Here is a 115,343-nt window from a genome sequence, read left to right on the forward strand (position 1 = left end):
TTACTATGTCTGAACAATCATTTAACTTTGACGCCCTTACCCCAGATTTTATGTGGTACGCACTGGAAAGTGCCGGCATTCGTGCCGAGTCAGGGCTACTGGCGCTCAATAGCTACGAGAACCGCGTCTATCAGTTTACTGATGAGGAGCGTCAGCGCTTCGTGGTGAAGTTTTACCGCCCCCAGCGCTGGAGCCGAGCACAAATTGAAGAAGAGCATCAATTCACTCACGAGCTCGTCGAGGCGGAGATCCCTGTCGCAGCACCATTGAAGCTTAACGGTCAAACCCTACACGAGTATCAGGGCTACCTCTTTGCCGTCTTCCCAAGTGTCGGCGGTCGTCAGTTTGAGGTGGATAACTTTGACCAACTTGAGGGTGTGGGGCGGTATTTAGGTCGTATTCACAAGGTCGGCAGCCGCACCCAGTTTCGCCACCGCCCAACACTAGGGCTTGATGAATACCTCAATCAACCACGTGAACTGCTGCAAAACAGCAGCTTCATCCCGCCCCATCTCGAGAACGCCTTTTTCAATGATCTTGATATCTTAATCAAATCGGTCAGCGAGCAGTGGCAGACTATCGAGCCGCAGATCCGTCTGCATGGCGACTGCCACCCAGGCAATATCCTCTGGCGTGATGGCCCAATGTTTGTTGATCTCGATGACTGTCGCAATGGTCCCGCAGTGCAGGACTTATGGATGTTGCTAAACGGTGAGCGAGCCGATAAGTTAGTGCAGTTGGATACCATTCTGGAGGCCTATCAGGAATTTAGCGATTTTAATCAAGCAGAGCTGAAACTAATTGAGCCTTTACGTGGTCTACGGATGGTGCATTATATGGCTTGGCTTGCAAAGCGATGGCACGACCCTGCGTTCCCGCTTGCCTTCCCATGGTTTAATGAGCCAAAGTACTGGGAAAATCAGGTACTCGCCTTTAAAGAGCAAATTGCGGCATTAGAGGAAGCCCCACTGTCTCTGATGCCTCAGTGGTAAAAAATGGAGAAAATAATGAAAAAACTAATGGCACTGTTTGCCACAATTCTAGTCAGCATCTCGGCAAACGCCGCTAATTTCAAGGAAGGAACCCACTACACGGTGTTGGACCTTGAGAAATCATCGAAGCCAGTCGTCAACGAGTTCTTCTCATTCTACTGCCCACACTGTTATCAGTTTGAGCCGGTGGTCACTCAGCTAAAGTCTGAGCTTCCTGAGGGCATCAAACTGAACAAGAACCACGTGTCGTTTATGGGCGGTGCAATGGGCCCATCAATGAGCAAGGCCTACGCGACCATGCTGGCGCTTAAGGTGGAAAAGCAGATGGCACCGGTCATGTTCAACCGCATCCATAACCTCAACCAGCCACCACGTGATGACGACGAGCTGCGTCAGATCTTCGTTGACGAGGGTATTGATGGCAAAAAGTTCGACGCCACCTTTAATGGTTTTGCGGTTGATTCAATGACGCGTCGCTTTGATAAGCAATTTAGAGACAGCGGCCTACGCGGCGTACCAGCAGTGATCGTCAGCAACATCTACATGGTCGAATCAGGCAGCGTGTCATCGATTGATGAGTACATTGAGCTAGTCAACTACCTAGTGACTAAGTAATCAAAGAAATAAAAAAAAGAGGGGGGAGCATTGGCTGCCCCCTCTTTTTTATTGTTTTTGCTCAGCTTGGTGGATCTCTGCAAGCAACTTATCTTTACGCGCCCAGCGCTGTGACAGCCAATGATGGAACTGACGCTTGTATGGCTTGTCATTGAAGTAATCCCCCGTCACCTGCTCATCAAGGGGCAACACATCAACCCGCACGACAATCTTGCGCATCTTGCCCATTAGCATCTCTTTAAAGGGTTGGTTAGGGTTTTTGGGGTAGGCGATCGTCACATCGATAATATTATCAAACTGCTCCCCCATCGCCGCCAGCGTGTAGGCGATACCGCCTGACTTCGGTGCCAGTAGGTACTGATAGTCTCCACGACTAGAGCGCTGCTTCTCTTGGGTAAAGCGCGTCCCTTCAACATAGTTAACCACTGTGGTCGGTGTGTGCTGGAACTTGGCACACGAGCGGCGCGTGGTGGCTAAATCTTCACCACGCTTTTCTGGATGACGCAGCAAGTAGTCGCGTGAATAACGACGCATAAAGGGCATATCCAACGCCCAGCACGCCATACCAATGAACGGCACATAGAGGAGTTGTTGCTTGAGGAAGAATTTTGGCATTGGGATCTGATCTTTAAAGACGCAACACAGCACCACAATATCAGTCCAGCTCAGATGATTACTGATCATCAGATACCAACCATCCTTATGCAATCCTTCAACGCTCTCGACATCCCACTCAACTCGATTCGATAGCGAGAGGATAGCCGCATTGACGCTCGCCCATAGCCACATCATACGATTCGCCAGCGCCGTCCCCTTTGCCTTTAATGACGCCGTTGGTAGCAACAGCTTAAAGATGGCGATAATACAAATCAGCACCGAACAAACTGCACTGTTGATCACCACCAGAGTGATATTGAGGACCAGAAGTAGGTGGGCAAGCATGAGAAAAACGACCTTCGACAAAGACGGATGAAATAAACGCTGCTCAATTATACAAATCCGTCACTTGGATGTAAGCCTCTGTTTTAATGGTCTGATATCTTGCGCTTGAATTAAGTAGTTTGCTCAATCAACTGTTTCAGTAGCCTGTCCATGGCGCGATAACCCAACGCTTCCGCCAAATGAGGGCGAGCAATCTCGGCCTCTCCTGCAAGGTCGGCGATAGTTCGAGCCACTTTTATAATTCGGTGATAGGCGCGAATAGACAAGCCAAGGCGATGCAACGCGGCCTCTAAAAACTCCGCATCTATTCGCGCAAGGGGGCAGTGACGCTCAATCTCACGCGAGCCAAGCAAAGCGTTAATTTTCCCCCCTCGTTGGTGCATCGATTGGCGAGCAATACTCACCCGCTCTCTAACCACCTCTGTCGCCTCACCTCGCTCACCACCTTCTGCCAGCATACCTTTCGGCAGCAAGGGGATCTCAAGCGACATATCGAATCGGTCGAGCAAGGGGCCCGAGAGCCGATTCAAATACCGCAGGATCACCTGTGGGTTGGCCCTTGCTTGATTGCCCTCATAGTAGCCCGTCGGGCTTGGATTAAGCGCACCAATCAGTTGAAAACGAGCAGGGAAACGTGTTTTCCCCTGTGCACGCGAGATAACGATCTCCCCTGACTCAAGTGGCTCTCGCAGGGAATCGAGCACCTTACGCTCGAACTCGGGCATCTCGTCGAGAAAGAGTAAACCATTGTGCGCTAATGAAATCTCACCAGGGCGAGGAATACTCCCTCCCCCCACAAGCGCCGCCATCGAGCTTGAATGGTGAGGCGCGCGAAATGGCCGCTTGCGCCAATTGTACTGATTGATTTCTTGCTGTGTCAGTGAAGCAATCGAGGCTGTGGCCATCGCCTCTTGAACGCTCATTTCAGGCAGCAGATCGCACAGCCGTGAGGCCAGCATGGTCTTGCCTGTCCCAGGAGGACCAAGGAAAAGCAGGTTGTGACCACCCGCTGCTGCGATCTCGAGCGCTCTTTTGCCCTGCTGCTGACCGATGATATCGCGCAAGTCTCGCGAGTGGTTTTCGCATGGCTTGGCATCGGTAGTTTGATGTAACCCCAGGCTCTGCTGACCGCAAAGCTCAGCACAGACCTCAACCAGGCTTTGTGCTGAGTAGTGTTGATGCTTATCGACCAAGGCCGCTTGGTCGCCATTACAGTGCGGCACAATCAAGCTGCGCTTTAGCTGCCTTGCGGCCAGTGCAGCAGGCAATACCCCTTTGACTGCGCGTAGCTCTCCTGATAGTGCTAGCTCGCCGAGAAACTCCCGCTCCGCTAACAGGCTCATCGGGATCTGCTCGGATGCAGCCAAAATCCCCAACGCGATCGGCAAATCAAACCGGCCTCCCTCTTTGGGCAAATCAGCGGGCGCCAAGTTAACCGTGATACGTTTGGCTGGAAAGGTAAAGTTAGAGTTAATGATCGCGCTGCGTACCCTATCTTTGGCTTCTTTGACGGTAGTTTCTGCTAACCCCACCAGAGAAAATCCTGGCATCCCATTGCTAATGTGTACCTCGACAGTCACCAATGGTGCCTCGACTCCCACACTAGCTCGGCTGAAAATAATGGCTAAACTCATTACAGATCCCCAAGTAATTAGATTTTTAATCTACAGATCGGATATGTTTGAAATGATTACTCTGTTATATAGCGTGTGGAGTTAGTTGATGAATGTGAAAAAAGAATGAGGTTTTGCTTGTCATTTAACAGTTTTGTATGTTACCACTAGGTACAGACGTAAAATCTTAAGCAAAATTAAGTAATGAAAACTATCTTCGCCGTTAACACTCTGCTAGCCCTGATTATCGTGGTCATTATGGATACCGCGCGGGGTCGAGTGGACGAGAGATAGCCACAGATTAAAAAAAACCCCCGCACTGAAAAGTCCGGGGGTTTTTTACACTATGAAGACGTAAAAACTCAATCATTTGAGTGACATGGAACAATGGGAGCGCACATGATGTGCATGCAAGAAGCTCATCGCAATGAAGCGATAAACGGAGGATCACAATGACTGGAGCAGAGTTAGTTGTATCCGCATTAAAGCAGCAAGGTATCAAGACCGTGTTTGGTTACCCAGGTGGGGCCATCATGCCAATCTACGATGCCTTGTATGATGGTGGTGTTGAACACATCTTGTGTCGCCACGAGCAAGGCGCTGCGATGGCGGCCATCGGCATGGCACGAGCCAGCCAAGATGTCGCTGTGTGTATGGCCACCTCAGGACCTGGTGCGACCAACCTGGTCACCGGTCTTGCTGATGCGTTTTTGGACTCAATCCCGATGGTCGCCATCACAGGGCAGGTCGCCAGCTCACACATCGGCACCGACGCCTTCCAAGAGATGGATGTGATTGGTATGTCGCTTGCTTGTACCAAGCACAGCTACCTGGTGACTGACATTGAAGATCTCGCCCCTACGCTTTCAGAGGCGTTCGAGGTAGCCAAAACTGGCAGACCTGGCCCTGTGATTGTTGATATCGCCAAAGATGTTCAACTTGCCGAAGCACCTATTGAAATCCTCCCAGAGTTCGAACACCTTCCGTTCCCTGTTCCAGCGCCAGAGACCTACCGTCTGGCCAACGCCCTGATTCGCGAAGCAAAGCGCCCAGTACTGTACGTTGGCGGTGGTGTGCAGCTTGCACACGCAACCGATACGGTGCGTCAATTCCTTGAGCAAAACCCTATGCCATCGGTGAGCACTCTAAAAGGACTTGGCACCGTCGAGCGACACGATCCTCACTACTTGGGCATGCTGGGCATGCACGGCACCAAGGCTGCTAACCTAGTGGTGCAAGAGTGTGACCTACTGATTGTCGTCGGCGCGCGCTTTGATGACCGTGTGACTGGCAAGCTCGACACGTTTGCGCCTAACGCGCACGTGATCCACATCGATATCGATGCGGCAGAGATCAATAAGCTGCGCCATGCCCATGCGGCGCTGCGTGGTGATATCCGCGAGATCTTGCCTCAGTTGCACCTGGAGCACGACATTGCCCCATGGCTGCACCACACCGAGAGCCTGCGCAGCGGCTTCAAATGGCGCTACGACCACCCGGGTGAGCCGATCTACGCACCGCTGTTGCTGAAGCAACTGTCCGATATGATGCCAGATACCTCGATGGTCTCGACCGATGTTGGTCAGCATCAAATGTGGGCTGCGCAGCACATTCAGCCGCGTGAGCCACAAAACTTCATTACCTCAGCAGGGCTTGGCACCATGGGCTTTGGCCTGCCTGCAGCGATGGGCGCGGCGGTTGCACGGCCAGATGATCAGTCAATCCTTATCTCAGGTGATGGCTCGTTCATGATGAACGTGCAAGAGCTTGGCACGCTAAAACGTCGCCAAATTCCGGTCAAGATGGTGCTGATCAACAACCAGCGCCTTGGCATGGTACGTCAGTGGCAATCGCTGTTCTTTGATGGCCGCCATAGCGAAACCATCCTTGATGACAACCCAGATTTCGTCATGCTGGCGAAGGCCTTCGATATTCCGGGTAAAACCATCACCTGTAAGCAAGAGGTAGAGCCTGCGCTCAAAGAGATGCTAGAGAGCAAAACGCCATACCTGCTGCATGTGTTGATTGATGAAGAAGAGAATGTGTGGCCCTTGGTTCCACCGGGCGCATCAAATAGCGATATGTTGGAGAACACCTAATGGAAAGATATTTATTAGATATTAAGGCAGACGACAAACCGGTACTGCTTGAACGTGTTCTTCGCATCGTGCGCCACCGTGGCTTTGTGGTTAAGCAGGTTGCGGGTACCCAGAACCACGATAGTAAGATTGCAAGTGTTGAGATTATCGTCGATAGCGATCGACCAATCTCATTTCTAACCAACCAAATTGAAAAACTGTGGGATGTCATCAGCGTCGACGTTATCAAAATCAATAATAACGAACTGCCGAACAACAACCTACAACAACGAGTTAATGCATAAGGAAGGCAACAATGGCGACAAAAACAGCTGATTACATCTGGTTTAATGGCGAAATGGTTCCGTGGGCAGAGGCCAATGTCCACGTTTTGACCCACGCAATGCACTACGGCACCTCTGTCTTTGAGGGCGTGCGCTGCTACAACACACCAAAGGGACCGATTGTCTTCCGCCATCGCGAACACGCGCAACGCCTTAAAGATTCGGCTAAAATCTACCGCTTCCCGATCCCGTACACCATCGAGGAGATCATGGAAGCAACGCGTGAAACCTTGCGCCAAAACAAGCTAGAGAGCGCTTATATCCGTCCACTGGGTTTTGTCGGCAATGTGGGTCTAGGGGTGTGTCCACCTGTGGATACTGAGATGGACCTGATCATCGCCGCCTTCCCTTGGGGTTCATACTTAGGCGAAGAAGCTCTGGAAAAAGGTGTGGACGCGATGATCTCAAGCTGGAACCGCGCCGCGCCAAACACCATCCCAACTGCAGCCAAGGCTGGCGGTAACTACCTGTCATCGCTCCTAGTTGGCGGTGAAGCGCGTCGTCATGGCTATGATGAAGGCATTGCACTGAGTGTTGATGGCTACCTTTCTGAAGGCGCAGGCGAGAATATCTTTGTGATTAAAGATGGTGTGATCACCACACCACCAGCCACCAGCGCAATCCTGCCGGGCATCACTCGCGACTCGATCATGACCATCGCGCGTGACCGTGGCTATGAGGTGCGCGAAGCTAATATTGCACGTGAAGCTCTGTACCTTGCTGATGAGGTGTTTATGACCGGTACTGCCGCCGAGGTGGTTCCGGTATCCACCATCGATAAGATTGAAGTCGGTTGCGGCAAACGCGGCCCAATCACCAAAGAGCTGCAAGAGGCCTATTTTGGTCTATTCAACGGCACCACTGAAGACAAGTGGAGCTGGCTCGATTACGTATACCCAGAAGCATAAGAGAGGGATAAGGACATGCCTAAATATAGATCAGCCACCACCACCCACGGCCGCAACATGGCAGGGGCACGAGCACTGTGGCGCGCGACTGGGGTTAAAGATGAAGACTTTGGCAAGCCGATCATTGCCGTGGTCAACTCATTCACACAATTCGTTCCAGGTCACGTTCACCTAAAAGATCTTGGTCAACTGGTGGCGCAAGAGATTGAAGCCGCTGGTGGTATCGCCAAAGAATTTAATACCATTGCCGTCGATGATGGCATTGCAATGGGTCACGGCGGCATGCTCTACTCGCTGCCTTCGCGTGAACTGATTGCCGACTCGGTCGAGTACATGGTCAATGCACACTGCGCCGATGCGATGGTGTGTATCTCAAACTGCGATAAGATCACCCCAGGAATGCTGATGGCATCAATGCGCCTGAATATTCCCGTGATCTTTGTCTCTGGTGGCCCGATGGAAGCGGGTAAAACCAAGCTATCGGATCAGATCATCAAGCTCGACCTGGTTGATGCCATGATGCAGGGCGCCGACCCGACGGTCTCAGATGAGCAAAGTGAGCAGATTGAGCGCTCAGCGTGCCCTACGTGCGGCTCATGCTCAGGGATGTTCACCGCTAACTCGATGAACTGCCTCACCGAGGCGCTAGGTTTGTCTCAGCCTGGTAACGGCTCAATGCTGGCGACCCACGCTGATCGTAAAGAGCTGTTTGTTAACGCCGGTAAGCGTATCGTCGAGCTGACCAAGCGCTACTACGAGCAAGATGATGTGACCGCACTACCGCGCAATATCGCGACCAAAGAGGCGTTTGAGAACGCGATGGCTCTCGATATCGCCATGGGCGGCTCAACCAACACCGTGCTGCACCTACTTGCTGCGGCGCAAGAGGGTGGCGTTAACTTCGATATGCAGGATATCGACCAGATGTCTCGCCGCGTGCCGAACTTATGTAAGGTCGCACCCTCAACCCAGAAATACCATATGGAAGATGTCCACCGCGCTGGCGGCGTCGTGGGTATCTTGGGTGAACTGGACCGCGCGGGCCTATTGAACAATCAATCAAAAACCGTGCTCGGCCTGACTTGGGAAGAGCAGCTGGCGCAATACGACATCATGCTAACTCAATCCGAAGAGGTGAAGTCGTTCTACCGCGCAGGTCCTGCTGGCATTCGCACCACCGAAGCCTTCTCGCAAGACTGTCGCTGGGATAGCCTGGATGATGATCGTGAGAACGGTTGTATCCGCACCAAAGAAAACGCCTACAGCCAAGACGGTGGTCTGGCGGTGCTTAAAGGCAATATTGCCCTTGATGGCTGTATCGTCAAAACCGCTGGTGTTGATGAGAGCATTCTCAAGTTTACTGGCCCGGCAGTGGTATTTGAGAGCCAAGAGGATGCGGTGGATGGCATTCTCGGTGGTAAGGTGAAAGCCGGTGATGTGGTGGTGATCCGCTACGAGGGTCCAAAAGGCGGTCCTGGCATGCAAGAGATGCTCTACCCAACCACCTATCTAAAATCGATGGGGCTGGGCAAAGAGTGTGCACTGCTGACTGATGGACGCTTCTCTGGCGGCACATCTGGGCTATCGATTGGCCACGCGTCACCTGAGGCGGCAAATGGCGGCACTATTGGTCTGGTGAAAGATGGCGACATTATCGCTATCGATATCCCTAATCGCACCATCTTGCTTGAGGTAGCTGAGCAAGAGCTGGCTGAACGCCGCGCGAAACAGGATCAACTTGGCTGGCAACCAGCCGATCGCGAGCGCACGGTATCACTGGCTCTAAAAGCTTACGCAAGCATGGCGACCAGTGCCGATAAAGGTGCCGTGCGAGATCGCTCTAAACTAGAGGGTTAGCCAATGACCCTCACTCAGTTTACTGGTGCAGATTATCTGCGCCAGATCCTCAGAGCCCCAGTTTATGAAGTGGCGACAGTAACGCCGCTACAGGACATGCCACGCCTAGCTGCACGGATCCATAACCAGGTGCAGCTCAAGCGTGAAGACCGCCAGCCAGTGCACTCATTTAAATTGCGCGGGGCCTACAATATGGTCGCAAGCCTTTCTGAGGAGCAAAAAGGCGCTGGCGTGATCGCCGCATCAGCCGGCAACCACGCTCAGGGCATGGCACTGTCAGGCACTAAGCTTGGCATCAAGACCATTATTGTGATGCCCAAAACCACACCGGACATCAAGGTCGATGCGGTGCGAAGTTTTGGTGGCGAGGTAGTACTGCATGGCAGCAACTTCGATGAAGCCAAGGCCGAAGCAGAGCGACTCTCAGAGCTGCATGGTTACACCTTTGTGCCACCGTTTGATCACCCACTGGTGATCGCAGGACAGGGCACGATTGGTATGGAGATGCTGCAGCAAAATGGTCATCTGGACTATATCTTTGTTCCTGTCGGCGGCGGCGGTCTTGCTGCCGGTGTTGCCGTTTTGGTGAAACAACTGATGCCGGAGATCAAGGTGATTGCAGTTGAGCCTGAGGACTCCTCATGCCTAAAAGCCGCATTGGATGCCGGTGAGCCGGTAGTGCTCGATCAAGTCAGCATGTTTGCTGACGGTGTCGCGGTTAAACGTATTGGTGAAGAGACCTTCCGCCTGTGTCAGGAATACATCGACGGCCACGTGGCGGTCTCAAGCGATGAGATCTGCGCGGCGGTGAAGGATATTTTCGAGGACACGCGCGCGATCGCCGAGCCCTCTGGAGCACTGGCACTGGCGGGACTGAAAAAGTTCGCTGAGCAAAACCAGCTGCGTGGCAAAAACCTCGGCACGGTGCTGTCTGGGGCAAACACCAATTTCCATGGCCTGCGCTACGTATCAGAGCGCTGCGAGCTGGGTGAGAAACGCGAAGGCTTACTCGCGGTGACCATCCCTGAGCGTCAGGGTGCCTTCTTCGAGTTTTGTAACTTGATTGGTGGGCGAGCGGTGACCGAGTTTAACTACCGCTACAACCAAGACGACCTGGCCAACATCTTTGTTGGTGTGCGCCTGCAAGGCGGTCAAGAGGAGCTCGAGAGCATTATTCATGACCTGCGAGAAGGCGGCTACCCCGTGGTTGACTTATCCGATGACGAGATGGCTAAACTGCACATTCGTTACATGATAGGCGGCAAGCCCTCCAAGCCTCTGAAAGAGCGCTTATACAGCTTTGAGTTCCCAGAATATCCTGGGGCGCTACTTAAGTTCCTCAGCACCCTTGGCACGCATTGGAACATCAGCCTATTTAACTATCGCAATCATGGTGCCGACTATGGGCGGGTGCTGTGTGGCTTTGAGCTGGAAGAGGCGGATCTGTCGCGTTTCTCAGCCCACCTCCGGGAGTTAGGTTATCAGTGTAAAGATGAGACCGATAATCCATCCTATCAGTTCTTTTTGTCCTAAACTCAAAAGCCAGTCCATCGACTGGCTTTTTTATTGACCCTGATATTAGCCACAATCATGACTAATATGCATAGACTTAATGTAAAGGTTTCATTTTATTCATAGATGAGATGTGACTATACTCACCTCGTTTCCTGAGCGAATTTAATTGGAGAACCTCAATGTTTAATGCCCTACTCCTGAATCAAGAAGAAAAACGTACTGTCGCCTCAATCCAGCAAATCGACGAGAGTCAGCTGCCAGAGGGTGAGGTACTGATCGATGTCGATTACTCATCGCTGAACTACAAAGATGGTTTGGCTATCACGGGCAAAGGAAAAATCATTCGTAATTTCCCTATGGTGCCAGGCATTGACCTTGCCGGTACAGTCGTGAGCTCTGACGACAACCGCTACGCACCTGGTGATAAAGTCGTGCTCACAGGTTGGGGTGTCGGTGAGAACCATTGGGGTGGTATGGCGCAGCGCGCACGTCTAAAAGCCGATTGGTTGGTTCCACTACCAACCGGTCTCGACAGCAAAAAAGCCATGATGGTCGGTACTGCAGGCTTTACCGCCATGCTGTGTGTCCAAGCGCTACTTGATGGTGGCGTGAAGCCAGAAGACGGTGAAGTGCTTGTGACCGGTGCGAGTGGTGGTGTTGGCTCTGTGGCAGTCACCCTGCTAGCACAGCTAGGCTACAAGGTCGCAGCCGTCACTGGTCGTCTTGAGCAAAACGGTCCACTACTAGAAAAACTCGGCGCAGCACGCGTCATCGATCGTAGCGAGTTTGAAGAGCCAGCACGTCCACTCGAAAAGCAGATTTGGGCGGGTGCCGTTGATACTGTGGGTAGCAAGGTACTGGCCAAAGTACTGGCACAAATGGACTACAACAGCACAGTTGCCGCCTGTGGTCTTGCTGGCGGTTTTGATCTGCCGACCACTGTGATGCCATTTATCCTGCGTAACGTGCGCCTACAAGGTGTCGATTCAGTCATGTGCCCAACCGACAAACGCATTGCGGCATGGGAAAAACTGGTTGAGCTACTACCTGAGAGCTTCTTCGAGCAAGCCTGTACTGAAGTCGAACTAGAGCAAGCATCAAAATACGCCGAAGACATCACCAACGGCCAAGTAACAGGTCGTGTTGTGATCAAGCTATAAGTCTGACATTCTTACTGAAAACGAAGCCGAGCAACAATGCTCGGCTTTTTTTTAAGGGGCGAGGGGCGGGTTACACTGCGTTCCGAGTAGCGAGGAGTTTATAGTTCGCTATGATTTCTCGTTCCCCATCAATTAAATATACCTTGTATCCCTGTTCCCATTATCTTGCCTTCCGGTAGACGACAGCCTCACAACACGCTCTGAACTCCTCGCTCCCCGCAGGGCAACGCCCGTCCCCGCACCTCGAACCTTAGAAAAAGGTGCGGGTACACATCACGCGCGGTAATTTCCTCGATTCTCGCTTCTCGACTCTCGCCTCTGCCTTTATTTAAGGCCGATATCCTCAATGCGTTTAGCAATCAAGCGGCCACACTCCTCCTTGACGGTATCACGCAGCCATTTTTGTGCTGGCGAGTGTTCACAGCGTGGGTGCCAGATCATTGAGTAATCGAATGGTGTAAAGGCAAATGGCAGCGGCTTCACCACTAGGTCGTAGCGCTCGGCCACTAAGTAAGCCAAATCAGCGGGTACGGTAATGATCAATGGCATGGTATCGACGATCGCTAGCGCCGCTTCTAAATGATAGGCGCGCAGCACCATTTTAGGTGGTGACATCCCCACGTGCGCTTGATCGATCAGGGCCTTGACCCCATCACTAATCGCTATCATGGCGTGTGGGCACTCAAGGTACTCTGCCAGCGTCATCTCTTTGTTCGCCAGAGGGTGCTGCTTACTCAGCAAGCACAAAACCCCGACTTTACCTAATATCTCACTTTGTAGTGGTTCCACCGGCCCAGTTGGGCGACAGATCGCTAGGTCTGCCCCTTCATAAGTAAGCTGATCCACCAAGCGGTCATGTTGTAGAGGCAAGAAATTAAACGATACCAAAGGGGCTTCTTGATAGATACGCGGTAAGGCAAACGGCAAGATAGTCTGCATCGCGTAATCGGTGGTGGCGATAGTGAACGTCTGATCGCAATCACGCGGGTAAAACTCACTCGGTGAAAGCAACTGACGCAGCGATTCGAGTGGCTCGCCAAGGCGAGCATCAAGCTCAAGCGCTTTTTGGGTCGGAATTAATCGCTGTCCTTGACGCGTGAAAAGAGGATCATCAAGTAGTTCGCGTAGTCTGCCCAATACTCGACTCATCGCCGACTGACTCATATTTAGTCTAGTTGCGGCTTTGCTCACACTGCTCTCTTCAATCAATACCCGCAGCGCCACCAGCAGGTTCAGATCGCGTCGATATACCTCTTCGAGCTCCATTACTCTTCCTCATCCACCCAATAAATCGATACAGTTTACCTGTATTCAGACAAAAAAAATCCCGCCTTTCAGCGGGGAAGCCCAAGAAAACTGGAGATTAACGGAGATTATTTGACTTCAAAACAAATCAGCATTTTTACGGTACTGTGCCTTGATATCGGGCCTTGATATTAGGCCTTAATTGTCTTTCGCCTGATCTTGGCTTGCATCCAGCCCTTGTGCCTCTATCCAAATCCCGGCAACTGAGCCAAAAAACGCGCTCACTGGGAGCAGAGACACATCCTGATCCATTTGCAACAAAAGACTGCAGATTGAAATCACACACAATACCGAATAAACGGATAATCGCTCCATCGTCGACAGCATAACAAGGCTCCATTTGTTATCAACTTGTTAACTTAAGTTAAGCTATAATCTTGGGTTTGCCAAGGTGATATTGAATCTTTTTTGATCGCGAGTATGATGGGCGCTTAAGCCAGAAGAGGTGTAATACACAGATGACTTTCGATCCCAACAAGGCCAATCAAACCCTAGAGGCGCAAGGTTTGCGCTGCCCAGAGCCCGTGATGATGGTCAGGAAGACAATTCGAAATATGCAAGATGGAGAGGTACTGCTGGTGAGCGCGGATGACCCTTCAACCACGCGCGACATACCAAGCTTTTGTCGCTTTATGGACCACCAGTTGATCGCCGCGCAAACGGAACAACTGCCATATCAGTACCTGATTAAAAAGGGCCTTGAATAAATGAGGCTGCCCTAGGCAGCCCTAACCTTTGTCGACTCAGTCGTCGAACTCTATCCCTCTCACTTGTGACTGCAGCGCGTTAAGCTGCTTTTGCATCGACCGCATCTCCTTATGCATCGGGATAATGTGCGCCACGCGAATCCATGATTCCACTGTCAAAGCAGTCAGGATGAATGCGCCTGCGACCATAGGTAGCCACATATCCGTCAAGACCATCCCCAACAGGGTAATCGCTAGCCCAAATGTGAAGAGATAACTCTGACTTTTTGGGGTCATCCCCATATAACGAGTAAGCATGCTCCTGCCCTCCGGCTGTCTGTCACTGATTAAAAGTTAGCATGAGATGGATGAAACTAATATGTCGACCATCACGCCTTTTACACCGATAAACAGGAGCTATGCCTAATAGTGTTTAGAAAAAGGCGGCAGCGACGGCCAAGCCCAAAAACAGCAGTGCGGTGATCTTACGGATCAGGTCAAGCGGCAGTTTGTCAGCCGACAATTTGCCAATCAGTACCACCGGCACGTTGGCGAGCAGCATACCGATCGTGGTACCGAGCACGACCCAAGTCAGGGCATCTGAGTACTGCGCACCGAGAATGGAGGTCGCAATCTGAGTCTTGTCACCAATCTCAGCGATAAAAAACGCCACAAACGAGGCAACAAAGGGACCGCGGTTAGAGATGGTCTCATCATCAAGCTTATCTGGGATCAAGATCCAACCTGCCATGGCAAGAAAACTCGCTGCCACTACCCATTTGAGAAGCTCAGGTGACAAATAGTCCGCCACGACTACACCCAGCCAAGCGGCTAGGGCATGATTAGCAATGGTGGCTAAGAAAATCGCCGCAATGATCGGCACAGGTTTACGGTAACGGCTCGCCAGAAGCAGCGATAACAGTTGGGTTTTATCGCCAATTTCAGCAAGGGCAACCGAGGTAATTGAAATTGCTAGAACGCTCACGAAATGCTCACAGGGGCAGGGTAAATAACAACCATAGACAAACCTCACGCCCCACCCCGGTTCGTGATGATTTATCTAAGGTCTTGCTAAACTCATCGGTGGATGATGAGTCTCGAACGCCATGGTGATTTTGCACCAATTATGTTGACGAACGAACCGATTTAGACAGGCGTCTTAGCGCGGTAAGCTACTCCCCAAAGATGGCACGGATTTTAATCACCTCTTGGCAAAATCACAAGTGCAAAATTCCCTTTTAGGAAAAACCTTATCGCTATCGCCGTCTTTTTTTCTTATCCGCTGCCACTGGCGATGAAATAGTCAAGATTAGCCCTACTCGCACAAGGATTATCTGGGTATAATCAGAGGTTATTTTTATACTTTTACAACAATCGCGCGAACCTGACTATGCAAAAATTCGATATCAAAACCTTCCAGGGAATGATCCTCGCGCTGCAGGATTACTGGGCACAAAATGGTTGTACCATTGTTCAACCGCTAGATATGGAAGTAGGTGCTGGCACCTCTCACCCAATGACATGTCTACGTGCACTTGGCCCAGAGCCAATGTCTACGGCATACGTTCAACCTTCTCGTCGTCCGACCGATGGTCGCTACGGTGAAAACCCGAACCGTCTGCAGCACTACTATCAGTTCCAGGTAGCTCTAAAACCGTCTCCAGACAACATTCAAGAGTTGTACCTTGGCTCTCTAGAGGTACTTGGTATCGACCCGCTAGTGCACGATATTCGCTTCGTTGAAGACAACTGGGAAAACCCAACGCTAGGCGCATGGGGTCTTGGTTGGGAAGTATGGCTTAACGGCATGGAAGTGACTCAGTTTACTTACTTCCAGCAAGTTGGTGGTCTTGAGTGCAAACCAGTAACGGGCGAGATCACTTACGGCATCGAGCGTCTGGCAATGTACATTCAAGAAGTCGACTCTGTTTACGATCTTGTGTGGAACATCGCCCCAGATGGCAACAAGGTAACCTATGGCGACATCTTCCACCAAAACGAAGTTGAGCAATCAACCTACAACTTTGAGCACGCAGACGTCGATTTCCTATTCACTTACTTCGATCAGTGTGAAAAGGAAACCAAACAGCTTCTAGAGCTAGAAAAACCTCTTCCTCTTCCAGCTTACGAGCGCATTCTGAAAGCAGCGCACGCATTCAACATTCTTGATGCGCGTAAAGCGATCTCGGTAACCGAGCGCCAGCGTTATATCCTTCGTATCCGCAACCTAACCAAAGCGGTTGCAGAAGCCTACTACGCATCACGTGAAGCTCTAGGCTTCCCAATGCTGAAAAAAGAAGAGCTGAAAAAGGACGAGGAAAAGTAATCATGGCAAAAGAATTTCTAATTGAACTAGGTACTGAAGAGCTACCACCAACGCAGCTTCGTACTCTAGCAGAAGCGTTCGCAGCAAACTTCGAAGCTGAGCTAAAAGGTGCAGACCTAGCACACGAGGGTGTGAAATGGTACGCGGCTCCTCGTCGTCTAGCGCTTAAGGTGGCCGGTCTTGCCGAAGGCCAAGCCGACAAAGTGGTTGAAAAACGTGGTCCTGCAGTTTCTGTGGCGTTCGATGCCGATGGCAATCCAACCAAAGCAGCGCAAGGTTGGGCTCGTGGTAATGGCATCACAGTAGAGCAAGCTGAGCGTCTCGTGACAGACAAGGGCGAGTGGCTGCTGTTTAAACAAGAAGTGAAAGGCCAAGCGACATCTGAAATCGTGGTAGACCTTGCAGCTAAAGCACTTGCTAACCTGCCGATCGCAAAACCAATGCGCTGGGGTAACAAGACGACGCAATTTATTCGTCCAGTGAAAACCCTAACCATGCTAATGGGCGCTGACCTTATCGAGGGTGAGATCCTAGGCGTTGCATCAAGCCGCACTATCCGTGGTCACCGCTTTATGGGTGAGCAGGAGTTCACGATTGATTCAGCCGAGCAATACCCAGCGATCCTAGAAGAACGCGGTAAAGTGATGGCGGATTACGAAGCGCGTAAAGCCATTATCCTCGCTGACTCTCAAAAAGCCGCTGCAGCGGTTGGCGGCGTGGCTGACCTAGAAGACGACCTAGTTGAAGAAGTGACTTCTTTGGTTGAATGGCCGGTTGTTCTAACGGCGAAGTTTGAAGAAGAGTTCCTAAAAGTTCCTTCTGAGGCGCTGGTTTACACCATGAAGGGTGACCAAAAGTACTTCCCAGTCTACGATGACAACAAGAAGCTACTACCGAACTTCATCTTTGTTTCTAACATCGAGTCAAAAGAGCCTCGCCATGTTATTGAAGGCAACGAGAAGGTTGTACGCCCACGTCTAGCGGATGCTGAATTCTTCTTTAACACTGACCGTAAGCGCCCGCTTATCGACCGTCTACCTGAGCTTGAGCAAGCGATCTTCCAAAAGCAGCTTGGCACCATCAAAGACAAGACAGATCGTATCACGGAACTTGCTGGCTACATCGCCGCGCAAATCGACGCTGACGTTGAAAAATCAAAGCGCGCAGGCCTGCTTGCCAAGTGTGACCTAATGACCTCGATGGTATTCGAATTTACCGATACCCAAGGTGTGATGGGCATGCACTACGCCACGCACGATGGCGAAGACGAGCAAGTTGCATTAGCGCTTTACGAGCAGTACATGCCTCGCTTTGCAGGTGATGACCTACCAAGCACAGGCATCTCATCAGCGGTAGCAATGGCCGACAAGCTCGATACCATCGTGGGTATCTTCGGTATTGGCCAAGCACCTAAGGGCTCTGACCCATTTGCACTGCGTCGTGCTTCTCTGGGTGTGCTGCGTATCATCGTTGAAAACGGCTACAACCTCGACCTGACGGCGCTAATCGCCAAGGCGAAGTCTCTGTTTGGTGACAAGCTAACCAATGCCAATGTTGAAGAGGATGTGATTGAGTTTATGCTGGGTCGTTTCCGCGCTTGGTATCAAGATGCTGGCTTTAGCGTCGACATCATCCAAGCGGTACTGGCTCGTCGCCCAACCAAACCAGCTGACTTTGACCAGCGCGTAAAAGCCGTCTCCCACTTCCGTGAGCTAGAGGCTGCTGAAGCTCTAGCGGCTGCGAACAAGCGTGTAGGTAACATCCTAGCGAAATTCGACGGCGAGCTCGCGGCTGACATCGACCTTGCACTATTGCAAGAGGATGCCGAGAAGACGCTTGCAGAAAACGTTGAGGTCATGACTGAAGCGCTAGAGCCTGCATTTGCAACCGGCAACTACCAAGAAGCCCTAAGCAAACTGGCTGACCTGCGTGAGCCAGTTGACGCGTTCTTTGATAACGTGATGGTAATGGCAGATGACGAGGCGCTGAAGAAAAACCGTCTCACGCTGCTTAACAACCTACGTAACCTGTTCCTACAGATTGCTGATATCTCGGTACTACAGAAGTAGATCCGAAACTCAGAATAGTAAAAAGGGAAGCTACGGCTTCCCTTTTTTTGTCTTAAAGCTCAGTTTGTAGCCGCTCATTGTTGATATAACCCAACTGTTTATACAGGGAGAGACACAATGAGAAAAACCATAATTGCTTGCTCGTTCGCCCTACTGAGTGCATGCAGCCAGACTTCTGAAGATACGCTTTATCTTACGGTTGCCGATCAGCAGGTCGCCTTTGAGCAAGACTCAGATGGCACGTGGTTCGCTGAGCAATACTTTGACAAAGGACAGTACAACCTCGCCATCAGCGCCATCGAGGCGAAATGTGGCAGCAGCTATGCTCTCACGGAGCTGAGCCGAGCTAAGTTTAATACCCCAATGGCGGTGGATAACTGCGCCTCAAACTCTGATCTGCCACTGCGCATCTTTAAGGCCAACACCTACCAATTTGCTCTCAATCCACAAACCAATCAGCTGACCATCAAGGTTAAGCCCAAACCGCAAACCAACCTAATGGCAACCTGCCCAGTTGCTAGTGACCAACCGACTACCATAGAGGTCAGCCAAACCTTCGCCGATGGCACTCTAGTCAGAGATGCACTGTCTGGACAAGAGGCTACCGTGAGCCAAGGCCAAGTGACCATGCAGGCCGCATCAACGAACCAAGGTGTATTGTTACTGGAAGAAGCGAAAACCTATCAAGATACGCCTTTTAGCTGGGACAATGCTACAGTCTACTTCGTGATGACCGACCGCTTCTACAATGGTAATCCTGATAATGACCACAGTTATGGCCGTACCCAGGATGGGGAGCAGGAAATTGGCACCTTCCATGGTGGCGACCTAGCTGGACTGACCGCTAAGCTCGACTATATCGAATCACTCGGGGTGAATGCACTCTGGATAACCTCACCACTTGAGCAAATCCATGGCTGGGTCGGTGGTGGGAACAATGGTGACTTTAAGCACTATGGCTACCACGGCTATTACCACCAAGACTGGACCAAGCTCGATGCCAATATGGGCACTGAAGAAGAGTTGAGAGAGTTTATTGATACTGCGCACTCAAAGGGGATTCGTGTGATCTGGGATGTGGTGATGAATCACACCGGCTACGCCACTTTAGCTGACATGCAGGAATTTGGTTTTGGTCAGCTCTACCTTGATGACCAAGAGGCGAAAAAAATACTCGGGGACAAATGGACCGACTGGCAACCTGGGCCAGGACAGAGTTGGCACAGCTTTAACGACTACATCAAGTACAATGATGCTGCGGCATGGAACAAATGGTGGGGGACTGACTGGCTGCGTACTGATATTGGCAACTACGACGCACCGGGATACAACGACCGAACCATGTCGCTTAACTTTTTGCCCGACCTGAAAACAGAATCGCAAGTGAAAACGGGGCTGCCTAACTTTTATCTCAACAAAGACACTAAGGCCACCGATGATCTTAAAACACCAAGAGAACATCTTATCACCTGGCTGTCCGATTGGGTGCGCGAATACGGCATCGACGGATTTAGAATCGATACCGCAAAACATGTTGAAATGGATGCATGGCAGGCACTCAAAGACGCCAGTAGTGAGGCGCTAGTCGAATGGAAACGTAGCAACCCAGACAAAGCCCTAGATGACTTGCCATTTTGGATGACGGGCGAGGTATGGGGCCATACGGTGATCAAAAGCGATTACTTTGATAACGGCTTCGACTCGATCATCAACTTCGAGTTCCAAACCGACGTCGCGCCAAAAGCACTCGACTGTTTTGCCAAGCTCGATCCTGCCTACCAGCGCTACGCCAAGGCAATCAATAGTGACGAAACATTCAATGTCCTAAGCTACCTATCGTCACACGATACAGCGCTATTCTGGGCCTCACGTAGCAAGAGTTTCGCTGATCAGCACAAAGCGGCTAATGCGCTGATGCTTGCCCCTGGCGCAGTACAAATCTATTACGGTGATGAGATCGCGCGTGATTTTGGCCCGACCGGCTCAGATTCGCACCAAGGCACCCGTTTGCCAATGCCATGGGATCAAATCGAAGACGACAGAGCCACCCTACTAAAACACTGGCAAACCCTTGGCGAGTTCCGCAAACGCCATCCCGCTGTCGCTAAAGGCGCGCATATCACTCGTCACCAGGGTGAATACTATGCCTTTGAGCGTCAGTATGAAGAGGACAGAGTGCTCGTTGTGTACACTGGCCACTAACTGTCGATAAATCGATTTAAAAGCCAGCTGGTCTTAGCTGGCTTTTATTTTGGATAAACACTTTTACTCGACCGCTCATTGAGTTATTTTCAATCTCTTGTTGTTTAATCAACCGGCAGGTGGCGGTCAATGCAGTTCTCGAAGTTTGGTGAAAAGTTTAATCAGTATTCAGGTATTACACAGCTAATGGATGACCTTAATGATGGTCTACGCACGCCGGGGGCGATTATGCTCGGTGGCGGTAACCCAGCCCAAATCCCTGCCATGCTCGATTACTTTCATGCCAGCTGCCAAGAGCTACTCGACAGTGGTGATCTCGTCGCCTCAATGGCCAATTACGATGGCCCCCAAGGCAAAGATAGTTTTATTCAAGCTTTGGCAAAGCTATTGCGTGATACCTATGGCTGGGATATCTCAGACAAGAATATCAGTCTCACCAACGGCAGTCAGAGTGGCTTTTTCTACCTGTTTAATCTTCTGGCTGGCACGCAGCCGGATGGCTCACACAAAAAGATCTTGCTGCCTTTAGCGCCAGAATATATCGGCTATGGTGATGCGGGGGTCGATCAAGATATCTTTGTGTCTTACAAGCCTGAGATTGAGCTATTAGATAATGGCCTATTCAAATATCACGTCGATTTTAACCAATTAAAGGTCGACGACAGTGTGGCCGCTATCTGTGCGTCGCGCCCAACCAATCCAACCGGTAACGTGCTAACGGAAGAGGAGATAATCCACCTTGACCAACTGGCACGCGACAACAATATCCCACTGATTATCGATAATGCCTATGGCGTACCCTTCCCCAATATCATCTTTGAGGATGTGCAGCCATTTTGGAATGACAACACTATCTTATGCATGAGCCTGTCTAAGCTCGGCCTACCGGGTGTACGCTGCGGCATCATTATCGCCAATGAAGCCATCACACAAGCACTGACTAATATGAATGGCATCATCAGTCTATCACCTGGTAGTGTTGGACCAGCTATCGTCAAGCATATGATTGAGAAGGGCGATTTACTCGAACTTAGCACTAAGATCATCAAGCCGTTTTATCAGCAAAAGTCCAAACGCGCGATAGATCTTCTCCAACAAGCCATCAAAGATCCTCGCTTTAAGATCCACAAACCCGAAGGCGCGATCTTCCTCTGGCTGTGGTTTGATCAACTGCCGATCACCACCATGGAGCTATATAAACGCCTGAAAGAGCGCGGCGTATTAATCGTCCCAGGCGAATACTTCTTTATCGGCCAAGAATCACAATGGCAACACAGCCACCAATGCCTACGCATGAACTACGTCCAAGACGACGACAAACTGCAAAAAGGCATTGAAATTCTTGCTGAAGAAGTGCTCAAAGCATACGGGGAGTAGAGGCGAGAGGCGAGATCACTGCGTTGCGAGAAGCGAGGATGCGCGCTTCTCTATAGGGAGCGAGGTTCGAGTACGGGCTGTCGCCCTACGGGGAGCGAGTGGTACGGTGGATAATTGCCAGTTCAACACTCCCTCTGTACTTACAGTTACATACAACGTAAAAAGCCCAGCATTGGTTTAATGCTAGGCTTTCTTCTATCTAATGCCTAGGACAGTTATAAGAGTACGTGTGAACGGTAAACTCTTTTCACCCACAAACTCCTCGCTCCTCGAAGCGCAGCGTCCCCGAACCCCGCCCCCTCGAATCTCGTCTCTCGCAACGAAGTGATCTCGCTTCTGGAAACGCAAAAAGCCCCGATCTTTCGATCGAGGCTTTGAGAGATGGCAGGGGTGGAGAGATTCGAACTCCCAACACGCGGATTTGGAATCCGCTGCTCTGCCAATTGGAGCTACACCCCTAAAATTGTACTGAATCTAGTATACGTTAGATTCAAAAAAACCTCGCATGAAGCGAGGTCTTTGAATAAGTGGCGGAGTGGACGGGACTCGAACCCGCGACCCCCGGCGTGACAGGCCGGTATTCTAACCAACTGAACTACCACTCCGCAGTGGTCTATTTAAAGTCTTATCTCTAGAGCGCTTTAAACAGATAATGTTCAAAGCCTGGCGATGTCCTACTCTCACATGGGGAAGCCCCACACTACCATCGGCGCTAATTCGTTTCACTTCTGAGTTCGGCATGGAAATCAGGTGGGTCCAAATCGCTATGGTCGCCAAGCAAATTTGTTTAATTTAGAAAGCTGTAAAAGTTCTTAATACACATTCAAAGTTCTTAGCTTTGAGTCCATCAAAACCCTTTGGGTGTTGTATGGTTAAGCCTCACGGGCAATTAGTACAGGTTAGCTCAACGCCTCACAACGCTTACACACCCTGCCTATCAACGTTCTAGTCTCGAACAACCCTTAAGGATACTTAAAGTATCAGGGAAGACTCATCTCAGGGCTCGCTTCCCGCTTAGATGCTTTCAGCGGTTATCGATTCCGAACTTAGCTACCGGGCAATGCGATTGGCATCACAACCCGAACACCAGAGGTTCGTCCACTCCGGTCCTCTCGTACTAGGAGCAGCCCCCTTCAATCTTCCAACGCCCACGGCAGATAGGGACCGAACTGTCTCACGACGTTCTAAACCCAGCTCGCGTACCACTTTAAATGGCGAACAGCCATACCCTTGGGACCGACTTCAGCCCCAGGATGTGATGAGCCGACATCGAGGTGCCAAACACCGCCGTCGATATGAACTCTTGGGCGGTATCAGCCTGTTATCCCCGGAGTACCTTTTATCCGTTGAGCGATGGCCCTTCCATACAGAACCACCGGATCACTATGACCTGCTTTCGCACCTGCTCGAATTGTCATTCTCGCAGTCAAGCGGGCTTATGCCATTGCACTAACCTCACGATGTCCAACCGTGATTAGCCCACCTTCGTGCTCCTCCGTTACTCTTTGGGAGGAGACCGCCCCAGTCAAACTACCCACCAGGCACTGTCCTCAACCCCGATAAGGGGTCTAAGTTAGAACATCAAACATACAAGGGTGGTATTTCAAGGATGGCTCCACAAATACTGGCGTACTTGCTTCAAAGCCTCCCACCTATCCTACACATGTAGGCTCAATGTTCAGTGCCAAGCTGTAGTAAAGGTTCACGGGGTCTTTCCGTCTAGCCGCGGGTACACTGCATCTTCACAGCGATTTCAATTTCACTGAGTCTCGGGTGGAGACAGCGTGGCCATCATTACGCCATTCGTGCAGGTCGGAACTTACCCGACAAGGAATTTCGCTACCTTAGGACCGTTATAGTTACGGCCGCCGTTTACCGGGGCTTCGATCAAGAGCTTCGACCTAAGTCTAACCCCATCAATTAACCTTCCGGCACCGGGCAGGCGTCACACCGTATACGTCATCTTACGATTTTGCACAGTGCTGTGTTTTTAATAAACAGTTGCAGCCACCTGGTATCTGCGACTCCCCATAGCTCCATCCGCAAGGGACTTCACCGCGAGGAGCGTACCTTCTCCCGAAGTTACGGTACCATTTTGCCTAGTTCCTTCACCCGAGTTCTCTCAAGCGCCTTGGTATTCTCTACCCGACCACCTGTGTCGGTTTGGGGTACGATTCCTTACAATCTGAAGCTTAGAGGCTTTTCCTGGAAGCATGGCATCAATGACTTCACATCCGTAGATGCTCGACATCGTGTCTCAGCCTTAAAGAGAGCCGGATTTACCTAACTCTCAAGCCTACGCACTTGAACCTGGACAACCGTCGCCAGGCCCACCTAGCCTTCTCCGTCCCCCCATCGCAATTGTAAGAAGTACGGGAATATTAACCCGTTTCCCATCGACTACGCCTTTCGGCCTCGCCTTAGGGGTCGACTTACCCTGCCCCGATTAACGTTGGACAGGAACCCTTGGTCTTCCGGCGAGGAGGTTTTTCACCCCCTTTATCGTTACTCATGTCAGCATTCGCACTTCTGATACCTCCAGCAAGCCTTACAGCTCACCTTCAACGGCTTACAGAACGCTCCCCTACCCAATAACTAAAAGTTATTGCCGCAGCTTCGGTGTATAGCTTAGCCCCGTTACATCTTCCGCGCAGGCCGACTCGACTAGTGAGCTATTACGCTTTCTTTAAATGATGGCTGCTTCTAAGCCAACATCCTAGCTGTCTAAGCCTTCCCACATCGTTTCCCACTTAGCTATACTTTGGGACCTTAGCTGGCGGTCTGGGTTGTTTCCCTCTCCACGACGGACGTTAGCACCCGCCGTGTGTCTCCCGGATAGTACTTACTGGTATTCGGAGTTTGCAAAGGGTTGGTAAGTCGGGATGACCCCCTAGCCTTAACAGTGCTCTACCCCCAGTAGTATTCGTCCGAGGCGCTACCTAAATAGCTTTCGGGGAGAACCAGCTATCTCCAGGTTTGATTGGCCTTTCACCCCTAGCCACAAGTCATCCGCTAATTTTTCAACATTAGTCGGTTCGGTCCTCCAGTTGATGTTACTCAACCTTCAACCTGCCCATGGCTAGATCACCTGGTTTCGGGTCTATATCCAGCAACTCGACGCCCAGTTAAGACTCGATTTCTCTACGGCTCCCCTAGATGGTTAACCTCGCTACTGAATATAAGTCGCTGACCCATTATACAAAAGGTACGCAGTCACACTTTGAGGTGCTCCTACTGCTTGTACGTACACGGTTTCAGGTTCTATTTCACTCCCCTCACAGGGGTTCTTTTCGCCTTTCCCTCACGGTACTGGTTCACTATCGGTCAGTCAGTAGTATTTAGCCTTGGAGGATGGTCCCCCCATATTCAGACAGGATATCACGTGTCCCGCCCTACTCGATTTCACTGATTATGATATGTCGGTTACGGGGCTATCACCCTGTATCGCGCCACTTTCCAGAGGCTTCACCTGTATCATTAAAAGCTTAAGGGCTAGTCCAATTTCGCTCGCCGCTACTTTCGGAATCTCGGTTGATTTCTTTTCCTCGGGGTACTTAGATGTTTCAGTTCCCCCGGTTCGCCTCACTAACCTATGTATTCAGTTAGTGATACTCTCTTATGAGAGTGGGTTTCCCCATTCAGAAATCCCAGACTCAAAGGTTGTTACTACCTAATCTGGGCTTATCGCAAGTTACTACGTCTTTCATCGCCTCTGACTGCCAAGGCATCCACCGTGTACGCTTAGTCACTTAACCATACAACCCCAAAGAGTTTCGGAGTTGTCGTTTAAACAACCAAAGTTGTCTGCAATTTTTATACATGATGCAGACTCGATTTTGCCGGACTCAAATATTAAGTAGCTTTCGCTACTTCCAAGAACACTTGAATGTGTGTTGGTACCTACATCTTTCGATATAGGATTTGAGAACTTTTATTTGAATAACAACGCTTATCTAAAAGATAAGGGGATTGTTGTTATTCGTCAGCTTTCCAAATTTTTAAAGAGCAAATCACTTCGTATGAAGTAACCATTTTTAAAAGCACTAGTGCCCTTTTGTTTCAAAGGAAGTGCGTTTAAAGATGGTGGGCGATACCGGGCTCGAACCAGTGACCCCCTGCTTGTAAGGCAGGTGCTCTCCCAACTGAGCTAATCGCCCACATACGTTTTACGTCCTGTGGTAGACGTCAAGAATGGTGGAGCTAAGCAGGATCGAACTGCTGACCTCCTGCGTGCAAGGCAGGCGCTCTCCCAGCTGAGCTATAGCCCCATCTTGAGAGTTATTTCTTCAGAAGAAGAAATGGTGGGTCGTGCAGGATTCGAACCTGCGACCAATTGATTAAAAGTCAACTGCTCTACCAACTGAGCTAACGACCCAATGGTATCCCGTAGGGGAGTCGAACCCCTGTTACCGCCGTGAAAGGGCGGTGTCCTAGGCCTCTAGACGAACGGGACACTGGTGCGAATATCTTGGGGGATATTCAATACTCTAAAACTTTATAAACCATCAATCTGTGTGAACACTCATCGCAATAATCATCGTATAAGGAGGTGATCCAGCCCCAGGTTCCCCTAGGGCTACCTTGTTACGACTTCACCCCAGTCATGAACCACAAAGTGGTGAGCGTCCTCCCGAAGGTTAAACTACCCACTTCTTTTGCAGCCCACTCCCATGGTGTGACGGGCGGTGTGTACAAGGCCCGGGAACGTATTCACCGTAGCATTCTGATCTACGATTACTAGCGATTCCGACTTCATGGAGTCGAGTTGCAGACTCCAATCCGGACTACGACGCACTTTTTGGGATTCGCTCACTCTCGCAAGTTGGCTGCCCTCTGTATGCGCCATTGTAGCACGTGTGTAGCCCTACTCGTAAGGGCCATGATGACTTGACGTCGTCCCCACCTTCCTCCGGTTTATCACCGGCAGTCTCCCTGGAGTTCCCACCCGAAGTGCTGGCAAACAAGGATAAGGGTTGCGCTCGTTGCGGGACTTAACCCAACATTTCACAACACGAGCTGACGACAGCCATGCAGCACCTGTCTCATAGTTCCCGAAGGCACCAAAGCATCTCTGCTAAGTTCTATGGATGTCAAGAGTAGGTAAGGTTCTTCGCGTTGCATCGAATTAAACCACATGCTCCACCGCTTGTGCGGGCCCCCGTCAATTCATTTGAGTTTTAATCTTGCGACCGTACTCCCCAGGCGGTCTACTTAACGCGTTAGCTCCGAAAGCCACGGCTCAAGGCCACAACCTCCAAGTAGACATCGTTTACGGCGTGGACTACCAGGGTATCTAATCCTGTTTGCTCCCCACGCTTTCGCATCTGAGTGTCAGTATCTGTCCAGGGGGCCGCCTTCGCCACCGGTATTCCTTCAGATCTCTACGCATTTCACCGCTACACCTGAAATTCTACCCCCCTCTACAGTACTCTAGATGACCAGTTTCAAATGCTGTTCCGAGGTTGAGCCCCGGGCTTTCACATCTGACTTAATCATCCACCTGCATGCGCTTTACGCCCAGTAATTCCGATTAACGCTCGCACCCTCCGTATTACCGCGGCTGCTGGCACGGAGTTAGCCGGTGCTTCTTCTGTCGCTAACGTCAAATACCGCAGCTATTAACTACGATACCTTCCTCACGACTGAAAGTGCTTTACAACCCGAAGGCCTTCTTCACACACGCGGCATGGCTGCATCAGGCTTGCGCCCATTGTGCAATATTCCCCACTGCTGCCTCCCGTAGGAGTCTGGACCGTGTCTCAGTTCCAGTGTGGCTGATCATCCTCTCAGACCAGCTAGGGATCGTCGCCTTGGTGAGCCATTACCTCACCAACTAGCTAATCCCACCTGGGCTAATCTTGACGCGAGAGGCCTAAAAGGTCCCCCTCTTTGGCTCCTGTTCGTTATAAACAAGGGCATTATGCGGTATTAGCTATCGTTTCCAATAGTTATCCCCCACATCAAGGCATATTCCCAGGCATTACTCACCCGTCCGCCGCTCGCCGCCCAGAAACGCACCCGAAGGATTGTAACTGTCGCTGCCGCTCGACTTGCATGTGTTAGGCCTGCCGCCAGCGTTCAATCTGAGCCATGATCAAACTCTTCAATTTAAGATTTTGTCGGCTCAATGAATACTGAATTCATATCTAACGATATGTGAATTGACTGTGCTCGAATGATTGCTCATTCAAATTGGTCACTCAGTTCATTGAAACCTAATTTGAAGCCTAAGCTTCTAATTGGATTATCATCAACGAGTGCCCACACAGATTGATAGGTTTATATTTTTAAAGAGCGTTGCTTTGAGGCTTTCCCTCAGAGCGGATGTGCATTTTAGCGATTTAAGTTTTCGTGTCAACCACTTTTTTAAATCTTTTTTCAAGCGATTTGCTTGAAGCGTTTTGCACCGCTAACCGTTTGGGTTTCTTTCGAAGCCATCCCGTGTCAGCGAGGTGGCATTATAGAGATTCGCGTTTGCTTGGCAAGGCTTTTTTCAAAGTTTTTTCGATTTTTATCGCAACCGAACACTAAGCGAGCAAAACACAGTAAAAACACCTGTTTTGATTACATCTTATTAAAGGTTTCTGCGAATTTATCGACTTTTAGCCAATTGGTGTACTCTACCTCTTTGCTTGTGTCCGTCTCACCACCGGTTAATGTCATTATTAACTTAATCATGTTTCTGTCGATCCAGTTATAACGTGGGTAGTAGAGGGCACCAGCAAAAACGCCAATTAGGCTGGGTTGCCAGGGTGATTTCTTTAGGAACGTCTTTATATACACACTTCCTTCAGGGGTATCCTTACCTTGGTCTTCTTTACGAGCCGTCAGGTTGACACAAAAGAAAGCTGCGTTTTTACGAGTTAGATACTCTTTATTGGCTGAAATGAACCTATATAGCTTTTTATTCAGATGACCATAGCGAATAGAAGCACCTATAAGGATTCGATCATAGTTTTCGATGTCTAATCCAAGTGACTGGTGCAAATCGACAACCTCACACTCAACACCTTCTAGCCGAGAAGCGATATGGTTGATGATTTTCTTGGTTTGTCCTTCTCTTGAAGAGTAGAGTAACAATGCTTTTTCCAAATCGAGCTCCTTTAGCTTTTCCAAAATGCTGGGGTCAATAGAATAAGAAGGGTAAAGATCTCTAGGCGACCAAATAGCATCGAAACAATCAATACCCATTTGGCTTTGTCATTAATCTCACCAAAATGCAGTGCCACCTCGCCCAAACCAGGACCCAAGTTATTCAAAGTCGCCGCGACCGCAGAGAACGCACTGAGCTCATCCATCCCGGTGGCAATCAAACCCAGCATGCAAACCACAAACACCAATGCATAAGCCGAGAAGAATCCCCATACCGCATCCACCACACGCTGGGACAGGGCAGACCCACCCACTTTGATCGTATAGACCGCTCTTGGGTGAACCAAGCGTTTTAGTTCACGGGCACCTTGCAGAGTGAGCAACAGGATTCGGATCACCTTCATACCGCCACCGGTTGAGCCTGCACAGCCACCGATAAAGGAAGAGAACAATAGCAATACCGGCAAGAACAGTGGCCATTCAGAAAAGCCTGTCGTCGTGAAACCAGCCGTGGTTGAGATCGATACCGTCTGGAACAGAGCTTGATCGAATGCATCGTAGGTCGAGTCATAAGAGTGGTGATTAAGCAGGATGGCAAAACAAACCACAAACAGGAGCGCTTGAATAAACAGAAAAGCTCGAAACTCGGGATCACGCCAATAATACTTAGGGTGCACACCACCAGAGGCAAATGCAGCAAAGTGTAGTGAGTAGTTACATGCTGAGATCAGCAAGAACACCACCGTAATAAGGTTTATCGCGTAGCTGTCAAAATACCCCATACTCGCATCGTGGGTAGAAAACCCGCCAATCGCAATGGTCGAGAAACTGTGACTAATCGCATCAAACGGCGTCATTCCCGCCATCCAGAAGGAGAGGGCACAGCCAATTGTCAGACTAAGATAGATGTACCACAGCGCTTTGGCCGTCTCTGCAATCCTTGGCGTCATCTTAGTGTCTTTAACTGGACCTGGAATTTCGGCGCGGTACAGCTGCATACCACCGATCCCCAAGACGGGTAGAATAGCGACTGCCAGCACGATGATACCCATGCCACCAAACCATTGCAGGAGCTGGCGATAGAACAAGATAGCCTTAGGCAAGTCATCAAGACCGACAATAACCGTCGCACCTGTGGTGGTTAAAGCAGAGAAAGACTCAAAAAAAGCATCGGTGACCGAGATTGCCGGGTCGTCGGAGATCAGGAAAGGCAGCGAACCCGCACTACCCAATACCGTCCAAAATAACACCACTATCAAAAAGCCATCGCGCGCCTTGAGCTCGTGACGATGACGTCGATTGGGAAACCAAAATAAGAAGCCGGCAAACAGCAGCACAAAAAAGGTGGTGACAAAAGGCACACCCGCACCGTCACGGTAGATCAACGCCACCAACGCGGGCGCGAGCATAGTGACACTAAATAGGGCAAGCAATAGCCCAACGATGCGAATTATGGATCGAAATTGCATGAGTAGTTATCGAAGCGAGCTTCACTTTTCCTTGTGGTTATTTGTCTTGCGACGTCACTATCGCTTTCGCGCCGCTTTTATTAACGACAGCTTCGGTAAACGAGGAGACTTGATTAACCTCAATCTCAACCGTTAGCTCGACGTTTTCAGCATAGTTGGCGGCGATCTCTTGCGCACCAAATTGGCCAAGCATTGACTGTAAGATCGGCACAAAACTGTAGTCTAACGCTATCACTAGGTTTGTGGTGATTTTTTTCTCTATTGTTTGCAGTACCTTGAGGGCTTGCTGTACCCCACCACCATAGGCTTTTACTAAGCCTCCCGTACCCAGCTTGATGCCGCCAGAGTAACGCGTCACTACCGCCGTGATCTCACCCACGCCAGAGCCTGACAGTTGCGCCAGAATCGGTTTACCTGCCGTCCCCGATGGCTCACCATCGTCGCTAAAACCCCACAACATTGAATTCTCTGGTCGGCCAGCGACAAACCCCCAGCAATTATGTCTTGCGGCCGAGTGCTGCTGCTTGATCTGCTCAACAAAGGCTTTCGCCGCCTCAACGCTGGGAGTATGGGCGAGATGAGTGATAAACACACTCTTTTTGATTTCTTCTTCAAAAATAGCGGCTTGCTGAGGAATTAGATAGGGCTGATTGTTCATATTGCTACGCTGCAGGCTTAGGTCGAGGGAGTTTATCATGAACTCTGGCGTAGACAGAATAGTCAACAGGCACCACAATGTTAAACACTTGTTTAAATTTTGTATTGAAATTCACCAAAACCCGTCGCAAACTAAAACTACTGGTCTAACCAGATAACTATAACAAGACTCCCTACAACCTCATCGTAAGTCATGGAGACAGACAATGATTTACCAATCAGACGCTATTGTAGTAAAGGAAGTACAACCGGGCGTGGCCGAGCTCTGTTTCGACTCTCCCGGCTCGGTTAATAAGCTCGACCTCGCAACACTGGAATCACTGGATAAGGCCATTGATGCCGTAAGTGCCCATTCAGCCCTCAAGGGGTTGATACTGACATCTAATAAAGATGCCTTCATCGTTGGTGCTGACATCACTGAGTTCCTTGGTTTATTTGCCAAGCCTCATGAGCAGCTAGATCAATGGCTTCAGTACGCTAATAGTATCTTCACCAAACTCGAAGATTTGCCGATGCCGACTCTCTCTGCTGTGAAAGGTCATACATTAGGTGGCGGATGTGAGTGTGTACTTGCCACTGACATTCGCATTGGCGACTCGACCACCAGCATCGGCCTACCTGAAACCAAGCTGGGTATTATGCCGGGATTTGGTGGTTGTGTACGCCTACCTCGCGTGATTGGTGCGGACAATGCTATGGAGATCATCACCCAGGGTAAGGCATGCCGCGCTAGTGAGGCCTTAAAGCTCGGACTGATCGATGCCATTGTCGATCAAGACAACCTTACCCAGTCGGCACTGAGCACGCTTGAGCTAGCCATCAACGAAAAAATTGACTGGCAAGCTAGACGACAACAAAAATTGGCCGCACTGAGGCTGAGTAAACTCGAGGCCATGATGAGTTTCACCACCGCCAAAGGACTCGTGGCACAAAAGGTAGGTAAGCACTACCCAGCGCCAATGAGTGCGGTGAAAGCGATAGAGGAAGCCGCTACCTTAGGCCGTGATGCTGCGCTGGATATCGAGCGTGATTACTTTATCCACCTCACCAAGACCCCAGAGGCAAAAGCCTTAGTCGGGCTATTTCTCAATGATCAGTACATCAAGGCGATTGCCAAGCGAGCGAGCAAATCGGCACATCGTACTACCGATTGCGCTGCGGTGCTTGGTGCAGGTATCATGGGTGGGGGGATCGCCTATCAGTCTGCGCTCAAGGGTGTACCTGTGGTTATGAAGGACATCGCTCAATCGTCACTTGACCTTGGAATGAGTGAGGCAAGCAAATTACTCAATCAGCGCCTTGAGCGAGGACGTATTGATGGCTATGCCATGGCTGACATTCTTTCTGCCATTACACCGAGTCTTCACTATGCTGGCTTTAATGATGTTGATGTCGTGGTTGAGGCGGTGGTCGAAAACCCCAAAGTCAAAAGCGCCGTGCTGAGCGAGGTTGAAAATCAAGTCACTGCCGATACGGTGCTGACCTCTAACACCTCAACAATTCCTATTAACTTACTCGCACAATCCCTGCAGCGTCCGGAAAACTTCTGTGGGATGCACTTTTTTAACCCCGTCCATCGCATGCCATTAGTCGAGGTGATCCGAGGGGAGCACACGTCAGATGAAACCATCAATCGTGTTGTCGCCTATGCGGCTAAAATGGGCAAATCACCGATTGTGGTTAACGACTGCCCCGGATTTTTTGTCAATCGAGTGCTGTTTCCCTACTTTGGCGGCTTCAACCTGTTACTTCGAGATGGCGCGGACTTTACCCAGATAGACCAGGTGATGGAGAAGCAGTTTGGCTGGCCAATGGGACCGGCCTATTTACTGGATGTGGTCGGTATTGATACAGCGCACCACGCCCAGCAAGTCATGGCCAAAGGTTATCCTGAGCGCATGGGCAAACAAGGACGCGATGCAATTGATGCCTTGTTTGATGCCAACAAATTTGGTCAAAAGAATGGTGATGGTTTTTATCACTACACCACGGATAAAAAAGGCAAGCCGAAGAAAACCCTCTCTGACACCATATTGCCCGTACTGGCCGATGTATGCAGTGAACCACAAACGTTTGATCAACACACCATCATAGAGCGAATGATGATTCCAATGATTAACGAGGTCGTGCTGTGTCTCGAAGAAGGCATCATTGCCAGTGCAGAAGAGGCTGATATGGCGCTGATTTATGGCCTCGGCTTCCCACCATCCAAAGGCGGTGCGCTGCGCTTCCTTGATAGTCTTGGCTTGGATCAGTTTATCGCGATGGCGAAACAGTACTCTCATCTCGGCGCTACGTATCAAGTACCGAAGATGCTCACGGATATGGCTGCCAAGGGCGAGTCCTTTTATCGCAACCAGCAACAAGGCTCAATCTAAGGAGGAGACACCAAATGGACTCGCAAATCAAAAATGTTGTCGTGGTGGACTGTCTACGGACCCCGATGGGACGCTCCAAGGGTGGTGCCTTTCGTCATACCCGCGCGGAAGATCTGTCTGCTCACCTGATGAAAGGGCTCTTGGCGCGCAACCCTGAGGTTAATCCTAACGAAATAGAAGATATCTACTGGGGCTGTGTGCAGCAGACTCTAGAGCAGGGTTTTAATGTCGCGCGCAATGCTGCGCTGTTAGCTGGCCTACCGATTGAGATTGGTGCGGTCACCGTTAACCGCCTGTGCGGCTCATCAATGCAGGCTTTGCATGATGCGGCGCGCTCAATCATGACAGGTGATGCGGATATCTGTCTGATCGGAGGGGTCGAGCATATGGGGCATGTGCCGATGACCCATGGGGTCGACTTTCACCCAGGCCTTGCCAAGCATGTGGCCAAAGCCGCTGGAATGATGGGACTGACCGCAGAGATGCTCGGGAAACTGCACGGCATCAGTCGCGAGCAGCAAGACCAATTTGCCGCTCGCTCTCACGCCAGAGCACATGCGGCAAGCATAGAAGGGCGCTTTAACCGAGAGATCTTGGCCACTGAAGGACATGCTGCCGACGGCTCACTCTTTACCCTCGAGTATGATGAAGTGATCCGCCCAGAAACCACAGCAGAAGGATTGGCACAACTGCGCCCGGTGTTTGATCCAGTCAATGGCACCGTCACCGCAGGCTCGTCTTCTGCCTTGTCTGATGGCGCCTCAGCAATGCTGATCATGAGTGAAGACAAGGCGCAAGCACTCGGGGTCACCATTCGTGCCCGGATCAAATCCATGGCCATTGCAGGCTGCGATCCATCAATTATGGGTTATGGCCCAGTACCCGCCAGCCAAAAAGCCCTCAAACGTGCAGGCCTATCCATCGAGGATATCGATATCGTCGAGCTCAATGAGGCCTTTGCGGCTCAGTCCCTCCCATGTGCCAAAGACCTTGGTCTATTGGATGTCATGGAAGAAAAGGTCAACCTCAACGGCGGCGCCATCGCACTCGGCCACCCACTAGGCTGCTCAGGCGCACGCATCGCGACGACACTGATCAACCTAATGGAAGACAGGGACGCGAAGTATGGATTGGCGACGATGTGTATTGGGTTGGGGCAGGGGATTGCTACTGTGTTTGAGCGACCTTAATTAAAGGGGCGGGGACGTTTCACTTCGAGGGGCGGGGAGCGAGTGCTCCTCATGGGTAGATAGTTCCCTTCTCTCCGTAGTGTAAGGGTGGTGCTCGAAGCTCACATACTTTACTGGGTTTGGATGAAAGGTAGCTACAGATCTAAACGGTTTTAAAAATGCGGGACTTGGAGCAAGGACTCTCAGCGCACTGAAAGCCCCTCGCTCCCCGAAGGGCAAAGCCCGTCCCCGAGCCTCGCCCCTTATTTTTTAATCGGTCGCTGCCACTCCGCCACGCGGCGCTCTTTGGCGCGGGTGATGACTAGTTGACCTTGCTCGACCGACTTGGTCAGCGTGGTGCCTGCGCCAATGGTTGCGCCATCAGCGATAGTTACTGGCGCCACCAGCTGAGAATCTGAGCCGACGAAAACGTCGTCACCAATGATGGTTTTGTGTTTGTTGGCACCATCGTAGTTACAAGTGATCGTGCCTGCGCCGATATTGGTGCGTTGACCGATTTGAGCATCACCTAGGTAAGTCAGGTGGTTGGCTTTTGAGCCTTCACCGAGTGTGGCGTTTTTCACCTCAACGAAGTTACCAACGTGCGCATCGTTGCGCAGCTCAGCGCCTGGGCGCAAGCGAGTGAATGGACCCACGGTACACTCTTCACCGACGGTTGCTCCCTCAATCACGCTGTATGGACGGATCACGGTATTGTCATCAATCTCACAGTCGATCAACACAGAGCCCGCACCCACCTTGACGTTATCGCCCAGTGAAACCGTGCCCTCGATGATCACGTTTGCATCGATTTCACAGTCCATGCCGCACTGCAGCTGACCACGCAGGTCAAAGCGCGCTGGGTCGCGTAGCATCACGCCCTGCTTAAGCAGTTTCTGCGCTTGGTCTTGCTGGAACGCACGCTCTAGACGCGCTAGCTGGGCGCGATCGTTAACGCCTTCAACCTCAATCGTGCTTTGTGGGTGAACCGCTTCAACTGCGCGGCCTTCGTTGTGAGCGGCTGCAATCACGTCAGTAAGATAGTACTCACCCTGCGCGTTATCATTGTTAAGGCCCGCGAGCCAGCGCTTAAGATCACCACCCGTTGCTACCAACACGCCAGTGTTGATTTCATTGATCAGCTTTTGCTCATCGGTCGCATCTTTTTGCTCAACAATCGCCACAACAGGGCCGTTCTTACGCACGATACGACCATAGCCCGTTGGGTTATCCAATACCACGGTTAGTAGTGCGATACCGCCGGTAGGTTGTGCCTCAAGCAAAGCGTCGATGGTCTGCTCCGAGATCAGTGGTACATCGCCGTAAAGAACAAGAACTTTTTCATCATCAGCAAAACTCGGTGAAGCCTGGTCAACCGCATGGCCTGTTCCTAGCTGCTCGCCTTGTAGTACCCAGTTAACTGACTCATCCGCCAGAACGGTTTTCATTTGATCGCCACCATGGCCGTAAACCAAGTGGACATTCTGTGCCCCAAGGCCTTTACACGTGTCAATCACATGCTTAACCATCGGCTTACCCGCTAGGGTATGTAGCACTTTAGGTTTGGTTGAGTACATACGGGTTCCCTTACCCGCCGCCAGAATCACCGCGCTAAACTTCATTGAATTGCCTGCTTATAATTGTATGTAAGTATGTGCTTATTCTAGACAAAACCTACAAAAAAGGCAGCCAATAGGCTGCCTTTTTACACAATGAAAGCAAAGTTTCATCTTCTAGCGACGTTTTTTCACTAGCTCGATTACTTTCAGCTGGGCGATAGCTTTCGCCAGTTCAGCTGAGGCACGTGCAAAGTCGACATCACCATGGTTACTGGTCATCAGTTGCTCAGCACGACGCTTCGCTTCTTCTGCCTTCGCCTGGTCAAGGTCTTCCGCACGAATTGCCGTATCTGCCAGAATAGTCACATCGTAAGCCTGAACCTCCAGAATGCCACCTGAAAGGTAGACAATTTGCTCTTTCTTGTCCTTGGTTACGATGCGAACCATGCCAGGGCGAATGCGCGTTAGCAGTGGTGTGTGGTTTGCCAACACACCCAAATCACCCTGTTCACCCGAAACCTGGATGCTTGCAGCAGAGCCGGAGAAAATACGTTTCTCAGCACTCACTACGTCCAAATGGAAGGTGCTCATAAAGCCTCCTTATCAGTCTCGAGTTACAGCTTCTTCGCGTTCTCTAGTGCGTCATCAATCGTACCGCAATACATGAACGCCTGCTCAGGGATATCATCGTACTCACCAGCCAATAGGCCTTTAAAGCCACGGATCGTGTCTTTCAGAGATACGTAGATACCTGGAGAACCAGTAAATACCTCAGCAACGTGGTAAGGCTGAGTTAGGAAACGCTCAATCTTACGTGCACGAGATACCACTTGCTTATCTTCTTCAGAAAGCTCGTCCATACCTAGGATCGCGATGATGTCTTTTAGCTCTTTGTAACGTTGCAGCGTTTGCTGAACATTACGCGCTACGTCGTAGTGCTCTTGGCCAACCACTAGAGGATCAAGCATACGAGATGATGAATCCAGTGGGTCGATTGCAGGGTACAAGCCCATTGCCGCGATGTTACGGTTCAGCGTTACTGTCGCATCCAAGTGCGCAAAGGTTGTCGCCGGAGATGGGTCAGTCAAGTCATCCGCAGGTACATAGACCGCTTGGATAGACGTAATAGAACCCGTCTTAGTTGACGTGATACGCTCCTGAAGTACACCCATCTCTTCTGCAAGAGTTGGCTGGTAACCTACCGCAGATGGCATACGACCAAGCAGTGCTGATACCTCAGTACCCGCTAGCGTGTAACGGTAGATGTTATCAATGAACAGCAGTACGTCACGACCTTCATCACGGAAACGCTCCGCCATGGTTAGACCGGTTAGTGCTACACGCAGACGGTTGCCTGGTGGCTCGTTCATCTGACCGTAAACCATCGCTACTTTTGACTCTTCAGGCTTCTCGATGTTTACAACACCCGCTTCCTGCATCTCAAAGTAGAAATCGTTACCCTCACGAGTACGCTCACCAACACCAGCAAATACCGAAAGGCCTGAGTGCTGAATCGCGATGTTGTTGATAAGTTCCATCATGTTAACGGTCTTACCAACACCCGCACCTCCGAATAGACCGATCTTACCACCCTTAGCGAATGGACAGATTAGGTCGATTACCTTAACGCCGGTCTCTAGCAGCTCAGTGACGTTAGACTGCTCTTCATAGCTTGGTGCTTCACGGTGGATAGAGTAAGTCTCTTCCGCACCGACTTCACCACGCTCATCGATTGCATCGCCTAGAACGTTCATGATACGACCTAGGGTCTTGGTACCTACTGGTACCGAAATTGGAGCGCCAGTATTTTCAACTTCAATACCACGACGTAAACCATCTGAGCTACCCATAACGATACAACGCACGACGCCACCGCCAAGCTGTTGCTGTACTTCAAGAACAAGACGCTCTTTGGTACCCGTTACGTTCAGAGCGTCGTATACACTTGGTACATCGCTCTGTGCGAACTCTACGTCGACTACCGCACCGATGATCTGTACGATCTTACCTGTAGCCATCGTTAATCCTCTAAATTAGTTTCTTATACCTAAATTAAACCGCTGCCGCGCCCGAAACAATCTCAGAAAGCTCTTGCGTGATCGCTGCTTGACGAGCCTTGTTGTACACAAGTTCAAGCTCATCAATCAGGTTGCCTGCGTTGTCGGTTGCGGCTTTCATCGCAATCATTCGTGCAGCCATCTCACATGCAAGGTTTTCCACTACGCCTTGATAAACTTGCGATTCAATGAATCGATCCATCAAGGTATTCAGTAGTGTTTTCTCATTTGATTCAAACATATAACTCCAAGAATGTTTGAACTCTGCATCGTTATCGCTTAGCTGTTTAGGCAAAGGTATCAATTGGTCAATTTTTGGTTCTTGCGTCATTGAGTTAACAAACTCATTGAATACCAAGAACAAACGGTCAATTTCCCCTTCTTCATACTTTTTCAGCATGACCTTGATAGGACCGATAAGGTCATCAAGAGTAGGGGAGTCACCCAGACCAGCAGTCTGAGCAACCACGTTGGCGCCAAGGCTGTTGAAGAAAGAGGTCGCTTTTGCGCCGATCACAGCGATATCAACCTCAACATCTTTTTCAGCCCACTCGTTCATCTGCACGGTTGCCTGTTTGAACATGTTGATGTTCAAGCCGCCACACAGACCACGATCGGTGGAGACAACAATGTATCCCACACGTTTCGCCTCACGCTCCACTAGAAACGGATGTTTGTAATCCAGTGTACCGTTTGCCAAATGACCAATGACTTTACGTATATTCTCAGCGTATGGACGAGGACCTTCCATTGCGTCTTGCGTACGACGCATTTTAGAAGCCGCTACCATTTCCATCGCTTTGGTGATCTTCTGAGTGCTTTTGACACTCCCAATCTTGCTACGAATTTCTTTTGTATTGGCCATCGTTACACTCCGTCAGTATCAAACCTGGTGGCAATTACCAAGTCTGAGTCGCTTTGAAATCATCCACTAGCTCTTTCAGCTTGGCTTCGATTTCATCGTTATAAGCACCTGACTGGTCGATGTCAGCCGCAAAATCTGCGTACTGTGCACGAGCGTACGATAGTAGTGCCGCTTCGAAGTCGAGAAGCTTGCTTAGCGTCACGTCTTCCAAGTAACCACGTTCTGCAGCATAGATAACAAGCGCTTGGTCGAATACCGACATTGGCGCGTATTGTTTCTGCTTCATCAGCTCAGTTACTTTTTGACCGTGGTCTAGCTGCTTCTTCGTCGCATCATCAAGATCCGATGAGAACTGAGCGAAAGCCGCCAGTTCACGGTAAGCCGCTAGTGCTGTACGGATACCGCCAGATAGCTTCTTGATGATCTTGGTTTGCGCTGCACCACCTACACGAGATACTGAGATACCTGGGTCAACCGCTGGGCGAACACCCGCGTTGAATAGCTCAGTCTGTAGGAAGATCTGACCATCGGTAATCGAGATTACGTTGGTCGGTACGAAGGCTGATACGTCACCCGCTTGGGTTTCGATGATCGGCAGTGCCGTCAGCGAGCCAGTCTTACCTTTCACTTCACCGTTAGTGAAGCGCTCTACGTAATCTTCGTTTACGCGAGCGGCACGCTCTAGTAGGCGTGAGTGGAGGTAGAATACGTCACCCGGGAATGCTTCACGACCTGGTGGACGCTTAAGCAGTAGCGAGATTTGACGGTAAGCAACCGCTTGTTTTGACAAGTCATCGTAAACAATCAGTGCGTCTTCACCGCGATCGCGGAAGTACTCACCCATTGCACAACCTGCGTATGGCGCAAGGTATTGCAGTGCCGCTGACTCAGATGCTGATGCCACAACTACGATAGTGTTTTGCAGTGCACCGTGCTCTTCTAGCTTACGAACTACGTTGGCAATCGTTGACGCTTTTTGGCCAATCGCTACGTAGATTGAGAAGATACCTGAATCTTTCTGGTTAATGATCGCATCGATCGCCATTGCGGTTTTACCCGTCTGACGGTCACCGATGATAAGCTCACGCTGACCACGGCCGATTGGGATCATTGAGTCAACAGACTTGTAGCCTGTTTGTACTGGTTGGTCTACCGACTTACGGTCGATTACACCTGGTGCAATCACTTCCACTGGCGATGTCAGTGAAGAGTTGATTGGGCCTTTACCATCGATAGGCTGACCTAGGGTGTTTACCACACGGCCAAGTAGCTCAGGGCCAACAGGCACCTCAAGGATACGACCCGTACCAGTAACCTTCATGCCCTCTTTAAGGTCGGCATAAGGACCCATAACTACAGCACCTACAGAGTCACGCTCTAGGTTAAGTGCCAGTGCAAAACGATTGCCCGGAACCTCAATCATTTCACCTTGCATCACGTCCTCAAGGCCGTGAATGCGAATGATACCGTCGCTTACAGAAACGATAGTACCCTCGTTGCGAGCTTCAGAAACGACTTCGAATTTTTCAATTCGCTGTCTGATGAGTTCGCTAATTTCCGTGGAATTAAGTTGCATTGCTCCAATTCCCCTAATTAAGACTGAATCGTGTCTTTAAGACGTGTGAGGCGGCTAACCAGTGAGTTATCCAATACTGTGTCACCGATACGGATGACAGCACCACCAATGAGCTCTTCATCGACCTGGCAGTTTAGCTGAACCGTGCAGTCAAGACGCTTTTCTAGGCTTGCTGTCAGTTCCGCTAGCTGAGCTTCGGTCATGGCAAAAGGCGTCGTTACCGACACTTCTTTTGAGTTAGAGGCTTCAACAGTGAGGCGTGTGTATTGCTGATAAATGTCACCTAGCGCTGAGGTACGGTGATTTTCAATAACCACTTTCAAGAAGTTTTGAAAGGCGTGATCGAACTGGTCACCGGCAACATCAACATACAATTGCACCAATTGCTCTGGCTGCCAGCTTAGCGCTGCAGTCTTCAGTTCTTTGACTGATGACATCTCAGTGGCAAACTCCAGCATCTGAGACCATTTTTCAATCGCCCCATTGTCACTGGCGTAGCCGTAGGCTGCCTTCGCGTATGGTCGAGCAATAGTTGTCAAATCCGACATACTGATGCCCTCCCGTTACAGTTTCGCTGAAATCCCATCAAGAATATCTTGATGAGCAGCTGGGTCGATCGAACGCTCGATAATTTTCTCAGCGCCTAAAATAGCCAGCTCAGCTACGTCTTTCTTCAGCTCATTGCGCGTACGCAATGTCTCAGCTTCAAGCTCAGAGCGACCTTGTTCAAGGATCTGCTCACGCTCTTGCTGCGCCTCTTGACGAGCTTCATCTAGGATTTGAGATTTGCGTTTATTCGCTTGCTCAATGATCTCTAGCGCTTGCTTCTTAGCATCTTTTAACTGATCTGCTGCGTTGTGTTTCGCCAAATCCAGCGCCTTGTCAGCACGTTGTGCTGACTCTAGGCCTTCAGAGATTTTCTTTTGTCGCTCTTCAATGGCAGCCAAGATTGGCGGCCATACGTTCTTCATACAGAACCAAACGAAGAGGATAAACGCGATTGCTTGTCCCAGCAGAGTTGCATTGATATTCACAATGACCCTCCTTTATCCATGGTATGTCTCGAGCACAAGGTCGAGACGCTATAACTCAATAAGAGAAAGGGGATTACAGTGCGAACAGCATGTACATTGAGATACCAACACCGATCATTGGTACCGCATCAAGTAGACCTGCTAGGATGAACATGTTGGTTTGTAGAACTGGTGCCATTTCAGGTTGGCGAGCTACTGACTCAAGGAATTTACCGCCAAGAATAGCGAAACCAAAACCAGTTGCGATAGCACACGTACCTAGAAGTAGAGCAACAACCAAATAGATATCCATAATAATCTCCGAAATAGTTATAAATAAAATTAATAGTTAGTAATTAGTGAGAGTCATTACTCGCCATGCTTAGATAAACGATCGTCAGCATTGTAAAAATAAAGGCTTGCAGAGTAATAACCAGAATATGGAAAACTGCCCAAATGATGTGAGCTATAACACCTAGACCACCTAGAACCACACCTGCAGTGTAAGTAACCGCGATCAGGATGAAGATAAGTTCACCTGAGTACATGTTACCGTACAGACGTAGTGATAGGGAGACGGGTTTAGCCAGCAATGAAACGGTTTCCAAAACTAAGTTGAAAGGTATCAACGCCTTGTTGTTGATCGGATGAAGCGTAAATTCCTTTACAAATCCCTTAAATCCTTTGTACTTAATGTGGTAAACCACCGTCAGTACGAGGACACCCAATGCAAGTGCTAGTGTGACATTCAAGTCGACCGTTGGTACGAGCTTGAAGTAATCAGCCCCAGCGTATCCCATTAGATGCGGGATAAAGTCTACTGGCACTAAGTCCATCAGGTTCATTAGGAAGATCCAGACAAACAAAGTTAACGCCAGAGGTGCGACTAACTTATCACGTCCATGAAAAGCGTTCTTACAGATCTCATCGACCTGCTCGACCATGATTTCAACGAAACACTGTAGCTTTCCAGGGACGCCCGTGGTTGCATTTTTTCCGACCCGATAAAACAACCACAAAAATAGTGCACCGAGCGTTACGGAGACCAACAGAGAGTCCCAGTGCAACGTCCAGAATCCAGCATCATAACAACCCTTGTTGGTTGCAATGCCACCGTCAACCAAACACACTTTAGCGTTGGTCAGGTGGTGCTGGATATATTCCTGCGGAGTATCAGCCATGGTTAATCCCATTTTTTTGAAAAAATAATATTGGTGATAACCAGAAGATCAGGATGGTCAGTTTGTACCCAGTAAAGAAGGCTCCGGGTTGAAGAAGCTCCGATACTGAGAACACCAACACAAACATCACTATGGTGAACACCAGCTTTAGCGTCCAACCAATGAGTATGAACCCCAATAGCACAACGCCATCAGAGCCCGGTCTTGGTAAGAACGCAAACAGAGCGTAAATGTAGTTAGCAATAACCGCGATCATCCCGCCTTTGAGAACAAAGCGAGCCGAGTCTTGACCAAACTTCCAATACGCAATACTCGCGATGAGCATGACAAATATCAGCTGGAGATGAACCACACGAAATGCGGCTCGACTCTGTGCACTTCTATTTGAAATTAACATCGAGAGCACCTGTTTCCTTACAAGTCACCTAGATTAAGAGCCAATTTAGGAGAAATCCACTCTAAATAGGTGAAAAATCATGCAGAATTATATCTGCAATCAATTAAAAGACAATTGTTAGCCCGCTCGTGGGCGTTACATTCCATTAAGAATGTGACCTATGATTACTTAACAATTGAATCCAATTGTTTCAACACTGTTATCAACTGACTTTCATCTTTAAAATCGATGAGTACCTTGCCAACACCCTTGGCTGAAATTTGGATGTTCACAGAGGTATTCAGCTGCGACTGCAGCTGCTCTAGCATCAGGTTGGTTTCCTGAGCGAGCTGAATTTTTTCTGTTTTAGGCTTGTTATCACCTTGTAACGACTTTTTCACTAAAGCTTCCGTTTGACGCACCGTCAGCTTCTTTTTCGCTACTTGAAGCGCGATCTCTGGCTGGAGATCAATAGGCAGTGCCAATAGCGCGCGCGCGTGTCCCATCTCAAGGACTTTTTGCTCAACCAGCGATTTTACATCATCATTAAGCTGATTTAAGCGCAACAGGTTGCTCACCGTAACACGAGACTTGCCAATCACCTCAGCAATTTGTTGATGAGTTAATGAAAAATCATCTTGCAAACGCTCAAGGGCTTGCGCTTCTTCGATCGCGTTAAGATCTTCACGCTGAATGTTCTCGATCAGCGCCATCGCGACGGCAGCGCGATCTTGCACGTTCTTAACCAGACAAGGCACCAGCTTAAGACCCGCGAGCTTGGCTGCACGCCAACGGCGCTCACCAGCGATGATCTCAAAACGCTCGTTGCCTACCTGTCTAACCACAATCGGCTGGATGATCCCTTGCGATTGGATCGAAGCAGAGAGTTCAGCGAGCGCTTCGTCTGACATGTCTTTACGCGGTTGGTAGACACCCGGTTGCAGCTGGTGGATCGACAAGTCAGCCAGTTCACCATCGTTTGATAGCGCCTGACTCTGGGTTGCCACCTGCTGCTTCTCACGAGCAATAGAACTGGTTGCGAGCAGGGCATCGAGCCCTTTACCTAGACCACGTTTAGACATGAAATTATCCTATAGAAATCTGATTAAGCAGGGACTTCGTCGCGACGCAACATTTCTCCCGCCAGCGCGAGATATGCCTTAGCGCCTGCGGAGTATTTATCGTAATACATTGCGGGTTTACCGTGACTTGGCGCTTCGGCCAAACGTACATTACGCGGGATCACGGTGCGATAAACCTTATTGCCAAAATGCTTTTTGAGCTGATCGGAAACTTCACTGGAGAGACGATTACGTGGGTCGTACATCGTTCGCAGCAACCCTTCAATCTTAAGGTTTTCGTTCACTACGGCTGCCAACTTACTGATGGTATCCATCAGAGCAGTTAACCCTTCAAGGGCAAAATACTCACACTGCATTGGCACCAGAACCGAGTCTGCCGCTGCCATCGCATTGATAGTAAGTAGGTTTAGAGAGGGAGGGCAATCGATAAATATGAAATCATAGTTATCACGAATCGATGCTAGCGCGTTTTTTAATCGAACCTCACGCGCAAAGACTTCCATCAGCTTAATTTCTGCTGCCGTCACATCACCGTTCGCCGCCACCAAGTCATAATGACCCGCTGTTTTGCCGCATACCACTTGGTCAAATGGCACGTCTTCCACCAACAGGTCATAGGCGGTCGCATCGACTTGATATTTATCGACGCCGCTGGCCATCGTTGCGTTTCCTTGCGGATCCAAATCGATAACCAATACATTACGTTTTGTGGCCGCCATTGAGGCTGCCAAGTTGACACAGGTGGTCGTTTTACCAACGCCACCCTTCTGGTTCGCTATTGCTACAATCTTACCCACGGTCCATCTCGCTTTTATGCAGTGCGAGATAAGATTACAAGATGTCGCTCACCTTCCAATTCAGGAACTTGTAAAGATTTGATGTCGGTCACAGAACACCAGGCTGGAATTTCAGCCGACTCATCTTCTGAGTACTGCCCTTTAAGAGCTAAAAACAGGCCAGTTTCAGGTTTTGGTAGGTGGTGACACCATTCAACCATATCTCTCATTGAGGCAAAGGCGCGGCTTAATACACCGTCAAATCCCTCACCTGGATCAAACTCTTCTACACGACTTTGCACAGGAGTCACATTCGAAATCTTCAGCTCATGAATAACCTGCTTAATAAATCGAATCCGTTTCCCCAAACTATCGAGCAGCACAAACGACTTATTCGGGTGCATGATGGCCAACGGAATGCCAGGCAGACCAGGGCCAGTACCCACATCGATGAAGCGCTCGCCTTCAAGATACGTACTCACGATGACGCTATCAAGGATATGTTTCACTAACATGTCCATCGGATCGCGAACCGAAGTCAAATTGTACGCCTTGTTCCATTTATCCAACAGCATGACATAACCCACCAGTTGGTCACGCTGTTGTGGTGAAACCTCAAGATCGGTCTTAGCCAGAAGCTGGTCTAGTCGCTCGCGTAGTGCCGTCATTAGGAAGCCTCACCTTTTTTCAATAAACCTTGTTTTTTCAGATGTACCAGCAGGATAGAGATCGCTGCAGGTGTCACACCAGAGATACGAGATGCCACGCCAATCGATTCTGGGCGCGCATCATTCAACTTAACAACGACCTCATTCGACAACCCCTTAACTTCGCCGTAGTCGACATCAAATGGGATCTGGGTGTTTTCGTGGCGCAGTGATTTCTCAATCTCATCCTGCTGACGCTTGATGTAGCCCTCGTACTTAACCTGGATCTCGACCTGCTCAGCCGCCTGTTGATCCTCTAGCGTTGGCGCAAATTGATCAAGCTCAGTGAGCTGGGCATAAGTCATTTCAGGACGACGCAAAAGATCCTCACCACTTGCCTCACGCACCATTGGTGTCTTGAGCAGGTTGTTAAGGGTGTCGACACCTTCAGATTTTGGGTTCATCCAAGTATCGCTTAGACGCTGGCGTTCTTTGGCGATATTGTCGACTTTTTGGTTGAATCGAGCCCAACGTGCCTCATCAATCAGGCCAAGCTCGTGAGCTTTTTCAGTCAAACGGAGATCGGCGTTGTCTTCACGCAACAGCAAGCGGTACTCGGCGCGCGAAGTAAACATACGGTACGGTTCTTTGGTGCCCATGGTCGACAGGTCGTCGATCAACACGCCCATGTAAGCTTGATCGCGACGTGGGCTCCAGCCTTCTTTGTCTTGACTGAACAAGCTGGCGTTAAGGCCCGCCATCAGACCTTGTGCAGCGGCTTCTTCGTAGCCCGTGGTACCATTAATCTGGCCAGCAAAGAACAAGCCTTTGATAAATTTGGTTTCGTAGGTGTGTTTCAAATCACGTGGGTCGAAGAAATCGTACTCAATCGCATAACCTGGACGGACGATATGCGCATTCTCAAAGCCCTTCATTGAGCGCACAATCTCGATTTGTACATCAAATGGCAGGCTGGTTGAGATACCGTTAGGGTAGAGCTCGTGCGTATCCAGTCCCTCTGGCTCAACAAAGATTTGGTGACTGTTCTTGTCAGCAAAGCGCATAACTTTGTCTTCGATCGATGGACAGTAACGCGGACCAATGCCTTCGATCACGCCAGCATACATTGGGCTGCGATCAAGGTTGCCGCGGATCACATCGTGGGTACGCTCATTGGTGTGCGTAATAAAACACGGGATCTGACGCGGGTGTTGGCTGCGATTACCCATGAACGAGAACACCGGAGTCGGGTTATCGCCGTGTTGGGCTTCCATCTGACTAAAATCAACGCTACGCGCATCGATACGCGGCGGCGTACCAGTTTTCAAACGATCAACGCGGAATGGCATCTCACGTAAACGATCGGCCAGCGCAATCGATGGAGGATCGCCTGCGCGGCCACCAGAGAAGTTTTCTAGACCGATGTGAAGCTTACCTCCAAGGAAGGTGCCCACGGTCAATACAACCGCTTTGGCGCGGAATTTAAGCCCCATTTGAGTTACAGCACCAACCACTTGATCATTCTCGATGATCAGATCATCAACCGACTGCTGAAACAGGGTCAGGTTCGGTGTGTTCTCTAGCACGCTACGTACGTAGGCTTTGTACAAGGCTCGGTCTGCTTGTGCACGAGTTGCGCGGACCGCTGGGCCTTTTGAGGCGTTAAGCGTTCTGAATTGAATACCTGCATGATCAATCGCTTGCGCCATTAGACCACCCATTGCATCCACCTCTTTGACCAGGTGACCCTTACCGATACCACCGATCGCTGGGTTACATGACATTTGACCCAAAGTATCAATGTTATGAGTCAAAAGAAGTGTTTTCTGTCCTGTGCGTGCTGACGCTAACGCGGCTTCCGTCCCTGCATGACCACCACCAACGATGATGACGTCAAAGTTTTCTTGATAAAGCATGAACCGACCTCAGGTATTCAAAGCATGGAAAATAAAAGAGCGGCATTTTACCTCTTTTCCTGAACTGAGAAAATCGCTTTTCGAACTTTTGTCAAAAAGGGCTGAAATTAAATATATATAAGATCTTTATATAGATCTTTTATTGGATCTATTATTAGTGATCCACTTTTCTGTGGATAAGTGATAAATGATCAACAAGATCATGGATCTTTTTTAGATCATTTGTTGTGATCAGATGTTGATCAAGCAGAGGATTAGCTGGGATCAAAAACGGCACTTATTCACAGGGCTAGTTAATGATCAAAGTTGTTATTTGGATAACTATAGGTTGATCATAGGAAATCACTATACTTATCCACAGCTCGTTTGTTGGTTTTTTGTACGAATGGTTGTTGTGAACTGGTCAAAGTTATTCACAGATACAAAAAACGCGGCCACATCGGCCGCGTTTGATCAACATGCTGTTTGCGGTTTATGCGCTCTGAAAGCGCTCAATATGTTGCTTAAGCCAGGCCTCTGCAGCGTCTTCTGGTACTGATTGTTCAAGGATATCGATCTCAAGGCAGTCAGTGAGTGGGGTGCCACCGATATCCTCAAGTAGATCATAGGCGTGGTTGCCAGCCGCGCAGAAGGTATCGTAGCTGGAGTCACCAATCGCGACGACAGCAAACTTGACGTTGCTCATTCTAGGCGGAGTCTCTTGCAGAGCACCGATAAAGGGCTGGATGTTATCTGGGTACTCACCCGCGCCATGAGTCGAGGTGATCAGCAGCCAGATCCCCTCGTTGCCGATCTCGTCAAGCGAGGGCTGGTTGTGGATTTGGGTCTCTAAGCCGCTTTGCTCCAGCAGCTCGCTTAGGTGATCGCCAACGTACTCGGCACCACCTAAAGTGCTGCCTGTTATTATATGAATCATTTAGATTTCCCTATTCTTTGTTTTTGCCTAACAGGTTTAGACAGAAAAAAGGAAGCGCAACAGGCTTCCTTTTAAAGTGATTACTTACCGATACAGAACGACGAGAAAATGCGCCCAAGCAGGTCATCAGAGCTAAACTCGCCTGTGATCTCATTGAGGTGCTGCTGAGCAATGCGCAGCTCTTCTGCGAGGATTTCTCCCGCCATGTAGCCCTCAAGCTGTGTCTGGCCGATGTCGAGGTGCTGGGCTGCTTTCTCGAGCGCATCGAGGTGGCGACGACGCGCCATAAAGCCGCCTTCGCTATTGCCAGCAAAGCCCATGCACTCTTTTAGATGATTACGCAGTGCATCAACGCCTTGACCGGTTTTCGCCGAAAGACGGATCAACGTCGGTGAGTTGACATGACAGATCCCGAGATCTTCCCCGGTTTGATCGGCTTTATTACGGATCACTGTGATACCGATGTTATCCGACAGGCGATCGACAAAGTCCGGCCAGATCTCTTTCGGATCAGTGGCATCAGTGGTAGTGCCATCCACCATAAACAGCACGCGATCAGCTTGTTCAATCTCGTCCCAAGCGCGCTCAATACCAATCTTTTCGACCTCATCCGAGGCATCACGCAGGCCTGCAGTATCGATGATGTGCAGCGGCATACCGTCAATATGGATGTGTTCGCGCAAGACATCTCGTGTGGTGCCGGCAATATCGGTGACAATCGCAGATTCTTTACCCGATAGGGCGTTAAGCAGGCTCGATTTGCCCGCATTCGGACGACCGGCGATCACCACCTTCATTCCTTCACGCATGATGGCGCCTTGATTGGCCTCATTTCTTACCGCATCAAGGTTGTCGATGATCGCCTGCAGGTCGGTCGCGACCTTGCCGTCGGCAAGAAAATCGATCTCTTCTTCTGGGAAATCGATAGCCGCCTCTACATAAATGCGCAGGTGGATAAGTGATTCCACCAGCGTATTGATGCGTTTAGAAAACTGGCCTTGCAGCGATTGCAGCGCTGATTTGGCCGCTTCTTCTGAGCTGGCGTCAATCAAATCGGCGATCGCCTCGGCCTGAGTCAGGTCCATCTTATCGTTAAGAAAAGCACGCTCAGAGAACTCACCAGGGCGCGCCGGACGCACGTTATCAACCTCAAGGATACGCTTGATCAGCATATCCATGACTACAGGGCCGCCGTGGCCTTGCAGCTCAAGGACGTCCTCACCGGTAAACGAGTGTGGGTTAGGGAAGTAAAGGGCAATACCTTGGTCGAGCTCGGTGCCTTGTGCGGTTTTAAACGGCAGGTATTCTGCGTAGCGCGGCTTGAGGGTCTTGCCGGTTACAGCAAGGGCGACCTCATTGGCCTTAGGGCCTGAAACGCGGATGATACCGACGCCACCACGACCTGTCGCAGTAGCCTGAGCAACAATAGTATCTGTTGTCATAAGATGACCTTAAAAACGCTGTGGCGCCGTATGGAGCCATTTGGATGTATTGGAGAGAATTGTAATCAGCCTCAAACAAAAAGGCGACCTTTTGGCCGCCTTTCTTGGTGTTTCTTTAAGCTTAAAGGTTACTTAGAGTGTAGACCTTTCTTCTCAAGAGACTTGTAGATCAGTGTCTGCTGGATTAGCGTCACGATGTTTGACGTTAGCCAGTAAAGAACCAGACCTGATGGGAACCATAGGAAGAAGAAGGTAAACATCACCGGCATAAAGGTCATGATCTTCTGCTGCATAGGGTCGGTGACTGTGGTTGGGCTCATCTTCTGAATGATGAACATACTTGCACCCATCAGTAGCGGTAGGATGAAGTATGGGTCCATTGCCGCCAAATCTTGTAGCCACAAGAACTGCTCGTGACGTAGCTCAACCGATTCCATCAATGCCCAGTAAAGTGCAATGAAGATAGGCATCTGTAGGATAAGAGGTAGACAGCCGCCGAGCGGGTTTACTTTCTCTTTCTTGTACAGCTCCATCATCTCTTGGCTCATGCGCTGGCGGTCGTCGCCTAGACGCTCACGCATCGCCTGCAGCTTAGGCTGAAGCATACGCATTTTCGCCATAGAGGTGTATTGCGCTTTGGTCAGTGGGTACATCGCACCACGTACGATGAAGGTTAGACCGATGATTGCTAGGCCCCAGTTGCTCACAAAGCCCTGGATAAACGACAGCAACCAGTGCAGTGGTTTCGCGATGAACCATAGCCAGCCGTAATCCACTACTAGGTCAAGGTTTGGCGCCGTTGCTGCCATCTGGTCTTGTAGTTTAGGACCGGCCCAAAGCGTTGCGACTAGCTGCGCTTCGCCGCCATCAGCAATCGCTTTGTTTGGCATGCGTAGGCCGATATCGCCTAGGTTACCAATCACGCGAGTGTATAGGCTTGTGCCTGGCTCGTTGCGTGGGATCCAAGCCGTCGCAAAGTAGTGCTGGATCATTGCTGCCCAACCTTCACCGTTTGGTAGGTTTAGCGACAGGTTACGACTTTGCATGTCATCAAAGCTGTATTTTTTGTAGCGCGTGTCTTGCGTTGAGTAAGCACCGCCCGCGTAAGTTGGCATAGTTAGGCTGCCACCAGAGTCAGTCAGGTTTTGACGCAGGTGTGCGTACATGCCTAGCGTTGCCGTGCTGCCAGAGTTGTTCACTACATCGTAGATAACGTCGATAGCGTAGCTGTTACGCGTAAGTACGAACGTCTTGATGTAGTCGATGCCATTCTCGCTGAACGTCATTGGAATGCGCAATTCGTCTTGGCCATCCGCTAGAGTAAAGCTGTCTGCGCTTACTGAGTAAGTCGGACGATCGGCGCTGCTGCGGTCGATACCTTGAGGGCCAACCAGACCGCTTTGAGCGATAAACTGGTAGCCGGCTTCGTTTTTCAGCAGAGAGAAAGTCTCTTCTGATTCAAGCTCTGCGGCGTATTGGTTCAGGTTAGCTGCAACAATATCACCACCCATAGTGTCAATTGACAGAGTCAACACGTCAGTTGTCACGGTAATGGTGTGTGCTGAAGCTGCCTGAGCTGGCATTGGGTCTAGGTCATCTGCAAACCCCGAAGCAGGCAAACTGCCGTTAGATTGCGTCTGTAAAGCCGTCTGAGGCGCTGGATTCTTCTCTACATTCCATTGTTGGAAGAGTAGGAAAGAGACCAAAGCCAAAGCGATTAACAGAATATTACGTTGAGAATCCATCGTTATTTAATCTCTGTCTTTGTTTTGGACTGGTGGGACGGGGTCATAACCGCCATCATTTAATGGGTGGCATTTTAATAGACGTTGGCCAGATAACCAACATCCTTTTAAAAAACCGTGAGCTTTCAATGCTTCAATGGCATACATTGAGCAAGTAGGAGTGAAGCGACAACGCGGTCCTATCATAGGACTGATGACCCATCTATACAGATAGACCAAACCAATTGCTAGCCACGCGAGGGGCGAGAGAGACGGCGCCATAACTTTTCAAATAACTTGAACAATTCTTCATTGCTCAGATCTTGGGCGCTTTTTTTGGCAATGACAACAAAATCTTTGTTAGGAAGTTTGTGTTGACGAAGACGGAAGCTTTCTCGTGCGATACGTTTAAAGCGGTTGCGAGCGGGCGCAGTTTTGATTTGCTTTTTAGGAACAGCGAGACCAAGTCGGGGGTGAGAAAGAGTATTTTCTCGAGCGATGATAGTGAAATGGGGCGAGCCAGCTCGATGAGCTTGCTTGAAGACATTTTGGTAATGCTCGGGAGTTAACAAGCGTAACTCCCGATGGAATGCGTACTTATTCAAAATAATCGCGAATTATTTTGATAGGCGCGCACGGCCTTTTGCACGACGTGCATTAATTACTTTACGACCGTTCTTAGTCGCCATGCGTGCACGGAAGCCGTGAGTACGCTTGCGCTTTAGAACTGAAGGTTGAAAAGTGCGTTTCATGATAAATACCTTTACTGATCAGTTTTAGGTCAATGTTAACCCGGCGTGGGCAGCTATTGCTTTCTCTATATATAAGAGGAAGGTAGCCTTAAGTACCGACGCCTCTCAACAAAGAGGCGGAATTGTAATCACTGTCACATTTACTGTCAATCATAGATTGAGTGTCAGTAACATGAATCTTAGTAAAAAGCCAAGTTTCACTGTGGTGATAATTCCGGTCGGGCGATTATACGGAGCCAAACAAAAATCTCAAGGATCTTTCGATCCGAGTTGATCCTTGATCAAGCCCCAACTTGATTGAGGAATTTTTGCAAGCGAGGATCCTGTGGACGCTCAAAGATATCCTGTGGAGAACCTTGCTCGACAATATTTCCCTCTGCCATAAAGATCACTCGATCAGCGACCTCTCTGGCAAATTGCATCTCGTGGGTGACCACCAGCATGGTTTGGTGCTGAGCCGCGAGGGTTTTCATTAGTGCCAACACCTCGCCAACCCATTCCGGGTCCAGCGCGGACGTGGGCTCATCAAACAGCAGCAGTTCTGGTTTGAGCGCCATCGCTCGGCCAATACCCACACGCTGTTGTTGACCGCCAGAGAGGGCGGCTGGGTAGCTGTCGCCCTTGTCACCCAAACCGATCTCTTCGAGCAGTTGCTGCGCGTAAGCGTTGGCATCCTCTTTCTTCCAGCCGCGCACCGTGACTAGGCCTTCGGCGATATTTTGCCGTGCCGTCATATGGGTAAACAGGGCATAGTTTTGAAACACAAACCCGGTTTTACGCCTTAGGGCCAATACCTCAGCTTTGCTGTGTTGCTCGGCATCAACTGAGACATCATCGATGGTGATCCTGCCTTGGTCAGCTTGCTCGAGGAAGTTAACGCAGCGCAGTAGGGTGGATTTACCCGTGCCACTGGAGCCGATAATCACGATGATTTCACCTTGTTGGATCTCGATATCAACGCCCTTGAGCACCTCAGTGTTGCCAAACGATTTGTGAATGTTGTTAAGCTTGATCATCGTACATACGCCTTATTTAATCTCTCTTCTGCCCAAACTTGCACGCGGGTCAGGACTATCACTACCAGCCAGTAGATCAGTGCTACGGCAAGGAACGCCTCGAAAAAGCGGAAGCTTGAAGCGGCCTCCATCTGGGCGGTGGCCATGATCTCGACCACACCAAGGGTAAAGGCCAGAGAGGTCGACTTAATCATATCGATGAAGTAGTTCATTAGTGATGGCAGCGCAACGCGGGTGGCTTGCGGCAGGATGATCCGACGCATGGCTTGTGCTGTGGTCATGCCGACCGACAGGCTGGCCTCCATTTGACTGCGGTCGATGCCAATGATCGCAGCGCGAATACTCTCTGCTTTATAAGCGGCAAAGTGTAAGGTTAGGCCAATGACCGCTGCGCTAAAGGCGTCCAGTCCGACCAGGAATGGGAACACCTGTGGCAATCCATAGTAGAGCAGAAACAGCTGGACCAGAAGCGGGGTGCCACGAAAGAAGCTGATGTACAGCTGACTGAGTTGATTGAGGACCGGGATCTTAAACACGCGAATGTTGGCGATAACTACGGCTAAGATCAGTGAGAACACCAGTCCCCATATCGCCATCTCCATCGTGGTGCCAAGGTATTTAAGCAAAATTGGCAGCAAATCGAGCATATAAGCAAAATCAAAACCCATGACTTTTACTTTCCTTTTAATACAACAAAAGGTGGGATCCTAGAATCCCACCTAGATAATACAGTGATTGTTTGGTTTCGCTGAGTAAGCCGAAGGTGTGGCTAGTGAGTGATATCAGCGCCAAACCATTTTTCAGAGATCTTGGCCATGGTGCCATCAGCACGCATCGCAGCCACCGCCGCGTTGACCTCGTCACGCAATTGCTTGCCACGCGCGTTGTCGACAAACGGCCAGCCATTCTCGATGGTTTCAAATGGTTCACCGGCAAGCTGCAATGGCAGGCCTGTTTGCTTGATAAGCTCTAATGCCGATAGGCGATCCATCACAAACGCATCAGCGCGGCCGAGTGCCACGTCATGCTCGATGCCTGTGTCGTAGGTCTTGATGTTGATCTTGCCGTCTTTATCGTAATCGCGCAGTAGTTGCTCGAAGTTCGATCCTAGGTTGACCGCCACGGTTTTGCCCGCCAGATCGTCAATGCTCTTAATGGCATTATTGCCTTTACGCACCGTGATCTGCGCGCCATCAACCACATAAGGGTCAGCAAACAGGTATTTTTCAGTGCGGGCAGGGGTCATAGTGATCTGGTTAGAGATGGTGTCGATACGGCCTGACTCTAGCATGCCAAATAAACCGGAGAAGTTTGCGGTCACATAATTGACCTGATAATCGTTGCGACGACCGATTTCATCCCACAGGTCGACTTCAAAGCCCTGTAGTTGGTCTTGCTTAACAAAGGTAAAAGGGAAATAGCGTCCTGACATACCCACTTTGACTTCGGTCGCGGCGTGCCCAGTGGCCGCTGATAGCGCGATAGCAGCGATTGCTGCCTTCATCCAGTTATTCATAATACAGCTCCTAAATTATGTAACACGGGATACTACTGGTTGTTTTTATTCAGCAATAAATAACCTTCTGGCATAACTCAGACTAGTTAGTAATAACTCAATACTGGCGGGATCGCCTGACTTTGATCCGATTATTCACAGACTTATACCCAAATCTTGGATCTGGGTAAAATCGGCCAAATGTGGATCATCTTGTGAGTAATCTGGGGGATCGATGTGCTGATCCACGGCTTTTGCCGTGAATATCTGTGAATAACTCCGATCTTATTCACTGATCCGTCGATCATTTACTGGCGATCTTAGTTATCAACAGGTAAAATTGTGGGTCTTTCCAAGTTTTCTGTTTATTGAGTGGGGTCACCGTGTCATCTTCGCTTTGGTTGCAAGTTATGCAACAGCTTCAAGAGGAGCTGCCTGCTACTGAGTTCAGTATGTGGGTTCGTCCGTTACAGGCCGAATTAAACGATAACACCTTGACGCTATTCGCGCCCAACCGCTTTGTGCTCGATTGGGTGCGTGATAAGTACCTCAACAATATCAACCGTCTGCTGCAAGAGTTTTGCGGTAACGATGTACCGAGTCTGCACTTTGAAGTTGGTAGTCGCCCTGTTGCGGCGCCTAAGCCTGCGCCGACGCGCACGCCTGCAGATGTTGCAGCCGAGTCGTCAGCGCCAGCGCAGCTGCAAGCGCGTAAACCCGTGCATAAAACTTGGGATGATGATGCACAGGCGATCGCCGATATTAACCACCGCTCAAACGTAAATCCAAAGCACCGCTTTAAGAACTTCGTCGAGGGTAAGTCGAACCAGCTTGGTTTGGCTGCGGCACGTCAGGTGTCAGGTAACCCAGGCGCTGCCTATAACCCACTGTTCCTTTACGGTGGTACAGGTCTTGGTAAGACCCACCTACTGCACGCAGTGGGCAATGCGATTGTGGATAACAAACCCAACGCCAAAGTGGTTTACATGCACTCGGAGCGTTTTGTTCAAGATATGGTTAAGGCGCTGCAAAACAATGCCATCGAAGAGTTTAAACGCTACTACCGCAGCGTGGACGCACTGCTTATCGATGACATTCAGTTCTTTGCTAATAAAGAGCGATCGCAAGAAGAATTCTTCCATACCTTCAATGCCTTGCTTGAGGGTAACCAGCAAATCATCCTCACCTCAGATCGCTATCCAAAAGAGATCTCTGGGGTTGAAGATCGCCTCAAGTCTCGCTTTGGTTGGGGACTGACGGTCGCGATCGAGCCTCCTGAGCTTGAGACACGCGTGGCGATCTTGATGAAAAAGGCGGAGGATCACCAGATCCACCTGGCGGATGAGGTTGCGTTCTTTATCGCTAAGCGCCTGCGCTCCAACGTACGTGAGTTAGAAGGCGCACTCAACCGCGTGATCGCCAACGCCAACTTCACCGGGCGTCCTATTACGATCGATTTTGTCCGTGAAGCCCTGCGTGACCTGCTTGCTCTGCAAGAAAAACTGGTCACCATCGACAATATTCAAAAAACCGTGGCTGAGTACTATAAGATAAAGGTCGCGGACTTGCTGTCTAAGCGCCGCTCACGCTCGGTCGCAAGACCTCGCCAGTTGGCGATGGCACTGGCTAAAGAGCTGACCAACCACAGCCTGCCAGAGATCGGTGATGCCTTCGGTGGTCGTGACCACACCACCGTGCTGCACGCCTGTCGCAAGATAGAGCAGCTGCGTGAAGAGAGCCACGATATTAAAGAAGACTACTCAAACTTGATTCGCACGCTATCGTCTTAACGGCGATAGGGTTAGAGTAGACTTACGCTTGTTCAGATAATCCAATTAGAGCTGATAATGAAATTTACGATTGCACGCGAACACCTGCTAAAGCCTCTCCAGCAAGTTTCTGGAGCGCTTGGCGGTCGTCCAACCCTACCTATTCTTGGTAACCTACTGATTAAAGTAGATAACGGTATGTTGTCAATGACGGCCACCGACCTTGAGGTGGAGCTGGTGAGCAAGGTGGCTCTAGAGGCGGACAGTGAAGCTGGGGCGATCACCGTCCCATCGCGTAAGTTCCTTGATATTTGCCGAAGCCTGCCTGATTCAGCTCAGATCACCTTTGTTTTGGAAGGGGAGCGCGTCCAAGTGCGCTCTGGCCGCAGCCGTTTCTCATTGGCCACCTTGCCAGCGAACGACTTTCCGAATATCGAAGACTGGCAGAATGAAGCCTCGATCAGCCTGACTCAGGCTGAACTCAAGGGCTTGATTGATAAAACTCAGTTCTCGATGGCCAACCAAGACGTGCGTTACTACCTTAACGGCATGCTGTTTGAGATTGACGGCACCACGCTACGCAGCGTCGCAACCGATGGTCACCGAATGGCCGTGGCACAGACTGAACTTGCTAAAGCTGGTGACAATCAACAGATCATCTTGCCGCGTAAGGGCGTGCTTGAGCTAGTTAAACTGCTTGATGCGCCAGAGCAGCAGGTTGAGCTGCAAATAGGCAGCTCGAACCTGCGCGCTGAAGTGAACAACTTTGTCTTCACCTCTAAGCTGGTGGATGGCCGATTCCCTGATTACCGCCGCGTGCTGCCGCAAAGCACGACCAAGACGATGGAATCGAGCTGTGATGAGTTGCGCCAAGCGTTCTCACGCGCTGCGATCCTGTCGAACGAGAAGTTTCGTGGCGTACGAGTCAACCTTGATGGCACGGAGATGCGCATTACTGCCAACAACCCAGAGCAAGAGGAAGCCGAGGAGCTACTCGATGTGCAGTATGAGGGTGAGGCGATCGAGATTGGCTTCAACGTCAACTACGTGTTGGACGTATTAAACACCCTGCGCTGTGAGACGGTGCGCCTATCGATGTCGAGCGCCAATGCCAGTGCCCTGCTTGAGAATGCTGGTGACGACGGTGCGATGTACGTTGTGATGCCAATTCGACTCTAGAATGCCACTTTCCCGTCTGATTGTTCAGCAATTTCGCAATATTAAAGCCTGTGATATTCAACCATCACCAGGCTTTAATTTTCTTGTCGGTGCCAATGGTAGCGGCAAGACTAGTGTGCTAGAAGCCATCTATTTGCTTGGTCATGGTCGCTCGTTTAAGAGCAGCCTGACTGGGCGCGTGATCCAAAATGACCAGTCTGAGCTGTTTGTTCACGGCCGCGTGATGGAGCATTCTTTGAACCAAGATCAATTTGAGCTACCCGTTGGGATAAATAAGCAGCGTGATGGTTCAAGTGAGGTTAAAATAGGCGGTCAGTCTGGGCAGAAACTCGCGCAGTTAGCCAAGATCTTGCCGCTGCAATTGATCCACCCTGAGGGGTTTGAGCTGCTGACCGATGGCCCCAAGTTCCGCCGGGCTTTTATCGACTGGGGCGTGTTTCATACCGAGCCTGGTTTTCATGAAGCTTGGGGACGCTTTAAGCGCCTCAACAAGCAACGCAATGCCCTGCTGAAAAATGCTCAAAGCTATCGCGAGCTGAGCTACTGGGATAAGCAGATGGCGGAGATCGCTGAGCAGATAAGCCAGTGGCGCGAGGCCTATGTGACGCAGATGACTGAGGTGGCTCAGCGGATGTGTCAGACATTTTTGCCAGAATTTGATATCCAATTGAAGTATTATAGGGGCTGGGAAAAAGACACCCCCTACCATCAATTACTGGAACGAAATTTCGAGCGTGATCAGTCGCTCGGCTACACTTTTAGTGGACCGAACAAAGCGGATCTGCGCATCAAAGTGAATGGCACGCCTGTTGAGGACGTGCTGTCGCGTGGTCAACTCAAGTTAATGGTATGTGCGCTAAGAGTTGCCCAGGGTCAACACCTGACCCAGGTGACTGAAAAGCCATGCATCTATTTGATAGATGACTTTGCATCAGAATTAGATAGCCAACGTCGCAAGCGTCTCGCAGACTGCTTGAAGGCGACGGGGGCACAAGTTTTTGTAAGCTCAATTACCGCCGAGCAGATCGCCGATATGCGCGACGAGAGCGGTAAGCTGTTCCATGTGGAACAGGGACAGATTGAGCAAGGATAAATAGAGAGTAACTCATGTCTGAAAATTACGATTCATCGAGTATTAAAGTACTGAAGGGTCTGGATGCGGTTCGTAAGCGTCCAGGTATGTACATCGGCGATACAGACGACGGTACCGGTCTGCACCATATGGTTTTTGAGGTGGTGGATAACTCAATTGATGAAGCGTTGGCGGGTCACTGTAAAGACATCATTGTGACTATTCATGAGGATAACTCTGTCTCAGTACGCGATGATGGCCGTGGTATCCCAACCGAGATGCACCCGGAAGAGAACGTCTCTGCGGCTGAGGTTATCATGACGGTACTTCACGCGGGTGGTAAGTTCGATGACAACTCGTACAAGGTATCCGGTGGTTTGCACGGGGTTGGTGTTTCGGTAGTAAACGCCCTGTCTAAGCAAGTAACATTGACCATTCATCGTGGCGGTAAGACCCATACTCAAACTTATCATCATGGTGAACCCAAAGCGCCATTGAGCGTGGTGGGTGACACCGACAAAACGGGCACTGAGATCCGTTTTTGGCCAAGTGAACAGACCTTCACAAACACCGAGTTTCACTACGATATTCTAGCTAAGCGCTTGCGCGAGCTATCGTTCCTAAACTCTGGCGTTTCGATCAAGCTTAAAGATGAGCGTGAAGAGGATAAGGCTGATCACTTCATGTACGAAGGTGGTATCCAAGCGTTTGTTGAGCACCTCAATACCAATAAAACACCAATCATCGAGAAGGTGTTCCATTTTGACGCTGAGCGTGAAGATGGCATAGCGGTAGAAGTGGCGATGCAGTGGAACGATGGCTTCCAAGAGAACATCTACTGTTTTACTAACAACATTCCACAGCGCGATGGTGGTACTCACCTAGCGGGCTTCCGTGCGGCGCTGACTCGTACGCTGAATTCGTTTATGGACAAAGAGGGCTTCTCGAAGAAAGCCAAGACCTCTACCTCGGGTGATGATGCACGCGAAGGTCTAACAGCAGTTATCTCGGTTAAGGTACCGGATCCTAAGTTCTCAAGCCAAACCAAAGACAAGCTGGTTTCATCTGAGGTGAAGTCGGCGGTTGAGTCGGTGATGGGTGAAAAGCTTAACGAGTTCCTCGCTGAGAACCCAACCGAAGCGAAAACGGTTTGTAGCAAGATCATCGACGCAGCACGTGCGCGTGAAGCGGCGCGTAAAGCGCGTGAGATGACCCGTCGTAAAGGCGCACTCGATCTCGCTGGCCTGCCAGGTAAGCTGGCTGACTGTCAGGAAAAAGACCCTGCACTGTCTGAACTGTACATAGTGGAGGGTGACTCGGCAGGCGGCTCCGCAAAACAAGGCCGTAACCGTAAGAATCAGGCAATCCTACCGCTGAAAGGTAAGATCTTGAACGTTGAGAAGGCGCGCTTCGATAAGATGCTGTCTTCACAAGAAGTCGCGACTCTGATCACCGCGCTAGGCTGTGGTATCGGCCGCGATGAGTACAACCCAGATAAGCTGCGCTACCATAACATCATCATCATGACCGATGCGGATGTCGATGGTTCGCACATTCGTACGCTGCTGTTGACCTTCTTCTACCGTCAAATGCCTGAGCTTATTGAGCGCGGCTATGTGTACATCGCTCAGCCACCGCTTTACAAAGTGAAGAAGGGCAAGCAAGAGCAGTACATCAAAGATGAAGATGCGATGAACCAGTATCAGATTGCACTGGCTCTCGATAACGCAGCGCTGCATGTTAACCCAGAAGCACCAGCCTTAGCGGGTGAAGCGCTAGAGAAACTGGTTCAGCAGTACAACAAAGGTATCAAGCTGGTGGATCGCATAAGCCGCCGCTACCCACAAGCATTGATGCACGAGCTTATCTACACGCCACGTCTAACGGCAGAGCAGTGTCACGATGCTGGCGCGGTTGAGGCTTGGACCAAGCAGTTAGTCGATCAGCTAAACGCGAAAGAAGTCGGCGCAAGCCAGTACAGCGTTGAGGTTGAACAGCACGCTGAGCTAGGCCTAAACCTGCCGAAGGTGATTGTACGTACACACGGTGTGGTGCACGAGCACGTACTGTCTGTCGACTTCATCAACTCGAAAGAGTACAGCAAGCTTGCAGACCTTTCAGAGGCACTTGATGGCTTGATTGAAGAGGGTGCTTACATCAAGCGTGGCGAGCGTACTCTTGCTATCAGCAGCTTTGTTGATGCGCTTAACTGGCTAATCAAAGAGTCACGCCGTGGTCTAAGCCTGCAGCGCTACAAAGGTCTGGGTGAGATGAACCCAGATCAGCTGTGGGAAACCACCATGGACCCTGATACTCGTCGTATGATGCAGGTGACGATCGAGGATGCGGTTGGTGCAGACCAGCTATTCACCACGCTAATGGGCGATCAGGTTGAGCCTCGTCGTAACTTTATCGAAGAGAACGCGCTGAAAGTGGCTAACCTTGACGTCTAGTCGACACCAGCTTTAACCAAATTAGAAACAGCTACCGACAATCGGTGGCTGTTTTTTTTGGGGGCGACGAAATTAGGGGCGAGGTGCGGGGACGTTTCACTTCGGGGAGCGAGGAGGTCGTCACTTGAGGTTAATTGAGTGGTAGAGCCTTTGAGTCATCAGTGTGTTGGGTTTAAGGCTATGAAAAGTCGGGTAATAAAAAAAATTGAAGAAAATTACTTGAAAGGGGGCTTTGGTGTCCACATATCTTGTTATGAGGAGAGGGTATCTTGCTAGAGAATAGAAGATAGGCCGCCTCAAACCCGCCAACGGCGCATCGCTCTGATGAGGATAGCCCTGCTGGCTGACAATTTAACCTTGATCCCTACTCATGTCCCTGCGTCGGCGATAAGCGGCCTGTGGAATGAACCAGGATCTCTTAGCCAGTCATTTGATCACTTACAGTCACGATCAATGGCGTTTGAGGCTAAGACTATTGCTTACTAAGAGGATAGCATGATGAGAACTGTTGATTTTACACCCCTATACCGCAATGCAATTGGCTTTGACCGTCTGTTTAACATGATGGAAGCGAATTCAGCTAAAAACACTTCTGGCGGTTACCCTCCATACAATATCGAGCAAAAAGACGAAAACCACTACCGCATCACCATGGCAGTAGCCGGCTTTGCCGAGTCACAACTCGAGATCACCCAAAAAGAAAATATGCTACTGGTTAAGGGTGAGCGTCAAGCCGAAGAGGGTAAGAACTACGTCTACCAAGGCATCGCCGAGCGCGACTTCGAGCGTAAGTTCCAACTCGCAGATTACGTTAAGGTCGTCGGTGCAACCATGGAAAACGGCCTACTGCACGTAGACCTAGAACGTGAGATCCCAGAAGCAATGAAGCCTCGCAAGATTGCCATCAACGGCAACAACTTGCTTGAAGGCTAAGATTTTTCAATCTGAGATTGAGAGCGCCTAGATGGCGCTCTTTTTTTTTGCAAAAAAAAGAGATCGAGAGGCGAGATCGCTTTGCTGCGAGAACGCTTCGCTCGAGGTGGTGGAGCACTTGACAGTGGTGGCTAGGGTTGGAAAATTTTCTCGCCTCTCGCCTCTCGCCTCTCGCCTCTCGCCTCTCGCCTCTCGCCTCTCGCCTCTCGCCTCTCGCCTCTCGCCTCTCGCCTCTCGCCTCTCGCCTCTCGCCTCTCGCCTCTCGCCTCTCGCCTCTCGCCTCTAAAAAGTGACTACTGTAACTTTTTCATTTTGTTGTTGTTTGTGGGCAGTTACGTATACTTATCAGCATTAATTTTGGTCGAATTTTGGGGTTAAACCATGGGTCAGTTTTCCATTTTGGGCTTCATTGCACTTGGTGGTGCATTTGGTGCTTGTTCTAGATATTTAGTTTCTGAGTTGTGTGTACAGCTTTTTGGTCGTGGATTTCCTTATGGCACATTGACCGTCAATGTGGTCGGTTCGTTTGCGATGGGCTGCTTGATCGCCGCTTTTGAGAACGAGATGCTAGCCACTGACCCATGGCGACAAATTATTGGCTTGGGCTTTCTCGGTGCTCTGACGACCTTTTCGACCTTCTCAATGGATAATGTCCTGCTGATGCAGCAGGGGGCTTTTTTCAAGATGGGGCTCAATGTGTTGCTTAATGTTGTGCTCAGCATTTCTGCTGCCTGGCTAGGTTTTCAATTACTGGTTAAGAGTTAATTATCTGTTCTGATCCGATTGGTTTGTCACCACTAATTACCTATAATCGGAGTTCTCACAGATTTAGTGAGCTGAAACTTGTCGGAGTGCCACATTGGCTGAGACCGTTCATTCGGGATCCGTTGAACCTGATCAGGCTAACACCTGCGAAGGGAACAAGAGCAAGCGTGCTGCAATCTACATCGCTCACGCTAGCGTTCGATAGGACATCGACCGTCTTTTCGACCCTCTTGTCGCATCTATCCGCCAAGCATTTTCATTCCATTTCAAGCAAAGGAAGAATGCTATGTCGAATCGTAAACAAGCAAGACTGGAAGCAAAACAGTTTATTGATACGCTCTCTGTAGAGCCCTACCCAAATTCCTCGAAGGTTTATATTCAAGGCTCAAGACCGGATGTTCGTGTGCCTATGCGCGAGATCGCCTTGGCTGACACCCTAGTTGGCGGAACCAAAGAGGCCCCTATCTATGAGCCCAATGAGGCGATTCGAGTCTACGATACCTCCGGTGTTTATACCGATCCCGAGCACCAAATCGATCTTTACCGAGGCCTACCTAAGCTGCGCCAGGCATGGATAGAGGAGCGGGGCGATACCGAGTTGCTCGATGAGGTGAGCTCGGTGTACAGCAAGCAAAGACTAGAGGATGAGAGTTTAGACGAGTTGCGCTATGGTCATCTGCCACCTATTCGCCGCGCAAAGGCTGGGCAGTGCGTCACTCAGCTTCATTATGCGCGCCAGGGAATCATCACGCCAGAGATGGAGTTCATCGCCATTCGCGAGAACATGGGACGGGCTAAGTACCGCGATGAGGTCCTGACTCAGCAGCATCCTGGGCAGCATTTCGGTGCTAACTTACCGCAAGCTATTACCCCTGAATTTGTCCGCCAAGAAGTGGCTCAAGGGCGTGCTATCATTCCATCTAACATCAATCACCCAGAATCTGAGCCGATGATCATCGGTCGTAACTTCTTGGTAAAGGTCAACGCCAATATTGGTAACTCATCAGTCAGCTCTTCGATAGAGGAGGAGGTCGAAAAGCTGGTGTGGTCAACCCGTTGGGGCGGCGACACAGTGATGGACTTGTCGACTGGGCGCAATATTCATGAGACGCGTGAGTGGATACTGCGTAACAGTCCAGTGCCAATTGGTACTGTGCCTATGTATCAGGCGCTAGAGAAGGTCAATGGGATTGCTGAAAACCTTAACTGGGAAGTGATGCGCGATACTTTAATCGAGCAAGCCGAACAGGGTGTTGATTACTTCACTATTCACGCGGGCCTATTGCTACGCTATATCCCGATGACAGCGAAGCGCGTTACCGGCATTGTCTCTCGTGGTGGCTCGATCATCGCCAAGTGGTGTCTTGCTCACCACCAAGAAAGTTTCCTCTATACCCACTTTAAAGAGATCTGTGAGATCTGTGCCAAGTACGATGTTGCGCTGTCTCTGGGCGATGGCCTACGTCCAGGCTCGATTGCTGATGCCAACGACGAGGCACAGTTTTCAGAGTTGCGTACCCTTGGTGAACTGACCAAGATCGCTTGGCAGCATGATGTTCAGGTGATCATTGAGGGGCCAGGACACGTGCCGATGCACATGATCAAAGAGAATATGGATGAGCAGCTTAAGCACTGTCATGAAGCGCCTTTCTATACCTTAGGCCCTTTGACCACCGACATTGCCCCAGGTTATGACCACATTACCTCAGGCATTGGCGCGGCGATGATTGGTTGGTATGGGTGCGCGATGCTGTGTTATGTCACCCCCAAAGAGCATCTAGGTCTGCCAAACAAGCAAGATGTGAAGACTGGGCTGATCACCTATAAACTCGCGGCTCACGCAGCGGATCTGGCCAAGGGCCACCCTGGTGCACAAGTGCGTGATAACGCTTTGTCTAAGGCACGCTTCGAGTTCCGCTGGCAAGATCAATTCAACCTGTCTCTCGACCCAGAAACCGCACAGTGCTATCACGATGAAACTTTGCCTCAAGAGTCTGGCAAGGTGGCACACTTTTGCTCTATGTGTGGCCCTAAGTTCTGCTCGATGAAGATTTCTCAAGAGGTGCGTGAGTACGCCAAAGACAGCCAACAGGTCGCGGCAGACCAATCCATTGAAATTCAAATGTTGGACAATCCACTTGAAGGGATGCGTCAGAAATCCCAACAATTTCTAGACACTGGCTCTGAACTCTATCACCCAGTGACCAATACAGAGGACTAAACTATGCGCCTGCTCGTTCCGCAACAGCAGATTGAAATCACCCACAGCATTCAGCAGTGCTTGTTGGTCGCAAAGCAACATGGTTTTGCGACAGAAGCGATCAGCCTGGGCGTGAGCCCAAACGGTCAGTTTGAGCTTCACAATGATCAAAAGGAGGTCATTAGGATAAGCATTGATACAACCGGTGCTGTGACTAAGGCAGAGAGCGTTGATTGGCATTTTTGCTATCAGTTCAGCGCTGCCGAGCCATTAACGGTTGATGATGTTCGTCGCCAAGGTTGGGCAGCCAATACGATTTATATTGGCCTGCGGGATGAGCAAGGTTATGTCGATGCTTGGCAGCATCACGGGGAGGTGAGGGCGCTGAGTTATCTTTTAGGAGGTGTCTTTTCAACTGAACAACACCTAGCTTGGGTGATTAGTTTGTTGGCACTCGATTTCCCAATTGAGGATGCACTGACCTTTAGTCATGCTCAGCTCAATGTTTCACGTGAAACCTGGGCAAACGACTTTACCAAGTTCCCAACCCCTGTCCTTGAGGATCCGCGCCTTGGCGTTAGAGTTGGTTGGGCTGCGAATGCTGAAACCGTCACGTTTCCCGATATGGACAAACATCAGGTTGGCTTGTATCCCGTAGTGGATAATATCACCTGGATTGAGCGCCTGCTTAAACTCGGTATTAACACGGTGCAGCTGCGCATCAAGGACCCCAAAACACCGGATTTGGAAGCGCAAGTTAAGCGAGCCATTGAGCTAGGGCAAGAGCATCAAGCTCAGGTGTTCATAAATGACTACTGGCAGCTAGCCATCAAGCATGGCGCTTATGGGGTACACCTTGGGCAAGAGGACATAGAAGAGTCCAATCTAAGTCAGCTTGCGCAGGCGGGTATCTGTCTGGGTCTCTCGACTCACGGCTACTATGAATTATTGCGTATCGTGCAAATCAATCCGAGCTATATCGCCCTGGGGCATATTTTCCCAACCACGACCAAAGACATGCCGTCTAAACCACAAGGTCTAGTGCGCCTTGGCCACTACCAAAGCCTGATCAATTCTATTCCTTATGGACCTGACTTTGGCTATCCAACGGTGGCTATCGGTGGCATTGACCTGACTAATGCCGACCAAGTTTGGCAGTGTGGTGTGTCCAGTTTAGCCGTGGTTCGAGCCATCACCTTGGCAGACAGTCCACAGCAGGTGATTGAGCAGTTTGAGCAAATTATGCAGCCGATGACGGAGGAAGCGCATGCTATCTGAGCGAATGCTATCTGACCGTGATTTTATTCGTTACCAAAGACAAGTCTCGCTACCGAATATTGGTGAGCAGGGGCAAGCAAAATTAGGTCGCGGGCACGTGCTGATCATTGGTTGTGGCGGGCTTGGCTCGGCAGCAAGTTTGTACTTGGCTGCTGCGGGTGTCGGTCGTCTGGTGTTGGTTGATGACGATGAGGTTGATTCAAGCAACCTACAGCGTCAAGTGGTCTATCGCGAATCACAGGTTGGCCAAGACAAAGTCGCAGCCATGGCTGAGCAATTAACTGCGCTTAATGCTGAGCTCAACGTGCGTGTTATCGCCAAGCGCTTGGATGAGAAACAACTGGCCTTAGAGATCATGCTGGCGGATGTTGTGCTCGATTGCACGGATAATATCGCCTCTCGACAGATGATTAATCGCCTGTGTTATCAGCAGCAAACACGTTTGGTGTTTGCATCTGCCATCGGTTGGCAAGGGCAATATTGTTGGTTTGATTTCCAACAAGATACTAGCAGTGGTTGCTATCGCTGTATCTATCCGTTTGATGAACTTCCACAGGCGACTAAGTGCAGCGAATCGGGGATAGTTGGGCCGGTTGTTGGGACAATGGGGAACTACCAAGCGTTAGCTGCTATCCAGTGTCTTGCTCTTGAGCAACCCGCGATAAAAGCCAATCAACTCCACTTATTCGATGGCCTTGCCATGACATGGCAAACCCTCTCAACTCATCGCGATATGTCGTGCAGTGTTTGCTCGAGCGATGGCAACTAATCCAGGATACATCATGAATACCATTAGCATAATTATTAATGATCAAGAGCAACGGGTGGCTTCGAATACCAGCTTAGAGGACATTATCAGTCAGTTCGCACTCCCACAACTGGGCTGTGTATTTGCGATCAATAATGCGGTTGTTCCGCGTGATCAATGGTCATCAACGCATCTCAATGACGGTGATGCAATCTCACTATTTCAAGCAATTGCCGGAGGTTAAGCATGTTAACTATCGTAGATAAACAATTTGATTCACGCCTGTTTACGGGTACGGGCAAGTTCTCAAGCAGCCAGGTAATGGCACAAGCAATCCAAGCCTCTGGTAGTCAGCTAGCAACTATGGCGCTGAAGCGCGTTGACGTCAATGACAGTCAAGATGATATCTTGAAGCCTTTGGTTGACTGTGGGGTGAGTTTACTGCCGAACACCTCGGGTGCAAAGAACGCCAAAGATGCGATTTTTGCCGCGCACCTGGCGCGTGAGGCGCTGGGTACTAACTGGCTCAAATTGGAGATCCACCCAGACCCTAAGTACTTAATGCCTGACCCAATTGAAACTCTAGCGGCGGCTGAGCAATTGGTTCGAGATGGCTTTATTGTGCTGCCGTATTGTCACGCCGACCCAGTTTTGTGTAAGCGACTTGAAGAGGTCGGTTGTGCGGCCGTCATGCCACTCGGTGCTCCAATTGGTTCAAACAAGGGTATTGCTTCGCACGATTTTCTAGAGATTATTATCGACCAAGCCAATGTACCTGTTGTGGTTGATGCAGGGATTGGCGCGCCTTCTCATGCTGCTCGAGCAATGGAAATGGGCGCCGATGCGGTGCTGGTGAATACTGCGATTGCTGCTTCATCAAATCCGGTTGCAATGGCGATAGCCTTTAAACAAGCGGTCGAGGCTGGGCGCAGCGCTTTTGAAGCGGGCCTTGCTGGTCAGGTATCGAATGCAGTGGCATCAAGCCCACTGACGGCCTTCCTTGATGACCTGTAATTAGGGGGACTTGATGAGCTTTGTAAATCAATTTAGTCAGTTAGATTGGGATGATATCTCGCTGTCTATCATGAGTAAGACCGCTGCCGATGTCGAGAGGGCGCTGGGGAAAAACAAACGCGATCTTGAGGACTTCAAGGCACTGATCTCTCCTGCTGCTGAGGGCTATCTAGAGCAGATGGCTCAGCAGTCTTTTGCTTTAACGCGCAAGCGATTTGGCAACACGGTGTCTCTATACATTCCTTTATATCTCTCGAATCTTTGTGCGAATGCCTGCACCTATTGCGGCTTCTCGATGGAGAATCGCATTAAACGTCGTACTCTCAATCAAGAGGAGATCGAAGCTGAACTCGACGCTATCAAACAGATGAAGTTTGATAGTGTTTTGTTGGTCACAGGGGAGCACGAGACCAAAGTAGGGATGAATTACTTTCGGCAGATGGTGCCTGTGATTAAGCAACAGTTTAATTACTTGGCAATGGAAGTGCAGCCGCTGGAGCAAGATCAGTATGCAGAGCTTAAGCAACTTGGGCTCGACGCGGTGATGGTTTATCAAGAAACCTACCACCCATCTACCTACGCTCAACACCATTTGCGAGGCAAGAAAAAGGACTTTGAGTATCGCTTGGAGACACCAGATCGATTAGCCAAAGCCGGCATCGATAAGATAGGGATTGGTGCCTTGATTGGCCTCGAAGATTGGCGTACTGACTGCTTCTTCGTTGCCGCGCATCTTGATTATCTAGAGCGTACCTACTGGCAGACACGCTACTCAATCTCGTTCCCGCGTTTACGTCCTTGTGAAGGGGGGTTACAACCCAAGTCGATAATGAGTGACAAACAGCTTGTTCAACTGATCTGCGCCTATCGACTGCTTAACCCTGAGGTTGAGCTATCGTTATCCACGCGCGAATCACAGGCGTTTCGTGATGCTGTATTACCCCTTGGGATCACCACCATGTCAGCCGCCTCAAAGACCCAACCCGGTGGCTACGCAATGGAAGATGTAGAGCTAGAGCAGTTTGAGATCAGCGACGAACGCAGCGCCATTCAGGTTGCCGATGCGATTCGTAAAAAGGGCTTTGACCCCGTCTGGCGCGACTGGCACTCAGTCTATTCAGGCTAATTATTCTCGATAGGTTTCACGTGAAACACTCTAGTTTCGTATCGAGGGAACATTAAAAAGCGCCTAGTGTGAATAACACTAAGCGCTTTTCTTTAAGGGAAGAGGTAATAGGTTCGAGGTGCGGGTTACACTTCGTTCCGGGGTGCGAGTATTACGGCGCGTGCTTTAATCTTCCCGCATCTCGTCTCTCGATTCTCGCCTCTTAAGCGTGTGAAAGTGGGCGAGTGGCTGACTCTAGCCAAGCCTTCACTTCACCTTCAACTAACGGGCTAAGGTCTAGCCATACTTTGCGATGGTAGTCATTCAGCCATGCTAGCTCTGGTTTGGTTAGTAGATTGACATCGATGTTGCGGTAATCGATTGGGCAGCGTGTTAGTGATTCGAAAGTCAGTATCGAGAAATCACCTTGTGTTGCTTGCTCAACCACTAACTCCAAGTTCTCGATTCGGATACCAAATGCATCCGCTCGGTAATAACCTGGCTCGTTAGACAGCACCATACCTGCTTCAAGGGCGACATCAATCTGGCGTTTAGAGATGCTTTGTGGGCCCTCATGGACACTAAGGAAATGACCAACACCGTGACCGGTTCCATGGTCATAATCAAACCCTTCAGCCCATAGGTGTTGTCTTGCTAAGGTATCAAGTTGATAACCTCGGGTGCCCTTAGGGAAACGGGCACGAGCAATGCCAATATGGCCTTTAAGCGCGAGGGTAAACTGACGCTTCATCTCATCGCTAGGATTACCAATCGCGATGGTACGAGTGATATCGGTGGTGCCATCTAGGTACTGACCACCCGAGTCAACCAAGTATAACGAGTCCATTGTCAGGTGACCTGGCGTTGGTTGGTTAATGTGGTTGTAGTGACACATCGCGGCATTGCTACCAGCGGCAGAAATGGTATCAAAACTCAAATCGACTAAGGTCGGATCTTCGCGGCGATATTGCTCCAATTGGTCAGCTAACTGCGCCTCATCTAATAGGTTACCAAGCCCGACTTGTGCATCAAGCCAAGTGAGGAATTTGACCATCGCGACACCATCACGAATATGACAATCGCGCATGCCGCCGATCTCAACCGGGTTTTTGCACGCCTTGCTCAGTAGGGTTGGGTCTGGCTGGGCGATGACATTCGCACCGGCGTTTTGCAGAACTAGCTTTATCCATGCATTCGATGTCGCAGGATCAACAATCACACTTTTCTCTGTCAGTGCCTCTAATCGCACTGGCAACTGCTCACTTGGTAGAACTGTCACGCTCGGGCCGGTGTGCTGCTCAAAGCTTTGTGGCAATCGGCTTGGATCAATGAAGAAGTCCAGCGCTCCATCTTTATATAGGATGGCATGAGAGAGCAAGACGGGTAGGCGAGAGACGTCTAATCCACGAATGTTAAGTAGCCAAGCAATAGAATCGAGCGCGGTGATCACGGCAGCATCAGCACCTGCTTGATTTACCTTATCTGCGATGGCTGAACGCTTATCTTGGCTCGATTGGCCGACTTGCTCTGTTGCCATCAGCATGACTTGAGACAGGCTTGGTGTTGGACGGTCTTGCCACAGCTCGTCAATAGGGTTGGTGCTCAGCAGGCAGACTTGATGCTTTGATGCTAGCTTGGTTTGTGCTGCCTCTAACCAATTAGCATTATGCATACGTGGGTCTACCGCGACCTTGGCACCTGGCTGTAGTTGTGCCAGCAACCAATCCAGTGCAGGCTCGTCAATCAGATGGCGGTATTCAAACTCGCTGCTTGGGACTTGTTTAGTCACTTGTACGGTGTAGCGGCCATCAACAAAGATGGCGGCATTTTGCTTGGTCACTATGGCAACACCGGCTGAACCTGTGAAGCCAGTGAGCCAGTGTAGGCGTTCGTTGTGGGCGGGGATGTACTCACCGAGATACTCATCTTCATGGGGAAGGATGAAGGCATCATAATTTTGGCTTTCTAGCCAATGGCGGAGCTGAGCGACTTTTTGTGGGGTTTGTTGTTCCATGACGTGTGTTCCTTTATACATGAGTCACTTGCTGGTTTGAATCAGCAGGGCTGACGGTGTTCTTTTTCCTCTGTTCTCTTTTTATCTCAGATGAGCGGTCTTTTCTACGATAATCTGCTTAAGCCAGCGGATGGCGGGTTCAGAGCTTCGGTCTCTATGCCAAAAAAGTGTGTAGGCCATCGGTGGAAACTTCAGAGGCAAGGGCAATAGGGTTAGCCCTAGTTGCTTACTCACCATCTTGGTAAAGTGGGCCGGTGCGGTGAAAACCAAATCGGAGTAAGTGCACAGGCTTGCGGCACTATTAAAATCCGGCACTGTGATGGCAATGTCCCGAGCCAAACCGCGGTCGGCAAGTCGATAGTCGAGCAGCCAACGATCATTGCCATCACATCGTACTTGGACATGACGCAATCCCAGGTAGGTGTCTAAACCCCAAGCCTGGTTGAGAACTGGATGGTCGTTTCTTACCACGCACATTTGCAAATCGCGATAGATTTCTTGCTCGGCGATCCCCTCTGGAGCGAGCATGGTTAAACGTGCATCACGGATATCGATATCCTTACCGGTGATCCCCATATCCAATTCACCATCCAAGATACGCTTGAAGGTATCCTTTTCCCATACATGGGTGGAGAAGTTGATGCTAGGCGCGTGATGAAACACATCAGGTATAAAGTGGGGAAGCACCAGAGAATAGATACTCTCAACGGCGGCGATTTCAAAGCGGTGCTGACTGGTGGACGGGTCAAATTCTAATGGCTCATCGAGCGCCTTTAGCTGACGGATCAGTTGATGGATTTTGGGTTTGAGTTGCAGGGCGCGAGGAGTCGGGCTTAGACCTTGAGGGGTGCGAGTAAACAGTGGGTCATCAAAGTGATCGCGCAGTCGCGCCAGGCTTTTGCTCACGGTAGACTGTGAGAGGCAAAGACGCTGTGCGGCGCGTGTGACGCTGAGTTCTTCGAGTAGTACATTCAGTTGCCACAGTAAGTTGAGGTCGGGTCGGGTGCGCTGGTCAGCTGACATAGTCATCTCTCATAGTCATCACTTATAGGAATAAAAGATATGACCAAATACCACTTCTAGTCATAGTAGTGATTGTATAGCATGCAGCGAATTATTCATCTTTGCTGGTTTAGAGGCACCATGAGCACCCAATCATCTTCCCGTTATGCTTTCTTTGTTTTGTCATTGTTAGTGTTGTTCAGTCCTTTGGCGATCGATATTTATCTGCCGGCCTTACCAGAGATGAGCCAAACGTTTCACGTGGAACCTGCGCGAGTAAAAGACACTATCACTTGGTTTATGATCGCGATGGGGATTGGTCAGTTATTTGCTGGTCCCCTTGCTGACCGTTTTGGTCGAAAGCCGATTGCTCTGACTGGGGTGATGCTATACCTTTTGTCTTCTGTCATGGCGTATTACAGCTCGAATATCGAATGGCTGTTAGCAGCACGAGTGCTGCAGGGTATTGGTGCTTGTGCAACGTCAGTAGCGGCTTTTGCCAGTGTGCGCGATCTCTATGGCGCCAGAAACAGCGGCAAGATGATCAGCTATCTCAACGGTATTATCTGTTTCATTCCGGCCTTGGCTCCGATCCTCGGTGCATGGCTTACTCAATGGTTTGGTTGGCGAGCGAACTTTACGGTAATGGCAGTCTTTGCTTTCGTTGTAGGCATCATCGTAGTGGTGAGCATGCCATCACAGACCAGCCCCAAAACTAAACAAGCTATCGACTTGCGACACTATCGGCATGTTTTGAGTAACCCAAGCTTTATGTTTCATGCCCTGATGTGCATGCTAGCGATGGGGGTTATTCTTGGTTATGTTACTGCCGCACCAAACTACTTGATCGGAGAACTTGGGCTGAGTATGTCGCAGTTCACTGTGTGGTTTTCAATGAACGCAGCGATTAATATTCTGGCGTGTTTTATTGGTCCAAAATTACTGCAAGCAAAAGGGCCACACTTGACGCTGATTGTCGGGATTGCTCTACTTTCCGCTGCGGCTTTGGTGATGATGAGTGCCGTCTTTGGTCCATCAGCACTGTCGTTTATGTTGCCAATCTTTGTTGCATCAGTGGGTTTTGCGCTTATCTTGGGCGCTGCTGCGGGCCAAGCACTAGCGCCTTTTGGCGACAAAGCCGGGACTGCATCAGCAGTATTAGGCCTGTTTCAGATGACGGGGGCAGGCATGCTTGTCACCCTAACGCAGGGCTGGTTTGAGTCGTCGGTAACGCACATGGTGTTATTGATGTCATTGAGCGCGCCTGGCCTGATCATTCTTATTACTCAGCGTGCTCGGGCTTGGTATCCCACTTTGGTAGTAGAGAAATAAACTTTAATGGTGAATGCTTTGTTTTTGCTCACTTTGTGGGTATATTTATACGCTTTAACACGTCTTTATTTATTTCCCCTGTTTCCACGGCCAATCAAGGCTTGAGGTCAAGTCTTTGACTGTGCGAAGGGAAACAGGCTTAAACAGTGGAATCCTCACTATGTCGCTAACGACTTATGAAATGGCAAAAGTTCTCGAGCAGCTAGACACCAGCCCAGAGAAAGTAATGTTTGGTAAGCTACTCAACGAGCTTGGTAACCAAAGCGCTGAGCGTATCCGCAGTGCGGCGAAACAGGTTCCGATCGAGATGCTGCGTGATATGGTGTTCCATTTTCAAGAAGTGATTGAATCACGTAAATCGGAGCAGGTTGATATCTTAGCTAAGCAACTGGCAGAGCAGGGTATTAGCCCAGATGAATTGCGTGAATTCTTAACCAAGAAGTGATCCTTAATGCTAAGGATTTACGTTGCGATTGATGGGGTTCTGCAGCGAGATCAAGGTCTCTGTTGACTGAACTTCATCAATTGCTTGTAGCTTATCAATCAAGACAAACTGCAACTCCTCAATCGAGCGACACATCAACTTAACGAAGATATTGTATGCCCCAGTGGTGTAATAAGCTTCGACTACCTCATCAAGTGCATTTAACTTCTCTAACGCCGAGTGATAATCGCGGGCAGCGTTTAGATTGATACCGATAAAACAACACACGTCATAGCCAAGCTTTTTGGTATTTACGATCACCTCGGTGCCTTGAATAATTTCGGCAGATTTCATCTTTTCAATCCGCACGTGGATCGTTGCCGGACTGACATCGAACTCCTTGGCCATTTCGGCATAGGGTGTGCGTGCATCCTCCATTAGGGTTTTGAGGATCGCGCGGTCGAGTTCATCGAGCTTGTTGGTATGCATCGTCTTGGGCTCCTTGCCATATGACCTGAAAGTTGAAGATATCTTAGAGGATATCAGGATAATTGGGTACACTGTGTGAGACGAGTTATTGTTATATGGAGCCCACCTTGCGTCTACAGCTGATCTGCGAAGATTCATCCCAAATTCAACATTTTCAACAGCTGGTTTCACGTTGGAACTTAGAGCACGATGAGCAAAGCCCATTTGCCCTAGTGCTTTGTGAGCAGCGTCTTGAGCTGCGCAAGCTTGATGAGCCAAAGCTAGGCGCGATCTTTGTCGATTTTATCTCTGGAGCGGTTGCCCATCGACGAAAATTCGGCGGCGGAAAAGGTCAATCTATCGCTAAGGCGGTGGGGCTAAATAAAGGGGTCACGCCAACAATATTGGATGCCACCGCAGGCCTTGGGCGTGATTCTTTTGTGTTTGCTTCACTGGGTTGTAAGGTGCAGATGGTTGAGCGTCACCCGGTTGTGGCCGCGCTGCTTGATGATGGTCTTAGCCGGGCGAAACAAGACAGCGAAATTGGCGCATGGGTGTCTGAACGCATGACCTTGCTGCATGACTCTAGTCATCAAGCGCTGACTACGCTTGCGCAGAGTGAAGACTTTGTTCAGCCTGATGTGGTTTATCTCGACCCTATGTATCCGCATCCAGAGAATAAGAAGAAGTCTGCTCTAGTCAAAAAAGAGATGCGTGTGTTCCAATCTCTGGTGGGGGCGGATACTGATGCTGATGCGCTTTGGCAACCGGCCATGGCACTGGCGAGTAAGCGTGTTGTGGTCAAGCGTCCAGATTACGCCCCTTATCTTGCGGGGCAAACCCCAAGTATGAAGATTGAAACCAAAAAAAATCGCTTCGATGTTTATGTAAAGGCCTCAATGAACGACTAAGGTGTCGATAGACGCAGACTCGGCGTGTGATCAATATCCTTGCACAATCAATGGAATCGGGTTATACCTGACTGATAATCATTCTTGTTATTAGTTAGGTGAGCGGTATGACTAAGCGACTGTGTAAACTCAATCGGCACGCCATTGTCGAGCAGATCGGTGATATCTATCAATTAGTGGCACAGCCTAAATACGTCTGCCGCTCTTGCGCCCGCTCAGCCGCGGATAAGGTGCATCTGTGTAAGCCGGTGGCGCTGCCTAGCCGTCATTGCGCTGCAGAGCTACTCACCAGTGGTGACTTGCCGACGGCTAAATTGGATGCTCAGGTAAATACGCAGTCTTGCTCTACTGATGCAAACAAGCCTGACTCGGCACAAGACAAGAAGGCGATTAAAACGGCAAAGAAAGCGCTCAAGAAACAGCGTAAATCACTAAAAGCAATGAAAAAGCTGCTGAAAAAGCAGCGTAAACTGGCGAGAAAACACCAAAAGCTCGAGCACAAACTGGCTCGAGCTGCGATCACTCAGACGATTCAGTCTGATGCCCCTTCGGGGGCACTGCACTAAAACGTCACTCTTTAATCGGGACCACTAAGACGTCGACAGGGGTACAGTTAATAAGCTGTCGGGTCGAGGAGAGTAATTTGCTCCAAAAGTCCTGGTGATGACCACACACCACCAAGTCGATATCCAATTTATCGACGGTATCACACAGCTCGCTGCCGAGATCGCCCGCACCCACCAGGGTGTTACTGATCGGGTATTCGGCCTGCTCGCACAGCTCACCCAACTGCCTCTGTGAGGCGGCCATCGACTGATCTTGCGATTGCGCCATACTGATATCGACTAATCCGGTGTAGAGTTCGGCGTAATTAACGTCAACGTGGGCAAGTGACACCTTGGCACCAAGTGGCTTAGCGAGTGACACGGCCTTATCGATTAGTAGTTGGCTGTCGGGGGTCAGGTCGACAGCAACCAGAATATGTTGATAACTCATAGCAACACCTCCGAAACGGCTAGATCCTGATTAAATATTAGCACCTGTGCCTATGAGTGACTGTCACCGTGATCGCATATCCACTTCTTGAAAGCAAAATGTTATCTTAATCTCAAGTGGCCACAATTTGTGGCAAATCGGTGTGTAAGCGAGGGAGGTTTTCCCAAGCATCATATTGATTAAAAGGAATAAATTCATTCGGCACTAGGAGTCCCCATGTTAGCCCAACAAATGGTCCAACAGCTCAACGAGCAAATTAATCTGGAATTTTTCTCATCCAATCTATACTTACAAATGAGTGCTTGGTGTGAAGACAAAGGGTTTGAAGGCGCAGCTGAATTTTTACGCGCCCACGCCGTAGAAGAGATGGAGCACATGCAGCGTCTATTTACTTATGTAAGTGAGACAGGCTCGATGCCTATCTTAGGCGCAATTGATGCCCCTAAACACCAGTTTGACAGTCTTGGCGACGTTTTTAGAGAAACGTACGAGCATGAGCAGATGATTACTCAGAAAATCAATAAATTGGCTCACGTTGCTTTCTCTACTCAAGACTACTCAACCTTTAACTTCTTGCAGTGGTACGTGGCAGAGCAACACGAGGAAGAGAAGCTATTTAAGGGGATTTTAGACAAGTTGGATCTGGTTGGTGAAGACGGCAAGGCGCTGTTCTTTATCGACAAGGATTTAGCGGCGATGGCAAAAGAAGGTTCATCTTCGGTTATGGACATGCCTGCGGAATAAGATCGACCCCTAAAGCTAGTTCACTAGTCTAGGTCGTGTGGTTCATTTCTCGGCAGCCCGAACCAAGGTGTAGGGAGGAGAGATGATCAGCAGCGATACAATTCTGTTTTGTTTAATGGTGGTGTGTGCCGTTAATCTGGCGCGCTACTTAACCGCGTTGCGTTCACTGATATATATCATGCGCGAGGCGCATCCGTTGTTGTATCAGCAAGTCGATGGCGGGGGGTTCTTTACCACCCATGGGAACATGACGAAACAGGTGCGGCTTTTTCACTACCTGAAGAGTAAAGAGTATCTTCATCATCATGACACCGCGTTTATTAACAAGTGTCAGCACGTTAGGGAGCTGTTCGTGCTCAGTATGGGGCTACTCGCCGTGACCGTTTTCGCTGCATTTATGCTGTGAGCCAAGCGTTAGGTAGGCATGGCGCCAGGGATCTCTTGCGTCAGTTTGCCCCGCGCTGACTTTGCGGCTAAAATACCCACCATTCATGGAGGATGTGCTTTGCGCATCCTTTTTTTATTTCCGCGAGTAAGAGAGTAGATGGGCATGAGTAAGCACGTTGACGTGGTTGTTATTGGCGCAGGTGCAGCCGGACTAATGTGTGCCGCCGAGGCGGGAAAGCGAGGACGAAGCGTGCTGGTGGTTGATCATGCCAAGAAACCGGGACGTAAAATCCTCATCTCTGGTGGAGGCCGATGCAATTTCACCAACTACGATGTGAGCGCGCAAAACTATTTGTGTAACAACCCTCACTTTGTTAAATCAGCCCTGTCACAGTACACCAACTGGGATTTTATCTCTTTAGTGAGTAAGTATGGCATCGAATTTGAAGAGCGCGATCATGGTCAGCTGTTTTGTCTCGATTCGGCCAAGCAGATTGTCTCAATGCTTCTCGCGGAGTGCGAGCTGCCCAATGTTGCTTTTCAGTACCAAGCTGATGTCCACTCGGTCGAGCAGCAAGAGCAGGGCTTTCGCTTATCCATCAATACCGAGACAGTAACGTGTGACTCATTGGTTGTGGCCACAGGTGGCTTATCAATGCCAAAGCTTGGTGCGACCCCATTCGGTTTTAAACTGGCGGAGCAATTTGGCCTATCGGTTGTGCAGACCTGCGCAGGCTTAGTGCCGTTTACTCTGCACAAAGAGGATAAGCAAACTCTTGACGACTTATCAGGGATTGCTATCCCTTGTGAGGTGACGGCTCAAGATGGCACCATGTTTAAAGAAGCACTGCTGTTTACTCATCGCGGGCTTTCAGGGCCCTCTGTGTTGCAGATTTCCTCATTCTGGAAAGCGGGGCAGTCGGTGAGCATTAACCTGGTACCAAACGAAGATGTGGCTCAACTTCTTGAAGTATCGAGAGAGAAACACCCTAATCAGACCTTGAAAACCACGCTCGCCAAAGTGCTACCGAAACGCTTGGTTGAGGTGCTGATCGCGCGCCGTGAGCTGGATGACCGTCCACTGAAGCAGTTCAATGCCAAGCAGTTTGAGCAGGTCGTAGAGCAACTGGAAAATTGGCAAATACTGCCCAATGGCACTGAGGGATACCGAACGGCGGAAGTAACCCTCGGTGGAGTTGATACCGATCAGTTCTCGTCAAAAACGATGGAGTGTAAATCGGTCAAGGGTTTGTACTTTATCGGTGAGGTTTTAGATGTGACCGGTTGGCTGGGGGGCTACAACTTTCAGTGGTGTTGGAGCTCAGGGTTTGTGGCTGGGCAATGGGCTTAAGGCAAAGGTTCGAGGTGCGGGGACGGGCTTTGCCCTTCGAGGAGCGAGGCGTGTAGCACGTGAGTGTAGTTACTCGTACCCTTGCAGAGATAGTGCGCTTTGCAACACATGTCTAAGAGTCGACAATACATTAGAAAACAGCAGGCTTTGCCTGCTGTTTGTGTTTGTGCACTGATAAATCGCGATTGTTATCCTTGTTCTGCTGATGGGGTGGTTTTTCTGCCTAGTTTGAGCTGTTGGATAACCAAGCCTGAGATGATCAGTACTAATCCCACCAGCGTGCTTGGGTGGATTTGCTCGCCGATGATAGTGGCGAGTAAGAACAGTGAGATAAAGGGTGAGGCGAAGATAAGGTTGCTGATCCGCGCAGTGTTATTGGTGAGTTTTAATGCCGACAACCACAAAACAAATGTGACCCCCATTTCAAACAATCCAACATAGCTTACCGCTAGCCAACCACTGCGACTGATCACAGTCAGATCACCGTCTTCATAGAACATCAGCCCGAGAGCAAAGGGGATCGCTACTAAAAACCCGAGCAGCACACCAACAATTGGATCAGCGTTGTTTTTGGTGTTGAGGATCCAATAGCCTGCCCACAACAACGTTGAGACCAGGGCGAGGCCCACACCGAGCGGGCTTTCAAAGCTAAGGTTCAGAACGTTGCCTTGCGTAGCAATCACTACAACCCCAAGGTAACTCAGGCTGCAGGCAAGCCAGTCCTGCTTGCGGATTTGTTGGCCAAGAAATAGGGCTGCCATTAGGGTCAAAGTAATTGCCCAACTGTAGTTGATCGCCTGCGCTTGCGAAGCGGGTAGCAAATCATACGCCTTAAACAAGATTAGGTAGTAGGCCAGCGGGTTGATCAAGCCAAGCAGTAAATAGTAGCCGGGGTTGGCGACAAAGGTTGGCACAATCAGCTTGAGGGTGCCTTTTACGGCGCAGATAAGCAGTAGCGCAATTGCTGAGACAATGCTGGCAAAGGTGAGCATTTGAATCGGGGAAAACTCCGCCAAGGTCAGCTTAAATGCGGTAGCCACCGTTGACCAAAGTAAAACGGCACTAAGGCCAAATAGCAGCGCGCGGCGCTCATTCATGATCGAGTCCATTGATTAGAAATATACATAGCCGCTAAGTGTATCGGGGACAATTAAGGGCAAAAACTGGACATTTATCCAGTATAAAAATACCATTATCAATTAATTACACGCGTTAGGAAGGATCGCAGATATGCAGTGGCTCACCGAGCATCACCCTACTTTACTGGCTCTGATCGGTGGCGGCGTAGCCAGCGCTGGCATTGTTGGATGGTGGGTAAAAAGCGCCATGCAGCGCCAATACCAACAGCTTGAGCAAGAGCTTGAGTTGTCGAGTCAGCGGTTTGAGCTTGAGCGCGCGCAGTTGCAACAGCGAGTGAGTGATAATCAGCGCGAGCTTGACCAGCTCGACCTTGAGCGCGATAAAGCCGCTCATGAGCTTAAGCAAACCCATGGCAAGATGATGGCGATGATGGAGAAATTGCGTCATTTTGAAACCTTACGCCAAGAGCGAGAGCGCTATGCGCACGCGGTGGATAAACTGCGTGAAGAGAAGTCTGAGTTGAGTGCCAGCCTGCGCGAGCAAGAGGCGCGTCATGAGCAAGAAAGTAAGGCCAATACAGACAAGCTCAGGTTGCTCGAGCAAGCCGAAGAGCGGCTGAAACAGCAATTTGAACAGCTCGCGAATCAGCTGTTTGATAGCAAAACTGCCAAGGTTGATCAGCAAAACCGCATCAGTCTCGAGGGTTTGCTCTCACCGCTGAAAGAGCAGTTGGAAGGGTTTAAGAAGCAGGTCAATGACAGCTTTAACCTGGAAGCTAAAGAGCGTCACACCCTAGTTCATGAGCTGCATAAATTGCAGCAACTCAATGAGCGTATGACCACAGAGGCGGTCAATCTCACCAATGCTCTTAAAGGGGATAACAAGCAGCAAGGCAACTGGGGCGAGGTGGTTCTGGCGCGCGTGTTGGCAGAGTCTGGCCTGCGCGAAGGGCATGAGTACACCACCCAAACTAGCCTGAAAAATGAACTCGGCAAACGCTACCAGCCAGATGTGATTGTTAATCTGCCACAAGGTAAGCAGGTGATCATCGATGCCAAGATGACGCTGGTGGCTTATGAGCGCTATTTTAATGCCAGTGATGACAGCGAGCGTGGGCAAGCGCTAAGTGAGCACTTATTATCGGTGCGAGGGCACATCAAAGGGTTAGGGCAGAAGGATTATCATCAGCTACAAGGCGTTGAGAGCCTGGATTACGTATTGATGTTTATTCCGGTTGAGCCGGCTTTTCAGGTTGCGATTGAGGCAGACCCTAGCTTGGTTAGTGATGCGTTTGATAACAACATCCTCTTGGTCAGTCCAACCACCTTGCTGGTGGCGCTGCGTACCATCGATAACCTATGGCGCAACGATCGTCAGAATCAAAACGCTAAACAGATTGCTGAACGAGCGGCCCGTCTTTACGACAAACTGCGCTTGTTTGTTGATGATATGGAAGGTCTCGGTGGTGCGCTGGATAAGGCTAATCAGCAGTACCAAGGCGCAATGAACAAGCTGGCTACCGGACGCGGCAATGCAATTCGCCAGGCTGAAAGCTTTAAGCAGCTAGGGGTCGAGATCAAGCGGCCAATATCACAGACTATTCGTGATAATGCTGTTGATGAACAAGACGCACAATTAACACAAGCGGAAAGACAAGCGATAGAGGATAAAGTAAACTAGGTTTTCGCAGCAGCAAGGGGGAGCGATGTACTACTTCCCCTGAAGTGGGCTGCATAAAGAGGAAGAGAGAAAATGGACACCAGTGTGGATACGCAACAAATAAGAGAAAATCAAGATACTACGCACTTTGGCTTCACCACGGTAGCAAAAGAAGAGAAGGTGCAGAAGGTTGCACAAGTCTTTCACTCTGTTGCGGCAAAATACGACTTAATGAATGATTTAATGTCGGGTGGCGTTCATCGCCTATGGAAACGTTTCACTATCGACTGCAGTGGCACAAGACCTGGGCAACGTATTCTCGATCTCGGTGGCGGCACCGGCGATCTGACTGCCAAATTCTCACGTATTGTCGGTGATAAGGGCCATGTCGTATTGGCTGACATCAATAACTCGATGCTTAATGTTGGTCGTGACAAGCTGCGCGACAGCGGAGTGGTAGGTAATGTCCATTATGTACAGGCCAATGCTGAGGAATTGCCATTCCCCGATGACTATTTTGATGTCATTACCATTAGCTTCTGTCTGCGCAATGTGACGGATAAAGACAAAGCCCTGCGCTCAATGTTTCGTGTGCTCAAACCTGGTGGTCGACTACTGGTACTCGAGTTCTCAAAGCCGATTGTTGAACCTCTTTCTAAAGTTTACGATGCCTATTCGTTCCATCTGCTGCCTAAAATGGGCGAGCTAGTGGCTAATGACGCTGAAAGTTATCGCTATCTTGCGGAATCGATTCGTATGCACCCCGATCAAGACACACTCAAAGCCATGATGGATGAGGCGGGGTTTGAGCAGACCAGCTATTACAATCTGACCGGTGGTATCGTGGCTCTGCACCGAGGATACAAGTTTTAGGGAGGCACTATGCCATTCATGCCGTTGGTAACTGCAGGCATAGAGACTGCGCTCAACCTGTGTATTAGGGAAAGCGACGAGGCCAAGGCTCGTCTTGGTCGCCTGCGAGGGCGGGTTATTCGAGTTAAGCTTCAAGAACTCAACCATGCCCTGACATTCATTTTTACCCAACAGATCGATGTGCTTTCTGAGTATGAAGGCATCCCAGATTGTGACTTAAAGCTCTCTCTCATGGTGCTACCTGAGCTGAAAGATCGCTCGAACATCACTCGCCTGGTAAAGCAGGGCAAGCTAGAGCTTGAAGGAGATATTCAATTGGCTCAGTCGCTGTCTAAGCTGTTTGATGAGGCCAAGCCTGACCTAGAAGAGTGGCTAGCGAAACTCACCGGTGACGCCGTGGCCCACAGCGCAGTCTATGGTATTAAGCAAGCCGGGCAACTGGTTAACTCGCAGCTTAAACGACACCAAAGCCATTTAGCACAGGTGTTGACGGAAGAGTGGCGAATTGCCCCCGCGCCGCTAGAAGTGGCGCATTTTTGCGATCAAGTGGACGACGTGCAAAGCCAAGCACGACGCCTTGAGGCGCGCCTTAAAGCGCTTCAGGAGACACTATGACGCCATCTGAGCTAAAGCGTCTCTATCGTATTATCCAGGTCCAGCTAGAGTTTGGACTTGATGAGTTGCTGGCGAGCCCACCTAGTACCATCACCGATACACTGACCCCAAGCCTTGAAGGCTCACTGTATGCCCGTAAAGCGCTGTTTTGGATCAAAAATCGTCACCCGGATAAATCACTGGGCGAGCGCTTGCGTCTTGCGCTTCAGGAGCTCGGTCCGGTCTGGATTAAGTTTGGTCAGATGCTCTCTACTCGAAGAGATCTTCTCCCACCGCAGATTGCCGATCCGCTCGCTGAGCTGCAAGATAACGTGCCTGCCTTTGATGGCAAACTGGCGCGTCAGCAGATTGAGGCGGTGCTAGGTGGTGAGCTTGAGCAGTGGTTTAGTGACTTTGATGAGGTACCTCTTGCCTCAGCCTCGATTGCTCAAGTGCATACCGCCAAATTAAAAGGTACCGGGCGTGAAGTAGTGCTTAAGGTGATCCGCCCTGATATTCGCTCCGTTATCGAGGCCGATCTTAAACTGATGTACCGCATGGCGCGTCTGGTGGCGAAGATGCTACCAGAGGCAAGAAGGCTCAAGCCCGTCGAGGTCGTGCGCGAGTACGAAAAGACCTTGTTGGATGAGCTAGATTTGCGTCGTGAAGCCGCGAACGCTATCCAACTGCGTCGTAACTTTGAGGGTAGTGAGGAGCTGTATGTTCCTGAGGTGATCACTGAATTCAGTAATCAAACCGTCATGGTTTCTGAGCGAATATACGGTTATCAGGTCTCAGATATTGACGGGCTGCGCGCCAACGGTACCAATATGAAGCTGCTGGCGGAGCGAGGGGTGACGGTCTTCTTTACCCAGGTTTTCCGCGACAGTTTTTTTCACGCCGACATGCATCCAGGTAATGTGTTTGTCGTCAAACAGCATCCAGAGAACCCGAAGTGGATTGGGCTTGATTGTGGCATTGTAGGTACACTGAATAGTGATGATAAGCGCTATTTGGCAGAAAACTTCTTGGCCTTTTTTAATCGCGATTATCGCCGCGTCGCAGAACTGCATGTTGAGTCGGGCTGGGTTCCACGTGAAACGAATGTCGACGAGTTTGAGGTCGCGATTAGGATCGTGTGTGAGCCGATCTTTGCTAAGCCTTTGTGCGAGATCTCTTTTGGTCATGTGCTGCTTAATCTGTTTAACACCGCACGTCGCTTTAATATGGAGGTGCAGCCACAACTGGTGCTACTGCAAAAGACCTTACTCTATGTTGAAGGGCTTGGCAGGCAGCTTTATCCTCAGTTGGACTTGTGGGACACGGCCAAGCCTTTCCTAGAAGAGTGGATGATGAACCAGATTGGGCCGAAGGCGGTAGTCAATGCAGTGAGAGACCGCGCACCCTATTGGGCAGAAAAGCTACCCGAGCTACCAGAGCTGCTATACGATAGCCTCAAGCAGGGTAAGTCTATGAATCAGCGCATGGAAAAGCTCTATTATGGTTATAGGGAGTCAAAGCGTAATCAGGCAACTGGGCAGTTTTTATTTGGTATCGGTGCCACACTTATGGTGTGTTCAGCGATACTTATAAATCACCATCATTATGATGGATTATCATTACTAGGAGCGGCGTTGGGCTGTATAGCTTGGCTAATGAGCTGGCGAGCTTACCGTCGCAAATAGCAAATTCTCAACATAACCCGAGGAACGAGATAATGGGTGGTATCAGTGTTTGGCAACTTCTAATCGTTGCCGTTATCGTAGTATTACTGTTTGGAACCAAGAAGCTTCGTAACATTGGCGGCGATCTTGGTAGTGCGGTGAAAGGCTTCAAGAATGCGATGAATGAGGACGAAAAAGCAGACAGTAAAGACGCCGACTTCGAACAGAAGAACCTTGAACAGCAGAAATCGGACGCTTCTGCTGAAACGAAAAAAGACAAAGAGCAGGCATAATCCGTGTTTGATATTGGTTTCTGGGAACTGATATTAATTTCTTTAGTGGGGCTAGTGGTCATAGGGCCTGAGCGTCTCCCGCATGCCATCCGCAGTGTTTCTCGCTTTATCTCCGGTGCAAAAGCGATGGCAAACAGCGTTAAGGACGAGCTGTCTCATGAGCTTAAGGTTCAAGAGCTGCAAGAGAATCTCAAGAAAGCAGAGCAGATGGGGATGAAAGACCTGTCGCCGGAGCTCAAGTCTTCGATTGATGAGCTAAAACAAACTGCGCAAGAGGTTCAGCGTCCTTATGAGGATAAGACGTCGTCCGCGTCTGAAAAAACTCAGCCCATAGAGCAAGCGAAGGCTCAGCCAACAGAGCCATCAACGCAAGTTGATAGTACAACTGGCCAGTCGACCCGCTCTAAAGATGAGTGATGTTCCCATTGAGCTGCCATGTGAGCAGCTCTTGTTGTCTTTATTTCTCCCAAGAGGATGGATATGTCTTCTGTAGAGCAGACTCAGCCATTGATCTCGCATCTGCTTGAGTTGCGAGACCGACTGCTGCGCGCCATGGCCGCGGTGTTGGTGATTTTCCTTGGCCTGATTTACTTTTCCAATACAATTTATGAGTTTATCTCTGCACCGTTAGTTGAACGTCTTCCCGAAGGGGCGACGATGATTGCAACCGACGTCGCATCGCCGTTTTTCACTCCACTAAAGTTAACTCTAATCACAGCGGTATTTATTGCCGTGCCGTTTATTCTCTATCAGGTGTGGGCGTTTGTCGCACCCGGCTTGTACAAGCATGAGCGTAAGCTGGTGATGCCACTGTTGTTCTCCAGTTCACTGCTGTTCTACTGCGGTGTTGCGTTTGCTTACTATGTGGTGTTCCCGCTGGTGTTTGGCTTCTTTACCGCGATCTCGCTGGGCGGGGTTGAATTTGCCACCGACATAACCAGCTATCTCGATTTTGTTCTCGCGCTATTTTTGGCCTTCGGTATCGCCTTTGAGGTACCGGTCGCGATCGTACTCTTGTGCTGGACCGGGGCAACCACACCAGAAAGCCTTAGCCAGAAACGACCTTATATTGTAGTCGCTGCCTTTGTGGTTGGTATGATGCTTACGCCACCCGATATGATCTCACAAACCCTATTGGCCATCCCTATGTGCCTACTGTTTGAGGTCGGCTTACTCGTCGCAAGGTTTTACGTACGCAAACCGGACCAAGAAGAACAAGAAGGGCAAGAAGAGTAAATGCCTTAACCAAAAACAAAAGACCAAGCAAACGCTTGGTCTTTTGTTTTTCCGGCGGTGCAATCTTAAAGCATGCGAGTCACTAACCTCGCGAGCAAAACTTCTCGCCTCTCTCTTCTCGAATCTCGGCTCTGTTTCAGAGTTGGAACAATTGCTTGGCATTAAAGGTCGTTATGTGATCCACCTCAGTAAGACTCAGTCCACGCAAATCGGCAATACGCTCAGCCACTAGGCTGGTATAAGCGGGCTCATTGCGCTTACCACGATGAGGAACGGGCGCAAGGTAAGGGCAGTCGGTTTCAAGGATCACCTTCTCCATATCAAGATGCGGTATCACCTTATCCATGCCGCCATTCTTAAATGTCGACACACCGCCAAGGCCCAAGTGGAAGCCGAGCTGATTAATCGCCTGTGCTTGTTCTACACTGCCACCAAAACAGTGGAACACGCCTCGTAAGCGACCATCTTGAGCCGTCTCAAGTAGGCTAAGGGTTTCTTCAATCGAGTCTCTGGTGTGGATAACAACCGGAAGGTCGCGCTCTTTCGCCCAATCAAGCTGAGTAGTGAAAGCCCATTCTTGCTCCTGGCGATAGGTTTTATCCCAATAAAGGTCGATACCAATCTCACCCACAGCGATAAATGGATGACGGTCAAACCATGCTTTAATGGTCTCGAGAGTCGCTTCAACATCGCCATCAACATAGCAAGGGTGCAATCCCATCATCGAGCGACACACCTCAGGGTAGCGCATCTCAGTAGCGAGCATAGGCTCGATTGAGTCGAGGTCAATATTCGGCAACAGGATGTGGGAAATGCCTTGGCTTAGAGCACGCTGGACCACTTGGTCACGGTCTTGATCAAACTCGCTGGCGTAGATGTGAGCATGGGTATCTATCATGATGCTTCTCTTGGTAAATCGGCAGTAGCCCTAGGGTACTCCAGCACATTTACAAAGCAAGCGCTGATTTTGTGCGGTAATGGCTAGCGCGTCCTGACTACGGTGATATGATTCAAACAGGTAAAATAACAAATCCAGCCAAGGAGAAGCCTGTGTCAGCAGCAGTATTAGGTCAGTTCCCCCTTCGCCGTATGCGTCGCATGCGTAAACACGATTTTAGCCGTCGCTTAATGGCGGAAAACCAACTCTCAGCCAGTGATCTGATTTATCCAATGTTTATCTTGATGGGTAAAGATCGCCGCGAGCAGGTGGAGTCGATGCCTGGCATTGAGCGATTATCGATTGATTTGATGCTGGAAGAGGCGCAGTACCTAGCTCAACTGGGTATTCCTGCTATCGCTCTCTTTCCGGTGGTGAATCAAGATGCCAAGAGTTTGTGTGCTGCGGAGTCCTTCAACCCAGAAGGCTTAGTGCAACGTGCGGTGCGAGAGCTAAAAGAGCATGTGCCTGAGATTGGGGTGATCACGGATGTGGCGCTTGACCCATTCACGACCCACGGTCAAGACGGGATCATTGATGAGGAAGGTTATGTCCTCAATGATGCCACCACTGAAGTGCTGATCAAACAAGCTCTATCTCATGCAGAGGCAGGGGCGGATGTAGTAGCTCCCTCCGATATGATGGATGGGCGTATTGGTGAGATCCGTGCAGCCTTAGAAGAGGCGGGCTATGTGAATACACAGATCATGGCTTATTCTGCCAAGTATGCATCAAGCTATTACGGTCCGTTTCGTGATGCAGTCGGTTCTGCATCAAACCTTAAAGGTGGCAATAAGAAAAACTACCAAATGGATCCAGCCAATAGCGATGAGGCATTGCAAGAAGTGGCGATGGACATTAACGAGGGCGCAGATATGGTGATGGTGAAGCCGGGTATGCCTTACCTAGATGTGGTGCGTCGAGTGAAAAGTGAACTGCAGGTACCAACCTTTGCTTATCAAGTTTCTGGTGAGTATGCGATGCACAAGGCGGCGATCCAAAATGGCTGGCTGTCTGAGCGTGAAACCGTGCTTGAGTCACTGCTATGCTTTAAGCGTGCCGGGGCAGATGGCGTGCTGACTTACTTTGCTAAACAGGTTGCTGAGTGGCTAGCAGAGGATAATGCTCAGGCGTCGACGGCGCTAAAATAACCTGAGCTCAGCAGAGAGTTGTCAGGTTGGCGCCGACTGTGTAAGGTGCCAACCTTTTTTATTGGCTGAGGTAAAAGATGATCACAGTACGAGAAGGTTCGCTGCAAGAAGTCGAACAGATAGTGGCAACCATTACTGAATTTGTACGCAAAGAGACCGTCGACACCTTGTACGCACGACTGGATGGTAAGAGATCTCTGGTGTTAGTAGCGGAAGAGGATGGCTACCTATTGGGGTTTAAGATTGGCTATCAGCTAGATAATGAGACCTTTTACAGTTGGTTTGGTGGTGTCTCCCCGCAAGCTAGGAAACGAGGCGTGGCACAAATCCTTATGGATTGGCAGGAGCGCTGGGTGGGTGAGCAGGGCTATCATCAGCTCAAGGTTAAGTCGCGTAATCAGTTTCCAAGTATGCTGCGTCTACTGCTCCGCAATGGCTATCAGATTGAAGATTTCGAGCGCGTCGACCCCTTAGTCGAGTCCCGAATTCACTTTTGTAAACGGATCCAAAGTGAGCCAGCTCAAGCTAATTGAGATTGATTCTATCCCGTTGGGAGAATCGAGAGGCGAGATCGTTTCACTGCGAGTACGCTACGCTCGAGGTGGAGTGACACTTAACAGCGGTGGTAAAGTCTGGAAAATTTTCTCGCCTCTCGCCTCTCGTTTCTGTGTTTTTCAGATAAAAATCCTACACAAGTTAACGATCCATTGGCTATGTTTTAATCGTGTATCAATTCACGGATGGATCCACTTTAAGTCAACCCAAAATGGCCAGCAAACACTTTTTTCCACAATCAATGATCTGTTTTGGATCATCTTGGTCTACGCTGATCTTGGTTTAATTCTCTTTAAAACAGAGGTTTGTGTGTTTTTTTTACTTCGAGTGTGAATAAATCCTGCTCGGGTAAGAAATTATATAAACAGAGTTATCCACAGGTGGCGTGTGTGGCTGTCAAGGGAAAATAAGGATTTATTCCCCCGCGAGAGCATAGAAACCAAAACGCTCCCGTGGCATTCTAGGCAGATTCCTTTTCGCTTATCTTTGGATACTTCAAATTATGGCTCGTATTCCTGATAATCCGTTGATTCTTATCGATGGTTCTTCTTATCTCTACCGTGCATTTCATGCTTACCCTGGCACCATGAGTAATGGTGATATCCCAACCAATGCCGTTTACGGCGTGGTGAATATGCTGCGCAGCATGATGCGCCAGTTTGCCTCTGAGCGTATTGCGGTGGTATTTGATGCCAAGGGCAAGACCTTCCGTGACGAGATGTATTCGGAGTACAAGGCAAATCGACCGCCGATGCCTGATGATCTGCGTTGCCAGATTGAACCTCTGTATCAGGTGATCCGTGCGATGGGCTTGCCATTGATCTCGATTCCTGGCGTTGAGGCTGATGATGTGATCGGTACTCTTGCGTATCAGGCATCTAAGGCTGGAATGCCAGTCCTGATCAGTACCGGTGATAAAGATATGGCGCAGTTAGTCGATGATAATGTCACCCTGATCAACACCATGACCAATGTGGTATTAGATCGTGAGGGCGTGGTCGAGAAGTTCGGTATTCCACCAGAGCTTATCATCGACTACCTCGCTTTGATGGGTGATAAGGTCGATAACATCCCAGGCGTGCCAGGAGTTGGTGACAAGACTGCTACTGCCCTGCTACAGGGGATTGGTGGCTTAAGCCAGCTTTACCAGCAGCTTGATGATATCGCGCCACTTGGCTTTCGTGGCTCGAAAACCATGGCTAAAAAGCTGGTGGACAACAAAGATAATGCCATGCTCTCTTATGAGTTGGCGACGATCAAACTCGACGTTGAACTGGAAGAGACACCAGAGTCACTGGTGAAGCAGACCCCAAACAAAGACGAGCTGATCAAACTCTTCGGTCAACTGGTGTTTAAGTCTTGGCTCAATGAGTTGCTTGAAGGCGACAATGGGGTTGTGGAAGCAGATGGTTCAGCAGCGACTTCATCGGCAAGCTCATCAGCTACGAGCCAAAGCGAACTCGACACCAGTGCGGTGACTATCGATCGTAGCCAATATGAAACTATCCTAGATCAAGACAGCTTTAATCGTTGGCTTGAGAAACTCACGCAAAGTGATGTGTTTGCCTTTGATACTGAAACCGACAGTCTCGACTATATGGTGGCGAACCTGGTTGGCATGTCATTCGCCACTGAAGAGGGCGTCGCAGCCTATGTTCCGGTCGCGCACGACTATCTCGATGCCCCTGAGCAACTTGATCGTGATTGGGTGCTGGCTCAGCTCAAGCCGATTCTAGAAGATGACGCGCAGGCGAAAGTCGGGCAAAACCTGAAGTACGATGCGAGTGTGTTGGCACGCTACGGTATCGAGATGCGTGGCATCAAGCACGATACTATGCTCGCGTCTTATGTCTATAACAGCGTCGGTGGCAAGCACGATATGGATAGCTTGGCGCTGCGCTTCTTGCAGCACAGCTGCATATCGTTTGAGCAGATCGCTGGCAAAGGCAAAAACCAACTGACTTTCAACCAAATCGATCTCGAACAGGCCTCGCCATACGCAGCTGAAGATGCGGATGTCACTTTGCGCTTGCACAATCGCCTCAGTGCGAATCTTGATCAAGACGAAAAGCTCAAGACTATTTATCAAGATCTAGAGGTGCCTTTGGTGCCAGTTCTATCGCGTATGGAGCGCACAGGGGTGCTTATCGATGACATGTTACTGGGCGCACAGTCGCAGGAGATAGCGGCACGTCTGGATGAGCTAGAGCAGCAAGCCTATGAGATTGCAGAGCAAGAGTTCAATATGAACTCGCCAAAACAGCTGCAAGCGATCCTATTTGAGAAAATGGGCCTGCCTGTGGTGAAGAAGACGCCATCAGGTGCGCCATCGACCAATGAAGAGGTGCTGCAAGAGTTGGCACTGGATTACCCATTGCCAAAGCTGATCCTTGAATATCGTGGCCTGGCGAAGCTTAAATCGACCTATACCGATAAGCTGCCGAAGATGATCAACCCAGAGACAGGGCGCGTGCACACCTCGTATCACCAAGCGGTGACGGCGACAGGACGCCTTTCTTCCACCGATCCTAACCTGCAAAATATCCCAATTCGTAACCAAGAGGGGCGTCGTATCCGTCAGGCATTCGTCGCACCGCATGGCTACAAGATCCTCGCGGTCGACTACTCACAGATTGAGCTGCGTATTATGGCGCACCTGTCGGGTGACAAAGCGCTATTGGCTGCCTTTAGAGAAGGCAAGGATATCCACGCGGCGACTGCGGCAGAGATCTTGGGTGTTGATATTGAGCAGGTGAGCAGTGAGCAGCGCCGCCGCGCTAAAGCGGTTAACTTCGGCCTGATCTATGGCATGAGCGCATTTGGCTTGGCAAAGCAGCTTGGCATTCCACGTGGTGAGGCACAGTCTTATATGGATACTTACTTCGAGCGCTACCCGGGTGTGATGCAGTATATGGAAGACACGCGCAGTGCAGCTTCTGAGCAGGGCTATGTTGAGACTATCTTCGGTCGTCGTCTCCATCTACCGGAGATTAAATCGCGTAACGGTATGCGACGCAAAGCTGCAGAACGTGCAGCAATCAACGCTCCGATGCAGGGCACCGCGGCGGACATTATAAAAAAGGCCATGTTGTTGGTCGATGAGTGGATTGAGCAGCATGGAGCAGGGCGTGTGAAGCTTTTGATGCAGGTACACGATGAACTGGTACTGGAAGTCGAAGAAAGCCACCTTGTTGAAATTGAAAGTAAAGTACAGGAATTGATGGAATCTGCAGCTCAGCTTGAAGTACCTTTGGTTGCAGACTCAGATCACGGTGACAACTGGGATCAGGCCCACTAGACAAAATTCAGTTAAAGTTGATTAATAAGCATGAGCCAGCGCACAAGTGCTGGCTTTTTTTTATCGCCAACTAACTTTGTCTGGATAAGTGTGTATTGTAAGTTAATAAAACTTTAATGAAAAAAAACTACAAAAACTGTTTAAATTTCCAACCATTTGATGTACATTTATCTGCGTAGGGTACAGAGGTAAGATGTTCTATCTTTCAGACCTTTTGTTTCACGTTATTGGATTAGGCTGATTCAGCCGCCCCAGCTAGTTTTTAGCTGGGGCGTTTTTTATTGGGGTAAGAAAAAACTTATACCCTTATCTATCAATACCTTAACAGCATTGTCTCATATGGCATTTTGCCACCCCAAAGCAAATCTTGGACTTCTCTGTTCACCTTTTTAAACCACTCATTATCAATAATCTCCCGTTTTACTAAGCGGCTTTTTTCGTAATCAAATTAGCAATTCGTGCCTGAATGACAGTCACACTTTTGTTATTTTTATTAACTAATCAAGCCTAAATGTTATTGTGATCTCATTAAGTTCATGTTTTTTATTGGTTTTGTTCGTTATCAGGTCTGGCGCATCGAAGTTGATTCTTTGCCATTAATCAGGAATCCTAGAGACACAACAATAACTACGTATCGACTTCTCTCCCGTTACCCCACTGTTATCAGTGGGGTTTTTTATTTTGAATTAGAAATTCAAAAGAGGCGAGAAGCGAGAGGCGGGATCGGGCTAGCGCCCTGCGAGGGGCAAGGTTCGAGGTGCGGGTACGGGCTGTCGCCCTACGGGGAGCGAGGGGTTTTGAGCGCGTGGGTGTGCTTCGGTTTGTATTTAGAGTGGGCGAGGTGCGGGAGCGGGGTGTCGCTCTGCGGGGAGCGAGAAGTTTTGTGTGCGTGGTATGTGAGTCGTGTTACAGGTAATAATGCAATGGGCGGAGACGAAGGGGGCTCGTTGAGAAGCGAGGAGTTTAACATGTGGTCAATTCTCGCTTCTCGCAGCATGGCGGTCTCGTCTCTTGCCTCTTCCCGTTAGGGAAAATTACTCAGGTGTGTCGTCTTGCTCTGGTTCTTCTGATTCTTCTTCTGCTTGAATTAGTGCGGGAGCGAACCATTCGTCTAGTTTGTTGCGTAGGATGTCGACGCCAAGCCCTTTTAGGGATGAAAAGGCATCAACGCGTACATCACCGCCGAAGGCCATGGCAGCTTCGCGGATCTTAAGTACCTGGGCTTTGCGGGCGCCTTGCTTAAGTTTGTCAGCCTTGGTGAGCAATACTTGCACTGGGATGCCGCTGTCGACTGCCCAGTAGATGAGTTGTTGGTCTAGGTCTTTCATTGGGTGACGGATATCCATCAACACCACCAAACCTTTCAGGCATTGGCGCTTTTGCAGGTATTCACCCAGTGACTTTTGCCACTTCTTCTTCATTTCAAGCGGGACTTGAGCGAAACCATACCCAGGTAAGTCGACAATGTGGCAGCCCTCAGTCACCTTAAAAAGGTTGATTAGCTGAGTACGACCTGGCGTTTTACTGGTTTTTGCTAGGTTACGCTGGTTGGTCAGGCGGTTCAGTGAGCTTGACTTACCCGCATTAGAGCGTCCGGCAAACGCGATCTCGATACCTTCATCTTCAGGTAAATGGCGAATGTCTGGCGCACTCGTGATGAAGTGGGTGTTTTGATAATGAATTTTTACGCTCACTGTTAACTCCATCTCGACTTTTTGTAGTCGATTGATTACTTTTTTGTGAAATTGTGTAAAATAACTGTGCTAAGCACAAGATCGCAATAGTGTACCATGAGAAGCACTGCAGCGTGGTACTGGAAGCTTGATAATTATAATGGAATGTCATGAAGAAATTAGCGCTAATCGTAAGCCTTATCGCCAGTTGTTCCACATGGGCAGCCGGTAATATCGAAGCAGGTAAGGCAAAATCTCTCACGTGTGCAGCATGTCATGGAGCAGACGGCAACAGCCCCTTAGCTATTTATCCAACTCTAGCAGGTCAGCACGCAAAGTACATTGAAAAGCAGTTAAAAGAGTTCAAGCTGGGGATGTCCAGTCAGGGCAAGCAGGGTCGCTATGACCCGGTCATGAGTGGTATGGCAATGCCCCTTAGCGAAGAGGATATGGCAGATTTGGCCGCTTATTACGCTTCAGTGCCGATCGCCTATGCAACAACACCCGAAGATGTGGTTGAGCAAGGTAAAGTGCTGTATACAGCCGGTGATATGGAACGTGGCGTGACGGCATGTATTGCATGTCACGGCCCACGCGGTAATGGCACCAGCTTGTCAGGCTTTCCTAAGATCTCTGGTCAGTACCCAGAATACATCAAAGCGCAGCTAGAGATGTTCCGCGATGGCAATCGTGCTAACGATATGAATGCCATGATGCGCGATGTGGCGCGCAAGCTGACCGATGAAGACATCGATATTCTGTCTAAGTATGTTGGTGGCTTGCACTAAAACGATTAAAAAGCGCCTAGAGGGCGCTTTTTTTAGGGGGGCGGGGAGCGGGTTACACTTCGTTCCGAGGTGCGAGTAGTATGCCAGGCGTGTCGAACTCCTCGAAACTCCTAGGGCTACGCCTTCTGAGGCGCTTGAGCTCGTAGTGCTGCTCCATGAACGACAATCTTTGAAGCGAGTGCTATCTCCTCGCTCCCCGTAGCGAAGCGTCCCCGCACCTCGCCCCTCTTACCATGCCCCTTATTTTCTGTGATCCGCTTCAATCTGCTATATCGTTGAGAATTTCGGCGTGACGCCAACTTTGCCTGTAGGTTTGTGCGAGATAAGCCATAGTCGATATGGCGGTTTACGTTTTATTTTTTGTAAGTAATTGATCAACAATTAAACTAAAAATTACCCCCTAAATTAACTTGCAAAATTACCATTTTGAGCTTGTTGAGAAGTGCTACTGAGTTAAAGTGAATTCATCGGCAGGATGCTGATAAAGGAAAACTGGCTTGGAGAGCCACCAAGGATGCGAGCAGGGAGCTCGGATGATTGAGCATGGAGTGTGTGGTCGTCAGGATGATGGCTGTAACAGGGATGGTTAATTAACGTCTAAGGAAAAGACAGTGGTATGGAGCAGGCAATGGACTTGCCCAGTGACAGGACGTTATCAGGGAATATGAAAACTCATCAGGATGATGAAAAACCATAAAATTGGCAGGGAAAGCACGAAAAACAAAAGGAATATTGGGGCACATTACTAGGTGCAACAAATTTTAGCCGCTAAGGCAGTCAGAAAGCGATAGGGTGACCTATCGCTTTTTTTCTATTTCTGGTATGTTTCGCATCCTTATTTGAGGATCACGTTATGCATCTATGTCCTTTGTGTTATCACTCTGATACACAGCACTTTCATCAAGACAAGCGCCGCAGCTATATGCAGTGTCAGCGCTGTCAGCTGGTTTTTGTGCCTGAGCAACAACGACTCGATGCTGAGACAGAGAAGTCACATTACGATCTTCATGAGAATAATCCGCTAGATATGGGGTATCGTGCCTTTCTTTCACGCATGGCAGACCCCATACTCGAACGTATACAACCCGCTTCATCAGGCCTTGATTTTGGTTGTGGCCCCGGTCCAACACTACACTTGATGATGCAAGAAGCGGGGCACTCTATGTCACTGTATGATATCTATTATCACCCAAACAGTGAGGTATTGAGTACTGCCTATGACTTTATGACGGCGACTGAGGTGATTGAACACCTATACCAGCCGGGTGAAGTTTGGCAACAATGGTTGAATCTGGTTAAGCCAGGGGGCTGGATTGGTATTATGACCAAACTAGTGATCGACGCAGAGGCGTTTGCTTCGTGGCACTATAAGAATGACCCAACTCACGTGGTCTTTTTTAGTCGTGACACGTTTAAGTACTTGGCAGAGCGGGATAGGCTCGAACTTGAATTTGTTGGTAAAGATGTAATTTTACTCAGGAAGACCCAGTAATGAGTCGTGCAAAAAAAGCAAGATCTGGCGGTAACCTTGACGTTATCGTCGTTCGCAACCGTACACAGTCTGATGTTGAAGGCCGTGAGCGTAAAAGATTGAAAAAACGTAAGGGCCTAAAAACGGGCACTCGTAACTCAGAAGCAAAAGCCGAGAAGTCGATTGGCACTGGCCAAAAGCGTGACCCACGCCTTGGCAGCAAGAAGAAAATCCCACTCGTCGTGGAAGCGCCGAAGAAGCAAACCAAATCCGAGCGCAAGGTATCGGCTCAGCAAGAGTTGGCCGCGATCGAGAACGACGCACAACTGCTTGTGCTGCTTGAGCGTTTGGAGAACGGTGAAAAGCTCGGTGCGGGTCTACAGAAGTTTGTTGATCAGAAACTGGATCGTATGGAAGTGCTGATGAAGCAGCTTGGCATCTACGATCAGTTAGAAGAAGATGATTCAGAAGAAGACGAACTTGATATCGAGCCAGAGGTAGAAGAGCAAAAGCCTGTTAAGGCGGCGAAACGCTCAAGCAGCGATGATGAGCTTCTGTCTCAGTTTGAAGGTCTTGATCTGAACGATTTCAAAGGATAGGAAAGTCGCTATGAATGTAACCTTGTTAGCAACCCTTGGCAGCTTGATTATTCTTGGCTTGGCGGGTTACGCTGGTTACCTTCTGCTGCAACTTAAAAAGCAAACGGAGTTGCAACAGCACCACAAGAAATTGGCGCTTGATAAACGCAACGCCAACATTTTCGATAATGTCAGCACGCTATGCGCGGCAGGTATTGAAGGGCAGTGCGATCTGTCTGAGATCAGCATCCGCGTCTACTGCATTATGGATTATGTTCAGGGCGAACAGCGAGTTGACTTTGACGCGACCTATCCAGCCATTGCAGAGCTGTATCATGTGGTCAAAGATATGGCTCGTGGTGATGATCGCCAAGCGCTTGAAAAACGTGAGCGAATGAAGCAAAACCTGGCACGTCAAAAGGCTGAGGCCAGACTCACGCAAGATATAATCGAGGAACTTAAGCGGCTGAAACAGCAAATTGTGCCATTGAATAACCAAATCAGTATTCAAACAGTGCACTAGGGTTGTGTGATTTAGCCTACACAGTGATAAAGCGGAATTAGAATCATGTCTCATGAAGTAAAATCTCAGCAGGTCACAGACCAGCAACAGATAGTTTGGGATCAAGCGGTACTGGATAAATACAACTATTCAGGGCCTCGTTACACCTCATATCCAACGGCGTTGGAGTTTCATGAGATGTTTACCGTGTCAGATTACGATATGGCTTGTACCCAGTACCCAGATCGTCCCCTGTCGCTGTACATCCATATCCCGTTTTGTCACAAGCTGTGTTACTACTGCGGCTGTAATAAAGTCATTACTCGTCATAGCCATAAGGCTGATGAGTATCTTGATATCCTCGAGCTTGAGATCCGCACGCGCGCTTCGCTGCTGCAAGGGCGTCGTGTTACTCAACTGCACTTTGGCGGTGGCACACCGACCTTCCTTAGCGAAAGTCAGATCAGCCGTATTATGGCGATTGTGCGCAGCGAGTTTAACTTTGATGCTGGTGCGGAGATTAGTATTGAAGTCGACCCGCGTGAGATTGAACTCACCATGCTCGACCACTTGCGTGCCGAGGGCTTTAATCGCCTGAGTATCGGCGTGCAGGATTTCAATAAACAGGTTCAGCGGCTGGTGAACCGCGAGCAGGATGAGCAATTTATTATTGAGATGGTGGCGCGCGCTAAGCAGTTGGGCTTTCGCTCTACTAACCTCGATTTAATCTATGGCCTGCCAAAGCAAACTCAGGCCTCTTTTGCCGAGACGCTTGCTCAGGTGTTAGAGATGCAACCAGGGCGCCTATCGGTGTTTAACTACGCCCATATGCCACAACTGTTTGCCGCGCAGCGTAAGATTAAAGATGAAGACCTGCCTGTCGCACAAGAAAAGATGGCCATTTTACAAGACACGATTGCCACTTTGACCGGTGCTGGCTATCAGTTTATCGGCATGGATCACTTTGCTCTGCCAGACGATGAGTTGGCCGTGGCCCAGCGCGCAGGCAAGCTACACCGTAATTTCCAGGGCTACACCACTCAAGGTGAGTGTGACCTAGTTGGTTTTGGTGTGTCGGCCATCTCGATGGTGGGTGATACCTACGCGCAAAACCAGAAAGAGCTCAAAACCTATCGCGAGCAGGTCGAGATGCAGCGCCATGCGACTTGGCGTGGGGTGGTGCTCGATAGTGATGACATCATTCGTCGCGAGGTGATCAAGCAGCTTATCTGTAACTTTAAGCTCGATAAGGTAGAGATTGAGCGCACCTTCGGCGTGCGGTTCGATGCTTACTTCAAGCAAGACCTCGAGCTATTACAGACGTTTATAGATGATGAGTTGGTGGAGAATAATCCGCGCTCTATCGATGTGATGCTGCGTGGACGACTTCTGATCCGCAACATCTGTATGTGCTTTGATAAGTACTTGCGTGATAAGGCGCGCCAGCAGCAGTTTTCGCGTGTGATTTAATGTCGCAATGGGATACCAAGTGCAAGCCTCGGCTTGCACTTTTGCGTTAAGGGCTGGAACTATTTAAGGCTGAATAGATTTAGGGTTGAATATAGGTGCTTTCAGCGACCTGCCACAGCGCCTTGATTAGCGGGTTTTCCTGCTGAGCGGCTTTACACACCACCCCTAACTTAAATGGCTCAATCGGCGCGGTGCTCAATCGGGTGATCTTATCTTTCACCGGACTGTTGTTGATCACCACATCTGGGGCAATCCCCACACCACAGCCCAAGGCGACCATACTTACGATCGCCTCATGCCCCGACACTTGTGCATAGATATTGGGTTTTATCTTCATCGCCTTAAACCAAGCATTAGCCCGCTCTCGCGCCGTTCCGGCTTCAGGAAGGATAAAGGGTACCTTGGTCCAGTCTGGCGTATTGCCATTTAGGGCATCGGCAAAACTATGGATACCAGCAGGGGCAATCACTGAGAGTGGGATTTCACTGATCGTCTCAAAAGCAAGGCGGGCAGGCAGCTGATCGGGCTGAGCTGAGATCGCGATATCCGCCTCGTCGTTTAACACCTTATCAATCGCCTGCGCCGGGTCACCCGTGGAGAGTTTGAATTCAATAAATGGATGCTGGTGGCGAAACACGGATAACAGCTCTGGCAGATGGCTATAGCTGGCTGTCACTGAGCAAAATAGGCGAATTTCTCCGCGCAGCACCTGCTCGGAGTGATTGCTCATGGTGTGAAATTGCTGCCACTCAGTGACAATGCGCATCGCGGCGGGGAGCAGGTTCTTGCCTGCTGGAGTGAGCTCAACGCTGCGATTATCGCGCACCAATAGACGTTGACCGGCCTCTTGCTCAAGCTTTTGGATTTGGCGACTGAGGGCCGAAGGGCTGATGTGCATGGCCGCGGCAGTGCGGCTGAAGCTCTGGCTATCACACAAGTGGATAAACAGTTGTAGTGATTTGATATTCATACTGAAAGTCGGCAATCCTTGCGAAAAAAGCACGTTGCATAAGTTGCAACGATAAGTTGTGAATATATCACTTTAAGCAATTGAGTGCCTGCTTTAGTATGAACTCATTCAGCACACATGCTGACCGCAATCAAGATAGACGGACGAATTCACTGTAAGGAGAGGCCCTCATGGCTAACTATTTCAACACCCTAAACCTACGCCAACAATTAGACCAATTAGGTCGCTGTCGTTTTATGGACCGCGATGAGTTTGCCACTGAAGCGGACTACCTAAAAGGTAAGAAAGTCGTGATCGTCGGCTGTGGTGCTCAGGGTCTGAACCAAGGCCTCAACATGCGTGATTCGGGCCTAGATGTTTCTTACGCACTACGTCAGGCAGCTATCGATGAGCAGCGTCAATCTTACAAGAATGCTAAAGAGAACGGCTTTGAGGTGGGTGCTTACGAAACCCTGATCCCTCAAGCGGACCTAGTGGTAAACCTAACGCCAGACAAACAGCACACCAACGTTGTTGAGACAGTCATGCCACTAATGAAGCAGGGCGCAGCGCTAGGTTACTCACACGGCTTCAACATCGTTGAAGAGGGCATGCAAATTCGTTCTGACCTAACCGTTGTCATGGTGGCGCCTAAGTGTCCTGGTACGGAAGTTCGTGAAGAGTACAAGCGTGGCTTCGGCGTTCCAACACTTATCGCGGTTCACCCAGAAAACGACCCACAAGGTGAAGGCTGGGATATCGCTAAAGCGTGGGCTGCAGCAACGGGTGGCCATCGCGCGGGCTGTCTAGAGTCTTCATTTGTTGCTGAGGTGAAATCTGACCTAATGGGTGAGCAGACCATCCTATGTGGCATGCTGCAAGCGGGCTCTATCGTGTGCTACGAGAAGATGATTGCTGACGGTGTTGATCCAAGCTACGCAGGTAAACTACTGCAGTTCGGTTGGGAAACTATCACAGAAGCACTTAAGTTTGGTGGTATCACGCATATGATGGACCGTCTATCAAACCCAGCAAAAATCCGTGCGTTCGAGCTTTCAGAAGAGCTAAAAGACCTAATGCGTCCACTGTACAACAAGCACATGGATGACATCATCGAGGGCGAATTCTCTCGCACTATGATGGCGGACTGGGCAAACGACGACAAAAACCTTTTAGGCTGGCGTGAAGAGACAGCAGAGACGGCGTTTGAAAACTACCCAGCGAGCGATATCGAGATCGCTGAGCAAGAGTACTTCGATAACGGTATTTTGATGGTTGCAATGGTTCGCGCCGGTGTTGAGCTAGCGTTTGAAGCCATGACTGCATCAGGCATCATTGATGAGTCAGCGTACTACGAGTCACTACACGAGCTACCACTGATCGCCAACACTGTTGCACGTAAGCGTCTATACGAAATGAACGTGGTTATCTCAGACACCGCTGAGTACGGTAACTACCTATTCGCTAACGTAGCAACACCACTACTACGCGAGAAGTTCATGCCTTCAGTAGCAACAGATGTGATTGGTAAAGGCCTAGGTGAGAGCTCAAACCAGGTAGACAACCAACGCCTAATCGAAGTCAACGAAGCCATCCGTAACCACCCAGTCGAGTACATCGGCGAAGAGCTACGCGGCTACATGACAGACATGAAGCACATCGCGGTTGGCGGTTAACTCTTTCTGTTAAATTGAGCTTATTTTAGTGCTGAAGCCATCGACGTTTGTCGGTGGCTTCTTCGCTTTAGGGGCGGGGAGCGGGGACGGGCTTTGCCCTACGAGGTGCGAGGGGGTCGGAGCGCGTGGTGCTGCTCTGTGGTCGGCTACCCTGAAGCGAGTGCTCTCTCCTCGAACCCCGAAGCGAAGCGTACCCGGACCTCGCACCTAAAGGCGGGGAGCGGGTACGGGCTTTGCCCTACGAGGTGCAAGGGGTTCGGAGCGCGTGGTAATGCTCTGTGATCGGTTACCCTAAAACAAGTGATCTGTCCTCGCTCCCCGAAGTGAAGCGTACTCGCGCCTCGTCCCTAAAATCGCTCGTGGTGGTGTTTTGAGATCGACAATCTCGAAGCGAGTGCTATCTCCTCGCTCCCCGTAGCGAAGCGTCCCCGAACCTCGCCCCTTAGCGAATTCTATTCGCGTGAGATTTTTTGTTCTAATTCCGCCAGCTTCTGCTCCATTTCCGTGAGTTTTTGGCGGGTGCGGAGTAGGACTTGGGTTTGGACGTCGAACTCTTCGCGGCTGACGACGTCGAGTTTGTTGAGTTGGCCTTGGATGACTTGGCGAACTTTTTGGTCTACGTCAGCGCCGAGATCCTTGACGGGCTGGGGCATAGAGTCATGAATTTGCTTTGCGACTTGTTCTAGTTTTTTTGGATCAAACATGGTGAATATAACTCCTGTCAATTTGTCCTCATTCTATGTAATCAGTACGAAATTGTCGCCTTTTTGGTATGAAAAAAGGCCACCGAGGTGGCCTTTTGTTGCGTGGTGCGGGTTTTAGCGGTTTTCAGCCAGTTGGCGATGTGCGGCGTGGCACTCATCGACGCGGGCGAGCTTATCGAGGTCTTTATCCTCGACAAACACCGGTAGGGGCTTGTGTCTCTCGGCCAGATAGCTGTAGATCACTGGCAGGACAAACAGCGTGAACAGGGTACCGATGGCAAGGCCGGCAACGATCACCACCCCAATGCTAAAGCGCTGCGCAGCGCCTGCGCCGGTGGCGTACATCAAGGGGATCAGGCCTGAAATCATTGCCGCGGTGGTCATCAGAATCGGTCTGAGACGCACTCTGGCCGCTTCCATCACGGCCTCCGTTTTAGACAGTTTGTTGTGCAGCTGCTCTTCCTTGGCTACTTCACAGATCAAGATACCGTGTTTGGTGATAAGACCTACCAAGGTGATCAGACCGACTTGAGAATAGATGTTCATCGATGCCGCTCCCCAGGCGAGGGCAATCAAAGCACCACTGATGGCGAGTGGTACAGAGACCATAATCACCAGTGGGTCTCTCACGGATTCGAACTGAATCGCAAGTACTAGGAAGATGATTGCTAACGCCAATCCAAAGGTGGCGTACAGGGCACTGCCTTCACTCACGTACTGACGCGCTTCGCCCATGTAGTCGTGATTATAACCAGTAGGAAGCTTGGTTTGCGCAATTTGCTCAAACCAGTTAATTGCTTCACCCATTGCGACACTAGGCGCATTGACAGCACCGATAGTCGCTGAGTTTAGCTGGTTAAAGTGCGGCAGTGAGCGTGGCTCAGCCACCACATCAATACTGATCAAGCTACCGAGTGGAACCGCATTGCCATTGGCAGCGCGCACATAGTACTGATTCATCGACTCAGGGTTTAAACGCCATTTACGCTCAACTTGTGGGATCACCTCGTATGAGCGGCCATCCAAGTCAATTCGGTTGACGTAACCGTCGGCCATCATAGTGCTTAGAGTGATACCAATATCCTGCATCGACACGCCATAAGCACCAGCCTTATCCTTGTCTATATGGATCTTCATTGTCGCAGAGTCATAATTCAGGTCGAGGTCGCTGTAGACAAACATCGGGCTAGTGGTGACCTCAGCGAGGATATCACTAGCGATGGTAAATAGGCTCTCAAAGCTATTTGGGGTCGTGATAACAAACTGGATCGGCAGGCCAGATCCAGCGCCTGGAAGCTCAGGCATTTGGAAGGCGGTAACCGCCATTCCTGGGACATTGGCAACCAGCGCACTTACTCGGTTGGCCACCTCTGATTGGCTAGCTTCACGCTCACTCCATGGCACCATCGACGCGATACCGAAGGCCTGGTTCGAATTCGGCACACCAGTGAACACCTGAGCAAATGAGACCTCAGGTTGGTCTGAGAGTATCTCATTGACGTCATTCATGGTGTTTTGCATAAAGTCGAGGTTAGCGTTAGACGGGGCGGTACCCATTAACACCACCACGCCTTTGTCCTCTGAGGGCGCAAGTTCACTTGGGATGTAGCTGAACAGCGCCGGAAGAGTAGCAAACACAATAAGTGCAAAGGCAATCACAACCGGGCGTCGCAGCATAACGGCAGTGAGCATTTTTGTGTAGCGCTCGGTCATGCGCTCTAGAAAACGATGCACAATTTGCTCAAATTTGCTTGGCTTTTCATTGGCCTTAAGCATCTTTGAGCACATCATTGGTGAGAGCGTTAGAGCAACTATGCCTGAGACAAACACGGCCCCTGCAAGCGTTAAGGCAAATTCTTTAAACAGCGAGCCGGTGATCCCACCCATTAGTGCGATAGGGGCATACACTGCCCCGAGGGTCAGGGTCATAGCGATAACGGGGACGGCAATCTCACGTGTACCAATAATCGCGGCGCGAAACGGCGATTCACCCAGCTTGATATGTCGGTCGACGTTCTCCAGCACAACGATGGCGTCATCCACCACTAGGCCAATCGCCAGTACCATTGCCAGTAGGGTCATCAGGTTCCAGGAGAACCCCATCGCCTGCATCGCGACCGCAACCCCAATCAGGGAAAGTGGGATAGTGACGACTGGGATCACCACGGCGCGGAATGAACCAAGGAATAGGGTGATCACCACCAAAACAATTAGGGCAGCCTCGAGGATGGTCTTAATAACCTCATTGATTGACTCATTGATGGCAATCGTTGAGTCATACATCACATTCATATGGATGTTGCTTGGCAGGTTGCGCTCCAGTTGAGGCAAAAGTTGCATAATGTCTGCCGCGATATTGATTGGGTTAGCACTTGGTGCAGCATTAATCGCGGCCACAACCGCCTCTTGGCCGTTGGCGCTAGCGCGATAGATATCGTGACTTTTCTCTAGCGATACCTTAGCAATATCGGCTAGGCGAATGATATTGCCGTTGTCAGACCCAACCACGAGATTTTCGAGTTCTTGGACATTGGAAACTTGAGTGTCGGCGCTGCCGTTATATAGCACAAACTCACCGGTAGCTTGCCCTGTTGCAGATTGGTAGTTATTCGCATTGAGTACGCTCATCACATCAAGCGCAGTTAGGTTTAACGCTGCCATCTTGCTAGGATCTAGCCAAACTCTCAGGGCATATTTCATCCCGCCATACAGGTCAACCTTAGACACGCCATTGACCGTGAACAGCTGCGGGTTGATGACTCGCTCTAGATAGTCGGTTATCTGACTCGATGCTAACTCATCACTGGTAAAGCCAACATACATTACCGCTGTTGTTGAACCGGTGGACATGGTCACCGTTGGGTCTTCAGACTCACCTGGTAGTTGCGAACGCACGGAGTTGGTCTTAGCTAAGATATCCGAAAGTGCAGCGTTCGGATCGGTATTAAGCTTCATGTTCACCGTAATGGTTGAACGGCCTAATACAGAGGAAGAGGTCATAAAGTCAATGTTATCCGCTTGAGCGATTGCCTGCTCAAGGGGCTGGGTGATAAAGCCTTGAATCAGGTCAGCAGACGCACCATAGTAGCTAGTGGTTACCGTCACAACCGTGTTGGTCATATCCGGGTATTCACGAACCTGCATTTTGAACATGGCTTGTAGACCAAGTAGCGCAATCAGGAAACTGATCGAGACCGCGAGGACAGGGCGCTTAATAAATATATCGGTAAATCGCATGTCTACCTCACTTACAGCATTGGGGTCTTAGCAGGAGGGGTGATGGCATTGCTCTCAACCACACGCACCTTAGCACCATTACTCAAGCGAACTTGACCAGAGGTCACGACACGATCGCCAGGTTTGACCCCGTCGAGGATATGCGCGATGTCCGCCATACGTTCACCAACTTTCACCACATGTTGCTGTACTCGCAGCTCATCGTTCTCTTCATTGACGATATACACATTGTCACCATACAGAGTGAAGGTGATGGCAGTTTGCGGTAGGGTAACCTGGTTCTCTAGCTTAGGTAGCAGGATGTTGGCGCGGGCAAACATCCCAGAACGAAGTTGACCCTCACTGTTGGGGATATCTGCCTGAATCTGGATCAGGCCGCTTTGCACATTGACTGCCGGCTCGATGGCGGAGATAGAGCCAGAGAAGGTTTTATCTGGGTAAGCATCGACAAAAATATCCACACTTTGCCCTAGGTGAATACGAGAGATGTCCGTTTGCGGCACGGTAAAACGTAGGCGCATTACGCTAATATCCTCAAGGCGCACAATATCGCTGCCGGTTTGTAAGTACTGACCCAGGTAGACTTGACGAATCCCCATCACACCGCTGAAGGGAGCTCGAATCTCACGGCGCTCAATCGATGCTTTTAGGCTCTCAATATCCGCTTGCAGTGAGAAGAAACTCGCCTCAGCTTCATCAAAGGCTTCTTTAGAGACGGAGCCTTTCTTGAACAGACCTTGATAGCGCTCATATTTGGCCTTAGCCGCTGGCAAGCGCGCCTGAACACTCTTTAGGTTGGCTTGCTCCACTTGAGAGTCAAGACGCACAAGAGGCTGGTTCTCTATGACTTGAGTACCTGATTCAAATAGTATTTGTTGGATAACCCCACTGGTTTCATTCGCGACAGTGACCCCTTGATTAGGCTCAATAAAGCCTATCGCATCGATCACCGGCACCCAGTCCACGGCATCGACATCCGCCACAGTGACAGGGAACTCAGGTTCCGGTCGATTGGCCATAAACTCGGCGATTTTTTGCTGCTTGAATTCGTTAAAGCCGATCACGCTGCCAAATATTGCAGTTACCAGCAGTAGCATCAGCACAGTCCATTTTTTCATCTTGCTATTAACTCCAGATTAATGAAGGGTTATGGCGTCCCAACTGGCCTCAAACGCAGCGTCGATATCGTCGGCAGACAAGTTGTACAATCCTAGGGCGGCTTTGCGCGAGATTGTCGCGCTGGCCTCAAAGCTCAGTCCGGCAAGGATCTCATTGGCAAGGGGTTTTAGTAGCCCTTGCTGCTTGCCGTCCTCAAAGATTTTGTTAATGCCAGCAAAGAGCTGTAGCTCATTTTGGCGCTGACGGTATTGGTCAGTACAAGGTAAGGATTCGTACTGGAGGCGGATGCTATAGAAGCTGTTATTAGAAGCGGCAAGGCGCCAGATGTTGTGCCACACCAAGTGGTAGCGGGTTTTAACATCACGCTGATTATCCAATCCCTTTTGCACTTCATCCGCGACTAAGCGCATGGCATTAAGGCGGACTTCATCCAAGAGATTGTTTTTGTCACTAAAGTAGCGATAGATGGTTCCGGCAGCGACATCGGCTCGCTGGGCGAGCAGGCTCATTGATAATCCTTGAAAGCCAACTTCGGCAATCAAGTCCTCTGCAGCTTTAAGGATCCGTTGACGTTTGTCACTATCGGGCATTGATTCAATCCATGAATGAACGTTCATTCACTAATTTGTGTGATCGTTAACCAGAAATCAATCAAAAGCTTATAATAAATGTTATCTAAACTTTTCATGTTTAGATAACAAAGGAATAACGGATGTAAGAGGGTGTAACTGAAAGGCGTGATGCTGTTGCACTTAAAACGTCGCTGGTATAGCAGCGAGAAATCGAGTTATATCGGGATTGCATCTCGCATCCTTACTAAGGTTAGGTATAGAATGGCGAGCGTAAAAGGCACCTAGCTTTATATAGAGAGTACCCCATGAAATTGAATCCACGCCAAGATGAAGCGGTGAAGTATGTCTCCGGTCCTTGTCTCGTTCTTGCGGGCGCGGGCTCGGGTAAAACCCGCGTTATCACCAACAAGATTGCTTATCTGGTTCAGCAGTGCGGCTATAAGGCGCGTAATATCGCCGCCGTGACCTTTACCAATAAGGCGGCGCGTGAGATGAAAGAGCGAGTGGGGCAGACGCTAGGTAAAGCCGAGTCCAAAGGCCTGATGGTGTCCACCTTTCATACCTTGGGTCTTAACCTAATAAAGCGTGAGTACAAACACTTGGGCCTTAAAGCTAGCTTTTCGCTGTTTGATGACCAAGACCAGCTTGCGCTACTCAAAGAGCTGACTGAAAAGCAGATCGATGGCGATAAGGACTTGCTGCGTCAGTTAATGAGTACCATCTCAAACTGGAAAAACGACATGCTGACACCGCAGCAGGCGATGGCGCAGGCTAAGGGAGAGCAGCAACAGATGTTTGCGTTTTGCTTTGACCTTTATGATAAGCAGATGAAGGCCTACAACGCGCTGGATTTTGATGACCTTATCTCGTTACCCGTGTTGCTACTCAGAACCAACCAAGAGGTGCGCGAGCGCTGGCAGAGCCGCATTCGCTACCTGTTGGTGGATGAATACCAAGACACCAACACCAGCCAATACGAGCTGGTTAAGTTGCTGGTTGGCGAGCGTGGTCGCCTTACTGTGGTAGGGGATGATGATCAGTCGATCTACTCTTGGCGGGGTGCTAAACCACAAAACTTGGTGCTGCTTGGCGAAGACTATCCCAACCTGCGCCTTATCAAGCTCGAGCAAAACTACCGCTCGACCAGCCGAATCCTGCGTGCAGCCAACATCCTGATTGCCAACAACCCGCACGTGTATGAGAAGTCGCTGTTCTCGCAGATCCCCGATGGTGAGAAGCTCAAAGTGCTGAATGCGAAGGATGAGGAGCACGAGGCGGAGCGCATTACCGGTGAGATTATCGCGCACAAGTTCCTTAATCGTACCGACTATCGTGATTACTCCGTGTTGTATCGTGGTAATCACCAGTCGCGCCTGATAGAAAAGTCGCTGATGCAAAACCGCGTGCCGTATAAAATCTCTGGCGGTACTTCATTTTTCGCTCGCGCGGAAATCAAAGACATCATGGCTTATCTGCGCGTGCTAGTGAACCCAGATGATGACAATGCATTCTTGCGTATCGTCAACACGCCTCGCCGTGAGATTGGCCCGGTGACGCTAGAAAAGCTTGGCACTTACGCCAACATGCGTGGTAAGAGCTTGTTTGAGTGCAGCTTCGAGCTTGGGCTTGAGCAGCATCTTAGTGGTCGCGGGTTGGAAAACCTGCGCCGCTTTACTCAGTGGCTGGTGGCGATCGCCGACCAAGCCGAGCGCGGTGATACGGTTGAAGCGGTGCGCTCACTGGTGCGTGATATCAACTATGAGGACTGGCTGTACGAGACCTCAAGCAGCCCTAAAGCGGCTGAGATGAGAATGAAGAACGTTTCAGACCTATATTCATGGATTGTGGCGGACCTAGAGGGCGATAACTATGACCAAGAGGAGAAGAACCTTAAGGAAGTGGTTCAGCGCCTGACGCTGCGCGATATGATGGAGCGCGGTGAAGAGGAAGATGACAGCGATGCGGTGCAACTAATGACGCTGCACGCCTCTAAAGGCCTAGAGTTTCCATATGTCTATCTGATGGGAACCGAAGAAGGCATCTTGCCGCATCAAACCAGTATTGATGAGGACAATGTTGAAGAGGAGCGCCGACTGATGTACGTGGGCATTACCCGTGCCCAGCGTGAGTTGACCTTTACTATGTGTAAAGAACGCCGCCAGTATGGTGAGCTGATCAAGCCAACCCAAAGCCGCTTCCTAGATGAGTTGCCGTTTGACGATGTCGAGTGGGAGACAGTCAAAAAGCCGGTAACGCAGGAAGAACGTATGGCAAAAGGGCAGGCTCACATTGCCAACCTGAAGGCTATGTTTAATAAAAAATAACTGGCTGGGCGAGGATAAAGGAGATGGCCTTTATCCTCTCTGTCAGATTAGATACCCTCGATCATGTGTTCAATCGCCGCGATGATCTCATCATCAGAACAGTCCATACACGCGCCTTTGGCCGGCATTGCATTAAAGCCGTTGATGGCATGATCCGCGAGCACATCCATCCCCTGAGCAATACGTGGAGACCAATCCGCTGCGTCCCCGGTCTTAGGTGCGCCACTTACCCCCACACCATGACAAGCTGTACAGAACATAGTATAGACAGACGCGCCGTCGCGAGGCCCAGCTGCGACTTCCACTACCGGCTCACTACCTGCCACATAAACATTACCCACGGGTTTGATGCGCTCCGCTATGGCATCGTAGTCAGCTTGGCTAACCTTGGCAGCAAGCGCACCGGTTGAGAAGGCGAGGGCGGCAAATACAGCAATGATCATTCTATGAGGCATTTTTCTATGATGATGCATGGTTGGTTACTCACTTTACGTTTCCAGGTAGACCCAATAGCCCACCTTATTATTGTATTTAGCTGCTTCCTTGCATGACTTGAGTGGAAAGCGCGCATACAGCTGTTAAATGATTGTAAATACCCGGTAATTATATCCCGTTAGTTTGTTGCAATAAACCGATCGAAACCGAGATGTCACTATTTTTTACGACCAAAATAGGCACCTGTCACACTTTGATTGATGAAAAAGGCATCAAACGCAAAAAAAACTACAAAAAACACTAGACGACCTAGGGTGATATCCGTATTATTCCACTCCGCCGATAGGGCATGCGCCCGTAGCTCAGCTGGATAGAGCGTTGGCCTCCGGAGCCAAAGGTCGAAGGTTCGAATCCTTTCGGGCGTGCCATTGCCTCAAAGGAACATATCGGTAGAAAAAATTATGGTGGCTATAGCTCAGTTGGTAGAGCCCTGGATTGTGATTCCGGTGGTCGCGAGTTCGAATCTCGTTAGCCACCCCATTCTTTTTTCGCAATATTGTGGTAGCATCTGCTCCCTGTCTTGATTGACCAAGACGAAATACAAGTCGGTGAATAGCGCAGTTTGGTAGCGCATCTGGTTTGGGACCAGAGGGTCGGGGGTTCGAATCCCTCTTCACCGACCACTACATAATGTTTATGGCTATACTGATTAGGTTAGCGGTAGACAAACAAATTGATGGTGGCTATAGCTCAGTTGGTAGAGCCCTGGATTGTGATTCCGGTGGTCGCGAGTTCGAATCTCGTTAGCCACCCCATTTATTTGTGGTAGCATCTGCTCCCTGTCTTGATTGACTCAAGGCGAAATACAAGTCGGTGAATAGCGCAGTTTGGTAGCGCATCTGGTTTGGGACCAGAGGGTCGGGGGTTCGAATCCCTCTTCACCGACCACTTTTCGAAACCCCGCACAATCGTGCGGGGTTTTTTCGTTTCGGATATATGAAAAGTCGTTAGACCTATTGAAGAAAGGAAAGCACGTGCGGGTCGGGGGCTGGAAGCCCAGTCGCATCGAATCCCTCTTCACCGACCACTTTCAAGAAACCCCGCACATTAGTGCGGGGTTTTTTCATTCCTGAGGCCAGATAATTCTAGTAAACGTGATAAGTATTGCGTATGCGGGGTTTAGAGGCGAGAGTCGAGATCGTTTCACTGCGAGTACGCTGCGCTCGAGGTGGAGTTACACTTGACAGCGGTGGTCAGGTTGAAAAAATTTCTCGCTTCTTTAAACAGAATGATCAACTGTTATTTCACTTTCTGACTGATAAGAAACACTTTAGCACTTAAGTTTTTACCTTTTAAGATCAGCTAACCGCCTATCCAATTGTCCTCTTAACGACTTTTTACACCTACCAAAGAGCCTATCTATCTCTGTACAAGCTCTCTAGCTTGCGCACTTTATCCATGTTTTCTTAGCTTATTGATGCATTTATGCTCAGTTTTACCTAAATAACGAGAAATTAATCCAAAAATAATTTTTCTGAATAAGCTGACAGCATCAAGGGTTAGTGATTGGGCAAACTATTGAGCAAAGTAAAAATTAAGTTACCGCACCAAATTGGTGCGCAATGCTTTAATCTCTCTAATAGTCAAAATGATGACTAGGGGATTAGTTTGATCTGATGAATATATGACCAACATTAATTCTGTATAAAAATGATTAGATGGATATATGTTTTGCACTTGTTATAGTTTGGAAGGCTAAGATTGGGTTATGAAACTATGCACTATTATGGTGCGATATTTATCTGATAGTGAGATAGAGAATGGGTTTAGATAAGGGTTTATCGAGTATTATGCTGTATTGATAAGGAAATGTTAATGCATATTTAGTTAGTTTATCACTTATAAATATGCAATAAAATCTGCTTTAATCGCTAAAAGATGACTTTTTATCCTTTTTTTGTTGCTTTTGTGTGAATAATTTGCCACATTGTGTTCCTTGTTTATGACCAGAATATAATTCTGGTAAGAATGGATTCACATTGATTTGGTAGGCAGGAGAACCTGCAATGGGCGCTGGTTGGATTATCCAGTGTTTTAGCTTTTATAAGCAGCCCGATAGCCAAATCTCAGACAAGGCAGAAAACTGTCTAATGCAGTAGAGGTCTGATACATGTCTCTTTTAGAAGTTAAAAATCTTCGCATCGAGTACCCATCGCGTCATGGTATTCACGCTGCGGTAAAAGCGTTGTCGTTTACTATTGAACGCGGCGAGATCGTCGGTGTGGTTGGCGAGTCGGGTGCCGGTAAGTCCACCGTGGGTAATGCCGTCATCGATCTACTAAGCCCCCCAGGGACTATCGCCGATGGTGAGGTTTTCCTTGATGGTGAGAAGATCTCGGGTCTGTCTGCTGAAGAGATGCGCAAAGTGCGCGGCTCGAAGATTGGCTTTATTTTCCAAGACCCAATGACATCACTCAACCCACTGTTTACCGTTGAGCACCAGCTCAAAGAGACCATTCATGCCAATATGCATGTCAGTGATGATGAGGCATATCAGCGTGCACTGTCATTGATGCAGCAAGTGGGTATCCCCCAACCAGAAAACCGCCTCAAGCAGTATCCGCACCAATTCTCTGGTGGTATGCGCCAACGAGTGGTGATTGCGATTGCTCTAGCGGGTGAGCCTGATCTGATCATTGCTGATGAGCCAACGACTGCGCTAGATGTCTCAATCCAGGACCAGATCCTTAACCTGATCCGTGAGCTGTGTATCGAAAAGCGTGTCGGCTGCATGCTGGTGACGCACGATATGGGCGTGGTGTCTAACGTGACCGACCGCGTGGCGGTGATGTATCGCGGCGATTTGGTCGAGATTGGCCCAACCCAACAAGTGCTTGGCACGCCAGAACACCCTTATACCCACAGCTTGATCTCAGCTGTACCGCGCTCAGACATCAAGCTAGAGCGCTTCCCCTTGGTGAGTTACATCGAAGAAGCGCAAGAGATGGAGCCGCTGGATGTGAAGAATCACTGGCTTGGCCAAAGCCAAGACCATCGTGCTTACACCGGCCCTCTGCTTAACGTTGAAAATGTTAACCTGCGTTTTGTCACCAAAGATTCCCTGTTTGAGAGCCGCCGTGAATACGTGCAGGCATCAAACAATGTCAGCTTTGAGGTGAGAGAAGGTGAGACCTTTGGGCTAGTCGGTGAATCGGGCTCAGGTAAATCCACTATTGCGCGTGTGATTGCCGGTTTGTATCAGCCAAACTCGGGTCGAGTCACCTTTGAGGGTGTTGACCTTACCGCACTGCGCTCTGAGAAAGAGCGTCGCCCACTGCGTCGTCAGATGCAGATGGTGTTCCAGAACCCATACACCTCGATGAACCCGCGGATGAAGATCTTCGATATCATCGCCGAGCCGATTCGCTTTCACAAACTGACTGAGAACGAGGCGCAAACTCGCGTTATCGTCAATGATCTTCTCGACCACGTTGGTCTGGGTAGTATGGCTGGGGTCAAGTATCCGCACGAATTCTCCGGTGGTCAGCGTCAGCGTATCTCTATTGCTCGGGCACTGGCAACCCGTCCGCGCTTGTTGATCTGTGATGAGCCGACATCTGCTCTAGACGTTTCCGTACAGGCGCAGATCTTGAACCTGCTTAAAGACCTGCAAGATGAGCTCAATCTGACCATGCTGTTTATCAGTCATGATCTACCGGTTATCCGCCAGATGTGCGATCGAGTCGGCGTGATGCAGATGGGCACCTTGCTTGAGGTGGCGCCAACCGAGCAGCTATTTAATGCTCCACAGCATGAATACAGTCAGCACCTGATCTCCTTGATGCCGGAATTTACTGGCTTAAGACAAGAGATCAAGAGCGCGTAGTAAGACAGTAGCAGTACAACAGCCTCACCTTGAGGGTCGTTGACTTGAGGTGAGTGTTCACATACTTGGCTCATTCGAGCCAGACACAAACGCAAACACAATAATCAGGGAAAAGATTCCCGCATAAGGAGTTATGCAATGAAAACCATGAAGAGCAAAATTGCAGTGGCGCTAATGGCCGCAGGCTTGAGCTTCGGTGCTGCGGCAGCGGAAATCAAGGTCGCTTACGATGCTGATCCAGTATCGCTAGATCCACATGAGCAGCTATCAGGCGGCACACTTCAGTTGTCACACATGGTGTTTGATCCACTTATTCGTTTCACTCAAGACATGCAATTTGAGCCACGCTTGGCTGAGTCTTGGGAGCGTGTTGATAATGAGACATTCCGCTTTAACCTGCGCAAGGGCGTGAAATTCCATTCTGGCAATGATATGACTGCAGACGACGTAGTGTGGACGTTTGAACGCCTGAAAGAGTCACCTGACTTTAAAGGTATTTTCGAACCACTACTTGCGATGGTTAAGGTTGATGATTTCACAGTTGAAGTGAAAACCGACGGCACTTATCCACTCGTTGAGAACGTGGCGACTTACATCTTCCCAATGGACAGCAAATTCTACACGGGCAAGACAGCGGATGGCAAAGACAAGGCTGAGATCGTCAAGCACGGTAACTCATTTGCCTCGACTAATCTGTCAGGTACAGGCGCATTCAAGATTATCTCACGTGAGCAAGGTGTTCAGGTGGCATTTGAGCGTTTCGAAGATTACTGGGATACCGAGTCTGCAGGTAATGTTGAGAAGCTAACTCTTGTGCCAATCAAAGAAGACGCGACACGTGTTGCTGCACTTCTATCTGGCGGCGTAGATATGATTGCTCCAGTTTCGCCAAATGATTACAACCGTATCGACCGTGCATCAGGTGTTGATCTGTACTCGATGCCAGGTACTCGCGTTATCACCTTCCAAATGAACCAAGACAGCAACCCGGCACTAAAAGACGCGCGTGTACGTCAAGCAATTGCTTACGCGATCAACAACGAAGGCATCGTTGACCGCATCATGAAGGGTGCAGCAACTGCAGCGGGTCAGCAAAGCCCAGTAGGCTACGCAGGTTACAACGAAGCACTAACGCCACGTTTTGACGTTGCGAAAGCAAAAGCACTGCTCAAAGAAGCGGGCTACGAGGACGGCTTTACCCTAAGCATGCTAGCGCCAAACAACCGCTACGTGAACGACGACAAAATTGCTCAAGCATCAGCAGCGATGCTGGCTAAGATCGGTGTTAAGGTTGACCTGAAGACATTGCCAAAAGCGCAATACTGGC

99 protein-coding genes, 11 tRNA genes, 3 rRNA genes and 1 riboswitch (1 of these 114 cut by a window edge) are annotated in these 115,343 nt (G+C 49.8%); of the genes, 59 read left to right on the plus strand and 54 right to left on the minus strand.

All coding sequences use genetic code 11. The annotated features are described in order from the left end of the window. The first annotated feature begins 5 nt into the window (after nucleotides 1–5). Both ACZ5R2_RS02005 and ACZ5R2_RS02010 read left to right on the plus strand, forming a co-directional pair. On the plus strand, nucleotides 6–992 hold the full coding sequence (locus ACZ5R2_RS02005; RefSeq protein WP_464900826.1) for a serine/threonine protein kinase: 987 nt from the start codon (nucleotides 6–8) through the stop codon (nucleotides 990–992). Between the two features lie 15 nt (nucleotides 993–1,007). Beyond that, nucleotides 1,008–1,607, plus strand: coding sequence for a thiol:disulfide interchange protein DsbA/DsbL (locus ACZ5R2_RS02010; protein ID WP_464900827.1), 600 nt, complete (start codon nucleotides 1,008–1,010; stop codon nucleotides 1,605–1,607). A 48-nt stretch (nucleotides 1,608–1,655) separates the two neighbouring features. Here ACZ5R2_RS02010 and ACZ5R2_RS02015 read toward each other — a convergent pair whose 3' ends face one another. Then, nucleotides 1,656–2,549, minus strand: coding sequence for an acyltransferase (locus ACZ5R2_RS02015; protein WP_464900828.1), 894 nt, complete (start codon nucleotides 2,547–2,549; stop codon nucleotides 1,656–1,658). Between the two features lie 110 nt (nucleotides 2,550–2,659). Then, nucleotides 2,660–4,183 carry a YifB family Mg chelatase-like AAA ATPase gene (locus ACZ5R2_RS02020; RefSeq protein WP_464900829.1) on the minus strand — a complete coding sequence of 508 codons (1,524 nt, stop codon included), beginning with the start codon at nucleotides 4,181–4,183 and terminating at the stop codon, nucleotides 2,660–2,662. A 431-nt stretch (nucleotides 4,184–4,614) separates the two neighbouring features. Between ACZ5R2_RS02020 and ilvG the strand changes: the two genes are divergently transcribed. From ilvG to acuI, 6 genes are all read left to right on the plus strand, one after another. Next, nucleotides 4,615–6,261, plus strand: a complete 1,647-nt coding sequence (ilvG, locus tag ACZ5R2_RS02025; RefSeq protein ID WP_464900830.1) for an acetolactate synthase 2 catalytic subunit — start codon at nucleotides 4,615–4,617, stop codon at nucleotides 6,259–6,261. Then, on the plus strand, nucleotides 6,261–6,545 hold the full coding sequence (ilvM, locus tag ACZ5R2_RS02030) for an acetolactate synthase 2 small subunit (protein ID WP_438461203.1): 285 nt from the start codon (nucleotides 6,261–6,263) through the stop codon (nucleotides 6,543–6,545). The genes ilvG and ilvM overlap by 1 nt, the downstream gene beginning before the upstream one ends. 11 nt (nucleotides 6,546–6,556) lie before the next feature. After that, nucleotides 6,557–7,492: a branched-chain-amino-acid transaminase gene (gene ilvE / locus ACZ5R2_RS02035; RefSeq protein ID WP_464900831.1), complete on the plus strand. Its 936-nt coding sequence runs from the start codon at nucleotides 6,557–6,559 to the stop codon at nucleotides 7,490–7,492. A 15-nt stretch (nucleotides 7,493–7,507) separates the two neighbouring features. Further along, nucleotides 7,508–9,349 carry a dihydroxy-acid dehydratase gene (ilvD, locus tag ACZ5R2_RS02040; RefSeq protein ID WP_464900832.1) on the plus strand — a complete coding sequence of 614 codons (1,842 nt, stop codon included), beginning with the start codon at nucleotides 7,508–7,510 and terminating at the stop codon, nucleotides 9,347–9,349. Between the two features lie 3 nt (nucleotides 9,350–9,352). Next, on the plus strand, nucleotides 9,353–10,882 hold the full coding sequence (gene ilvA, locus ACZ5R2_RS02045; protein ID WP_464900833.1) for a threonine ammonia-lyase, biosynthetic: 1,530 nt from the start codon (nucleotides 9,353–9,355) through the stop codon (nucleotides 10,880–10,882). Between the two features lie 161 nt (nucleotides 10,883–11,043). Next, nucleotides 11,044–12,024 carry an acrylyl-CoA reductase (NADPH) gene (acuI, locus tag ACZ5R2_RS02050; protein ID WP_464900834.1) on the plus strand — a complete coding sequence of 327 codons (981 nt, stop codon included), beginning with the start codon at nucleotides 11,044–11,046 and terminating at the stop codon, nucleotides 12,022–12,024. Between the two features lie 324 nt (nucleotides 12,025–12,348). On the opposite strand, the gene ACZ5R2_RS02055 is transcribed toward acuI, so the two are convergent. After that, nucleotides 12,349–13,290 (minus strand): LysR family transcriptional regulator, encoded by a 942-nt coding sequence (locus ACZ5R2_RS02055; protein WP_464900835.1) that lies wholly within the window; start codon nucleotides 13,288–13,290, stop codon nucleotides 12,349–12,351. A 177-nt stretch (nucleotides 13,291–13,467) separates the two neighbouring features. After that, nucleotides 13,468–13,656 (minus strand): hypothetical protein, encoded by a 189-nt coding sequence (locus ACZ5R2_RS02060; protein WP_464900836.1) that lies wholly within the window; start codon nucleotides 13,654–13,656, stop codon nucleotides 13,468–13,470. A 131-nt stretch (nucleotides 13,657–13,787) separates the two neighbouring features. Between ACZ5R2_RS02060 and tusA the strand changes: the two genes are divergently transcribed. Continuing rightward, nucleotides 13,788–14,036 (plus strand): sulfurtransferase TusA, encoded by a 249-nt coding sequence (tusA, locus tag ACZ5R2_RS02065; RefSeq protein WP_438461210.1) that lies wholly within the window; start codon nucleotides 13,788–13,790, stop codon nucleotides 14,034–14,036. 36 nt (nucleotides 14,037–14,072) lie between these two features. Here the strand turns inward: tusA and ACZ5R2_RS02070 are convergent, their stop codons facing one another. Next, the gene (locus tag ACZ5R2_RS02070; RefSeq protein ID WP_438461211.1) at nucleotides 14,073–14,333 is read right to left on the minus strand and encodes a hypothetical protein; all 261 of its coding nucleotides are present in this window, start codon (nucleotides 14,331–14,333) and stop codon (nucleotides 14,073–14,075) included. 115 nt (nucleotides 14,334–14,448) lie between these two features. Next, complete coding sequence (locus ACZ5R2_RS02075) at nucleotides 14,449–15,000, minus strand: TMEM165/GDT1 family protein (RefSeq protein WP_464900837.1); 552 nt, start codon at nucleotides 14,998–15,000, stop codon at nucleotides 14,449–14,451. 405 nt (nucleotides 15,001–15,405) lie between these two features. On the opposite strand from ACZ5R2_RS02075, the gene glyQ reads away from it, so the two are divergent. The 4 genes from glyQ (at nucleotide 15,406) to ACZ5R2_RS02095 (ending at nucleotide 21,989) form a co-directional block, all read left to right on the plus strand. Then, nucleotides 15,406–16,341, plus strand: coding sequence for a glycine--tRNA ligase subunit alpha (gene glyQ, locus ACZ5R2_RS02080; RefSeq protein WP_464900838.1), 936 nt, complete (start codon nucleotides 15,406–15,408; stop codon nucleotides 16,339–16,341). A gap of 2 nt (nucleotides 16,342–16,343) precedes the next feature. Further along, the gene (glyS, locus tag ACZ5R2_RS02085; RefSeq protein WP_464900839.1) at nucleotides 16,344–18,410 is read left to right on the plus strand and encodes a glycine--tRNA ligase subunit beta; all 2,067 of its coding nucleotides are present in this window, start codon (nucleotides 16,344–16,346) and stop codon (nucleotides 18,408–18,410) included. Nucleotides 18,411–18,527: 117 nt separating this feature from the next. Further along, nucleotides 18,528–20,612 (plus strand): alpha-amylase, encoded by a 2,085-nt coding sequence (locus tag ACZ5R2_RS02090; protein ID WP_464900840.1) that lies wholly within the window; start codon nucleotides 18,528–18,530, stop codon nucleotides 20,610–20,612. A gap of 129 nt (nucleotides 20,613–20,741) precedes the next feature. Next, nucleotides 20,742–21,989: a valine--pyruvate transaminase gene (locus ACZ5R2_RS02095; protein ID WP_464900841.1), complete on the plus strand. Its 1,248-nt coding sequence runs from the start codon at nucleotides 20,742–20,744 to the stop codon at nucleotides 21,987–21,989. A gap of 382 nt (nucleotides 21,990–22,371) precedes the next feature. Here ACZ5R2_RS02095 and ACZ5R2_RS02100 read toward each other — a convergent pair. From ACZ5R2_RS02100 to ACZ5R2_RS02155, 12 genes are all read right to left on the minus strand, one after another. Next, nucleotides 22,372–22,448: transfer RNA gene (locus ACZ5R2_RS02100), tRNA-Trp, on the minus strand. Between the two features lie 69 nt (nucleotides 22,449–22,517). After that, nucleotides 22,518–22,594, minus strand: a tRNA-Asp gene (locus ACZ5R2_RS02105). A gap of 56 nt (nucleotides 22,595–22,650) precedes the next feature. Continuing rightward, nucleotides 22,651–22,767: ribosomal RNA gene (gene rrf, locus ACZ5R2_RS02110) — 5S ribosomal RNA — on the minus strand. Between the two features lie 90 nt (nucleotides 22,768–22,857). Continuing rightward, nucleotides 22,858–25,744: ribosomal RNA gene (locus ACZ5R2_RS02115) — 23S ribosomal RNA — on the minus strand. Between the two features lie 326 nt (nucleotides 25,745–26,070). Then, a tRNA-Val gene (locus ACZ5R2_RS02120) sits at nucleotides 26,071–26,146 on the minus strand. A gap of 35 nt (nucleotides 26,147–26,181) precedes the next feature. Next, nucleotides 26,182–26,257, minus strand: a tRNA-Ala gene (locus ACZ5R2_RS02125). Between the two features lie 31 nt (nucleotides 26,258–26,288). After that, nucleotides 26,289–26,364 (minus strand) — tRNA-Lys (locus tag ACZ5R2_RS02130). Between the two features lie 2 nt (nucleotides 26,365–26,366). Next, nucleotides 26,367–26,442: transfer RNA gene (locus ACZ5R2_RS02135), tRNA-Glu, on the minus strand. A gap of 89 nt (nucleotides 26,443–26,531) precedes the next feature. Continuing rightward, nucleotides 26,532–28,099, minus strand: a 16S ribosomal RNA gene (locus tag ACZ5R2_RS02140). The 16S, 23S and 5S rRNA genes sit together here with 6 tRNA genes alongside, the layout of an rRNA operon. 454 nt (nucleotides 28,100–28,553) lie before the next feature. Further along, nucleotides 28,554–29,081, minus strand: coding sequence for a menaquinone-dependent protoporphyrinogen IX dehydrogenase (gene hemG, locus ACZ5R2_RS02145; RefSeq protein ID WP_464900842.1), 528 nt, complete (start codon nucleotides 29,079–29,081; stop codon nucleotides 28,554–28,556). Between the two features lie 11 nt (nucleotides 29,082–29,092). Then, nucleotides 29,093–30,550 (minus strand): TrkH family potassium uptake protein, encoded by a 1,458-nt coding sequence (locus tag ACZ5R2_RS02150; protein WP_438459642.1) that lies wholly within the window; start codon nucleotides 30,548–30,550, stop codon nucleotides 29,093–29,095. 37 nt (nucleotides 30,551–30,587) lie between these two features. Further along, nucleotides 30,588–31,208: a YigZ family protein gene (locus tag ACZ5R2_RS02155; protein WP_438459643.1), complete on the minus strand. Its 621-nt coding sequence runs from the start codon at nucleotides 31,206–31,208 to the stop codon at nucleotides 30,588–30,590. A 205-nt stretch (nucleotides 31,209–31,413) separates the two neighbouring features. Here ACZ5R2_RS02155 and fadB point away from each other — a divergent pair, with 205 nt between their 5' ends. Both fadB and fadA read left to right on the plus strand, forming a co-directional pair. After that, a complete protein-coding gene (gene fadB, locus ACZ5R2_RS02160; RefSeq protein WP_464900843.1) occupies nucleotides 31,414–33,585 on the plus strand; it encodes a fatty acid oxidation complex subunit alpha FadB in 2,172 nt (723 codons plus the stop codon). Nucleotides 33,586–33,611: 26 nt separating this feature from the next. After that, on the plus strand, nucleotides 33,612–34,775 hold the full coding sequence (gene fadA, locus ACZ5R2_RS02165) for an acetyl-CoA C-acyltransferase FadA (protein WP_464902410.1): 1,164 nt from the start codon (nucleotides 33,612–33,614) through the stop codon (nucleotides 34,773–34,775). Between the two features lie 242 nt (nucleotides 34,776–35,017). Here the strand turns inward: fadA and glmU are convergent, their stop codons facing one another. From glmU to ACZ5R2_RS02280, 23 genes are all read right to left on the minus strand, one after another. Then, nucleotides 35,018–36,376 carry a bifunctional UDP-N-acetylglucosamine diphosphorylase/glucosamine-1-phosphate N-acetyltransferase GlmU gene (gene glmU / locus ACZ5R2_RS02170; protein ID WP_464900844.1) on the minus strand — a complete coding sequence of 453 codons (1,359 nt, stop codon included), beginning with the start codon at nucleotides 36,374–36,376 and terminating at the stop codon, nucleotides 35,018–35,020. A gap of 111 nt (nucleotides 36,377–36,487) precedes the next feature. Continuing rightward, nucleotides 36,488–36,904, minus strand: a complete 417-nt coding sequence (locus tag ACZ5R2_RS02175; protein ID WP_464900845.1) for a F0F1 ATP synthase subunit epsilon — start codon at nucleotides 36,902–36,904, stop codon at nucleotides 36,488–36,490. Nucleotides 36,905–36,927: 23 nt separating this feature from the next. Continuing rightward, nucleotides 36,928–38,331 carry a F0F1 ATP synthase subunit beta gene (gene atpD, locus ACZ5R2_RS02180; protein ID WP_464900846.1) on the minus strand — a complete coding sequence of 468 codons (1,404 nt, stop codon included), beginning with the start codon at nucleotides 38,329–38,331 and terminating at the stop codon, nucleotides 36,928–36,930. Nucleotides 38,332–38,365: 34 nt separating this feature from the next. Further along, nucleotides 38,366–39,235: a F0F1 ATP synthase subunit gamma gene (gene atpG / locus ACZ5R2_RS02185; protein WP_464900847.1), complete on the minus strand. Its 870-nt coding sequence runs from the start codon at nucleotides 39,233–39,235 to the stop codon at nucleotides 38,366–38,368. 34 nt (nucleotides 39,236–39,269) lie between these two features. Next, nucleotides 39,270–40,811, minus strand: coding sequence for a F0F1 ATP synthase subunit alpha (gene atpA / locus ACZ5R2_RS02190; RefSeq protein WP_464900848.1), 1,542 nt, complete (start codon nucleotides 40,809–40,811; stop codon nucleotides 39,270–39,272). Between the two features lie 17 nt (nucleotides 40,812–40,828). After that, entirely contained in the window at nucleotides 40,829–41,359 is a 531-nt protein-coding gene (locus ACZ5R2_RS02195) for a F0F1 ATP synthase subunit delta (protein ID WP_464900849.1), read from the minus strand. Nucleotides 41,360–41,374: 15 nt separating this feature from the next. Then, entirely contained in the window at nucleotides 41,375–41,845 is a 471-nt protein-coding gene (gene atpF / locus ACZ5R2_RS02200; RefSeq protein ID WP_464900850.1) for a F0F1 ATP synthase subunit B, read from the minus strand. A gap of 73 nt (nucleotides 41,846–41,918) precedes the next feature. Next, a complete protein-coding gene (gene atpE, locus ACZ5R2_RS02205; protein WP_438459652.1) occupies nucleotides 41,919–42,137 on the minus strand; it encodes a F0F1 ATP synthase subunit C in 219 nt (72 codons plus the stop codon). A gap of 43 nt (nucleotides 42,138–42,180) precedes the next feature. Next, nucleotides 42,181–43,005 (minus strand): F0F1 ATP synthase subunit A, encoded by an 825-nt coding sequence (atpB, locus tag ACZ5R2_RS02210; protein ID WP_438459653.1) that lies wholly within the window; start codon nucleotides 43,003–43,005, stop codon nucleotides 42,181–42,183. Beyond that, nucleotides 42,998–43,402 carry an ATP synthase subunit I gene (locus tag ACZ5R2_RS02215; protein WP_464900851.1) on the minus strand — a complete coding sequence of 135 codons (405 nt, stop codon included), beginning with the start codon at nucleotides 43,400–43,402 and terminating at the stop codon, nucleotides 42,998–43,000. The genes atpB and ACZ5R2_RS02215 overlap by 8 nt, the downstream gene beginning before the upstream one ends. 164 nt (nucleotides 43,403–43,566) lie before the next feature. Next, nucleotides 43,567–44,463 carry a ParB/RepB/Spo0J family partition protein gene (locus ACZ5R2_RS02220; RefSeq protein ID WP_464900852.1) on the minus strand — a complete coding sequence of 299 codons (897 nt, stop codon included), beginning with the start codon at nucleotides 44,461–44,463 and terminating at the stop codon, nucleotides 43,567–43,569. A 23-nt stretch (nucleotides 44,464–44,486) separates the two neighbouring features. Beyond that, nucleotides 44,487–45,260: a ParA family protein gene (locus ACZ5R2_RS02225; RefSeq protein WP_438459655.1), complete on the minus strand. Its 774-nt coding sequence runs from the start codon at nucleotides 45,258–45,260 to the stop codon at nucleotides 44,487–44,489. Nucleotides 45,261–45,274: 14 nt separating this feature from the next. Then, complete coding sequence (rsmG, locus tag ACZ5R2_RS02230; protein WP_464900853.1) at nucleotides 45,275–45,907, minus strand: 16S rRNA (guanine(527)-N(7))-methyltransferase RsmG; 633 nt, start codon at nucleotides 45,905–45,907, stop codon at nucleotides 45,275–45,277. Next, on the minus strand, nucleotides 45,907–47,802 hold the full coding sequence (gene mnmG, locus ACZ5R2_RS02235) for a tRNA uridine-5-carboxymethylaminomethyl(34) synthesis enzyme MnmG (protein ID WP_464900854.1): 1,896 nt from the start codon (nucleotides 47,800–47,802) through the stop codon (nucleotides 45,907–45,909). The genes rsmG and mnmG overlap by 1 nt, the downstream gene beginning before the upstream one ends. Before the next feature lie 472 nt (nucleotides 47,803–48,274). Continuing rightward, complete coding sequence (gene mioC, locus ACZ5R2_RS02240) at nucleotides 48,275–48,718, minus strand: FMN-binding protein MioC (RefSeq protein ID WP_464900855.1); 444 nt, start codon at nucleotides 48,716–48,718, stop codon at nucleotides 48,275–48,277. An 80-nt stretch (nucleotides 48,719–48,798) separates the two neighbouring features. Beyond that, nucleotides 48,799–50,160 (minus strand): tRNA uridine-5-carboxymethylaminomethyl(34) synthesis GTPase MnmE, encoded by a 1,362-nt coding sequence (gene mnmE, locus ACZ5R2_RS02245; protein WP_438459659.1) that lies wholly within the window; start codon nucleotides 50,158–50,160, stop codon nucleotides 48,799–48,801. 128 nt (nucleotides 50,161–50,288) lie between these two features. Further along, a complete protein-coding gene (gene yidC / locus ACZ5R2_RS02250) occupies nucleotides 50,289–51,905 on the minus strand; it encodes a membrane protein insertase YidC (RefSeq protein WP_464900856.1) in 1,617 nt (538 codons plus the stop codon). A gap of 6 nt (nucleotides 51,906–51,911) precedes the next feature. Beyond that, complete coding sequence (yidD, locus tag ACZ5R2_RS02255) at nucleotides 51,912–52,166, minus strand: membrane protein insertion efficiency factor YidD (RefSeq protein ID WP_438475343.1); 255 nt, start codon at nucleotides 52,164–52,166, stop codon at nucleotides 51,912–51,914. Then, the gene (rnpA, locus tag ACZ5R2_RS02260; protein ID WP_438459662.1) at nucleotides 52,133–52,489 is read right to left on the minus strand and encodes a ribonuclease P protein component; all 357 of its coding nucleotides are present in this window, start codon (nucleotides 52,487–52,489) and stop codon (nucleotides 52,133–52,135) included. Before rnpA ends, yidD begins: the two co-directional genes overlap by 34 nt. Before the next feature lie 12 nt (nucleotides 52,490–52,501). Continuing rightward, nucleotides 52,502–52,636 (minus strand): 50S ribosomal protein L34, encoded by a 135-nt coding sequence (gene rpmH / locus ACZ5R2_RS02265; RefSeq protein ID WP_006880025.1) that lies wholly within the window; start codon nucleotides 52,634–52,636, stop codon nucleotides 52,502–52,504. Between the two features lie 281 nt (nucleotides 52,637–52,917). Then, nucleotides 52,918–53,652 carry an amino acid ABC transporter ATP-binding protein gene (locus ACZ5R2_RS02270; RefSeq protein ID WP_464900857.1) on the minus strand — a complete coding sequence of 245 codons (735 nt, stop codon included), beginning with the start codon at nucleotides 53,650–53,652 and terminating at the stop codon, nucleotides 52,918–52,920. Further along, the gene (locus tag ACZ5R2_RS02275) at nucleotides 53,649–54,320 is read right to left on the minus strand and encodes an amino acid ABC transporter permease (RefSeq protein ID WP_464900858.1); all 672 of its coding nucleotides are present in this window, start codon (nucleotides 54,318–54,320) and stop codon (nucleotides 53,649–53,651) included. The genes ACZ5R2_RS02270 and ACZ5R2_RS02275 overlap by 4 nt, the downstream gene beginning before the upstream one ends. Before the next feature lie 101 nt (nucleotides 54,321–54,421). Further along, nucleotides 54,422–55,168: an amino acid ABC transporter substrate-binding protein gene (locus tag ACZ5R2_RS02280; protein WP_464900859.1), complete on the minus strand. Its 747-nt coding sequence runs from the start codon at nucleotides 55,166–55,168 to the stop codon at nucleotides 54,422–54,424. 362 nt (nucleotides 55,169–55,530) lie between these two features. Here ACZ5R2_RS02280 and dnaA point away from each other — a divergent pair, with 362 nt between their 5' ends. From dnaA to thiH, 12 genes are all read left to right on the plus strand, one after another. Further along, entirely contained in the window at nucleotides 55,531–56,937 is a 1,407-nt protein-coding gene (gene dnaA, locus ACZ5R2_RS02285; RefSeq protein WP_464900860.1) for a chromosomal replication initiator protein DnaA, read from the plus strand. 57 nt (nucleotides 56,938–56,994) lie between these two features. After that, a complete protein-coding gene (dnaN, locus tag ACZ5R2_RS02290) occupies nucleotides 56,995–58,095 on the plus strand; it encodes a DNA polymerase III subunit beta (RefSeq protein WP_464900861.1) in 1,101 nt (366 codons plus the stop codon). A 1-nt stretch (nucleotide 58,096) separates the two neighbouring features. Beyond that, complete coding sequence (gene recF / locus ACZ5R2_RS02295) at nucleotides 58,097–59,188, plus strand: DNA replication/repair protein RecF (RefSeq protein ID WP_464900862.1); 1,092 nt, start codon at nucleotides 58,097–58,099, stop codon at nucleotides 59,186–59,188. 14 nt (nucleotides 59,189–59,202) lie between these two features. Continuing rightward, nucleotides 59,203–61,620, plus strand: coding sequence for a DNA topoisomerase (ATP-hydrolyzing) subunit B (gene gyrB, locus ACZ5R2_RS02300; RefSeq protein WP_464900863.1), 2,418 nt, complete (start codon nucleotides 59,203–59,205; stop codon nucleotides 61,618–61,620). Nucleotides 61,621–62,118: 498 nt separating this feature from the next. Further along, nucleotides 62,119–62,553, plus strand: a complete 435-nt coding sequence (locus tag ACZ5R2_RS02305; RefSeq protein WP_438459915.1) for an Hsp20 family protein — start codon at nucleotides 62,119–62,121, stop codon at nucleotides 62,551–62,553. 381 nt (nucleotides 62,554–62,934) lie between these two features. Continuing rightward, the gene (gene crcB, locus ACZ5R2_RS02310) at nucleotides 62,935–63,318 is read left to right on the plus strand and encodes a fluoride efflux transporter CrcB (protein ID WP_464900864.1); all 384 of its coding nucleotides are present in this window, start codon (nucleotides 62,935–62,937) and stop codon (nucleotides 63,316–63,318) included. A 72-nt stretch (nucleotides 63,319–63,390) separates the two neighbouring features. Further along, nucleotides 63,391–63,490: riboswitch (TPP riboswitch) on the plus strand. 114 nt (nucleotides 63,491–63,604) lie between these two features. Then, the gene (gene thiC, locus ACZ5R2_RS02315) at nucleotides 63,605–65,539 is read left to right on the plus strand and encodes a phosphomethylpyrimidine synthase ThiC (protein ID WP_464900865.1); all 1,935 of its coding nucleotides are present in this window, start codon (nucleotides 63,605–63,607) and stop codon (nucleotides 65,537–65,539) included. Nucleotides 65,540–65,542: 3 nt separating this feature from the next. Beyond that, nucleotides 65,543–66,796, plus strand: a complete 1,254-nt coding sequence (locus ACZ5R2_RS02320) for a thiamine phosphate synthase (RefSeq protein ID WP_464900866.1) — start codon at nucleotides 65,543–65,545, stop codon at nucleotides 66,794–66,796. Nucleotides 66,797–66,800: 4 nt separating this feature from the next. Beyond that, entirely contained in the window at nucleotides 66,801–67,565 is a 765-nt protein-coding gene (locus ACZ5R2_RS02325) for a HesA/MoeB/ThiF family protein (protein WP_464902286.1), read from the plus strand. Between the two features lie 13 nt (nucleotides 67,566–67,578). After that, nucleotides 67,579–67,788, plus strand: a complete 210-nt coding sequence (gene thiS, locus ACZ5R2_RS02330) for a sulfur carrier protein ThiS (RefSeq protein ID WP_464900867.1) — start codon at nucleotides 67,579–67,581, stop codon at nucleotides 67,786–67,788. 2 nt (nucleotides 67,789–67,790) lie between these two features. After that, a complete protein-coding gene (locus ACZ5R2_RS02335) occupies nucleotides 67,791–68,558 on the plus strand; it encodes a thiazole synthase (RefSeq protein ID WP_464900868.1) in 768 nt (255 codons plus the stop codon). A gap of 13 nt (nucleotides 68,559–68,571) precedes the next feature. Next, nucleotides 68,572–69,684 carry a 2-iminoacetate synthase ThiH gene (gene thiH, locus ACZ5R2_RS02340; protein ID WP_464900869.1) on the plus strand — a complete coding sequence of 371 codons (1,113 nt, stop codon included), beginning with the start codon at nucleotides 68,572–68,574 and terminating at the stop codon, nucleotides 69,682–69,684. 202 nt (nucleotides 69,685–69,886) lie between these two features. Here the strand turns inward: thiH and ACZ5R2_RS02345 are convergent, their stop codons facing one another. Together ACZ5R2_RS02345 and ACZ5R2_RS02350 are read right to left on the minus strand one after the other, a co-directional pair. Then, complete coding sequence (locus tag ACZ5R2_RS02345) at nucleotides 69,887–71,677, minus strand: aminopeptidase P family protein (RefSeq protein WP_464900870.1); 1,791 nt, start codon at nucleotides 71,675–71,677, stop codon at nucleotides 69,887–69,889. Nucleotides 71,678–71,758: 81 nt separating this feature from the next. Beyond that, on the minus strand, nucleotides 71,759–72,700 hold the full coding sequence (locus ACZ5R2_RS02350) for a LysR substrate-binding domain-containing protein (RefSeq protein WP_464900871.1): 942 nt from the start codon (nucleotides 72,698–72,700) through the stop codon (nucleotides 71,759–71,761). 120 nt (nucleotides 72,701–72,820) lie between these two features. On the opposite strand from ACZ5R2_RS02350, the gene ACZ5R2_RS02355 reads away from it, so the two are divergent. Both ACZ5R2_RS02355 and tsrA read left to right on the plus strand, forming a co-directional pair. Continuing rightward, nucleotides 72,821–74,011: a multidrug effflux MFS transporter gene (locus tag ACZ5R2_RS02355; protein ID WP_464900872.1), complete on the plus strand. Its 1,191-nt coding sequence runs from the start codon at nucleotides 72,821–72,823 to the stop codon at nucleotides 74,009–74,011. 160 nt (nucleotides 74,012–74,171) lie between these two features. Beyond that, nucleotides 74,172–74,456, plus strand: a complete 285-nt coding sequence (gene tsrA, locus ACZ5R2_RS02360) for an H-NS-like global regulator TsrA (RefSeq protein ID WP_438459680.1) — start codon at nucleotides 74,172–74,174, stop codon at nucleotides 74,454–74,456. 9 nt (nucleotides 74,457–74,465) lie between these two features. On the opposite strand, the gene asnC is transcribed toward tsrA, so the two are convergent. Beyond that, nucleotides 74,466–74,924, minus strand: a complete 459-nt coding sequence (gene asnC, locus ACZ5R2_RS02365) for a transcriptional regulator AsnC (protein WP_438459681.1) — start codon at nucleotides 74,922–74,924, stop codon at nucleotides 74,466–74,468. Nucleotides 74,925–75,031: 107 nt separating this feature from the next. Between asnC and ACZ5R2_RS02370 the strand changes: the two genes are divergently transcribed. Continuing rightward, a complete protein-coding gene (locus ACZ5R2_RS02370) occupies nucleotides 75,032–75,814 on the plus strand; it encodes a class I SAM-dependent methyltransferase (RefSeq protein ID WP_464900873.1) in 783 nt (260 codons plus the stop codon). Between the two features lie 107 nt (nucleotides 75,815–75,921). Beyond that, nucleotides 75,922–76,380, plus strand: coding sequence for a hypothetical protein (locus ACZ5R2_RS02375; RefSeq protein WP_464900874.1), 459 nt, complete (start codon nucleotides 75,922–75,924; stop codon nucleotides 76,378–76,380). Nucleotides 76,381–76,384: 4 nt separating this feature from the next. On the opposite strand, the gene ACZ5R2_RS02380 is transcribed toward ACZ5R2_RS02375, so the two are convergent. Next, nucleotides 76,385–76,810, minus strand: a complete 426-nt coding sequence (locus tag ACZ5R2_RS02380; RefSeq protein ID WP_464900875.1) for a universal stress protein — start codon at nucleotides 76,808–76,810, stop codon at nucleotides 76,385–76,387. Nucleotides 76,811–77,026: 216 nt separating this feature from the next. On the opposite strand from ACZ5R2_RS02380, the gene ftnA reads away from it, so the two are divergent. From ftnA to ACZ5R2_RS02395, 3 genes are all read left to right on the plus strand, one after another. Beyond that, nucleotides 77,027–77,554: a non-heme ferritin gene (ftnA, locus tag ACZ5R2_RS02385; RefSeq protein WP_464900876.1), complete on the plus strand. Its 528-nt coding sequence runs from the start codon at nucleotides 77,027–77,029 to the stop codon at nucleotides 77,552–77,554. An 82-nt stretch (nucleotides 77,555–77,636) separates the two neighbouring features. After that, nucleotides 77,637–77,960, plus strand: coding sequence for a universal stress protein UspB (uspB, locus tag ACZ5R2_RS02390; protein WP_438459686.1), 324 nt, complete (start codon nucleotides 77,637–77,639; stop codon nucleotides 77,958–77,960). A 144-nt stretch (nucleotides 77,961–78,104) separates the two neighbouring features. Next, nucleotides 78,105–79,292 (plus strand): BaiN/RdsA family NAD(P)/FAD-dependent oxidoreductase, encoded by a 1,188-nt coding sequence (locus ACZ5R2_RS02395; protein ID WP_464900877.1) that lies wholly within the window; start codon nucleotides 78,105–78,107, stop codon nucleotides 79,290–79,292. Nucleotides 79,293–79,480: 188 nt separating this feature from the next. Here the strand turns inward: ACZ5R2_RS02395 and ACZ5R2_RS02400 are convergent, their stop codons facing one another. Next, entirely contained in the window at nucleotides 79,481–80,389 is a 909-nt protein-coding gene (locus ACZ5R2_RS02400) for a DMT family transporter (protein WP_464900878.1), read from the minus strand. A gap of 133 nt (nucleotides 80,390–80,522) precedes the next feature. On the opposite strand from ACZ5R2_RS02400, the gene rmuC reads away from it, so the two are divergent. The 7 genes from rmuC (at nucleotide 80,523) to tatC (ending at nucleotide 86,691) form a co-directional block, all read left to right on the plus strand. Continuing rightward, the gene (gene rmuC, locus ACZ5R2_RS02405) at nucleotides 80,523–82,052 is read left to right on the plus strand and encodes a DNA recombination protein RmuC (RefSeq protein WP_464900879.1); all 1,530 of its coding nucleotides are present in this window, start codon (nucleotides 80,523–80,525) and stop codon (nucleotides 82,050–82,052) included. Nucleotides 82,053–82,124: 72 nt separating this feature from the next. Then, a complete protein-coding gene (gene ubiE, locus ACZ5R2_RS02410; RefSeq protein ID WP_464900880.1) occupies nucleotides 82,125–82,904 on the plus strand; it encodes a bifunctional demethylmenaquinone methyltransferase/2-methoxy-6-polyprenyl-1,4-benzoquinol methylase UbiE in 780 nt (259 codons plus the stop codon). A gap of 9 nt (nucleotides 82,905–82,913) precedes the next feature. Further along, the gene (locus ACZ5R2_RS02415; protein ID WP_464900881.1) at nucleotides 82,914–83,519 is read left to right on the plus strand and encodes a ubiquinone biosynthesis accessory factor UbiJ; all 606 of its coding nucleotides are present in this window, start codon (nucleotides 82,914–82,916) and stop codon (nucleotides 83,517–83,519) included. Next, nucleotides 83,516–85,183, plus strand: coding sequence for a ubiquinone biosynthesis regulatory protein kinase UbiB (ubiB, locus tag ACZ5R2_RS02420; protein ID WP_464900882.1), 1,668 nt, complete (start codon nucleotides 83,516–83,518; stop codon nucleotides 85,181–85,183). Before ACZ5R2_RS02415 ends, ubiB begins: the two co-directional genes overlap by 4 nt. A 32-nt stretch (nucleotides 85,184–85,215) precedes the next feature. After that, nucleotides 85,216–85,455 (plus strand): Sec-independent protein translocase subunit TatA, encoded by a 240-nt coding sequence (gene tatA / locus ACZ5R2_RS02425; RefSeq protein WP_464900883.1) that lies wholly within the window; start codon nucleotides 85,216–85,218, stop codon nucleotides 85,453–85,455. Between the two features lie 3 nt (nucleotides 85,456–85,458). Beyond that, the gene (tatB, locus tag ACZ5R2_RS02430) at nucleotides 85,459–85,872 is read left to right on the plus strand and encodes a Sec-independent protein translocase protein TatB (RefSeq protein ID WP_464900884.1); all 414 of its coding nucleotides are present in this window, start codon (nucleotides 85,459–85,461) and stop codon (nucleotides 85,870–85,872) included. A gap of 63 nt (nucleotides 85,873–85,935) precedes the next feature. Beyond that, nucleotides 85,936–86,691, plus strand: a complete 756-nt coding sequence (gene tatC / locus ACZ5R2_RS02435) for a twin-arginine translocase subunit TatC (protein WP_464900885.1) — start codon at nucleotides 85,936–85,938, stop codon at nucleotides 86,689–86,691. A gap of 136 nt (nucleotides 86,692–86,827) precedes the next feature. Here tatC and ACZ5R2_RS02440 read toward each other — a convergent pair whose 3' ends face one another. After that, entirely contained in the window at nucleotides 86,828–87,589 is a 762-nt protein-coding gene (locus ACZ5R2_RS02440; RefSeq protein WP_464900886.1) for a TatD family hydrolase, read from the minus strand. Between the two features lie 152 nt (nucleotides 87,590–87,741). On the opposite strand from ACZ5R2_RS02440, the gene hemB reads away from it, so the two are divergent. The 4 genes from hemB (at nucleotide 87,742) to spfP (ending at nucleotide 92,873) form a co-directional block, all read left to right on the plus strand. Continuing rightward, nucleotides 87,742–88,779, plus strand: coding sequence for a porphobilinogen synthase (hemB, locus tag ACZ5R2_RS02445; protein ID WP_464900887.1), 1,038 nt, complete (start codon nucleotides 87,742–87,744; stop codon nucleotides 88,777–88,779). Nucleotides 88,780–88,856: 77 nt separating this feature from the next. Further along, entirely contained in the window at nucleotides 88,857–89,312 is a 456-nt protein-coding gene (locus ACZ5R2_RS02450; protein WP_464900888.1) for an N-acetyltransferase family protein, read from the plus strand. 524 nt (nucleotides 89,313–89,836) lie between these two features. Beyond that, nucleotides 89,837–92,632: a DNA polymerase I gene (polA, locus tag ACZ5R2_RS02455; protein ID WP_464900889.1), complete on the plus strand. Its 2,796-nt coding sequence runs from the start codon at nucleotides 89,837–89,839 to the stop codon at nucleotides 92,630–92,632. Between the two features lie 193 nt (nucleotides 92,633–92,825). Beyond that, nucleotides 92,826–92,873 (plus strand): small protein SpfP, encoded by a 48-nt coding sequence (spfP, locus tag ACZ5R2_RS02460; protein ID WP_438356636.1) that lies wholly within the window; start codon nucleotides 92,826–92,828, stop codon nucleotides 92,871–92,873. A gap of 793 nt (nucleotides 92,874–93,666) precedes the next feature. On the opposite strand, the gene yihA is transcribed toward spfP, so the two are convergent. Next, nucleotides 93,667–94,326 carry a ribosome biogenesis GTP-binding protein YihA/YsxC gene (gene yihA / locus ACZ5R2_RS02465; protein WP_464900890.1) on the minus strand — a complete coding sequence of 220 codons (660 nt, stop codon included), beginning with the start codon at nucleotides 94,324–94,326 and terminating at the stop codon, nucleotides 93,667–93,669. A 149-nt stretch (nucleotides 94,327–94,475) separates the two neighbouring features. Between yihA and ACZ5R2_RS02470 the strand changes: the two genes are divergently transcribed. From ACZ5R2_RS02470 to hemN, 5 genes are all read left to right on the plus strand, one after another. Next, on the plus strand, nucleotides 94,476–95,093 hold the full coding sequence (locus ACZ5R2_RS02470) for a c-type cytochrome (protein ID WP_464900891.1): 618 nt from the start codon (nucleotides 94,476–94,478) through the stop codon (nucleotides 95,091–95,093). An 853-nt stretch (nucleotides 95,094–95,946) separates the two neighbouring features. Beyond that, nucleotides 95,947–96,585 carry a class I SAM-dependent methyltransferase gene (locus ACZ5R2_RS02475; RefSeq protein ID WP_464900892.1) on the plus strand — a complete coding sequence of 213 codons (639 nt, stop codon included), beginning with the start codon at nucleotides 95,947–95,949 and terminating at the stop codon, nucleotides 96,583–96,585. Continuing rightward, entirely contained in the window at nucleotides 96,585–97,163 is a 579-nt protein-coding gene (gene yihI, locus ACZ5R2_RS02480; RefSeq protein WP_464900893.1) for a Der GTPase-activating protein YihI, read from the plus strand. The genes ACZ5R2_RS02475 and yihI overlap by 1 nt, the downstream gene beginning before the upstream one ends. A 10-nt stretch (nucleotides 97,164–97,173) precedes the next feature. Further along, nucleotides 97,174–97,665, plus strand: coding sequence for a DUF2489 domain-containing protein (locus ACZ5R2_RS02485; RefSeq protein WP_464900894.1), 492 nt, complete (start codon nucleotides 97,174–97,176; stop codon nucleotides 97,663–97,665). A gap of 45 nt (nucleotides 97,666–97,710) precedes the next feature. Further along, nucleotides 97,711–99,114 (plus strand): oxygen-independent coproporphyrinogen III oxidase, encoded by a 1,404-nt coding sequence (gene hemN / locus ACZ5R2_RS02490; RefSeq protein WP_464900895.1) that lies wholly within the window; start codon nucleotides 97,711–97,713, stop codon nucleotides 99,112–99,114. A gap of 79 nt (nucleotides 99,115–99,193) precedes the next feature. Here the strand turns inward: hemN and ilvY are convergent, their stop codons facing one another. Beyond that, nucleotides 99,194–100,084, minus strand: coding sequence for an HTH-type transcriptional activator IlvY (gene ilvY / locus ACZ5R2_RS02495; protein WP_464900896.1), 891 nt, complete (start codon nucleotides 100,082–100,084; stop codon nucleotides 99,194–99,196). A 170-nt stretch (nucleotides 100,085–100,254) separates the two neighbouring features. Here ilvY and ilvC point away from each other — a divergent pair, with 170 nt between their 5' ends. Then, nucleotides 100,255–101,739, plus strand: coding sequence for a ketol-acid reductoisomerase (ilvC, locus tag ACZ5R2_RS02500; protein WP_438475371.1), 1,485 nt, complete (start codon nucleotides 100,255–100,257; stop codon nucleotides 101,737–101,739). A 452-nt stretch (nucleotides 101,740–102,191) separates the two neighbouring features. On the opposite strand, the gene ubiK is transcribed toward ilvC, so the two are convergent. From ubiK to ACZ5R2_RS02520, 4 genes are all read right to left on the minus strand, one after another. Further along, nucleotides 102,192–102,443 (minus strand): ubiquinone biosynthesis accessory factor UbiK, encoded by a 252-nt coding sequence (ubiK, locus tag ACZ5R2_RS02505; protein WP_438459708.1) that lies wholly within the window; start codon nucleotides 102,441–102,443, stop codon nucleotides 102,192–102,194. 114 nt (nucleotides 102,444–102,557) lie between these two features. Beyond that, the gene (locus ACZ5R2_RS02510) at nucleotides 102,558–105,680 is read right to left on the minus strand and encodes a multidrug efflux RND transporter permease subunit (protein ID WP_464900897.1); all 3,123 of its coding nucleotides are present in this window, start codon (nucleotides 105,678–105,680) and stop codon (nucleotides 102,558–102,560) included. Nucleotides 105,681–105,691: 11 nt separating this feature from the next. Then, a complete protein-coding gene (locus ACZ5R2_RS02515) occupies nucleotides 105,692–106,798 on the minus strand; it encodes an efflux RND transporter periplasmic adaptor subunit (protein WP_464900898.1) in 1,107 nt (368 codons plus the stop codon). Between the two features lie 18 nt (nucleotides 106,799–106,816). Then, nucleotides 106,817–107,398 carry a TetR/AcrR family transcriptional regulator gene (locus ACZ5R2_RS02520; RefSeq protein ID WP_464902287.1) on the minus strand — a complete coding sequence of 194 codons (582 nt, stop codon included), beginning with the start codon at nucleotides 107,396–107,398 and terminating at the stop codon, nucleotides 106,817–106,819. A 278-nt stretch (nucleotides 107,399–107,676) separates the two neighbouring features. On the opposite strand from ACZ5R2_RS02520, the gene rep reads away from it, so the two are divergent. Then, nucleotides 107,677–109,695, plus strand: coding sequence for a DNA helicase Rep (gene rep / locus ACZ5R2_RS02525; RefSeq protein WP_464900899.1), 2,019 nt, complete (start codon nucleotides 107,677–107,679; stop codon nucleotides 109,693–109,695). A 47-nt stretch (nucleotides 109,696–109,742) separates the two neighbouring features. On the opposite strand, the gene ACZ5R2_RS02530 is transcribed toward rep, so the two are convergent. Beyond that, a complete protein-coding gene (locus tag ACZ5R2_RS02530) occupies nucleotides 109,743–110,150 on the minus strand; it encodes a c-type cytochrome (RefSeq protein ID WP_464919436.1) in 408 nt (135 codons plus the stop codon). 331 nt (nucleotides 110,151–110,481) lie between these two features. Between ACZ5R2_RS02530 and ACZ5R2_RS02535 the strand changes: the two genes are divergently transcribed. The 7 genes from ACZ5R2_RS02535 to ACZ5R2_RS02565 all read left to right on the plus strand — a co-directional run. Next, a tRNA-Arg gene (locus ACZ5R2_RS02535) sits at nucleotides 110,482–110,558 on the plus strand. Nucleotides 110,559–110,594: 36 nt separating this feature from the next. Further along, nucleotides 110,595–110,670: transfer RNA gene (locus ACZ5R2_RS02540), tRNA-His, on the plus strand. A 66-nt stretch (nucleotides 110,671–110,736) separates the two neighbouring features. Then, a tRNA-Pro gene (locus ACZ5R2_RS02545) sits at nucleotides 110,737–110,813 on the plus strand. 56 nt (nucleotides 110,814–110,869) lie between these two features. Beyond that, a tRNA-His gene (locus ACZ5R2_RS02550) sits at nucleotides 110,870–110,945 on the plus strand. 56 nt (nucleotides 110,946–111,001) lie between these two features. After that, nucleotides 111,002–111,078, plus strand: a tRNA-Pro gene (locus ACZ5R2_RS02555). Nucleotides 111,079–112,300: 1,222 nt separating this feature from the next. Then, nucleotides 112,301–114,016 (plus strand): dipeptide ABC transporter ATP-binding protein, encoded by a 1,716-nt coding sequence (locus tag ACZ5R2_RS02560; RefSeq protein ID WP_464900901.1) that lies wholly within the window; start codon nucleotides 112,301–112,303, stop codon nucleotides 114,014–114,016. 138 nt (nucleotides 114,017–114,154) lie between these two features. Continuing rightward, nucleotides 114,155–115,343 carry the 5' portion of an ABC transporter substrate-binding protein gene (locus tag ACZ5R2_RS02565; protein ID WP_464900902.1) on the plus strand. Its footprint extends 365 nt past the window's final position, so only the first 1,189 of its 1,554 coding nucleotides appear in the window; its start codon is at nucleotides 114,155–114,157; its stop codon lies beyond the right edge, outside the window.

The organism is Vibrio sabulosilitoris, from assembly GCF_055391395.1.

What these genes read in the sequence shown, in the direction of transcription:
- ACZ5R2_RS02005 (WP_464900826.1), top strand. Translation starts at nt 6, where the DNA reads ATGTCTGAACAATCATTTAACTTTGACGCCCTTACCCCAGATTTTATG.
- ACZ5R2_RS02010 (WP_464900827.1), top strand. Translation starts at nt 1,008, where the DNA reads ATGAAAAAACTAATGGCACTGTTTGCCACAATTCTAGTCAGCATCTCG.
- ACZ5R2_RS02015 (WP_464900828.1), bottom strand. Translation starts at nt 2,549, where the DNA reads ATGCTTGCCCACCTACTTCTGGTCCTCAATATCACTCTGGTGGTGATC.
- ACZ5R2_RS02020 (WP_464900829.1), bottom strand. Translation starts at nt 4,183, where the DNA reads ATGAGTTTAGCCATTATTTTCAGCCGAGCTAGTGTGGGAGTCGAGGCA.
- ilvG (WP_464900830.1), top strand. Translation starts at nt 4,615, where the DNA reads ATGACTGGAGCAGAGTTAGTTGTATCCGCATTAAAGCAGCAAGGTATC.
- ilvM (WP_438461203.1), top strand. Translation starts at nt 6,261, where the DNA reads ATGGAAAGATATTTATTAGATATTAAGGCAGACGACAAACCGGTACTG.
- ilvE (WP_464900831.1), top strand. Translation starts at nt 6,557, where the DNA reads ATGGCGACAAAAACAGCTGATTACATCTGGTTTAATGGCGAAATGGTT.
- ilvD (WP_464900832.1), top strand. Translation starts at nt 7,508, where the DNA reads ATGCCTAAATATAGATCAGCCACCACCACCCACGGCCGCAACATGGCA.
- ilvA (WP_464900833.1), top strand. Translation starts at nt 9,353, where the DNA reads ATGACCCTCACTCAGTTTACTGGTGCAGATTATCTGCGCCAGATCCTC.
- acuI (WP_464900834.1), top strand. Translation starts at nt 11,044, where the DNA reads ATGTTTAATGCCCTACTCCTGAATCAAGAAGAAAAACGTACTGTCGCC.
- ACZ5R2_RS02055 (WP_464900835.1), bottom strand. Translation starts at nt 13,290, where the DNA reads ATGGAGCTCGAAGAGGTATATCGACGCGATCTGAACCTGCTGGTGGCG.
- ACZ5R2_RS02060 (WP_464900836.1), bottom strand. Translation starts at nt 13,656, where the DNA reads ATGCTGTCGACGATGGAGCGATTATCCGTTTATTCGGTATTGTGTGTG.
- tusA (WP_438461210.1), top strand. Translation starts at nt 13,788, where the DNA reads ATGACTTTCGATCCCAACAAGGCCAATCAAACCCTAGAGGCGCAAGGT.
- ACZ5R2_RS02070 (WP_438461211.1), bottom strand. Translation starts at nt 14,333, where the DNA reads ATGCTTACTCGTTATATGGGGATGACCCCAAAAAGTCAGAGTTATCTC.
- glyQ (WP_464900838.1), top strand. Translation starts at nt 15,406, where the DNA reads ATGCAAAAATTCGATATCAAAACCTTCCAGGGAATGATCCTCGCGCTG.
- glyS (WP_464900839.1), top strand. Translation starts at nt 16,344, where the DNA reads ATGGCAAAAGAATTTCTAATTGAACTAGGTACTGAAGAGCTACCACCA.
- ACZ5R2_RS02090 (WP_464900840.1), top strand. Translation starts at nt 18,528, where the DNA reads ATGAGAAAAACCATAATTGCTTGCTCGTTCGCCCTACTGAGTGCATGC.
- ACZ5R2_RS02095 (WP_464900841.1), top strand. Translation starts at nt 20,742, where the DNA reads ATGCAGTTCTCGAAGTTTGGTGAAAAGTTTAATCAGTATTCAGGTATT.
- ACZ5R2_RS02150 (WP_438459642.1), bottom strand. Translation starts at nt 30,550, where the DNA reads ATGCAATTTCGATCCATAATTCGCATCGTTGGGCTATTGCTTGCCCTA.
- ACZ5R2_RS02155 (WP_438459643.1), bottom strand. Translation starts at nt 31,208, where the DNA reads ATGAACAATCAGCCCTATCTAATTCCTCAGCAAGCCGCTATTTTTGAA.
- fadB (WP_464900843.1), top strand. Translation starts at nt 31,414, where the DNA reads ATGATTTACCAATCAGACGCTATTGTAGTAAAGGAAGTACAACCGGGC.
- glmU (WP_464900844.1), bottom strand. Translation starts at nt 36,376, where the DNA reads ATGAAGTTTAGCGCGGTGATTCTGGCGGCGGGTAAGGGAACCCGTATG.
- ACZ5R2_RS02175 (WP_464900845.1), bottom strand. Translation starts at nt 36,904, where the DNA reads ATGAGCACCTTCCATTTGGACGTAGTGAGTGCTGAGAAACGTATTTTC.
- atpD (WP_464900846.1), bottom strand. Translation starts at nt 38,331, where the DNA reads ATGGCTACAGGTAAGATCGTACAGATCATCGGTGCGGTAGTCGACGTA.
- atpG (WP_464900847.1), bottom strand. Translation starts at nt 39,235, where the DNA reads ATGGCCAATACAAAAGAAATTCGTAGCAAGATTGGGAGTGTCAAAAGC.
- atpA (WP_464900848.1), bottom strand. Translation starts at nt 40,811, where the DNA reads ATGCAACTTAATTCCACGGAAATTAGCGAACTCATCAGACAGCGAATT.
- ACZ5R2_RS02195 (WP_464900849.1), bottom strand. Translation starts at nt 41,359, where the DNA reads ATGTCGGATTTGACAACTATTGCTCGACCATACGCGAAGGCAGCCTAC.
- atpE (WP_438459652.1), bottom strand. Translation starts at nt 42,137, where the DNA reads ATGGATATCTATTTGGTTGTTGCTCTACTTCTAGGTACGTGTGCTATC.
- atpB (WP_438459653.1), bottom strand. Translation starts at nt 43,005, where the DNA reads ATGGCTGATACTCCGCAGGAATATATCCAGCACCACCTGACCAACGCT.
- ACZ5R2_RS02215 (WP_464900851.1), bottom strand. Translation starts at nt 43,402, where the DNA reads ATGTTAATTTCAAATAGAAGTGCACAGAGTCGAGCCGCATTTCGTGTG.
- ACZ5R2_RS02220 (WP_464900852.1), bottom strand. Translation starts at nt 44,463, where the DNA reads ATGTCTAAACGTGGTCTAGGTAAAGGGCTCGATGCCCTGCTCGCAACC.
- rsmG (WP_464900853.1), bottom strand. Translation starts at nt 45,907, where the DNA reads ATGACGGCACTACGCGAGCGACTAGACCAGCTTCTGGCTAAGACCGAT.
- mnmG (WP_464900854.1), bottom strand. Translation starts at nt 47,802, where the DNA reads ATGCTTTATCAAGAAAACTTTGACGTCATCATCGTTGGTGGTGGTCAT.
- mioC (WP_464900855.1), bottom strand. Translation starts at nt 48,718, where the DNA reads ATGATTCATATAATAACAGGCAGCACTTTAGGTGGTGCCGAGTACGTT.
- mnmE (WP_438459659.1), bottom strand. Translation starts at nt 50,160, where the DNA reads ATGACAACAGATACTATTGTTGCTCAGGCTACTGCGACAGGTCGTGGT.
- yidC (WP_464900856.1), bottom strand. Translation starts at nt 51,905, where the DNA reads ATGGATTCTCAACGTAATATTCTGTTAATCGCTTTGGCTTTGGTCTCT.
- yidD (WP_438475343.1), bottom strand. Translation starts at nt 52,166, where the DNA reads ATGGCGCCGTCTCTCTCGCCCCTCGCGTGGCTAGCAATTGGTTTGGTC.
- rpmH (WP_006880025.1), bottom strand. Translation starts at nt 52,636, where the DNA reads ATGAAACGCACTTTTCAACCTTCAGTTCTAAAGCGCAAGCGTACTCAC.
- ACZ5R2_RS02270 (WP_464900857.1), bottom strand. Translation starts at nt 53,652, where the DNA reads ATGATCAAGCTTAACAACATTCACAAATCGTTTGGCAACACTGAGGTG.
- ACZ5R2_RS02275 (WP_464900858.1), bottom strand. Translation starts at nt 54,320, where the DNA reads ATGGGTTTTGATTTTGCTTATATGCTCGATTTGCTGCCAATTTTGCTT.
- ACZ5R2_RS02280 (WP_464900859.1), bottom strand. Translation starts at nt 55,168, where the DNA reads ATGAATAACTGGATGAAGGCAGCAATCGCTGCTATCGCGCTATCAGCG.
- dnaN (WP_464900861.1), top strand. Translation starts at nt 56,995, where the DNA reads ATGAAATTTACGATTGCACGCGAACACCTGCTAAAGCCTCTCCAGCAA.
- recF (WP_464900862.1), top strand. Translation starts at nt 58,097, where the DNA reads ATGCCACTTTCCCGTCTGATTGTTCAGCAATTTCGCAATATTAAAGCC.
- gyrB (WP_464900863.1), top strand. Translation starts at nt 59,203, where the DNA reads ATGTCTGAAAATTACGATTCATCGAGTATTAAAGTACTGAAGGGTCTG.
- ACZ5R2_RS02305 (WP_438459915.1), top strand. Translation starts at nt 62,119, where the DNA reads ATGAGAACTGTTGATTTTACACCCCTATACCGCAATGCAATTGGCTTT.
- crcB (WP_464900864.1), top strand. Translation starts at nt 62,935, where the DNA reads ATGGGTCAGTTTTCCATTTTGGGCTTCATTGCACTTGGTGGTGCATTT.
- thiC (WP_464900865.1), top strand. Translation starts at nt 63,605, where the DNA reads ATGTCGAATCGTAAACAAGCAAGACTGGAAGCAAAACAGTTTATTGAT.
- ACZ5R2_RS02320 (WP_464900866.1), top strand. Translation starts at nt 65,543, where the DNA reads ATGCGCCTGCTCGTTCCGCAACAGCAGATTGAAATCACCCACAGCATT.
- ACZ5R2_RS02325 (WP_464902286.1), top strand. Translation starts at nt 66,801, where the DNA reads ATGCTATCTGACCGTGATTTTATTCGTTACCAAAGACAAGTCTCGCTA.
- thiS (WP_464900867.1), top strand. Translation starts at nt 67,579, where the DNA reads ATGAATACCATTAGCATAATTATTAATGATCAAGAGCAACGGGTGGCT.
- ACZ5R2_RS02335 (WP_464900868.1), top strand. Translation starts at nt 67,791, where the DNA reads ATGTTAACTATCGTAGATAAACAATTTGATTCACGCCTGTTTACGGGT.
- thiH (WP_464900869.1), top strand. Translation starts at nt 68,572, where the DNA reads ATGAGCTTTGTAAATCAATTTAGTCAGTTAGATTGGGATGATATCTCG.
- ACZ5R2_RS02345 (WP_464900870.1), bottom strand. Translation starts at nt 71,677, where the DNA reads ATGGAACAACAAACCCCACAAAAAGTCGCTCAGCTCCGCCATTGGCTA.
- ACZ5R2_RS02350 (WP_464900871.1), bottom strand. Translation starts at nt 72,700, where the DNA reads ATGTCAGCTGACCAGCGCACCCGACCCGACCTCAACTTACTGTGGCAA.
- ACZ5R2_RS02355 (WP_464900872.1), top strand. Translation starts at nt 72,821, where the DNA reads ATGAGCACCCAATCATCTTCCCGTTATGCTTTCTTTGTTTTGTCATTG.
- tsrA (WP_438459680.1), top strand. Translation starts at nt 74,172, where the DNA reads ATGTCGCTAACGACTTATGAAATGGCAAAAGTTCTCGAGCAGCTAGAC.
- asnC (WP_438459681.1), bottom strand. Translation starts at nt 74,924, where the DNA reads ATGCATACCAACAAGCTCGATGAACTCGACCGCGCGATCCTCAAAACC.
- ACZ5R2_RS02375 (WP_464900874.1), top strand. Translation starts at nt 75,922, where the DNA reads ATGACTAAGCGACTGTGTAAACTCAATCGGCACGCCATTGTCGAGCAG.
- ACZ5R2_RS02380 (WP_464900875.1), bottom strand. Translation starts at nt 76,810, where the DNA reads ATGAGTTATCAACATATTCTGGTTGCTGTCGACCTGACCCCCGACAGC.
- ftnA (WP_464900876.1), top strand. Translation starts at nt 77,027, where the DNA reads ATGTTAGCCCAACAAATGGTCCAACAGCTCAACGAGCAAATTAATCTG.
- uspB (WP_438459686.1), top strand. Translation starts at nt 77,637, where the DNA reads ATGATCAGCAGCGATACAATTCTGTTTTGTTTAATGGTGGTGTGTGCC.
- ACZ5R2_RS02395 (WP_464900877.1), top strand. Translation starts at nt 78,105, where the DNA reads ATGAGTAAGCACGTTGACGTGGTTGTTATTGGCGCAGGTGCAGCCGGA.
- ACZ5R2_RS02400 (WP_464900878.1), bottom strand. Translation starts at nt 80,389, where the DNA reads ATGAATGAGCGCCGCGCGCTGCTATTTGGCCTTAGTGCCGTTTTACTT.
- rmuC (WP_464900879.1), top strand. Translation starts at nt 80,523, where the DNA reads ATGCAGTGGCTCACCGAGCATCACCCTACTTTACTGGCTCTGATCGGT.
- ubiE (WP_464900880.1), top strand. Translation starts at nt 82,125, where the DNA reads ATGGACACCAGTGTGGATACGCAACAAATAAGAGAAAATCAAGATACT.
- ACZ5R2_RS02415 (WP_464900881.1), top strand. Translation starts at nt 82,914, where the DNA reads ATGCCATTCATGCCGTTGGTAACTGCAGGCATAGAGACTGCGCTCAAC.
- ubiB (WP_464900882.1), top strand. Translation starts at nt 83,516, where the DNA reads ATGACGCCATCTGAGCTAAAGCGTCTCTATCGTATTATCCAGGTCCAG.
- tatA (WP_464900883.1), top strand. Translation starts at nt 85,216, where the DNA reads ATGGGTGGTATCAGTGTTTGGCAACTTCTAATCGTTGCCGTTATCGTA.
- tatC (WP_464900885.1), top strand. Translation starts at nt 85,936, where the DNA reads ATGTCTTCTGTAGAGCAGACTCAGCCATTGATCTCGCATCTGCTTGAG.
- ACZ5R2_RS02440 (WP_464900886.1), bottom strand. Translation starts at nt 87,589, where the DNA reads ATGATAGATACCCATGCTCACATCTACGCCAGCGAGTTTGATCAAGAC.
- ACZ5R2_RS02450 (WP_464900888.1), top strand. Translation starts at nt 88,857, where the DNA reads ATGATCACAGTACGAGAAGGTTCGCTGCAAGAAGTCGAACAGATAGTG.
- polA (WP_464900889.1), top strand. Translation starts at nt 89,837, where the DNA reads ATGGCTCGTATTCCTGATAATCCGTTGATTCTTATCGATGGTTCTTCT.
- ACZ5R2_RS02470 (WP_464900891.1), top strand. Translation starts at nt 94,476, where the DNA reads ATGAAGAAATTAGCGCTAATCGTAAGCCTTATCGCCAGTTGTTCCACA.
- ACZ5R2_RS02475 (WP_464900892.1), top strand. Translation starts at nt 95,947, where the DNA reads ATGCATCTATGTCCTTTGTGTTATCACTCTGATACACAGCACTTTCAT.
- yihI (WP_464900893.1), top strand. Translation starts at nt 96,585, where the DNA reads ATGAGTCGTGCAAAAAAAGCAAGATCTGGCGGTAACCTTGACGTTATC.
- ACZ5R2_RS02485 (WP_464900894.1), top strand. Translation starts at nt 97,174, where the DNA reads ATGAATGTAACCTTGTTAGCAACCCTTGGCAGCTTGATTATTCTTGGC.
- hemN (WP_464900895.1), top strand. Translation starts at nt 97,711, where the DNA reads ATGTCTCATGAAGTAAAATCTCAGCAGGTCACAGACCAGCAACAGATA.
- ilvY (WP_464900896.1), bottom strand. Translation starts at nt 100,084, where the DNA reads ATGAATATCAAATCACTACAACTGTTTATCCACTTGTGTGATAGCCAG.
- ilvC (WP_438475371.1), top strand. Translation starts at nt 100,255, where the DNA reads ATGGCTAACTATTTCAACACCCTAAACCTACGCCAACAATTAGACCAA.
- ubiK (WP_438459708.1), bottom strand. Translation starts at nt 102,443, where the DNA reads ATGTTTGATCCAAAAAAACTAGAACAAGTCGCAAAGCAAATTCATGAC.
- ACZ5R2_RS02510 (WP_464900897.1), bottom strand. Translation starts at nt 105,680, where the DNA reads ATGCGATTTACCGATATATTTATTAAGCGCCCTGTCCTCGCGGTCTCG.
- ACZ5R2_RS02515 (WP_464900898.1), bottom strand. Translation starts at nt 106,798, where the DNA reads ATGAAAAAATGGACTGTGCTGATGCTACTGCTGGTAACTGCAATATTT.
- rep (WP_464900899.1), top strand. Translation starts at nt 107,677, where the DNA reads ATGAAATTGAATCCACGCCAAGATGAAGCGGTGAAGTATGTCTCCGGT.
- ACZ5R2_RS02530 (WP_464919436.1), bottom strand. Translation starts at nt 110,150, where the DNA reads ATGCCTCATAGAATGATCATTGCTGTATTTGCCGCCCTCGCCTTCTCA.
- ACZ5R2_RS02560 (WP_464900901.1), top strand. Translation starts at nt 112,301, where the DNA reads ATGTCTCTTTTAGAAGTTAAAAATCTTCGCATCGAGTACCCATCGCGT.